Raw genomic sequence first — 110,523 nt, 5'->3', positions numbered from 1 at the left:
CCTGTGGGCACCCGATCCAGGCCCGATGCGGGTCGTCACGACCGTACGCAAACGCGGCCGCCGCATCAGCGTCGTCGACGTCGAGCTCAACCAGGGTGACCGCACGGCCGTTTCGGCTTCGGTGACGCTCGGCGACCCCGAACACCATGTGCCGCCGCTGTTGTCGTTCAACCCGGTCGTGCCGCTGATGACACCGGAGCCGCCGCCCGGCCTGGAACCGATCGGCCCGGGCCATCCGATGGAGCACATCGTGCACCTCGCGCACGGCTGTGACATCCGGCCGGCCCTGCACACGCTCGGGCCACGCACCGACGGCGGTCCTCCGGTCTTCGAGTACTGGGTGCGGCCGAAGGGCGTCGCTCCCGACGTCCTGTTCGCCCTCCTGTGCGGCGACGTGTCGGCTCCGGTGACATTCGCCGTCGAGCGCACCGGATGGGCGCCCACGGTCCAGCTGACGGCGTTTATGCGGGCGCTGCCGGCCGACGGGTGGCTGCGCGTCATGTGCACCTCGGTGCAGATCGGTCAGGACTGGTTCGACGAGGACCACATCGTGGTCGACTGCGAGGGCCGCATCATCGTGCAGACCCGGCAACTCGCGATGGTGCCCGCCCCCGGCTCCTAGCGCCGCGTCGTGTAATGCTGTGCGCCATGTCGAGAATCGCGATCATCGGCGGCGGCAGCATGGGTGAAGCGTTGCTGTCCGGGCTGTTACGGGCCGGCAGGCAGGTCAAGGACATGGTGGTCTCGGAGAAGTTCCCCGAGCGCGCGAAGTACCTCGCCGACAAGTATTCGGTTCGGGTCACCTCGGTCGTCGATGCGGCCGAGAACGCCGACTACGTCATCGTCGCCGTCAAGCCTGCCGACGTCGCGAGCATCGTCGAAGAGGTTACCGAGGCCGCCGCGCGCGCCGAGACCGATTCCGCCGAGCAAGTGTTCGTCACGATCGCGGCCGGGGTGAGCACGGCGTTCTACGAGTCGAAGCTGCCCGCCGGTGCGCCGGTGATCCGGGTCATGCCCAACGCGCCGGTCGTCGTGGGCGGCGGTGTCAGCGCGCTCGCGCCGGGCCGGTTCGCCACCGCCGAGCAACTCAAGGAGGTTTCGGCGATCTTCGACGCGGTCGGCGGGGTCATCACGGTCGCCGAATCGCAACTCGACGCGGTGACCGCGGTGTCCGGTTCGGGCCCGGCTTACTTCTTCCTGATGGTGGAGGCCTTGGTGGACGCGGCCGTCGCGTCCGGCCTCTCGCGCGCGGTGGCGACCGATCTGGTGGTGCAGACGATGGCCGGTTCGGCCGCGATGTTGCTCGAACGTCTCGACGAGGTCGACGAGGCCGGGGGCGCCGCGATGGACACCACCGCGGCGCAGCTGCGCGCCACCGTCACGTCGCCGGCCGGAACGACCGCCGCTGGGCTGCGGGAACTGGAGCGGGGCGGCTTGCGCGCCGCGGTCGCGAATGCCGTGGAAGCTGCGAAAACGCGCTCTGAGCAGCTCGGAATTACATCAGAGTAGTTAGAGAAATTCCGATGGATTAGCCCACACCCGTCGCAGTAACCCCACCTGCCACGCTATTCTCCCCTTGTATGCGCGGGTTGGTGCCAGCGGTGGGGAAGCCGCTGGAACTGCCCGTGCCTGATTGATTGGGTTGCGATGACGTCTATGAACGGGCCATCGGCGCGGGATGCTGGCGACGGCCAGCCCCGAGCTCAATTTCTGACGGTCGCCGAGGTGGCGAGCTTGATGAGGGTCTCGAAAATGACGGTGTACCGGTTGGTGCACAACGGCGAGTTGCCTGCGGTCCGGGTGGGCCGATCGTTCCGGGTGCACGCCAAGGCTGTCCATGACCTGCTGGAGACCTCGTACTTCGACGCGGGCTAGGCGCACGGTGGCACCGGGCGTCGGTGTAGGCAGGCGTTTTCCGTTTCCCAGGCAGGCCCGGGTAAAGTAACCAGGTCAATCAACTAGCTGTCTAGGTAGCGGAGTCACCGGGGTTTATGGGTTCAGTCATCAAGAAGCGGCGTAAGCGCATGTCGAAGAAGAAGCACCGCAAGCTGCTTCGACGCACCCGGGTGCAGCGCAGAAAACTCGGCAAGTAGCCGACAGCCGCGGCCGCTAGGCTGAGCCGATGGATTCTGATGGACGTTCTGGGGGACGCCCGACGGGAGTCCCCGGCAATGCCGGAGGTACGGAATCCGCGGACGCGGCGCCCTACCCGAAAGTGGTTCTGGTCACGGGTGCGTGCCGGTTTCTCGGCGGTTATCTGACCGCGAGGCTGGCACAGAACCCGCTGATCAACCATGTCATCGCCGTCGATGCGATCGCACCGAGCAAGGATCTGCTGCGCCGCATGGGGCGGGCCGAGTTCGTCCGGGCCGATATCCGCAATCCGTTCATCGCCAAGGTGATCCGGAACGGCGACGTCGACACCGTGGTGCATGCCGCGGCGGCCTCCTACGCGCCGCGGTCCGGCGGACGGGCCACGTTGAAGGAACTCAACGTGATGGGCGCGATCCAACTGTTCGCGGCCTGCCAGAAGACGCCGTCGGTTCGCCGGGTGATCCTCAAGTCGACCTCGGAGGTCTACGGCTCCAGCTCGCGTGACCCGGTGATGTTCACCGAGGAGAGCAGCGCGCGGCGGCCTCCGGGTGAGGGTTTCGCCCGCGACAGCATGGACATCGAGGGGTATGCGCGCGGGCTGGCCCGGCGCCGTCCCGACATCGCGGTGACCATTCTGCGGCTGGCCAACATGATCGGCCCGGCGATGGACACCGCGCTGTCGCGCTATCTGGCGGGGCCGGTCGTGCCCTCGGTCGTCGGCCACGATGCCCGGCTGCAACTGCTGCACGAACAGGACGCGCTCGGCGCGCTCGAACGCGCCACCGTGGCGGGCAAGGCGGGCACCTTCAACATCGGGGCCGCCGGCATCATCATGATGAGTCAGGCGATCCGCCGCTCGGGTCGGATCCGGCTTCCGGTGCCGCGTTCGGCGCTGTCCGTCGTCGATTCGCTGAGCCGGGCGACTCGCTACACCGAACTCGATCGCGAGCAGTTGAACTACCTGAGCTACGGCCGGGTCATGGACACCACGCGGATGCTCAACGATCTGGGATACCATCCGAAGTGGACGACTGCGGAGGCTTTCGACGATTATGTACGTGGTCGTGGATTGACTCCGATCATCGACCCACGATGGGTACGCTCAATGGAGAGTCGCGCCGTGGGGATGGCGCAGCGTTGGGGACACTAGTACTGACTCGATCCGGGGTGGGGAGAAGGTATCGACGTGGCGGGCGAACCTAAGGCGAAAGTCATTCCGCTACACGGGAATTCAAGCCGTGCATCGGCCACCCGCCGCGCTGCCCAGCGCACCGAGAGTGCGCGTCGACATCCTTCGCTGCTCGCGGATCCGGGGACGAGGGCCTCGGCCGAGCAGATCGCCGCGGTGGTGCGCGAGATCGATCAGCGTCGCAGCGCCGCATCGGGTGCGCCGCCCGTCGAGGACAGCCCGACCGAGCTTGCCAAAGCCATTGCGGCCGTATCGGAATTCGCGCGCAAACGCATGGCGGGCGATTACACCGTCGATGAGTTCGGGTTCGACGAGCACCTCACCAACGCTATCTTTCTTCCTTTGCTGAGAGTGTTCTTCCAGAACTGGTTCCGGGTCGAGGTCTCCGGCATCGAGAACCTCCCCGACACGGGTGCGGCACTCGTGGTGGCCAACCACGCCGGCGTACTGCCGTTCGACGGACTCATGGCTCAGGTCGCCGTGCACGACCACCATCCCTCGCACCGCCATCTCCGGCTGCTGGCCGCCGATCTGGTGTTCGACCTGCCGATGGTCGGCCAGGCCGCCCGCAAAGCCGGCCACACCATGGCATGCACGACCGACGCGCACCGGCTGCTGGCGAACGGTGAGCTCACCGCGGTCTTCCCGGAGGGTTTCAAAGGCCTCGGCAAGCACTTCAAGGACCGCTACAAGCTGCAGCGATTCGGCCGCGGCGGGTTCGTTTCGGCAGCGCTGCGGGCCAAGGCCCCGATCGTGCCGTGCTCGATCGTCGGCTCGGAGGAGATCTACCCGATGATCGCCGACGTGAAGCTGCTGGCCCGGCTGCTCGGCCTGCCGTACTTCCCGGTGACGCCGCTGTTCCCGTTGGCCGGCCCGGCCGGCATGATCCCGCTGCCGTCGAAGTGGCACATCCGGTTCGGTGAGCCGATCGACACCGCGGGCTACGAAGAGGGCGCGGCCGACGATCCGATGGTCACGTTCGAGCTCACCGACCAGGTCCGCGAGACGATCCAGCACACGCTCTATCAGTTGTTGGCGGGCCGCCGGAACATGTTCTTCGGCTGAGGTCTTAGCCGCACCTTTCTTCGGCGAGCAGACGCGCAGGTACCCGAAAACACCAGTTCTGCGGTACCCAAGCGACTGCTCGCGCAGCGGTGGGTCAGCTCCCGGACTTTTGCCCAGCAATCATCCGCGCGATCGCGGCGTCGCGCGCCGCGGCGATCTGCGAGCTGATCTCGTCGGCCTCGTCGGGGTGAGCCGCCTCGCCGAGCATCGTGACGATGCTGGTCGCGATCGGGTTGCCGTCGTCATCGGTGACCTCGGCGCGGATCTCACAGATCACGGTGCCGTGCGACTCGATCACCGAATCCAGGTAGGAGTCGAACCACAGCTTGTCGCCCACGACGATCGGCCGGTGGAAGATCAGCTTCTGGTCGCGATGCAGCACCCGTTCGAGGTTGATCGGGACGTCGAACTTGTCGAAGAGCTCGAGCTGGACCCGGCGGCCGGCAACGGCCAGGAACGTCAGCGGCGCCACCACGCTGTCGTGCCCGTACTCCGCGGCGGCCTCGTCGCTGTAGTGGGCCGGGTGGTCGTCCTTGACCGCGCGGGCGAATTCGCGGACCTTCTCGCGGCCGACCTCGAAGTAGTCGGGGTAACGGTAGTGAGTCCCGATGATGTCTGCGGCGATACTCATGTGCCCTGTACTGCTCCCTGTGCTCTCCGCATGAACCGTCCCTTGCTGCCGGGCACGTGCGTGCGGCCCGCCGCGGCACCGATTTCGCGGCCCGCCCGGTGCCGACATTTCGCGGCCCGCCGCGGAAGCCTATCAGCGCGTCCGGATTGCTCAGCGAATGTCGTGGCGACGCGAGGCCACCGCGGCCAGCGCACCGCCGAGGGCACCGAGCGCCAACGCCGACGGGACTCCGATCCGCGCGGCCTTGCGCGCGGTGCGGAAATCGCGGATCTCCCAGCCCCGCTCGCGCGCCACATCGCGCAGCGCCGCGTCGGGATTGATCGCCACGGCGGTACCCACGAGCGACAGCATCGGCACGTCGTTGAAGCTGTCGGAGTAGGCCGTGCAGCGGCGGAGGTTGAGCCCTTCGCGGATGGCCAGCGAGCGCACCGCGTGGGCCTTGCCGGTGCCGTGCAGGATGTCGCCCACCAGCCGGCCCGTGAACACCCCGTCGACGGATTCCGCGACGGTGCCGAGCGCGCCGGTCAGCCCCAGCCGCTTGGCGATCGTGGCGGCCAGCTCGTAGGGCGTCGCGGTGACCAGCCAGACCTGCTGGCCCGCGTCGAGGTGCATCTGCGCGAGCGCCCGGGTGCCCGGCCAGATCTTGTCGGCGATGATCTGGTCGTAGATCTCCTCGCCGAGCTCGACGAGTTCGGCGGTCGACCGGCCCTCGATGAAGGCCAGGGCCTTGCGGCGGCCCGCCGCCACGTCGTCGCTGTTCTCCTTGCCGGTGAACTGGAACTTGGCCTGTGCGTAGACGATGCCGAGGATGTCGGAATAGGTGAAGTACTTGCGGGCGGCCAGGCCGCGCGCGAAGTGCACGAGCGACGAACCGTGCACCAGCGTGTTGTCGACGTCGAAGAACGCCGCCGCGGTCAGGTCGGGCGGCGGCGCGCTGGGGCCGGCGGACGCGTCGGCTTCGAGGTCGGCGGCCAGATCGGTGACCGCTGCTTCGGCGCTGGCCTCGCCGCCGAGTTCCTGAGCGGGCGCATCGGCACTACCGGATTCGGACACGAATTCACCCTAAGTCACGGTGGCGGGATACTGGCGGCGTGGAGCCCCAGCAGTCCGGTCCGGCGGATCGGCACACCGTGACGTTGCTGACCAGGGCTGGGTGCAGCCTGTGCGCGCGAGCCGCGGAGCAACTGGCCGCATTGCGCGACGAGCTCGGGTTCGAGCTGGTCACCACCGATGTCGACGTCGAGGCCGCCGCGGGCGACCCGGCCTTGCGGGCCGAGTTCGGCGATCTGTTGCCCGTCATTTTGCTGAACGGAACCCAACACAGTTACTGGGAGGTCGATGAGCAGCAGTTGCGCAGCGACCTCGCCGACGGCATAGATCACTAGGTGAAATTTGGTGGCCGGGCAGGGAAACGATTACCTTGGTTGACGTGGTGATGAAGCCGTGAGTGTGCTGCTATTCGGGGTTTCGCACCGCAGCGCGCCGGTGTCTGTTCTCGAACAGCTGAGCACCGACGAGGCCGAGCAGGCCAAGATCATCGACCAGGTGCTCCAATCGTCATTGGTCACCGAGGCCATGGTGCTGTCCACATGCAACCGCGTCGAGGTGTACGCGGTTGTCGAGGCGTTCCACGGCGGTCTCTCGGTGATCGGGCAGGTGCTCTCCGAACACTCCGGCATGGGGCTCAACGACCTCACCAAATACGCATACGTCCGCTACGCGGAAGCCGCCGTCGAGCATCTGTTCGCGGTGACAAGCGGTCTGGATTCGGCGGTCATCGGTGAAGCGCAGGTGCTGGGCCAGGTTCGCCGGGCCTATGCATCGGCGGAGGCCAACCACACCGTGGGCCGCACCCTGCACGAGCTGGCGCAGCGGGCGCTCTCCGTCGGCAAGCGCGTGCATTCCGAGACCGGTATCGACGCCGCGGGCGCGTCGGTGGTCTCCGTGGCGTTGGGCATGGCCGAGGCGAAACTCAGCGGCGGGCTCGCCGGCCGTACCGCGGCCGTGGTCGGAGCCGGGTCGATGGGCGCGCTCGCCGGGGCCCACCTCGTCCGGGCGGGTGTCGAGCGGGTGCACGTGGTCAACCGTTCCCTGCCGCGGGCGCGACGGCTCGCGGAAAACCTGACCGAACAAGGCATCGTGGCCGACGCGGTGGCGCTGGAACACCTGCCGCAGGCACTGGCCGACGCGGATGTCATCGTCAGCAGCACGGGCGCGGTGCGCCCCGTCGTGTCGCTGGCCGACGTGCACCATGCGCTGGCTCAACGCAACGCGTCGGGCACCGAGCACCAACTGGTCATCTGTGACCTCGGCATGCCGCGCGACGTCGACCCGGCGGTGGCCGGTTTGCCCGGTGTCTGGGTGGTCGACATGGACCGCATCCAGCGCGAACCGTCGGCACGCGCCGCGGCCACGGACGCCGACGCGGCCCGCACCATCGTTGCCACCGAGGTTGCCAACTACCTCGCCGGGCAACGCATGGCCGAGGTCACCCCGACCGTGACCGCGCTGCGGCAACGGGCGGCCGACGTGGTCGAGGCGGAGCTGCTGCGGCTCGACAACCGGCTCCCCGGGCTGGACGCCGCTCACCGCGACGAGGTCGCGAAGACCGTACGCAGGGTGGTCGACAAGTTGTTGCACGCCCCGACCGTGCGGGTGAAACAGCTGGCAAGCGCCCCGGGTGGGGATAGCTACGCCGAGGCGCTGCGCGAGCTCTTCGAACTCGACCCGCAGGCCGTCGAGGCTGTGGCGGCCAGCGAATTGCCTTTCATGGCAACAGATCTCGATAAGACTGAGTAGAGATTGGCAAACTCCTCTAGGACGCGCGACACTCCGATCCGGATCGGAACCCGGGGTAGCTTGCTGGCGACCACGCAGGCCGGGACCATCAGAGACGCCTTGCTGGCCGCGGGGCATCCCTGCGAACTCGTCATCATCACCACCGAGGGCGACCGCAATCAGGGGCCGATCGCCGACATCGGCGTCGGGGTGTTCACCGCGGCATTGCGGGAAGCGATCCACGACGGCCGCGTCGATATGGCCGTCCACTCCTACAAAGATTTGCCAACCGCGCGCGATGAGCGCTTCACCATCGCCGCGATACCCCGCCGTGAAGACCCTCGTGACGCGCTCGTCGCCCGCGACGGCCTGGTGCTGGGGGAGTTGCCGGCGGGCTCGGTGATCGGCACGTCGAGCCCGCGACGGGCGGCGCAGCTTAGAGCACTGGGTCTCGGTTTGGAAATCCGCCCCCTAAGAGGCAACCTAGATACCAGGTTGAACAGGGTTACGAGCGGTGATCTCGACGGCATCGTGGTCGCCCGGGCGGGTTTGGCCCGCATCGGACGGTTGAACGTTGTCACCGAGACGCTCGAGCCGGTGCAGATGTTGCCAGCGCCGGCTCAAGGTGCGCTCGCGGTGGAATGCCGCGCCGGCGACACCGAGTTGGTCGCGGTGCTGTCGGAGCTGGATGACGCCGACACGCGTGCCGCGGTCATCGCCGAACGGGTCCTGCTCGCCGAACTGGAGGCGGGCTGTTCCGCACCGGTGGGCGCGATCGCCGAAGTGGTCGAGTCCATCGATGAGGACGGCAACGTCTTCGAAGAGCTGTCGTTGCGCGGCTGCGCAGCGACGCTGGACGGATCCGACGTGATCCGTGCGTCCGGCATCGGAACTCCGGAGCGGGCCGCTGACCTTGGTGTCTCGGTGGCCGCGGAGCTCTTCGAACTGGGCGCACGCGAGCTGTTGGAAGAGCGTGGGAGTGAGAAATGACCCGGCAGGACACCGTCGGTAGTGCCGACAATGCTGCCCGCGTCGGCGGAGCCGACAACGCAGCCCGCGTCGGCGGTGCCGACAACGCAGCCCGCGGTGCCGACAACGTAGTGCACGGCGGCGCCGACCACCCGGTTCGGGCGCGAGGCCGCAAGGTGAAGCCCGGTCGCATCACCTTCGTGGGTTCAGGCCCGGGAGACCCGGGACTGCTGACCGCGCGGGCACAAGCTGTGCTGGCGCACGCCGAGTTGGTGTTCACCGATCCCGATGTCCCCGAAGCGGTGCTGGCCCTCGTCGGCACCGATCTGCCCCCGGCGTCCGGTCCGGCCAAGCCCGCGGGCGGGGCCGACGCCGCCACGCCGGAGGCCGAGCAGCCCGCCGTGATCCCGGGCGGACCCGAGGTGCGGCCCGCCCTCGGCGATCCTGCCGAGGTGGCCAAGACGCTGGCCGGCGAGGCCCGCCACGGTTACGACGTCGTGCGGTTGGTCGCCGGTGACCCGCTGTCGGTCGACGCGGTGATCACCGAGATCGGCGCGCTGGCCAAGACACACCTGAACTTCGAGATCGTGCCCGGGTTGCCCGACACGACGGCGGTGCCGACGTACGCCGGCCTGCCGCTGGGTTCGTCGCACACCGTCGCCGACGTCCGCGGTGACGTCGACTGGGCGGCGCTGGCCGCCGCGCCGGGCCCGCTGATCCTGCACGCGACGGCCTCGCACCTGCCGGACGCCGCGCGCACCCTCATCGAGCACGGTTTGGTGGAAAACACCCCCGCGGTCGTCACCGCCAACGGCACCACGTGCCAGCAGCGTTCGGTCGAGACCACGCTGAGCGGCCTGATCGACAAGGCCACCCTGGCCGGCAGCGAGCCCGCCGGACCGCTGGCCGGGCCCCTGGTGGTCACGATCGGCAAGACCGTGGCCAACCGCGCCAAGCTCAACTGGTGGGAGAGCCGCGCGCTGTACGGCTGGACCGTCCTGGTGCCGCGCACCAAGGACCAGGCCGGCGAGATGAGCGATCGACTGGTGGGCCACGGCGCACTGCCGATCGAGGTGCCGACCATCGCCGTCGAGCCGCCGCGCAGCCCCGCGCAGATGGAGCGCGCGGTCAAGGGTCTGGTCGACGGCCGGTTCCAGTGGGTGGTGTTCACATCGACCAACGCCGTTCGCGCGGTGTGGGAGAAGTTCAACGAGTTCGGCCTGGACGCACGTGCGTTCTCCGGGGTCAAGATCGCCTGCGTCGGCCAGGCCACCGCGGACAAGGTGCGCGCGTTCGGGATCAACCCCGAGCTGGTGCCGTCCGGTGAGCAGTCGTCGCTCGGCCTGCTGGACGAATTCCCGCCCTACGACGAGGTTTTCGATCCGGTCAACCGCGTGCTGCTGCCGCGTGCCGACATCGCCACCGAGACGCTGGCCGAAGGTCTGCGCGAGCGCGGGTGGGAGATCGAGGATGTCACCGCGTACCGCACGGTGCGGGCGGCCCCGCCGCCGGCGCACACCCGCGAGATGATCAAGACCGGTGGGTTCGACGCGGTCTGCTTCACGTCGAGTTCGACGGTGCGCAACCTCGTCGGCATCGCGGGCAAGCCACACGCTCGTACCATCGTCGCCTGCATCGGCCCGAAAACCGCTGAGACGGCAGCCGAATTCGGGCTGCGGGTCGACGTCCAGCCGGAAACGGCCGCGGTCGGACCGTTGGTCGAGGCGCTCGCCGAGCATGCCGCCCGGCTGCGTGCCGAGGGTGCGTTGCCGCCGCCGCGTAAGAAGAGCCGTCGACGCTAACGCCGAAGATGCGGAGGCTTTACCGTGTCCTATCCGAGACACCGTCCGCGCCGGTTGCGGTCCACTCCGGCGATGCGCCGGCTGGTGGCCCAAACCTCGTTGGAGCCAAGGCATTTGGTTCTGCCGATGTTCGTGGCGGACGGTATCGACGAACCGCGGCCCATCAACTCGATGCCGGGCGTGGTTCAGCACACCCGCGATTCGCTGCGGCGGGCCGCGGCTGACGCGGTCGACTCCGGAGTCGGTGGCCTCATGCTGTTCGGCGTGCCACGCGACGAGGACAAGGACGCCACCGGGTCTGCGGGGGTGGACGCCGACGGCATCCTCAACGTGGCGCTGCGCGACCTCGCGAAAGACCTCGGCGACGCGACGGTGCTGATGGCCGACACGTGCCTGGACGAGTTCACCGATCACGGGCATTGCGGCATCGTCGACGCGCGCGGCCGTGTGGACAACGACGCCACCAATCTTCAGTACGTGAAACTCGCTGTGGCACAGGCGGAATCGGGCGCACACGTGGTCGGCCCGAGCGGGATGATGGACGGTCAGGTGGCTGCCATCCGCGACGGACTCGATGCCGCCGGGCACACCGATGTGGCCATCCTGGCCTACGCCGCGAAGTTCGCCTCCGCGTTCTACGGCCCATTCCGCGAAGCCGTGTCGTCGAGCCTCGTCGGCGATCGTCGCACCTACCAACAGGATCCGGGCAACATCCGCGAAGCGGTCCACGAGATCGAGCTCGACCTCGACGAGGGTGCCGACATCGTGATGGTCAAACCCGCCATGAGCTATCTGGACGTGGTCCGGGCCGCAGCCGACATATCGCCGGTTCCGGTCGCGGCCTATCAGATCTCGGGCGAGTACTCGATGATCAGTGCCGCCGCGGCCAACGGCTGGATCGACCTCCAGGCGGCCGCGCTCGAATCACTGGTCGGTATTCGGCGGGCCGGGGCCGACGTCGTGCTGACGTACTGGGCCGCCGAGGTCGCCGGCTGGCTCGCGTGACCGAACCCGTGACCGAACAGCGCAGGGAGCCCGACGAGCGTCCGGGCCCCCGCCCCGAAGACGTCGACACCGGTTTCTGGTTGTGGGCCGTCGCGCTGCCGCTGCTGGTGATCGGCTATCTGCTCGACGTCGTCACCGGGGCCCGCGGAGATCAGCGGCTGCTCCTGATCGTCTTCTCGGTGATGTTCATGGTGGTCCTGGCCTCGATCGTCGGGGCTTTCCTGGTGCTGCTGCGGCAGGGCTATCGGTGGGCACGGACCTTGTTGACCAGCGGCGGTGCGGTTTCGGTCGTACATGCCGTCAGCAGCCTGCTGTCCGGGGACCGGCCGGCCGCCGTCGCGGTCGCGTATGCCGTCACGGCGATCGTCGGGTCGGTACTGATCGTCGGCGGGATCTATCTGCTGCACCGCAAGGACGCGAACGGATACTTCACGCGCTGATTCGCTAGGCTTTGCCGACAATGCCGACCTCAACGCCGTCTTCACCGCCGCCGCCACAGCGCTCGCTCGTCACGACGGTCGGGTTCTGCTTCTGGCTGGTCGCCGCGGTGTTGTTGATGGTCGGCGGGATGATCGCGGCATCGGTTTCGTTGCCCGGCCTCGACACGCTCGTGTTCCGCGGCACCGGTGTGCTGACCGCGCTCGCCGGCATCGGGATGGCATTCCTGGCCGGGCGCAGCCGCAGCGGCGATCCCCGCTTCCGCCGGGCCGCGATCGCGTTGTCGCTCGCGATCGTGGTGATCGTGGCGTTGACGGCACGGTTCGGCGTGGTGCACATCCTCACCCTGTTCGGGGTGGTCCTGCTGATCATCGGGACGATCCTGAACGCGCTGCCGAAGCCGAGGAGAGATGTTGACTGAGGCCGAGGGACAGAGCGGAGCGCAGGCGCCCGAGGTGCTGTTCTACGAGCAGGGTGCGAGCTGGGCGTGGCTGCTGGCCGGGCCTGCCGCCGGCATCAGCATGGCGATCCTGCAGCGAACCGGCGGATACGGCCACGACCTGTGGATTCCATTGGCGTTCCTCGTGCTCGTATCGGGGTTCATCGCGATCCAGATCAAGGCGGCCCGCATCCACACCTCGGTCGAGCTCACGGCTCAGACGCTGCGGCAGGGCACCGAACGGATCTCGATCGACGAGATCGTGCGGATCTATCCCGAGGCCACCGGGTCGGAAGCGCTGAAGTGGCAGTCGTTCCGCGCACTCGGCGAACTGACCGGGGTTCCGAGGGGCCGCACCGGGATCGGCCTCAAGCTCACCGGCGACCGCTCGGCCCAGGCCTGGGCGCGCAAGCACCGCCGTCTGCGCGAAGCCCTCAGCGCGCTCGTCGAGGAGCGGACACCGTGAAGCGTCGCGCCGTCATCGAACTCGTGGTCGCGCTCCTGGCGGCCGTCGGCTGCGTGCTGAGCTGGCTGGCGGCCGGCTCCACGATCGAGGTCGCGCCCGTGCTGGCGGGCGAACCGGCCACCACATCGGTCACCTACTACGCGCCGCTTCTGGTGCTGTCGCTGTTGCTGGCGATCGCCGCCGGCGTGCTGGCCGTGCTGGGCATCGCCCGGCTGCGACGCTGAGGATGTTCGACTGGCTGCCCGTCACCCACGGTGAGTCCGGCGCCGGGGTGTTCCGCAGCCCCGACGGCACGCGTTACGCCAAGATGGTCGCCGCGGCCGAGGTAGCCGACCTCGCCGCCGAGCGGGACCGGGTCTCCTGGGCGAACGAGCACGGGATTCCCGCACCGGCCGTGATCGACTGGGGTGTCACCGACGGCGGTGGCGCCTACCTCGTCACCACCGCGGTGGCCGGGGTGCCCGCGGATCGGCTGACCGAAGCGGGGCTGCGCGCCGCGTGGCCGTCGATCGTCGCCGCGGTACGCGCGTTGCACGACGTTCCGGCCCACGCCTGCCCCTACCGTCGCGAACTCGACTCGATGCTGGCGCGGGCGCGCCGGGTCGTGGCCGCCGACGCGGTGAACCCCGACTTTCTGCCCGACGAAGACCGGGCCGTTCCCGCGACAGAGCTGCTGGCGCGGGTCGAGCGCGACGCCGCAGTGCGGCGAACGCAGGAGGCGCACGATCTGGTCGTCTGCCACGGGGACCTGTGCCTGCCCAACATCCTCGTGGACGACGCGGCGGTGGCCGGCTTCATCGACCTCGGCCGCCTCGGCCGCGCCGACCGGCATGCCGATCTGGCGTTGCTGCTGGCGAACACCGCTGACACGTTCCCCGGGTTCGCTGCCGAAGCGGCCGCGCTTCTGGCCGCGGAGTACCCGGCGCCTATCGACGACGACCGGCTCACGTACTACCTCGACCTCGACCCGTTGACGTGGGGGTGAGTGTCGTCACACTCCTGGTGGTACAAAGTGCAAAATCTGTAACACTGTGTCCATGACTGAACTGGCTGAGCAGCCGCAGCAGCTCGACGCCCTGCCGTTGGGCCCGGAATCCTTGGTGTGGAAGTACTTCGGCGACAACCGCATGTACCTGATCGGGCCGCGCCCCGCGGTGCTGCAGAACATGCTCGCCGAGTTGGGCCAGGGCGTGCTCGACCACTCGACGTTCTTCTCCGACACCGCCGAGCGGCTCAAGCGCACGATCCCGCCCATCTTCCGCACGGTGTACGGCAGTGACGACGACAACGCGGGCACCCAGGTGCGCGATTTCCACCATCACGTCAAAGGTGACATGCCCGACGGCGGCCGCTACCACGCACTGGATCCCGAGACCTACTTCTGGGCCCACGCGACATTCGTCGAGCAGGTGCTCTACTTCGCCGACACCTTCGTCAAGCGCCTGACCGACGCCGAGAAGGAACAGATCTACCTGGAGTCCAAGACGTGGTACCGGCGCTACGGCGTCAGTGACCGCCCGATGCCGGCCACCTACGCCGAGTTCGTGCAGTACTGGGACCGGATGATGGACGAGGTGGCCGTGCCGCACAAGTCCGCGCGCTACGGCGTCGGCTACGTGACCAAGGGCTTCCCGTGCCCGAAGGCGGTGCATCCGGCGGTCTGGCGGGTCATCGCGTTCGTGTTCAACCCGGTCGCGGCGTTCCTGACCACCGGCGGCCTGCCGCCCCGCGCCCGCGACCTGCTCGAACTACCGTGGACCGAGCGGCAGGAACGCAACTATCAACGGTTCGCCGCGTTTTGGAGGTCCCGCCCGGTGAACTGGGTGTGGGATCATCTGCCGATGAGTGTGCGCTACAACAAATTCGCGCAAAAGGGCTATGCCAGGGGCTGACACCGCCAGTGAGGCCATCCTCGACGCCGCACTCGTCGAGTTCGAACGGCACGGCTTTCGCCGGGTCGCGCTCGATGACGTCGCGCGACGCGCCGGGGTCAGTCGCACCACGATCTACCGCAGGTTCGCCAACCGCGACGAACTTGTCGGTGCGGTGATCGAGCGCGAGAATGTGGCGCTGTTCGCCGATATCGCCAACGAGCTGAAAGCCGCAGGGCCACAGTCGAACTACTACGTCGAAGCGTTCACGCTGTCGATCCTGCGGTTCCGCAGGCACCGCGTGCTCAACCAGATGATCGGCGACGAACCGGCTCTGGTGATGGAGCTGATGCACCGTCACTACGGCGCGGCGGTCGAACGCATGGCCGCCGCGCTGCGGGTGATCTTCCCGCCCGGATTCGCCGACAAGATCGGTGAGCAGACCGTCAACGACCTCGCCGACACGATCCTGCGCTATGCGGCGATGGTCCTGCTGCTCCCGAGCGTCCAGCCACTCGACACCGCAGACGACATCCGGGCATTCGCCACCCGGCACTTCCTGCCCAGCCTGCCGGTGTCGCTGCGCGCCGTACCCGCCTGACGGTTTCAGCGCGGCGCGGTGACCACGTCCCAGTCGTCGGGCACGCCGCTGACCTTGACGTCATGGCCGTATGCGTCGATGTTGACGACAACGTTGCCCAATCGCAGATCGGTCAACGCCAGGCGCCCCCAGTCCTGGGGCAGTGCGGGCGACACTTCGATCTGGCGCTTCGGCACATGCGGATCCAAGCCGAGGAACGCGCGGACGAGTAGCAGCGGGGCAGCGCTGGCCCACGCCTGTGGCGAGCACGACGTGGGGTAGGGCACCGGCGACGGGAATTCGGTTCGCGGGAACCCGCAATACAGCTCGGGTAGCCGACCGCCGAACGCATCGGCGGCATCGAGCAGACCGGCCGCGAGCTGTTCGGCCAATTGCACGGCCCCCGGTACGTGCCGGTAGCGCATGAGGCCGGCGATGGCGATCGCCGTATCGTGCGGCCACACCGAGCCGTTGTGGTAGCTCATCGGGTTGTAGGCGCCCATCGTGGTCGCGAGGGTGCGCAAACCGAACCCCGAATTCATCTCGGTGTCGGACAGCCGGTCGATGATCGCGGCGGCGTGTTCGTCGGTGGCGATGCCGGTCCACAAACAGTGGCCCACATTGCTGGTCAGTGCATCGACCGGCCGCTTTCGGGCATCGAGTGCGATTGCGTACCAGCCCTTGTCGTCCAGCCAGAAGGCGTCGAGGAACTGGCTGCGCAGGGTTCGAGCCCGGTCACGGAGGCGCTGCGCGAGCGCGGCGTCGTCGAAGGCCTCGGCCAGCTCGGCACGTGCCAGCAGCGCCGCGTAGTGATAACCCTGGACTTCGCACAGCGCGATCGGTGGCTCGGCGGTGCGTCCGGTCGCGTCGTTGATGCCGTCGAAGCTGTCCTTCCAGCCTTGGTTGATCAGCCCGCGGTCGGTCGCACGCTGATACTCGATGAACCCGTCGCCGTCGCGGTCGCCGAATCGCGTCGCCCACATCAGCGCCGCATCGGCCGCCGGTAGCAGGGAACGCACGGATCCCTCATCGGCGCCCCATCGCCAGCTCTCGGCCAGCAGCATCACGAACAGCGGTGTCGCGTCGACCGCCCCGTAATACACGGTCCCACCGAGAACGTCTTCGCTGGCCGGTCCGCGCCGGATTTCGTGCAGTATCCGGCCGGGCTGTTCCTCGGTGATCGGATCGATCCGGCGGCCCTGCACCTCGGCGAGCCGCTGCAGCGTGCCCACCGAAAGCCCGCAGTCCAGCGGCAGCGCCATCCATGCCGTGAGCAGGCTGTCCCGGCCGAACAGGGTCATGTACCACGGCGCGCCCGCCGCGACAAACGGTCGGCCGTCGCCGGTCTCGTCGTGGATCAACAGCGCCCCGAGGTCACTTTCGGTGCGCCGCAACACCTCTGCGAGGGTGGCGTGGTCGGCTTCGACGTTGGTCGCGGTGTCGCGCCATGCCTCCATCTTCTGAGCGGGCGCACTCGACTCCAGCTGTTCGCCACTGCGGAACCGGCTCTTGACGCTCTGATTGGCCAGCGTCGGCTGCACGACCACGTCGACTTGCCAGCGTTCGTGGGGGCCGACGACGACGCGCCAGGTGAACGAACCGGGCAGCACGGCAGGGTCTCCGGTGGCCGTCACGGTCAACCCGCGGATGTAGTCGGCGCGGTCGTGCAGGACGAGTTCGTCGTTGACGACCGTGAGCTCGGCGCCGCGCACCGGTGCGCGGCCTTCCTTGACGGCGAACAGGTCGGCGAAATCAGCGTCGGCGTGCAGTTCGAGGGTCACGACGGTGCTCTCACCGTCGAGGTTGTGCAACGTGATGGTTTCGCGCATCCCGTCGGCCACCAACCGCTCCCGGACCACGAGCAGCGTGCTGTCGGCCAGCCCGGCACGGGGAGCGCGACGGGAGATGAACTGGGCGGCAAACGCTTCCGGAATCTGTACCGACAGCGGTTCCGGCGGGCGGCCGTCGACACGGAGCTCCCACCGGGACAGCACCCGCGCGTCGCGGAAGAACAGTCCGTGCGAGCAGCCCGCCGTCACGTCGCCGTGCCGATCAGACAGGCAGAAACTGGCGCCTTCCACCAAAGTCACTGTGTCGCCGTCGAACCCGATGCCGGCTGGCTCGCCGCTGTTGAGTGCGTTGGGAGCGCTCATGCGCTGGCCCGTTCCGGCATTCCGGGCTCGACGATCTGGCGCAGGGTGATCGGCTGCGGTGCGCCCAGCACCGAGCGGTAGATGCGCTCGTACCCGGATCCGAACTGGCCGACGGCGAAGTGGGCGGCCACGTGACGTCTGCAGGCCGCCGGATCCAGCGCCTGTGCCTTGTCGATGGCCGTGGCGAGCTCTTCGGGCCGGTCACAGAGCACACCGGTCACGCCGTCGACGACGACCTCGGGCACCGCGCCGCCGCGCAGCGCCACCACCGGCGTGCCGCACGCCATCGCCTCGATCATCACCATGCCGAACGGCTCCTCCCATTGGATCGGGAACAGCAGGCAGCGTGCACCGGCCAGGAGCTTGCGCTTGCTGACGGCGTCGGCTTGTCCGAAGACATGATCGTTCTCGGTGAGCAGCGGCCGTACCTGCTCGTCGAAGTAAGCCTGTTCCGACGGCTCACTGCACTTGCCTGCCAGCACCAGGGGCATGCCGGCCTCATGTGCGGCCTGCAGTGCGAGGTGGGCCCCTTTGTAGGGGGCGTAGCGGCCGAGGAACAACGCGTAGTCGCCTTTGTCGGACCGGAACGGCCAGTCGTCGATCCGCAACGCATTGTGCACGCGCCCAACCCAATTGAGATCGGGAGCCAGCTCGCGTTGCCGATCGCTGATCGCGATCAGGCCGACATCGTCGCCGAGTTCGCGGTAGTAGGGGTAGAGGTCGTCGTCGATCGGGCCATGCACCGTGACGAGGGTGGGCAACCCGAGGTTCCGGTACGCGGGCGTGTTCAACGGGCCTGCGAACGTGTGGTCGTGGATCAGGTCGACGCCGTCGGTCGAAGCGATGTGTTCGATCGCGCGGCGGACTTTGAGTGCATGCATGATCTCGGGATAGGGCTGCCCGAGCCGATCGGCCATGGTTTGGCGCCACAGCGGCTTGAACGACGCCGCGGTGCCGGGCTCACCGGCACCGAGCAGGGTGACGCGGTGCCCGCGTTTGACCAGAGCGTCTGCCAGATCGGCGACGACGGCCTCGGTACCTCCGTAACCCTTGGGTGGAACGTCGAAGTAGGGGGGTGCGACGAGCACGATGCGCAGCGGTTCGATGGCTTCGTTGGAATTGGCGAAGTCGTTGCCGCTCATGGATTTACCTCCTTCACGGTTGTCGCAGCGGCGTTAGCACTCTCATCCGACGAGTGCCAATTATGGCGTGTTTGAGCCGACTGCGCCAACGAGGGGTGCGGCGTGCCTTGGACATGTGTGCGCAGTCGCGCCGCTGTGGTGACCGGCTGCCGGTGCTCTGCTCGACCGCAGGGTGCACAATCACGTCGACGGACACCGAAAACCAAGGGGCGGAACACGGCTGACGATGCATAGCAGCAGAACGCCACGAGATCACGTGTCGGCAGTGGTTGCCGCGCACGGCGCGCTGGCGTACCAGGTTGCCCAGGCGTCAGCGTTGTTGCGCGCCAATGCCTACGACAAGTACGCCGCGCACCTCGAGGAGCACCGCGCCGAGCTCAACGTGGCGATCGGTGAACTGGCGTTGTGGTTCGACAGTTTCGGCGACTGGCTGCCGATCGACGTCGGCTCGGGTCTCCACGCCGCGACATCCGACGGCGTGGTCGCCGGCGGGTCGTTCGAAACGCAGCTGCACACGGTGCGTGAGAGTCTGAAAGCCGGGCTGCGGCGTCTGCTCGGTGAGGTGGCCGACGCCCGGTCCGGTTTGGCCGGCGCCGGTCTGCCTGCCGGCGAGATCACCGCATATCGCAGGGTGGCCCGGTTGTGGGCAGGCGAGGCCATCGATGTGGTCGCCGCCGTTCACCGGCTGGCGCTGGCCGACCACTACATCCGCCGGCTCGGTCTGCTCGCCGGCGGCCGTGCCGGTCGCGAGGGGGTTGACCTACTGCGACGATGGATGCACGAATTGGAGGAAGCCGATCGCGAAGGCGAACTGGAGCTGGCCGCGACCTGTGGGTACGAGCAGTTCGTCGAGCGCTACCGCGCAGAGTCGGCAGGCTGACAGCCACCTTCACCGGGCGTTTCCGAGAAAATCGGGGCGGCCGAGAAGGGATGGCACCCAGAGCTCGGCCGCCCCGGGTTGCGCGTGTAGCCCACCGATCTGTGCCACCGTCAGTGGCGATATGCGCAGGCTCGAGTCGGCCGATGTCGCATCATGTCGCATAACTGGGCTCACGCGGGTCGAGATCAGCAGTCATTGCTCCAGGTGCATCACTCCTTGACTCACAGGGAAATTCGAGGTCTGACGAACACGCCGGAGGTGAGCGCTGAGTTGCCCACACCTGCTGTGCGAGTTCTCGCCACCCCGGTCCGTTGCGTGCCCGCGGTGGCCGTGTTGTAACCGGTCGAAGGATCGCGGTGCGGAGACCGGCGCGACGGCGCGGTCGGCGGCTGACGGGCATCTCCGCGACAACCGCCGGGCCCTTCCCTGAATCCCTCTCGTGCACAAGGCGTTTCCACTCGGCCTCCACGATCGCCGCCGCCTCGTCGAGCACGGCAGAGGGCTGTCGGGTCAAAGCCGCCAACTCGCTCACCTCCTTCCCGGATGCTGTCGAATCCACATGCAGGAGTAGGCGTTTCGCCGCGGTGTCGACAGATCTGTGTCTGTCGACATAGTTTTCTTATAGCACTGGATTAAGGTGGGTGCAAGGCCCAACCGGGTGTAAAAGAAGAAGGCGACTCAGTGTCCATTGATTCAGGCGAGCGGTCCGCCCGGGGCGTGTACGCCATCTCGGTGGTCGCCGAGTTGACCGGGCTCGACCCCCAAACGCTGCGGCTGTACGAGCGGCGCGGGCTGCTGACTCCGGCACGCACCGGCGGTGGGACCCGTCGTTACAGCGACGATGATCTTGTACGGCTGCGACGGATCGCCGAACTCGTCGGCGAAGGCGTGAACATCGCCGGAATCGCCCAGATCTTGACACTCGAACGACGCAACAGCGAACTGGAATCCGACAACGTCCACCTCAGGGCCGAGAACGCCCGGCTGCATGCCGGCCGCACGCGACGCTGAGGTCGGTGCACTGTTTGGTACGTCACATTTCGGGGCAGCCCGATATCCATGGACGCAGAACAGCAGGACACCGAAGAGAACCGCAGTACCGAGGCTCCCGAAATCACCGACGAGCATCGGCAGAAGGCCAAGAAGATCATGGAAGCGTACGAGGACGACCGTCCTACGACGACGCTGCCGGGCAGTGGGGGGACCGTTTCCGGAACCATGGTCAACGATTGGGTCGACGACGAAGGGAAGCCGGTCTACGGCAACGACGATAAATAGCGGCGAGCACTCACGCCGCTCGCAGTGCGGCCCACCTAGGGTGGCAGGCGTGACTTCGTTGGACCAGACTGCGCCCGCTTTCGTCGACATGGCCCATGCAATCGTGTGGGCCTCCGTGGCCACCGTCGACGCCGACGGCCGGCCCCGCACCCGCATCCTGCACCCGATCTGGGAGTGGGACGGCACCGATCTGTTCGGCTGGGTCGCGACGGTGCCGAGCCCGGTCAAGCGCGCCCACCTCGCAGTGAATCCGTATGTGTCCGTGAGTTACTGGACGACGAGCCATGACACGTGCTCGGCCGACTGCCTCGTCGAGTGGTACACCGACGACGAAACCTGCACGCAGGTCTGGGACAAGTTCGCCAACGGCCCGGCGCCCGTGGGCTACGACCCGCGCATCATCCCGCAGTGGAGCGAAGGGCCGACTTCGCCGGAATTCGCCGCGCTGCGGCTGACGCCATACCGGCTGCGGGTGATGCCGGGAACGGTCATGATGCAGGGTGCCGGCGAAGTGCTGAGCTGGCACAGCTAGCCGTCTCTTGTGTCCCGCTTCGCGGTCAGGGATGTGGTGGTTCCCCGGTCACGCGGTGGTCGGCGTGATTGAGGCCTTCTCGGACCAGGCGACTGAGGTGGCCGTCGTTGAGCCGGTAGACGATGTGCCTGCCATCGCGGCGGGTGGCGACCAGGCCGGCGAAACGTAGCTTGGCGAGGTGCTGGCTGACGGAGGTGCGCGAAGCGCCGGTTGCGGCGGTCAGGGCGGCGACGTCGGCTTCCTTCTGGCTCAACAACCACAGGACGTGCAGCCGGGTGGGGTCGGCGAGCATCCGGAAGATGTCACTTGCCGTCTCCAGGCGCAGCTGATCCGGCTCGACGTCATGGCGCAGGCTGGCCGGCGACGGCGGATTCCCGGGTGCAGATCGGGTCATGTGCACCACCTTCTCGCTGCCGTGACGGGGATCCGGTCGGCCGCCAGGTTGAGATCGCTGTCGCTGCGGCGAGTGTAGCCACGCCGGCCAGGACGAGCGCGGCAACGGTCTGGCCCAGCGTGGCGCCGACCCAGCCGGCAATCGGATAGGCCACCAGGAAGCAGGCATGCGACAGGGAGAACTGTGCGGTGAACACGGCTGTCCGGTTGTCGATGGTCGAGCCCCGCCGAAGCAGTTGGGCCGACGGGGTGTTGATCAGCGAGGTCGCTGCACCCAGTGTCATCCACAACGCGCCTAGCACAACCCATCCGGCCGGCGGCGCGGGCGGCACCGAGATGAACACCGTCGCCGCGCTCAGAGCCGCGGCCGTGACCGTCGCGCCGGCGAGCATGACGGTGCGATCGCTCAACCTGCGGAGGGTTCGGGGCATCGTCAGCGCGACGAGCATGGATCCGGCGCCGTAGCAGGCCAGCATCGACGCCATGCCGAATTGCGGGCCGTCGAGCAGATCCCTGACGTAGATGACGGTGTTGACCACCACCAGTGCGCCGGCGGCTGCCACCGACATGTTCAGCGCCAACAGTGCGCGTAACTCGGTCGCCGACACCATCACCTGGGCGCCCTGCAGGAGCCGATCGCGTAACCGCTCGGGCCGCGTCGCAGCCGGCATCGGGGGAAGCCGGCTCGCCAGGACGAGGGCCGCCGAGACCGCGAATCCGCCGACGGTTCCGAGGAACAACAAGTGATAGGAGGTCACGGCCAACAGTGCGGCGGCCAGTATCGGGCTCAGCAACGCTTCGAGGTCGTAGGCGAGCCGCGACATCGACAGCGCGTGGGTGTAATCGTCCTCGTCGATCAGGACCGACGGAATGGCCGACTGGAACGCCGGGGTGAACGTCGCGGAGGCGGCTTGCAGCACGAATATGAGTACGTAGACCTGCCACACCGCGTCCACGAACGGCAGCATCAGCGCGACCGTGGCGCGCACGATGTCGGTGGTCACCAGCACGCTCCGGCGGGGAAACCGGTCGGTCAGTGCCGACATCAGGGGCGCGACCGCCACGTAGGCGACCATCTTGATCGCCAGTGCCATGCCGAGCACCGCGCCGGCCCGGCTGCCCGCCAAGTCATAGGCCAGTAGCCCGAGCGCCACGGTCAGCAGGCCCGTTCCGAGCAGTGCGACGACCTGCGCGGTGAACAGCCTGCGGAACACCGTATTCGCCAGCGCGCCGGAGCGCGGCCTCGGCGGGGAGCGGTCGGCCATGCCTCGATTATTACCTCATGTGCGCACTTGCGCACCTATATGCATCCGCCTGCGACTGGATTGCGTATGTAACCACGGTTACAATCAGTAGGTGGCCAGCGAGAGCAGGCAGTGGGTGCTGCTGAACTACCGGATGCCACGGGAGCCATCGACACCCCGGATTGCGGTGTGGCGCAAGCTGAAGAAGCTTGGCGTCGCTCAGTTGGCCGACGGATTGGTTGCGCTCCCCGCCGACGCGCGTACCCGTGAGCAGTTGGAATGGCTGGCCGATGAGGTGATCGAGGCCGGTGGACAAGCCGGGGTATGGCTGGCGCACCCCACGATCGTGCGCCAGGAACGTGACTTGGCGGCCACGCTGGCGGAGGCCAGGGCGGTCGAGTACCGGGCGTTGTCGGCTGCGGCGGCTGAAGCCTCAACGCTCAGCCCGTCTGCCCGCGCGGCCGCGTTGCGTCGGCTGCGGACCCAATGGCGGCACGTCACCCGGCGTGACTTCTTCCCTCCGCCTGAACGCGAACAGGCGCGAATTGCTCTGCAAGAGCTGGCCGGTCGGATCGGCAATACTGCGGAGGTGCCGCGATGAGGTGGGCGACGCGTGCCGGGGTGCACATAGACCGGGCCGCGTGCGCGTGGCTGATCCGCCGATTCGTCGATCCAGCGGCCGAGTTCGTATTCGTCGCCGGTCCGGATGATGTTCCCGACGACGCGACGCCGTTCGATATGCGCGGTGTCGATCTCACCCACCATGGCGGGGACTGCACTTTCGAAACCATCCTTCGCCGTTACGAACTCGACGACCCGGTGCTGTGGCGCATCGCTGAGATCGTGCACGAGGCCGATCTCGACGACGGCCGCTTCGACGCGCCGGAAGCACCCGGGCTGGACACGGTGATGCGCGGACTGTCGATGATCGGGTCCGATGACCAAACTCTGGCCGTAAGCGATGCGGTGTTCGCCGGGCTATATGAGTTTCACCGTCGGGCCTTGATGCTCGGACGGGAGCCGTCGTGAACCTCATCACTCGTGGACTGTCATCGTGGTGGCGGCGCGCCGCCGGACGAGATGCCCTCGTGCGACGCAGCGATCGGGTCGAGGCATGGATGGTGGCCGTGACCGTCGTGTTGCTGATCGGTGCCGTACTCGTCGGCAGCGCAGTAGGCATCGGGTTGTACAACGCTCGTACCGCCCACCACGCCGCCGCCCGATCAACGTGGCACGTCGTGTCTGCGACCGCGATGGACTCCAGCGCTATGGCGCCGGACACTCGCCGGTTCGCCTGGACTGTTCCCGCCTGCTGGCCCGCTCTCGGTCGCACCCGCTGTGACACCGTCGACACAGAACGCGCTGTCGCGGCTGGCCAACGGCTGTCAATCTGGATCGACCACAACGGCAATTATGTTCAGATCAGCGATCCGGCGCGTCGTGCCCTACGTGATTGTCTGGTTGCCGGGCTTGCCGTATGGGGTGTGTTGACCACGACGATCCTGGCCGCCGTGGCGATATTCCGTCGCCGACTCGACGCCATCCGATCACGAGCGGTCGACGTAGCCCTCGCGTTACTGCTCGGCACAAGTTCCGATATGCCCGACGACAGTCGCTGACGGCATGCTGTCGAACGAACCCACCCTGGGAGCTCCGCTCATCGGGCTGTGCATCGGCATGGCGCTCGCCGCTGCGCTCATCTACCGGCTGGCCGGGCTCGGTCGGCCGGCCACCGTCCCGTGGGCGACATTTCGCGCCGGAGTGCAACTGGCTGCCGTCGCCGCGATCCTTGCCGCGGCGATCACCCGGCTGTGGTCATCGGTGCTCGTGTTGGCGGTGATGTTCACGGTCGCGAGCCTCACGGCCGCCCGCCGTAGTCAGGCGACCCGCGGATCAGCCTGGATCGCAATGGCTTTGGCTGCCGGACTGCTCTGCGTGTTGCCCGCGCTGTTGCTGTCCGGTGTGGTGCCCTCGACGGGTGTCGCCGTGGTACCGGTCGTCGCGATCGTCCTCGGTGGCACCATGACCGCCGTCGCCGTCGCCGCGCGCCTGGCTCTCGACACCCTCGTCCTACGCGCCGGTGAGGTCGAGGCGGCGCTGAGTCTTGGTATGAGCAACCGGGATTCGCGCCTGGAGGTCATTCGTGGAGCGGCGACCAATGCCTTGCTGCCGAACCTCGATTCGACCCGGACGGTGGGCTTGGTGACGCTTCCCGGGGCATTCGTCGGCGTGTTGCTCAGTACCGGGTCGGCGACTCAGGCCGGCGCGGTGCAGATCCTCGTCCTCGTGGCGCTTTTGCTTTCACAGAGTTGTGCGGTGGCGATCACCATCGAGCTCATCGCCCGCGGTCGTATTGTGCGAGCGCAGAATCCGTCGCCTCAGGCCGGCCGCCGCCGGATCTTCGGCGTCGGTTCGGTGTGGTCACGGTGGGGCCACGGCACCAGCATGGGAACCCGCTCCCGGTAGTCGCGGTATTGGCGGCCCATGGCGCCGACCAGATCCCGCTCTTCGAGCTGAATCGCCACCAGGATGTAGGCCGTGCTCACCGCGGCGAAGAGCAGATGGCCGGCCGTCATCGTCGGCGCCGCCCAGAACGCCACGATGAAGCCGAGCATGATCGGGTGGCGAATCAGCCGGTACAGCAGCACAGTTCGGAAGCCGGGCTCACGGTACGGCTCGCCGCGCCAGGCCAGAAACACCTGACGCAACCCGAACAGATCGAAGTGATTGATCATGAACGTCGAGCTGAGCACAGTGGCCCAGCCCAACCAGAACAACGCCCACAGAAGCACCCGGCCCGCAGTGGATTCCACGTCCCACACGACGGCCGGCATGGTCCGCCACTGCCAATACAACAGGAACAGCGCGAGGCTGGCCAACAACACATAGGTGCTGCGTTCGATCGGCTGCGGCACGAACCGGGTCCACCACCGTTTGAAGCCGGGCCTGGCCATCACGCTGTGCTGCAACGCGAACACCGACAGCAACACCAGGTTGACGATCACCGCCTCGACGATCCCGGCCGTGATTCCGGAGTCGACCGTGCGCGGCACGAGAAAGCCGCCGACGAAACCGATCGCATACAGAAACGCCACCAGGAACACCAGGTAGCTCGCGACCCCGTAACCGATGGCGAACAAGCGCTTCATGGCGACCTCCCGGTGGCCCGGCCCATATTCACTCTATGCCTGAAATGCGCAGGTGAACAGGGGTTTGTTGACTAGCCAAAATTACACATGAGCAACGCGTTCGTAGCGCTGAGCCGGCCTACCGCCGAAGCGCCATGCCGCACCGATCGGCGAACCGCGTCACACGCGCCGCAACAGCACGGCCTGCTCGAACGGCAGGCGGGCAAAGACCTTCTGCGCCCGGCCTTTCACGTGGGCCGCCGCTTCTTCTCGGGTCACCACCCGCGGCTCGGCCAGCCGGATGGTCCTGCCGTGCCTGCGCATCTCGGCTCCGCCGGCAGCGGTGATGTTCTTGAGCCAGTCACGGTTCGGCCCGTAGGTCAGCAGAATCGCGACGCCCTCGTCGGTACCGAAGACCGAGAGCGGGGTGCGGTAGCGCGTACCGGATTTGCGCCCGACGTGTTCGAGGATCCCGAACGTAGGGGCCCAGCCCGCCCAGAGCCGCTGGATCGGGTTGGTGACGTGACGGTTGAACCGGGCCAGCCATTGCGGTAGTTGCATGGCCCCAATCATGCGTGAATGACGGTTGCCCCGACCAGATCCTGCTGAGCTGGCGCTCAGCGCGAAGTTTGTCGACACTATGGCGTATGGGCGATCTCAAGCCGCCGCGGTTCGTGCGTGCGGTGTTCAACCGGACTGCGCTGGTCAGCAAACCGCCGCAGCCAATCCGCGTCCTCGCGCAGACGCCGGTGGCCGAGTGAGACCGGCGACCGACGGCGGGAATGCCGTGGCTCCGGTACCCGACGTCAGCACCCTGCCGCTCGCGCCGCGCAACCCGCTGTCGATCCGGCAGCTGGCGAATGCGGTGCGGGCCCTCGACACCGGGCAGGAGTTGATCCGCGCCGCGGGCGGGCCCGTCACGCGGGTACAACTCGGGCCCAAGTGGCTCGTGCCGCCGTTGGTGGCGGTGTTCTCGCCTGAGGGCATCCGCGACGTGCTGGGCCGCAACGACGCGTTCGCCGAGCGCTGCATCGTGCACGACGAGGTGCGCCACGCCGCAGGGGACAGCCTCTTCGTGCTGCCCAACGAACAGTGGCGGCCCCGCAAACGTGCGCTGCAGCCGGTGTTCACCAAGCAGAACGTGCGGGCCTTCGGCGGCCACATGTCCGGGGCGGCGCAGACCGCCGTCGACAGCTGGGCGGACGGCGGCGACATCGATCTGGACGCCGAATGTCGCCGGGTGACCATGCAGTCGCTGGGCCGTTCGGTGCTCGGCATCGACCTCAACGAACGCGCCGGCGTCATCGTCGAACACATGCACGTCGCGTCGTCGTATGCCACGGACCGGGCATTGCGCCCGGTCCGGGCGCCGCGGTGGCTGCCCACGCCCGCACGCAAGCGGGCCAGGGCCGCCGTGGCGGCCATGCGAGCTGTCGCGGCGGAGATCCTGCACGCTTGCCGTGTCGATGAGACCCATGACGCGCCGCTGGTGCGGGCGCTGATGGCCGCGACGGACCCGGAGACCGGGCTGGCCATCTCCGACGAGGACATCTGCAACGACCTGTTGATCTTCATGCTGGCCGGTCACGACACGACCGCGACGGCACTCACGTACGCGCTGTGGGCGCTGGGACACCATCCGGAGATCCAGGACCGCGTGGCCGCCGAGGCCGCTGCCCTGGGCGACCGTGAGCTGACCCCGGCCGACGTGCCGAGCCTGCGCTACACCGTGCAGGTGCTCGACGAGGCGTTACGGATGTGCCCGCCGGCTGCTGGTGTGGGCCGGCTGGCGCTTCAGGACATGGCGGTCGGCGGGTATCGCATCGAGGCGGGCAGCCTCGTGGCGCTGGGCATCTACGCGGTGCACCACGACCCCGAGGTGTGGCCGAACCCGCAGGTCTTCGACCCGGACCGGTTCAGCCCGGAGAACTCGCTGGGGCGCGACCGCTGGCATTTCATCCCGTTCGCGGGTGGTTCGCGGTCGTGCATCGGTGAGCATTTCGCCAGGCTGGAGACAACGCTTGCGCTGGCCACCATCATCCGGTCGGTCGAGGTCGTGTCGACCGACGCGGACTTTCCCGTCGACGTGCCGTTCACGACCGTCGCACGGGGTCCGATCAGGGCCCGCGTACGCGCCCGCAAGCCGAACCACTACACCCTGTAGTTGACGAGGTTGCGGCGACTGGGACACTGGTGGCCATGCGTGCACATTCTGCGCAGACCCAGCGCTCGGCCCAACTGTTCGCCGACGCCTGCGCCGTCATTCCCGGTGGAGTGAACTCGCCGGTCCGTGCCTTCAACTCGGTGGGCGGCACTCCGAGGTTCATCACGTCGGCCAACGGCTACTGGCTGACCGATGCCGACGGCAACCGTTACGTCGACCTCGTGTGTTCGTGGGGGCCGATGCTGCTCGGCCACGCCCACCCGGCCGTGGTCGAGGCGGTGCAGAAGGTGGCCGTCGACGGGCTGAGCTTCGGTGCCCCGACGCCGTCGGAGACCGAACTCGCCGCCGAGATCATCGACCGCGTGGCCCCCGTGGAGATGCTGCGACTGGTCAACTCGGGCACCGAGGCCACGATGAGCGCGATCCGGCTGGCCCGCGGCTACACCGGGCGGGCCAAGATCATCAAGTTCTCCGGCTGCTATCACGGCCACAGTGACGCGCTGCTGGCCGACGCCGGCTCGGGTGTCGCGACGCTCGGTCTCCCGTCGTCGCCGGGCGTCACGGGCGCAGCCGCAGCCGACACCATCGTGCTGCCGTACAACAACGTGGCCGCCGTCGAGGAGGTGTTCGGCCGGTTCGGTGACGAAATCGCCTGTGTCATCAGCGAAGCCAGCCCCGGCAACATGGGCACGGTGCCTCCGCTGCCCGGTTTCAACGCCGCGCTGCGCCGCATCACCGCCGAGCACGGCGCGCTGCTGATCCTCGACGAGGTGATGACGGGCTTCCGGGTCAGCCGGTCAGGTTGGTACGGGATCGATCACGTCGAAGCCGATCTGCTGACGTTCGGCAAGGTCATGAGCGGCGGCCTGCCCGCCGCGGCGTTCGGCGGCAGCGCCGAGGTCATGGGCCGCCTGGCGCCGCTGGGTCCCGTCTACCAGGCGGGCACCCTGTCGGGTAATCCGGTGGCGATGGCCGCCGGGCTCGCGACGTTGCGCAACGCCGACGACGCGGCCTACGCACGGGTCGACGCCAACGCCGACCGGTTGGCCGATCTGCTCACCGGTGCGTTGACCGAGGCGAGTGTGGCCCACCGCGTCCAGCGCGCCGGGAACATGCTCAGCGTGTTCTTCACCGACGAGCCGGTCAACGACTTCGCCGCGGCCAAGGCCACCGAAACCTGGCGGTTCCCGGCGTTCTTCCACGCGCTGCTGGAAGCCGGGGTCTACCCGCCGTGCAGTGCCTTCGAAACTTGGTTCGTCTCAGCGGCTTTGGACGACGACGCGTTCTCACGTATCGCCGACGCGCTGCCCGCCGCCGCACGCGCCGCAGCGGAGGCCGCGGCGTGACCGAGAGTGCGGTGCCTGTCAGAACGACAGTGCACGTGATGCGGCACGGCGAGGTGCACAACCCCGAGAAGGTGCTCTACGGCCGGCTGCCCGATTACCACCTGTCCGAGCGCGGCCGCGCGCAGGCGCAGGCCACCGCGGACTGGCTGGCCGACCACGACATCGTCTACGTGGTGGCCTCTCCGCTGGAGCGGGCGCAGGAGACGGCGGCGCCGATCGCCGAATGCCACGGTCTGTCGATCGACACCGACGACGACCTCATCGAGTCGTGGAACACGTTCGAGGGCAAGCGCGTATCGCCCGGTGACGGTGCGCTGCGTGACCCGCGCAACTGGCCGCTGCTGCGGAATCCGAGCAAGCCGTCGTGGGGTGAGCCTTATGCCGAGATCGCCCCGCGCATGATGGCCGCGCTGCACCGGGCCCGGCTCAAGGCGGCCGGCCACGAAGCCGTGTGTGTGAGCCATCAGCTTCCGGTCGAGACACTGCGGCGCGCGATGATCGGGCGCAAGCTGGCCCATCTGCCGTTGCCGCACAGCCGGTTGTGCAATCTGGCATCCGTCACGTCGTTCACGTTCGACGGCGACCGCCTGATCCGGTGGGGTTACACGGAGCCCTGGGGAATCTGATGCGTGGGTTTGTCGCCCGGGCGTGCATCGGGGTGTTGGCAGCGCTGCTGGCGCTGCTGACCGGATGCTCGACGGGTGACGACGCGGTCGCCCAGGGCGGCACGTTCGAGTTCGTCGCGCCGGGCGGCAAGACCGACATCTTCTACGACCCGCCCGAAAAGCGCGGTCGCCCAGGGGCATTGACGGGCCCGGATCTGCTGGACCCGACGAAGACCATCTCGCTCGACGATTTCGCGGGCAAGGTGGTCGTGATCAATGTGTGGGGACAATGGTGTGGTCCGTGCCGCACCGAGATCACCGAGCTGCAACAGGTCTATCAGGCAACCCGGTCGGCCGGCGTCGCATTCCTGGGAATCGATGTCCGCGACAACAACCGCGAGGCCGCCGTCGATTTCGTCACCGACCGCAAGGTGACATTCCCGTCGATCTATGACCCGCCGATGCGCACCATGATCGCATTCGGCGGCAAGTACCCGACGACGGTGATCCCGTCGACCGTCGTGCTGGATCGTCAGCACCGCGTCGCGGCGGTGTTCCTGCGCGAGCTGCTGGCCGAGGATCTGCAACCGTTGGTTCTGCGGCTCGCCGCCGAGCCGGCCGAGGCGCCTGCCCCGCAGGAGTCACAGCCATGACCGGATTCGCCGAGATCGCCGCGGCCGGGCCGGTATTGCTGGCCCTCGCCGTGAGCGTGCTGGCCGGCCTGGTTTCCTTCGCGTCGCCGTGTGTGGTGCCGCTCGTCCCCGGCTACCTGTCCTATCTCGCGGCGGTCGTCGGTGTCTCCGAGGACCAACCCGGCCAGGTGGCCGTCAAGACCGCGCGGCTGCGAGTGGCCGGTGCGGCTGCCCTGTTCGTCGCGGGGTTCACGGTCGTCTTCCTGCTCGGCGCGGTCGCGGTACTCGGGATGACCACCACGCTGATCGCCAATCAGCTTCTGCTGCAACGCATCGGCGGCGTCGTCACGATCGTCATGGGGCTGGTCTTCGTCGGCTTCATCCCGGCCCTGCAACGCCAGGCCCGGTTCACGCCACGGCAATTGTCGACCGTCGCGGGCGCCCCGCTGCTCGGTGCGGTGTTCGCGCTCGGCTGGACGCCGTGTCTCGGCCCCACGCTGACGGGCGTGATCGCGGTCGCCTCGGCAACCGACGGTTCCACCGTCGCGCGTGGTGTCGCGCTGGTGCTGGCCTACTGCCTCGGGCTGGGCATACCGTTCGTGCTGCTCGCGCTGGGCTCGGCCCGCGCCGTGCAGGGGCTGGGCTGGTTGCGCCGCCACACCAGGACCATCCAGATCTTCGGCGGCGTCCTGCTGATCCTTGTCGGCACGGCGCTGGTGAGCGGCCTGTGGAATGAGTTCGTGTCCTGGGTGCGCGACGCGTTCGTGTCCGACGTCAGGTTGCCGATATGACCGACGTCTCCCAGCGAACAGACACGCAGGTACCCGAAAATCGGCGCCCAGGGGTACACAAGCGTCTGTTCGCGTTGATGCGGAACACCTGGCGCACGCTCACGTCGATGGGCACCGCGTTGGTGCTGCTGTTCCTGCTCGCCCTCGCGGCCATCCCGGGCGCGCTGCTGCCGCAGCGCAGCCTCAACGAATCCAAGGTCGACGAGTATCTCGCCGCGCATCCGACCATGGGCCCATGGCTGGACCGGCTGCAGGCCTTCGACGTGTTCTCGAGCTTCTGGTTCACCGCGATCTATGTGCTGCTGTTCATCTCGCTCGTCGGCTGCCTGACGCCGCGGCTCATCGAGCACGTCCGCAGCCTGCGGGCCGTTCCGGTCGCGGCGCCGCGCAACCTGCGCCGCCTGCCCAAACACCACGCCGAGCAGGTCGACGGAGATCCGGCAGAGCTCGCGCAGACCATGACACGGCGGTTCAAAGGCTGGCGCACCGTCACCCGCCGACAAGACGAGGTCACCGAAATCTCGGCGGAGAAGGGCTACCTGCGCGAGTTCGGCAACATCGTCTTCCACTTCTCGCTCCTCGGTCTGCTGGTCGCGGTCGCCGCGGGCAAGCTGTTCGGCTACGAGGGCAACGTCATCGTGATCGCCGACGGCGGCCCGGGTTTCTGTACGGCATCGCCGGCCGCGTTCGACTCGTTCCGGGCGGGCAACACCGTCGACGGCACCTCGCTGAACCCGATGTGTTTGCGCGTCAACAACTTCGAAGCGGACTATCTGCCCTCCGGCCAGGCGCTGTCGTTCGCCGCCGACATCGACTACCAGGCCGGCGACGATCTGACCAACAACACGTGGCGGCCCTACCGGCTCGAGGTCAACCACCCCCTCCGCATCGGCGGTGACCGGGTTTACCTGCAGGGCCGCGGCTATGCGCCGTCGTTCACCGTCACCTTCCCGGACGGCCAGACCCGCAGCCAGACGATCCAGTGGCGGCCCGAGGAACAGATCACGTTCCTGTCGTCGGGCGTCGTGCGCATCGACCCGCCCGCAGGCACCTACCCCGATCCCGACGAGCGCCGCAAGAACCAGATCGCGATCCAGGGCCTGTTCGCGCCCACCAAGCAACTCGACGGCACCCTGCTGTCGTCCAGCTTCCCGGCCCTCAACGACCCCGCCGTCGCGGTCGACATCTACCGCGGCGACACCGGCCTGGACACCGGCCGCCCGCAGTCCCTGTTCTCCCTCGACCCCCGGCTGATCGGCCAGAACCGGCTCACCAAAGTGGCCCGGGTCAACCTCGAGGAAGGCCAGGAAACCCGGCTCGACGACGGCACGACCGTCCGCTTCGACGGGGCCAAGCCCTTCGTGAACCTGCAGGTGTCCCACGACCCCGCACAGATCTGGGTGCTGGTGTTCGCGTTGTCGATGATGGCCGGGCTGTTGGTGTCGTTGGTGGTGCGCAGACGCCGAGTCTGGGTTCGGATCGAGCCCAGCGGGGCGGGTACCGTGAGCGTCGAGTTCGGCGGGCTGGCCCGCACCGACAACTCCGGATGGGGTGACGAGTTCGAGCGGTTGACCGAGCGGCTCTTGGAGGGCTGTGAGGTGCCGGCCAAGGAGAAGGCGGATCAGTGAATACCGAGCACATCGACATAGGGCTGGCCAGATACTCCGACTGGGCGTTCACCTCGTCGGTTCTGGTTCTGGTGGGCGGCCTGCTACTACTGGCGGTCGAGTTGGCCTACAGCCGCAGCCGTCGCGCCGAGACGCGTGAACTCGTCGGCGCGACCGTCGGTGCCGACAGTGCCACCCCCGGCGTCGTTCTCGACGAGCCCAAGCGGTCATTCGACGAGCGCATCGGCAAAACCGGTTTGGCGCTGACCTATGTCGGGATCGGCCTGCTGCTCGTGTGCATCGTGCTGCGCGGCCTGGCGACCTCACGCGTGCCGTGGGGCAACATGTACGAGTTCATCAACCTGACCTGCTTCTGCGGGCTGGTTGCAGCCGCCGTCGTGCTGCGCCGCCCGCAGTACCGCACCCTGTGGGTGTTCGTCCTTCTGCCGGTGCTGATCCTGCTGACCGTGTCGGGCCGCTGGCTCTACACGCACGCCGCTCCGGTGATGCCCGCGCTGCAGTCCTACTGGCTGCCGATCCACGTGTCGGTGGTCAGCCTCGGGTCCGGGGTGTTCCTGGTCGCCGGCGTCGCGAGCATCCTGTTCCTCGTCAAGATGTCGCCGCTGGCCGAGCGCGACAACGGCTTCGGCCGGGTGATCCAACGGTTGCCCGACGCCCAGACGCTGGACCGCATCGCGTACCGCACCACCATCTTCGCGTTCCCGGTGTTCGGCTTCGGCGTGATCTTCGGCGCCATCTGGGCCGAGGAAGCGTGGGGACGCTATTGGGGCTGGGACCCCAAGGAGACGGTGTCGTTCATCGCGTGGGTGGTCTACGCCGCCTATCTGCACGCCCGCTCGACCGCAGGCTGGCGTGATCGCAAGGCCGCCTGGATCAACGTCGTGGGCTTCGTCGCGATGGTCTTCAACTTGTTCTTCATCAACCTGGTCACCGTCGGCCTTCATTCGTACGCCGGGGTCGGTTAGGGGCTCGGGGTCCCGCGGTGCGGGTCCCGCGGACGCCGGTTTCCAGGGAAGGTGCCCCCGTGCCCGCCTACTAGCGACATAGTCGCGGAAAGCGCCTCACCGGCCCCCTCAGCACCGGCAGTCTCATACGTCAAATCCCGTGGCCCCCTTCAGTCTCTGTTGTCGCAGTGGCCTCTGCAGTTACGTGCCCGGCTGCGCGCGACATTGTCGCTGTGAAGACCGTGCAACGCATATTCGTTGCCTCATCTGCGGATGCCCGGATGTTCGAACACGTTTGCGTTCGTAGCGTGATGGCGGATTCCACACCGGTTGTCCGCCATCGCGCTTCCCGGGGGCGGCGTCGTCACGTTGATCCGGCAGCTGTGCCGGGTTGCCCTGGACGAATCTGATTCAGCGACATTGTCGCTGTAAGCCGGGCGCGCCGAATCGCGGGACGCAAGTGGCCAGAGGGCCTTGAGTGTCCGCTGTTACTCGCGGCGTGATGCCTGAGTGAATTATGTTGCCCACGAGGCGTTTTCAGCGACTTTGTCGCTGTTAGGCGGGCCGCACGGCACCTGCTTCCTCGTCCGCGCAGGCCTCGCGCACCTGTCGGTACCGCGTGGCATCGTGACGCCATGCCGGACAAATACCTGCTCAGAGGTACCGAATTGCGGTACGTGCTGACCATGCAACTGCTTCAGCATGGGCCTCAATCGGTGGCCGATCTGGTCGAGGCGCTCCGCGAGCAAGGCTTCACCACCAAAGGCAGGCCGTCGAAGACGGTCTCTGACGCTTTGCGGTGGGAGATCGAGCACGGCCGCGTCTACCGGATTCGGTATGGCAAGTACCGGTCGGCGTCGATGCCGCGCTCCACCGAGTACCGGATCGGCAAGCGGGTTCTGGCGCTGCGCGAGTCCGCAGCCCAGCTCAGCGCCAGCAATGCCGACCCGTTCTGGGACGCGCTGGGCGCGTGATGCGGACCGCCCGGAAGTACGTCGGGTGACTGCGCGCCCCGACACGGTGGCGCGCTATGGTCAGGCCCGAGGGTTGTCCGAGCAGAGGGGATTTCGTGTCCGAGTCATCCGAGCACCCGGTGGACGAGTCGACGACCGGACCGGAAACCTCGCCCGCCGAGCCGGCCATCGACGACCAGCCCGTCGCCGAAGCGCCTGCAATCGAACAGCCCGTCGTCCCGTCGGTGTTCGCCCCGGTACCGGGCTTCCGTGGTCAGCAGCGGTTCAGCGATCCCGCCAAGGCCGGTGTCTCGACGCCGCTGCCCGCGGAGTGGACAGCTCCGACACCGCCGCAGGGTATCCCGGTGATCACCCCGCCGCCCGCGCCAACCGCATCACCCGCGCCAACCGCACCACCGGCGCCGCCCATGCCCGCCGCTGGTGACTTCGCCACGCCCTATCGCGATCTCTCCACCACGGCACTGCTCGGTCCGCGCAAGGCTCCGCCGTCGGCCGGCTGGCGGAAATGGCTGTATCTCGCGTCGTTCAAACAGATCAACGTCGGGGAGAGCCCGAAGGTCACTCACCGCAACAGCCTGATCGCGGAGGTCAGCCAGCCGCTGCAGGGTTGCTACCGGATCGCGCTGCTGTCACTCAAGGGTGGCGTCGGCAAGACGACCATCACCGCGACGCTCGGTGCGACGTTCGCGTCGATCCGCGGCGACCGCGTCGTCGCGGTGGACGCCAACCCGGACCGCGGCACGCTGAGCCAGAAGGTGCCGTTGGAGACCGCCGCCACCGTGCGGCACCTGCTGCGCGACGCCGAAGGTATCGAGCGGTACAGCGACGTCCGCGCATACACGTCGCAGGGGCCGAGCCGTCTGGAGGTACTTGCCTCCGAGAGCGATCCGGCGGTGTCGGAGGCGTTCAGTTCCGAGGATTATCTGCACGCCCTTGAGGTACTGGAGCGGTTCTACAGCCTGGTGCTCACCGACTGTGGCACCGGCTTGATGCATTCGGCGATGTCGGCGGTGCTGTCCAAGGCCGATGTGTTAGTGGTGATCAGCTCGGGGTCGGTCGACGGAGCACGCAGCGCCTCAGCAACTCTCGACTGGCTCGACGCGCACGGACATCAGGACCTCGTGCGCAACTCGATCGCGGTGATCAACGCGGTGCGGCCACGGTCGGGCAAGGTCGATCTGGCGAAGGTCGTGGATCACTTCTCGAGGCGTTGCCGCGCGGTCCGTCTGGTGCCTTTCGACCCGCACCTCGAAGAAGGCGCGGAAATCAGCCTGGATCGGCTCAAGCCCAAGACACGTGAAGCGCTCATCGAGTTGGCCGCCGTTGTGGCCAGCGACTTCGGCGGGGCGCGCCGGTCCGCCGGCCCGCGCGGTTAGGCCGCGCTAGGGCCGCGGGTTGTTGTCGCCGTGCCCGAGCCGCCGCAAGAAGTCGGGGTCGTCGTCGGGACCGATGACGCGCGTGCGCGGCTGGTTGCCCGCAACGCGTGCCAGCCGCCAGCCGACGTAGACCACGCAGGCCACCGCAAGAATAAGGAGCAGGTACGCCACTCGAAACCTCCTTGCTCCGAATATACGCGTCGTCGGTAGGCTCGGGTGGGTGTCAGCAAGTCGTCCCGCTTCCCGCATGATTGCCGATGTGCTGGCCTACCTGGTGGCCAGGCTCGTACTCGTGGCGGTGCTGGCCGCAGTGATTTTCGGGGTAGGGCAGCTGTTCATCGAGGACTTCCCGCTCGTGGTGGCGCTGTTGTTCGCTCTGGTGATCGCTCTGCCGTTGGGCATCTGGTTGTTCCGGCCGCTGCGCGAGCGGGCCACCGCCTCGATCGCGGTGTTCGACGAACGCAGGCGCAAGGATCGTGAACAACTGCAGGCCCGGTTGCGCGGCGACGAGCCGCCCGCGCAGCAGTGAGGGAGGCGTTCGGCGCGGAATTCGCGGGCGCCGAAGGTTTTCTGAATTCACCGACCTATGGGCTGCCGCCGCAGTTTCTCGTGGAGGCGCTGCATCGGTGTATCGCCGACTGGCAAGCCGGAACGATGGATGCCGCGTCGTTCGATGAACCGGTTCGGCTCGGGCGCGCCGGGTACGCAGCGCTGGCCGGAGTTCCTGTCGAGTCGGTGACGTTCGCGGGCAACGTGTCGGCCGCGCTGGGACTGGTGGCCGCAGCGGTGCCCGACGGCAGTCGCGTCGCGGTACTCAAAGGGGAATTCACCAGCACCACTTTCCCGTTCGCCGCGCAATCGGCTCGCGGCGTCACCGTCACCGAGCTCGCCCCCGACGAACTCGTCGGCAGCGCCGCCGAATACGACGTGATCGCGGTCAGTCTCGTGCAGTCGGCCACCGGGGCCGTGCTGGATTCCGCGGCATTGCGTGCCGCGGTCACGGGCACCGACACCCTCACTGTGGTCGATGTCACGCAGGCGGTCGGCTGGAAAAACCTGGACATGGCGTGGGCCGACGTCACGGTCGCGGGCGTATACAAATGGCTGCTCGCACCGCGCGGTGCGGCATGGATGTCGTTGAGCGACAGAGTCGCGGCCCGCATGACTCCGCATGCCGCAAACTGGTACGCGGGTGAAGATCCATGGCAATCCATCTACGGTCTGCCGTTGCGGCTGGCACCCGACGCCCGCCGGTTCGACGCGTCGCCGGCGTGGTTCCCGATGCTCGGCGCGGGCCTGACGCTGCCGTGGCTCGCTTCGCTGGACCCGGTCGTGCTCGAGTCCCACACAGTGGGCCTGGCGAACCGGCTGCGGGCCGAGATCGGCTTGCCGCAGCATGATTCGGCGATCGTGTCCCTACCTGTGACGGATGCCGCAGAACGCTTGCAGCGCGCCGGTATTCGGGCCGCCGTACGAGCGGGCGCGGTCCGCGTGGGCTTTCACCTGTACAACACCGAAGACGATCTCGAGCGGCTGCTCGACGCGTTGGGGGATAACCGGTAATCGGCATTGGGTGCCAGCGTTGAGGCTTTTGGCCGCGTGGAGCGCGAGGCTGGAGTTGCTCGAATTGAGCTGGCCGACAAAGGAGTAGTGCTGATCATGAGTAACCGGACACGTATTTCGACGGTGCTGGCCCTCGGTGCGGGTGCGCTGGCCATCGCCGTCGCCCCTGCCGCGCAAGCCGCACCGAGCGGACCGACCTGTACCTCGGCGGTCACCTCGACGCTGTGCCAGTCCAACGGCAACGCGCAGTTCACCGCGACCCCACCGGCCGTCGATTATCAGGCTCAATACCCGTTCTTCGGCGAATACGGTCTGATCTTCCACCACGGTGGCGATCACCGCTGACACCGTGGGGCTAACCACAATTGAGCGGGATCCGGGCGGTGAGCGTGGTGCCGGAGCCGGACGGGCTGGAGATCGTCAGCTGCCCGGACAGCGCTTCGACGCGGTCCTTGAGGCCGATCAGCCCCGATCCGGATCCCGCAGTGGCGCCGCCGATTCCGTCATCGCGGATCGTCAGGTGCAAGGCGTCATCGGTGACGCGGGCAGTGACATCGATGACGGTGGCACGGGCATGTTTGGCGGCGTTGGTGAGCGCCTCGGCCACGACGTAATAGGCTGCGACACCCACGAACTCGGGTACCGGTGCGCCGAGGTCGAGATGAACGTCGACCGCGACGGGGCAGCGCCGGGCCAGGGATCGGATCGCGGGTCCCAGACCACCCTTCGACAAGATCGCCGGGTGGATCCCGCGGGAGAACTCCTGCAGTTCGTCGGATAGCGCAGACAGCCCGGCGGCGAGGCGATTGAGTTGTGCCCGCAGTTCGACCTGCTCCGCCGGCACCGATGCCTCGACCGCACGCAGCGCGAGGCCCAGCGAGATCACCCGCTGTTGGGCCCCGTCGTGCAGGTCGCGCTCGAACCGACGCCGCGCCGCATCGGCGGCATTGACGATCCTGGCGCGCGACGCGGTCAAGGCGGCACGGGTCCGGGCATTGGTCATGGCGGTGCCGACCAGATCGGCGAAGTCACCGACCCGGACCTCGGTGTCGGGTCCGAACGCGCCGGGTTCGGCTGCTCCGACACACAATGCCCCGCCCACCAGCCCGTCGACCATGATCGGGGCGCCTACCGCGGACCGGATGCCGATGTCGCGGATTCGTGCCGCGGTTGCCCCGGTGAGTTCGGCATAGTCGTCGACGCGGGCCGGCAGCCCGGTCGCGGCGATGACAGCGGGGATGCTGTCGCCGTCGAGCGGCAAGCGTTCTCCGATGGTCAGTTTCGGCACACCGTGGGGATCGCGCGAAGCCAGAACCAGCGCGGACCCGTCACCGGGGTACAGCAGCAGCGAAACGTGATCCATGCGCAGCCCGGCGGCGAGCTCGTCGACCGCGGCCGGGTACACCTCGTCGGGCGCCGCCCCTAGCGCCACCAGGGTCGCGACTCGGCGGAGCGCGGCCTGCTGTTCGGCCAGCGCACTCACTTCGGCGTGACTGACGGCGATGAGGTGCTGTGCCTCACGGGCGGTGGCTGCCGCGAGGTCGGCTTCGCGTCTGCGCTCCTCGGCCTCGGCGGCACGCAGCCGCGCCTGCCCGACGAGCACGTTCGTCAGCAGCGCCACCGGCACAAAGATTGCGATGGCCGCGATATCGCGCGCGTGCGTCGGCAGCAGCCCTCCGTGGGTCTCCATGTGGAACCGCACGTACACCAGCGCGCTGGCCACCGACGTCGCCAGTGCCAGGCGCAGGCCCCACCCCGCGGACACCACGAGCACGGCGAGCAGGAACACCGCGCCGAACGTGCTCTCGGGCGCCACCCGGCGCAAGAGGTAGACCAGTACCGTCTCGGCCGCGATCAACACCACCGCGACGACAATGCCGACACTCACCGGCGGAGCCGTCGGACGCAGCACCAGACCGAGCAGGCGCGCGCCCACAGACCGCCGGCGCGGGCCGGGCGGTGGCGGAACAGCACGGGTGTCACTCATCTGACCTCTATGAACGATTCACACAGGCCGATCATGCCCACTGTCCGGGCAAATTCCGGCTAGCGGTAATGAAACGGCGTCCTGTCACTGACACCCTGGAGACATGAGTGGCTTCCGGAGGCGACGTGCGCTGCCTCATCGTCGATGACAGCGCCAATTTCCGGACCGCCGCAAGCGCCATGCTCGGGCGCGGCGGCGTCGATGTCGTCGGGGCGGCCTCCAACAGCGACGAGGCGTTGCGTATGTGTCGCGAGCTGCAACCCGACGTCGTTCTGGTCGATGTCGCACTCGGCCCGGAGAGCGGATTCGATTTGGCCGACGAGCTCGACGGCAGCGGGCTGCCGACGCCGCCTGCGGTGATCCTGATCTCGACATACGCCGAACAGGATCTGCACGAGATGATCGCGTGCAGCCCAGCCGTCGGATTCGTTCCCAAGTTCGCGCTGTCGGTCGCGGCGATCGAGTACCTGTTGGCGCGGTGTTGACCTGAAGCCCTGCCAGGTTTGTGAATCCTGCTAGGAAACAACGGGTTCGGAGTTGAAGTCGTCTCGAACCCGGCCGGCGTGGTCCGCCGAAACACGTGATTGTGCGAGAAATGTCGGCCCAAGGCGCTCATTTTGTTCCGCGACGACGTCGATCGGGGCCATGATCGGCACACGACCGGCAGGCGGCGACGGCGCCGCTGATCTGAAGGGGAGCAGAATGGGAAACAACGCCAGCGCATCATTCACCACGCCGACGGCCGCCAAGCTGGGCGTCGCACTTGGCGCAATGGTGTTGGTACTGGCCGGTTGTGGTGGTCAGCGCAGCGACGACAACGGGGCCGCCGCGTCGGAGCCGACATCGTGTGAGGTCACCACGGATGCCCGGCTCAGTATCGCGACCGGCAACACCACGGGCGTCTACTACACCCTCGGCGGCGCCTATGCCGAAGCGATCAGTCAGCAGACCGACGGCAAACTCAAGGCGACCGCAGCCGAGACGTCGGCTTCGCTGCAGAACATTCAGCAACTCGTCGCGGGCACGCATCAGATCGCGTTCTCGCTCGCCGACACTGCGGCCGATGCCGTCAACGGCACGGCATCCTTCACCGAGAAGCAGCCGATCGCCGCGCTCACCCGCTTGTATCCCAATTACACCCAGGTCATCGCGCGCACCGACGCCGGCATCAACACGATCGCCGACATGCGCGGCAAGCGCGTCTCCACCGGGGCACCCAACTCGGGCACCGAGGTGATCGCCAATCGCATGCTCGAGGCGGCCGGTCTCAACCCGGCCGGCGACGTCGCCGCGCAGCGCACCGAACTCGGCAAGACCGTCGAGGGCATGAAAGACGGCTCCATCGATGCGATGTTCTGGTCCGGCGGCCTGCCCACCAGTGGCATCACCGACCTGTTCGTCAGCCGCCGCGATCAGGTGAAGTTCATCGACGTCACCGACACGCTGCCCAAGCTTCAGGAGATCAACTCGATCTACGAGCAGGGCGTGATCCCGGCCAGCACCTATCAGACTCCGGCGGACGTGCCGACCGTCGTGGTGCCCAATGTGCTTCTGGTCAAAGACGATATGGACGGCAACACCGCGTGTGTGCTGACCAAGGCGCTGTTCGAGCACAAGGACGATCTGGTCAAGGCCAACAAGGCCGCCGACAACATCGCGCTCGACACTGCTCGTGAGACCAGCCCGGTGCCGTTGCATCCGGGCGCCCAGAAGGCGCTCGACGAGCTCGGTGCGACAAATTGACCGTGGCAGAACGGGATACGCGGGAACCTGACGTCACGGCGTCGGCGGCATACGAGGACGAGAAGCCCGCGCGACGGTTGACCGGTTGGGTCGGGCACGCCGTGGCCGCGGGCTGCGTGCTGCTCGGACTGTTCGCGGCCGTGCAGGTGTTCTTCCCACTCGCGCAGGGCAACCAGTTCTCGCTGATCGTGTTCCTGGCGGCGGTGCTGCCACTGACGTTGCTGTGTTACCGCTCGGGGGTGCGGTTGCGTCGGCGGTCGCGCGATGACGCGGCACCGCAGGACCAGTCCGACAACCCGACGCCGGTGGACTGGTTGCTTGCCGCGGTGGCGTTGGTGGCCTGCCTGTATCCGGTGTTGCCGTTCGAGATCGCCGGTGCCGGCGGGGGTTTCGATGAGTTCCTGAGCAGGCAGGGCACCCCCGCCGCGCTCGACGTGATTGTCGGGTCGATCGTGTTGCTGCTCGTGCTGGAGGCGTGCCGGCGCACCACCGGGGCCGCACTGCCGATCGTGTGTCTGCTCGCGCTCGCCTACGCCTACTACGGGGGATATCTGCCGCAGGGCGCGGCGATCGCCCACGCAGGCGTCGACTGGGACCAGATCATCAGTGCGTCGTTCATCCAGGCAACCGGCATCTATGGGGTGCCGCTGGACGTCGCGGCCACCTACATCGTGCTGTTCACCATCTACGGTGCGGTGCTCGACGCGTCGGGGGCCAGCAAGTTCTTCATCGACCTGTCGTTCGCCGCGTTCCGCCGATCGCGAGCCGCCCCGGGCCGCACCGTCACGCTGGCCGGGTTTCTCCTGGGAAGTGTGTCCGGGTCGGGCACCGCGACCACCGTCAGCCTCGGCTCGGTCTGCTGGCCGGTGCTGCAGAAGGCCGGTTACCCGAAGGAGAACGCGGGCGGCATGCTGGCCGCCGCGGGCATCGGCGCAATCCTGTCGCCGCCGACCCTTGGCGCGGCGGCGTTCATCATCGCCGAGTACCTCGGGGTGTCCTACCTGACCGTGCTGCTGTGGGCCGTGTTGCCGACGATCCTCTACTACCTCGGCATCCTGCTCGCCGTCGAGATCGACGCGCGGCGCTACGGTACGCGCGATGTCGAGGTCAGTGCCGCATCAAGCCTGCGTCTACTCGGCAGATTCGGTTACCACCTGATCTCGCTCGTGCTGATCGTGGTGTTCCTCGCGATGGACATCTCGGCGGTCCGTGCCGTCGTGTACGCGACGCTGATCCAGATCGTCCTGTCGTACCTGGATCGCGAACACCGGCTCACCCCGGCCCGGCTGTACACGGCGCTGGCGACTGGAGTGCGGGGCGTGCTCTCGGTCGCGGCCGTGTGCGCTGCCGCCGGCGTCATCGCGGCGATGATCACCCGCACCGGCCTCGGCCTGCAGCTGAACTCGATCCTCGTCAACACCGCCCGATTCATCAGTGAAAACCCAACGGCGGTACTGATTTTCACGGCCCTGTTCGCCGCCGTTGCGGTGTCGATCCTCGGGTTGGCCGTGCCGGTGACGGCGTCGTTCGTCATCAGCTGGGTCATCGTCGGTCCGGCGCTGCAGGATCTCGGTGTCGCCGCGCCCGCCGCGGCCATGTTCGTCTTCTATTTCGCGGTGCTGTCCGAGGTGACGCCACCGACCGCGCTCGCCGCCGTCGCAGCATCGGCGATCACCGGCGGCCGGGTGATCGCCACGATGATGCAGACCTGGAAGTACACGCTGCCTGCGTTCTTGGTGCCATTCGCGTTCGTGCTGACCGACAACGGTGAGGGGCTGCTCGGGCTGCGGTCGTTCGGTGACATGGTGTGGACCGGGGCGGTCGCCGCGCTGGCCGTTGCCGCGCTCGCGGTGTTGACGGGCGGGTGGATGATCCGTCAGGCCGGGTGGCCCGAGCGGATCCTGTGTGCGCCGGCGGCGGCGCTGCTGCTCTACCTGCATCCGGTGACGATCGCAGTGGGAGCGGGGCTCCTGGTCGTGGCGCTGGTCCTGCACCTCGTGTTGCGGCGGGCTAGCGCGCTTCCAGATACGTGATCACCGCGCGCACCCGGCGGTGATCGTCGGCCTCTTCGTTCAGATTCAGCTTGGTCAGGATGCTGCGGACATGCTTTTCCACGGTGCCCTCGGTGACCCACAGGCGGCGGGCGATGCCGGCGTTCGACCGGCCCTCGGCCATCAGCACCAGCACTTCGTGCTCGCGGGCGCTCAGCGCGGCCAATGGGTCGTCGCGGCGCCGAGCCGACACGAGCTCGGACACCAGGGCCGGGTCCACCACCGAGGCGCCCTTGGCGATCCGCTCGAGGGTCTCCACGAAATCGCCGACGTCGGTGACGCGTGTCTTGAGCAGGTAGCCGATGCCGTGGCCGCTGGCGAGCAGTTCGGTCGCGTGCTCGACTTCGACGTGGGCCGAGAGCACCAGGATTCCGGTGTCGGGCGACTCGGTGCGGATGACCTTGGCCGCGTCGAGGCCCTCGGTGGTGTGCGTGGGGGGCATCCGGATGTCGACGACCGCGAGTTGCGGTGCATGATCACGCACGAGCGCAAGCAGTTCCGTCGCGTCGGCCGCCTGCCCGACGACCTCGAACCCAGATCGGTCGAGCAGGCTGGCAAGCCCTTCACGCAGAAGTACGTCGTCGTCGGCAACGACGACTCGCAGCGCACTCATCACGGTCCTTCCCGCGCCGGTTCGCCCGGTTTATCCCAGGCCGACCCATCATTCCGCATCTGCGTAAAAAACGGCGAGTGAGGGCGGTTGGGTCGGTGTAGCGGGCACCGTTCCCTCGCGAGCAGACGCGTGGGTACCCGTAAAACGTCGTCTGCGGGTACCCACGCGTCTGCTCGGCAGGGCGACGGACATCCGCTGTCAAGGTTTCTTGACACGCGAGGTACGTTGACAACGTGAGTGAAATCGATGCACTGATCACCGACGGGGTCAGCAGCTCGGATCCCGCCGTCGGATTACGCGCGGTGCGGGCGCTGCAGCGGTTGCAGGAGCGGTTGGAGGCCATCCACGTCGCGAATGCGCGCGAACAGGGCTGGAGCTGGCAGGCGATCGCCGATGCGCTCGAGGTCAGCCGCCAGGCCGTGCATCAGAAACACAACCGGAGGAAGTGACATGTTCGAACGGTTCAGCCGGCACGCCCGTGTCGCCGTGGTGCTGGCACAAGAGGAGGCCCGCGAGCTCGCGGCAAACGACATCCGGCCCGAGCACATCCTGGTCGGCGTGCTGCAGAGCTCAGGTCGCGAATTATCGGCATTGCTGGCCGGATTCGGGCTCACGGCCGATGTCGTGCGCGGGAAGTTGGTCGCCGCCGACGCGCCCGGTGACGAGTCCTTCGATGCCGACGCGGAGGCGCTGCGCTCGATCGGGATCGACCTCCGGGCGGTGCGCGACAACATCAATCAGACGTTCGGGGCCGATGCGTTCGACAATGCGCTGCGCCGGTCCGGGCGCCGCAGTCGACGTCGCGGGCACATCCCGTTCACCAAGCCCGCCAAGAAAGTCCTTGAACTCGCGCTCCGGGAAGCCTTGGTGCACAAGGACAATGTCATCGGATGCGAGCACATCCTGCTCGGCATTCTCCGCGGCGGAGACGATTACACCGTCAGCCTGGTGACCGAACACGTCAGCGCGGAGGATTTGCGTGCCGGCATCGTCGATCTGCTCGACAAGGCTGCCTAGTCACTTTCCCGGCGAGCAGACGTGTGGGTACCCCAAAACGGTGGATTTCGGGTACCCACGCGTCTGCTCGCGATGGGTTAACTTGCTCGTGCCCGGTCCAGCTGTCGCATGACGCCTCGTACCAGGTCTTCTGGATGTCGGCGAATGTCGTCGATCACGGCTGGAATAGTGGTCCAGCCGCATTCCTGTAGCCGCGCGGTCTTGAGCCGGTCATGTTTGAATGCGAGCGGGTCGGCGTGCCATTCCACGCTGTCGTACTCCGCCGCGACTTTCGCGTTCGGCCAAGCGAAATCGACCCGCCAACGTCTGCCGCCGCGATCGATGATCTCGTACTGCAGTTCCGGCATCGGCACGCTCCAGTCGATGAACACCAGGCGCATTTCACTCTCCATCGGGGACTCCGCCCTGCCGTCAGCATGGGGCAGCAGATCACGCACTGCGACAATGCCTCTGCGCCCTTTCTGCTCATGGATCGCGTCATCCAATTCAGCGGCGGTGCAGGCGCCGACGCGCAATGCTGCGTCCAACGTCGCCAGTGCGCGCGGCCTCGGCAGCGCACGTGCGACCTCTACAGCTGTCCACGCCGGTGAGGTCGCGAGCCGGCCTGCCACGCGTTGCAACGGTGCTCCGACGCGTTGATGCACCATCAGGCGCTCGTCCGGTCGGATCCGTACGCCCGGGTCGAGGATGTGAAGGCGCTCGTCTCGCTCGGTGTCGAAACCATAGAGTGCTGCCGCCGTGCCCATGCAGGCCACGATCGAAGTCGACGTCAGCAGGTCCAATGCCGCGAGTCGCTCGAACGAGCCGGGCGGCTGCTGTGCATAGACGCCGCGGCAGACCTTGAACAAGGTTGCTGACCGTACCCGCGACGCGAGGACCTTGCGGGTCATGACCGCCCTCAACTGCGCCGTGGTCGCCACCCCGCCGTTGGCGGCGAATATCTCGTCGAGCAACACGAGTTCGATGGTGGCGTGCCGACCCGCCGGAAAATAAGTAGGCAATCGCAATCTGTGGATAACTGCTGAAACTCACTCCGCGAGCAGACGCGTCAGTACCCCAAAACGGTGGATTTCGGGTACCCGCGCGTCTGCTCGCGCTAGAAGCCGCCGGCCACTCCGAGTGCCACACCCACCGCAACGGCCCACACCAACATCGTCAGCCCGGTGTCGCGCAGCACGGGAATCAGCGCCGCCCCGCCGAGGCCCGTGCGCACCGGCCGGATCGCCCGCAGCGCAAGAGGCAGGGCCAGCAGGCCGACTGCACACCACGGGGTGGCGGCGATCAGCACCAACGTCAGCACGAATGCAATTGCCATCAGCACCTGGAACAACACCCTGGTGCGGGCGTCGCCGAGGCGTACCGCGAGCGTGATCTTGCCGGATTGCGCGTCGGTGGGGATGTCGCGCAGGTTGTTGGCCACGAGGACCGCCGACGACAGCGAACCCATGACCACCGCGGCCACCACGCCGACCCAGTCGATGCGCAGCGCCTGCGTGTACTGCGTACCCAGTACCGCGACCAGGCCGAAGAAGATGAACACCGCGACCTCGCCGAGACCCAGATACCCGTAGGGCTTCTTGCCTCCGGTGTACAACCAGGCTCCCGCGATGCACACCGCCCCGACGACGATCAGCCATGGCGCGCTCACCGCGGCCAGCACGAGGCCGGCCACGGCGCCGACGCCCAGGCTCAGCAGTGCCGCGGTCAACACCGCGCGCGGTGACGCCAACCGCGAGCCGACCAGCCGCAACGGCCCCGACCGCACGTCGTCGGTGCCGCGGATGCCGTCGGAGTAGTCGTTGGCGTAGTTGACGCCGACGATCAATGCCAGCGCGACCACCAGTGCCAGCAACGCCTTCCACCACACCGCCGCGCCCAGCCAGGCGGCCGCGCCGGTCCCGGCTATCACCGGCGATATCGCGTTGGGCAATGTGCGTGGACGGGCTCCCTCGATCCACTGCGCGAAACTGGCCACGCCGCCATCGTATGAGCCGGGGTATGAGCCGACCTACACTGAGCCTCATGAAGGACCAGCTCAGCAAGACCGAGATCGGTAAAGATGTGCTGCAGGAGTCCGTCGAGGCGGTGGCCTCGACGGTGGGGGAGGTCGCCACGATCATCACCACCGCGGTGAAGGACGTGGCGTCGGCAATCGGTGGTCTGGCGACGGATGTCTTCGAAATCCGGGACAGCGCCCGAAAAGCCCGTGAGGCGCAACTCGAGGACGAGACCGAATAACGCTGCATGCTCGGAGTCATCGGCGGTAGCGGTTTCTATTCGTTCTTCGGGTCCGACGCCAGGACCATCAACCTCGACACCCCCTACGGCGTACCGAGCGCACCGGTCACCGTCGGCACGGTGGGCGAGCACGAGGTGGCGTTTCTGCCTCGACACGGGGTGAAGCACGAATACTCACCGCACACCGTGCCGTACCGCGCCAACATGTGGGCGTTGCGTGCGCTCGGGGTGCGGCGGATCTTCGGCCCGTGCGCGGTCGGCAGTCTGACCGCCGAGCTCGGCCCGGGCGCGATGGTGGTGCCCGACCAACTCGTCGACCGCACCAGAGGCCGCAGCGACACGTATTTCGACTCCGGGGGCATCCACGTCGGCTTCGCCGATCCGTACTGCCCGTCGCTGCGCGCCGCCGCGGCCGGTCTGCCCGATGTCGTCGACGGCGGCACGATGGTGGTGATCCAGGGGCCGCGGTTCTCCACCCGCGCGGAGAGCCGCTGGTTCGCGAGCCAGGGCTTCACGTTGGTGAACATGACCGGATATCCCGAGGCTGTTCTCGCTCGCGAACTCGAGATGTGTTATGCATCAATCGCTTTGGTCACCGATCTGGATGCGGGTATCGAGGCCGGTTCGGGTGTGACGACTGTCGATGTGTTCGCCGAGTTCGAACGCAACATGGTGCCGTTCAAGAAGCTCGTGCACGAGGCGCTGGAGGCGGTCGAGGTCGAGCGCACGTGCACGCACTGCCTGGCCCACGACGGTGTGAAGCTGCCGTTCGAGTTGCCGTGAGAGTTCTGCTGACGGGTGCGGCCGGGTTCATCGGAACCCGTATCGCCGCCGCGCTGCGGACCGCCGGGCATGAGGTGATCGCGGTCGACGCGATGCTGGCCGCGGCTCATCGTGCCGGCACCGAGCCGCCCGACGATTGTCAGGTGGTCGACATCCGCGACGCCACCGCGCTGGCCCCGCTGCTGGAGGGCGTCGATGTCGTGTGCCACCAGGCCGCGGTGGTGGGGGCCGGGGTGAATGCGGCCGACGCGCCGTCCTACGCCAGCCACAATGACTTCGGCAGCGCAGTGCTGCTCGCCGAGATGTTCGAAACCGGTTGCGCGCGACTGGTGTTGGCGTCGTCGATGGTCGTCTACGGGCAGGGCGGCTACGACTGCCCCTCGCACGGCCCGGTCGAACCACTGCCGCGGTCACGCACGGATCTGGACAACGGTGTGTTCGAACATCGTTGCCCCGTCGGCGGGGAACCGTTGCGGTGGCGGCTGGTCGGCGAGGACGCTCCGCTGCGCCCGCGTAGTCTCTACGCGGCGAGCAAGACCGCGCAGGAACACTACGCGCTGGCCTGGTCGGATGCCGCCCGCGCATCGGTCGTCGCGTTGCGTTACCACAACGTGTACGGCCCGGGGATGCCGCGCGACACGCCGTATTCGGGGGTGGCCGCGATCTTCCGGTCGGAGCTGGAATCCGGCGATGTGCCAAGGGTTTTCGAAGACGGGGGGCAGATGCGCGATTTCGTCCATGTCGACGACGTCGCGGCGGCGAACGTTGCCGCGGTCGAGGCCACCATGGACGGGTTCAACGCGTTCAACGTGTGCTCGGGCCGGCCGATCTCGATCATGGACGTGGCCACACAACTGTGTGAGGTGCGTGGCGCGCCCGCACCCGTCGTCACCGGCCAGTACCGCACCGGCGACGTCCGCCACATCGTGGCCGATCCGGCGCGCGCCGCCGAAGTCCTCGGCTTCCGGGCCGCAGTGGATCCCCGTGACGGGCTGACGGAGTTCGCGTTCGCCCCGCTGCGCGGTTAGCGCCGGGTGAACAGCACGCCGCGGGTGGAGGAATGTTTCTCCACCGCTCCGTTCTCGCGCACTCGAGTGACGACGGCGCGGGTAGGCAATGAGTATGGACCTCAAGCGATTCAGCGTCGCGACCTTCAACCTGTTCAATCTGCAGGATGCGGGCAAGGAGATGCACCGCGGCGCCGTATGGACCGACGAGCAGTTCAAGAAGAAGGCGTGGTGGACGGCGTGGCAGCTGGAAACGCTGGACCCCGACATCGTCGGCTTGCAGGAACTCTGGAGCAGAACGGCGCTGGAGAAGGTGCTGGCCGCCGGTAGCGGCGTGTTGAAAGACCGCTACGACGTGCTGGCCAAACCGGCGACCGGCAAGAAGATCGTCTGTGCCGCGTTGGTGCGCAAGGGATTGCTCAAGGGCGAACCCCATTGGGAGGACAAGTTTCCCGACGCGGTGAAGCTGCAGTCCTCCGACGACGCGAACGATCCGCAGGCCCCACGCATCAACGTGACCATCAACCGGTTCTCCCGGCCGGTGCTGAACTTTCAGGTCCAGCTGCGCGACGACGAACCGGCCACCGAAATCTATGTCGTGCATCTGAAGTCCAAGTTGCCGACGGCGATCAGCGGTGAAGCCTGGTTCGATGCCGACCCGGACGTCTACCGCCCTCACCAGACCGCATTGGGGCAGGCGATCTCGACCATTCGCCGGACGGCGGAAGCCACCGCGGTGCGGGTGATGCTCACCTCTGTCATGAAGGACTCCACGACTCCGGTGATCGTGCTGGGTGACATCAACGACGGCCAGCACAGCAATACTGCGAACATCCTGACCGAACAGCCCCGGTATCTCGTGGGCGAGGCAGTCGGCGGCGCGGACGTCGGCCTCTACACCGCCCAGACGTTGCAGGAGTACCGCGACACCCGCGACGTCTACTACACGCACGTGCACCAGGATCTGCGTGAATCGCTCGACCACGTCCTCGTCAGCGAGCAGTTCTACGACAACAGCCGCAAGCGCCGCTGGTTGTTCGACCGTCTGGTGATCAACAACGATCACCTCAACTTCGACAATCAGAAGGATGTCGGCACCGGAGATCACGGCGTGGTGAAGGTAAGTTTCAAGCATGACCCCGCCTGAGGTGCGGCCGCGGGGCTGATGCGCCGGTGGCTCGCGGTCGTCGCTATCGTCGCGCTCGTGACGACTGGCCTGCTCGCCGTGCTGTTTTCCGCGCAGCGGTGGTTCATCTACTTCCCGTCGCCCGGCCCGGTCCCGTCCGCCGCGACGGTGTTGCCGGGCGGCCAGGATGTCGAGCTGACCACCGCCGACGGAAAACGATTGGGAGCCTGGTACTTCCCGGGACCGACGCGGTCGGCGGTGCTGGTGTTCAACGGCAATGGCGGCGACCGGTCGATGCGCGCGCCGCTGGCCGTCGCCCTCAACCGGATGGGGATGTCGGTGCTGCTGTTCGACTATCGCGGCTACGGCGGCAACCCGGGCCGCCCGACCGAGGACGGGCTGGCCGCCGACGCGCGGGCCGCGCAGAAATGGTTGACGGCCCAGCCGGGTGTCGACCGGGTCGCCTACTTCGGTGAATCTCTGGGCGCGGCGGTGGCGCTCGGGCTTGCGGTCGAAAAGCCGCCGACCGCGTTGGTGTTGCGATCGCCGTTCACCTCGCTCGGCGATGTCGCAGCAGTCCATTACCGATGGCTGCCGGTGCGGCGCCTTCTGCTGGACCGCTATCCGTCGATCGAGCGGATCCCGTCACTGCCGGCACCGCTGCTGGTCATCGCCGGCGATCACGATGACATCGTGCCGACCGCGCTGAGCAGGCAGTTGTACGAGGCTGCGCCCCAACCCAAGCGTTGGGTCGTGGTGCCGGGAGCCGGTCACAACGACCCCGAGTTGCTCGACGGGCACCGGATGGTCGGTGAGATCGAGCGGTTCTTGTCGGAGTCGGGTTTGACATAGTTCAGCCTGGGGTGACGACGGTGACGTCGGTGACGGAGCTGCGTAGTTGGTTCGCACTGGCGTCGTCGGCCGCTGCTTGACTGGCGAGTTCGGCCTCGACCCGAGTCCGGTAGTGCGCAATCTCGCGGTTCCGTCGCCGCGCATCCCACCTGAGCTCCGCGGCCATCAGATCGGCCACTTGCGACGCGGCTAGCAGTCCACGGTCGGGCGTGTCGATCGAAACGTGGGTCCGCCGGGTGAGGACATCTTCGAGGTGCAGCGCTCCCTCATGGGTCACTGCGTAGACGATCTCGGCAGCCAGATGTGTTGGTGCGCCATCGACGGGTTGCAGAAGCTCTGGTCGCCGCGCGGCCGGCGCGAGTACCTCACTCGCCAGCGCCCCATAGCGGCCGAGTAGTGCGCGTACCTGTGCGTCATCGAGGTTCCAGGTGCGGCCGATCAGTCGTGGGCAGTCAGCAAGTTCGCGATATCCGTGGGCGCCGACCAGCGGTGTCTTCGACGTCCGGCTTTCCGGTACCCGGGGTTTGGCGAGCCGAAAGGCGGCATCGACGGCATCTTTCGCCATCACCCGATAGGTCGTGTATTTCCCACCGGCCACGACGGTGAGCCCGGGCTCGGGTTGTGCGACCACGTGCTCGCGCGACAAATTCGCGGTGTGTTCGGCCTGTCCGGCGACCAATGGACGTAGGCCCGCGAATACGCCGATGATGTCGGCTCGCGTGATCGGCTCGGCCAGTACGGAGTTCACCGTGTCGAGCAGATAGGCGATGTCGTTGGCGGAGGCAGCGGGATGGGCGCGGTTTCCGTTCCAGTCCGTGTCCGTCGTGCCGATCAACCAATTGCCGCCCCACGGGATGACGAAGAGGACCGACAACGCGGTCCGTAGGATCAGTCCGGTTTCGGAATTGATTCGGTCGCCCGGTACCACGACGTGAATTCCCTTGCTGGCCCGAACTGTGACAGCGCTGGGCTCGGGACTGTCCATCAGCAGATCGCCTGACCATACGCCGGTGGCCAACAGAACCTGCCGCGCCCGGATCAGGTGGCGCTCCCCGTTAATTCGATCTTCTGTCACGGCACCGACGACTCTGCCGTTCTCCCTCAGCAGCTCGGTGGCCGCGGTTCGGGTAGCCACGGCGGCTCCGTATGTAGCTGCGGTCCGCGTGACTGCCAACGTGAAACGTGCGTCATCGACTTGCGCGTCGTAGTACTGCAAGGCACCGACTAGGCTGTCGGGTCGCAACGACGGCGCCTGGCGCAGTGCGTTCGCGCGGGTGAGGTGCCGATGGAAGGGGAGACGGCGGCCGCCGAGGAGCGCAAGGGTGTCATACAGGGCCACCCCTGCGCCGGTGTAAAGCCGTTCCCACCCACGGTGTTTGAGGGGATAGAGGAAGCGCACCGGCCGCACCAGGTGTGGCGCGAGTTCGTGTAACAGCAGTCCACGTTCCTTCAGTGCTTCGCCGACCAGGCGGAACTCGAGCATCTCCAGATAACGCAGACCCCCGTGGATGAGCTTGCTGGACCTGCTCGATGTCCCCGACGATATGTCACGCGCCTCGATCAGTCCCACGTCCAAGCCCCGGGACGCCGCGTCGAGCGCCGCACCGGCACCCACGATTCCCGCGCCGATGACCAGCAGGTCGAGGGTGTGGTTCGCCATGGTGTGAAGCGATGCCTGTCGCTGGTTTTCGTTGAGCGCTACCGAATGCATGTATCGACCTTCCTCGACTCCCGTTGTGCGTCTTCCACCCAGCACAGGCTCCGCTCGACAGCCTTGGACCACTGCCGCATCGCGCCGCTGCGCTTCTGTGCCGACCACTCAGGGGTCCAGGTGCGCGCCGCCGACCACATCGCCTGCAGCGCAGCAGTATCCGGCCAGATTCCGACAGCTAGGCCGGCTGCATACGCGGCGCCGACCGCCGTCGTCTCGGGGATCGCCGGCCGGTGCACGGGAACGCCAAGCAGATCTGCCTGCATCTGCATACACAGCTCGTTGACGGTGACGCCCCCGTCGACCTTCATGGCGGTCACGTTCCGCCCGCACGCGGTCTCGATTGCTTCGAGCACGTCGCAGGTCTGGAAACAGATGCTCTCCAAAGCCGCACGCACGAGATGTCCGGACGTGCTATTCCTGCTCAACCCGACGATGACCCCGCGGGCGTCCGGACGCCAGTGCGGCGAGAACAGGCCCGAGAACGCCGGCACCAGATAGACACCGCCGTTGTCGCTCACCGCTCGAGCGATCCGCTCGGAGTCGTCCGCGGTCGCGATTATCCCGATCTCGTCACGAAGCCACTGGATGGTCGAACCGGCATACGCAACAGCACCTTCCAACGCGTAGACCGGTTTGTCGCCGCTCAACTGGTAACCGACTGTGGACAGCAGCCCACCGTCGGTGCGGACGATGTCGTGACCGGTATTGACCAGGACGAAGTTGCCGGTGCCGTATGTCGTCTTGGTTTCGCCAGGGTCGAAGCAGGCCTGCCCGACCAGGGCAGCCTGTTGATCACCCAGGACCGCGGCGATGGGCACCCGCGCGCCGAGCGGTCCGCTGGCCGATGTTCGTCCGAACCCGTCGGGGTCTGCCGATGCGGCGATATTCGGCAGCGCGTTGTCCGGCAATCCGAACAACTCCAACAGATCGCGGTCCCAGGACAAGGTCTCAAGGTCCATCAGCATGGTGCGACTTGCATTGGTGACGTCGGTGGCGTGTACTCCGCCGTGTGGGCCTCCGGTGAGGTTCCACACTAGCCAGGAGTCGATGGTTCCGAACAGCGCCTCACCGGATTCGACTGCAGAGGCCAGTGTTTCATCGGTGCGCAGCATCCAAGCGAACTTGCTGGCCGAGAAGTATGCCGATGGCGTGAGGCCTGTGCGGTGCCGGATGCCGGTCGCCAGATCGCTCTCGGCCATCTGCTGCATCCGGGTGGCCGTCCGAGTGTCCTGCCACACGAGTGCGGTGCCGAACGGGCGGCCGGTCGACCGATTCCACGCCACAGCGGTCTCGCGCTGGTTGGTGACGCCGAGAGCGGCTAGGTCGGTTCCGGTCAGGCCTGCGGCGGCCAGTGCTTCGGATATCACCTGCCGGGTGTTGTGCCAGATCTCGGTCGCGTCGTGCTCGACCAGTCCCGGTCCGGGTAGTAGTTGGCGGTGCTCGCGTTGTCGCATCACCATCGGTGTTCCGCCGCGGTCGAAGATCACGAAGCGCGTGCTGGAGGTCCCTTGATCCAAAGCGCCTATGTAATCTGCCATCTGCTTCTCCTTCAGGGAGGTGGGATCATCGGCAGCCGTCGACAGTGCCGAGAAGGTGTGCCGCCACCAGCGCGACGATCAACAACGCGATGAGGAGTTTGAAACGCCCATCGCGGGTGTCCGCCGGACCCAGACGTTCAGACGTACCTGCCTGAGCCGCAACGACAATCGCGAGCGCGGTGGCGGCGAGTGCCAGGACGATCGTGAGCACCTCCGCCACGCTGCCGCCATGGCAGGACAGCGCGAACCGTAACGACGCCAATGCGGCCACCACACAGGCCAGCGCGGTTCGTCGCCACGCCAGGGATGTGCGGGGCCCGGCCATGCCGTCGTCGTCGACCGTGCTGTCGTACATCTGTGCGGTCATGCTGTCGCGAAGCCCAGGCCCAGCAAGCCCGCGACCAGGAGCAGTCCGGCGACCAACGTCAGTGTCATAGTTGGCGCAGGAAGCGGTTCACGGCGCCGCAACGCCCGCTCCACCATCGCCCATCGCACCCACGAGACGACCGCGATCACACCGCTCAATACGATCAGCACGACCGCGGCGGAATGACGCGCCGGAACATCCAGTGCCGAGGTCACGACATCAAGGGCGAAAGCTACCAGTGCCAGTGCCAGAGCCGTCCTGACCCAGGCCAGAAATGTGCGCTCGTTGGCCAGTGTGAAGCGGGGATCGGGCTCATCGCCATGGCGGTAGACGAACCGGGGAAATCGTTTGTCTGTCACCCGCGTCATTCCTCGGGCAGTCCGCGCCCACGTTCGGCGTAGATCTGCAGGACGCGTTCGCGGGGGATGACGCCGCACCGGTCCGCCCAGTGCTGATAAGCCGCCTCCAATTGCTCGACGAGCTCGGGATGTGCGGTCGCCAGGTCGTGCAGCTCAGTGCGGTCCGCCTCAATGTCGTACAGCTCCCAGGGATGGCGGTACTTGCGAACCAGCTTCCATTTCCCCCGGCGCACAGCGCAATTGCCCTCGTGCTCCCAGAACAGGTCCCGGTCGGTGTCGGCCTCACCGCGCAGCACTGGCAACAGGCTGCGGCCTTCGAACGGCGGGATTGGCCGGCCGTTGCGGTGAGTCGGTTCGGCCGCACCGGCTACCTCGGCGATGGTGGGTAACACGTCGACGAGTTGGCTGGGTACCTCGCAGAGGCTTCCCGCAGCGTCGGCAAGGCCTGTCGGCCAGTGCACAATGAACGGGGTGGAAATGCCGCCTTCATGGACCCAGTGTTTGTACTCGCGGAACGGCGTGTTGGACAGGTTGGCCCAAGCCCGGCCGTAGCTCTGATACGTCTCCTCGGGGCCGGGGCGCAGACCCGGCACGTTGCCGGGTACCACGGGTCGGCCGGTCCGGGAGGTCTCCCTCAACGGAACGAATGCCGTCACAAAGTCTTTCACTGATTCCGGCGGCATCTCCTCGGCGCACCCACCGTTGTCGGAGAGGAACACCACAAGAGTGTTATCCAGGCGACCGCTGGCTTCGAGCTGGTCGAGCACCTTGCCGATGCCTTGGTCCATGCGGTCGATCTGTGCGGCGTACACCTCCATCCGGGACGCCTGCCACTCCTTGTCGGGGGTGTCCTCCCACGCCGGCACCCGTTCGTCGCGCTCGGTCAGCTGCCATGCCGGGTCGATGATCCCGGCCTTGATCAACCGCTCCAATCGCTGTTCGCGCAGCTTGTCCCAACCGTCATCGAATCTGTTGGTGTACTTGGCGATATCGTCGCCATGCGCGTGTAACGGCCAGTGCGGCGCGGTGTAGGACAAGAACATGAAGAAGGGGTTGTCGGGTTGGTCGGCCTCGTGCTCGCGCAGGAACTGCACGGCGTTGTCGGAGATCGCATCGGTGTAGAACCAGCCCTCGGCGGCCGCTTCGTCCTCGATGTTCTTTTCGTCGCGAACAAGTGTCCTTGGTTGGTAGAAGCTGCCTGCTCCCTCCAACGTGCCGAAGAACCGGTCGAATCCACGTCTTGTCGGCCAGGCGCTGTTCGGATTGTCCATGTCCACCGCGAGGTGCCACTTGCCAGACAGATAGGTGGCGTAACCCGAGTCCTTGAGCACCTCGGCGACGGTCGCGCAGTCTTCGGAGAGGTTGCCTTGGTAGCCGTCGGGTGTGTCGTCGAAGTTCAGGATCCCGATGCCTACCTGGTGCGGGTGCAACCCGGTGAGAAGTGACGCACGGGACGGACTGCAGCGCGCGGTGTTGTAGAACTGCGTCATCTTCACCCCGCCTTCGGCCAGGCGGTCCAGCGCCGGGGTGTTCACCTCGCCCCCGTAGCTGTTGATATCCGAGAAGCCCATGTCATCGGCCAGGATCAGGAGCACGTCGGGACGACGGCCTGCAACGGAATTGGTTTGTGTCACGTGTGGATTCCTTCTGATATCAGTTGGCCGGGGTGGCTGAGAGATCGGTGTCCGGGAGTTCATCCTTGCGACTGATGAGCTGGACGTCGTTGATGTCGCGGTTGTGGGTCTCAGGCAGGAAATAGAGGGACACCAGCGTGATGGCGGCCATCGCCATCACGTAGACGGCCACCGGCCAGACGGATCCGGTGAAGTGCGACACGAGGGAAGTCGCGATGAGGGGCGCAACGGCACCGGTGGGGATGACCCCTATCTGGTAGACGATCGACATCCCCGAGTAGCGAACCCGGGTGGGAAAGACCTCGGCGAACATCGCGCCCTCAGGGCCGAACATCATGCAGGCTGCGATGCCCCAGCCAATTACGACGCCCAGCGTGATGAGGTAGGCATTGCCCGTGGTGACGAGCCAGAAGATCGGGAAGGCGCTCACGAATGCGATTGCGGCCCCGGTGCCGAACACCGGCCGTCGGCCGATGCGGTCCGACAGGTGCCCGGCGGCGAGGATGACGGCGAAGCCGACGGCGGCGGCCACCAGTAGGGCGTTGAGGACGATCGACTTGTCCAAATGCAACACGGTCACGGTGAAGGTCAGCAGGAACGCGTTGTAAACGTTGAATGTCACGCTTTCCGACACGCGAGCTCCCATGGCGAGCAACGTCACCTTCGGATGCTTGGTGAATACCTCGATCAGCGGCAACTTGGCTTTCTCGTCGGCAGCCTCAAGCGATTTGAACGCCGGTGGCTCCTCGATCTTCATTCGGATCACGAGGCCGACGATTACGAGGACGATGCTGATCAAGAATGGGATGCGCCAACCCCAACTTTGAAATGCCTTGTCGGGCAATGAGGTGACTGCCGTGACAGCGACTGTCGATGTCAGCAGGCCGATCGGCACGCCTAACTGGGGCCAGCTGGAATACCATCCTCGCCGTCCATCTGGCGCGTGTTCGACGCAGAGCAGAACCGCTCCGCCCCACTCGCCGCCGAGGCCGATACCTTGCAGCATCCGCAGGATCAGCAACAGGATCGGAGCCGCGACGCCGATGCTCGCGTAATTCGGCAGGAGGCCCATCGCAAACGTGGACAGGCCCATGATCAACATGGTGAGGACGAGCATCTTCTTGCGCCCGATCCGGTCGCCGAAGTGGCCGAAGATGAATCCGCCGAGGGGTCGGGTGACAAAGCCGGCGGCGAACGTGCCGAACGCGATCATCGTGCCGACGAGCGGGTCGAATTCCGGAAAGAACTGGCTGTTGAACACCAGCGCCGCCATCGTGCCGTAAAGGAAGAAGTCGTACCACTCCACAACGGAGCCGAGCAGGCTCGCGCCCGCGATTCGGCGGATTGATGTTTCGCCTGCGGACTTCGAGTGGCCCATGTGTCGCGCTCCTTTGCACTTGCCACCGTGGCTACTGTCCCGTAAACTGGGACAGTAAGTTGTCTTGTGGGACACTTAGTTTCTATTGTGGCGGCAGCCACATGTCAAGAGCGGGGTGTTGTGGATCGTCCGGAAGGCCTGCTGCAGCGTGCGGTCTGCATCCTCGATGCGCTCGCAGCGGCGCAGCACTCGAAATCTGTACGGACTCTTGCCGAGGAGACCGGATTGTCGAAAAGTGCAGTGCAGCGCATTCTTACTGACCTCGTCGCCACCGAGCTCGCATCGCAGGATCCGACTACGCGGCAGTATCACCTGGGTGCTCGCACCCTCGCCCTCGGGATGGCCTACCAGCGCCGGGTGGACGTGCGTCAGGCGGCCCTGCCGCACATGGCCAGGCTCAGGGACAGCACAGACGAAACCGTCGGAATCTCGGTGGGTCTGGCCGACCAGGTGCTGCACGTCGATCAGGTGGAAAGTGAATCCACGCTGCGGGCGCACTTCGATATCGGGCGGCCGCTGCCGTTGTGGAGTGGTGCGCCCGCACGATTACTGCTCGCGGTGCGCAGCGAAGACGACATCCGACGTATCCTCTCGGAGCGGCACGGCACAGACCTCACACCAGTGAACCCGCCCAGCACAGAGGCTTTGATCGAGGACGTCCGCGCCGTGCGCGCGGCGGGTTACGCGTGTGCGTTCGAGGAGACGCTGCCAGGCGTGAGCACCATGTCGGTTCCGGTGTTCGGCGCGGCCGGTGAACTGACTGCGGTGTTGTCTCTCACCGCCCCCAGCATCAGGTTGACACCACAGAGGGTCGACGAGCTTCTACCTGAGGTCCTGCGCACCGCCGCGGCGATCAGCGCCGATCTCGGCTATCGACCGGGCGTCAATGGCGCTGCGTTGCAACCGCCTTCGGGCCCAATACATTGACCCAAACTGGTTCTTCCGACTAACGGCGAAGGCGAAGTCGTGTGCCATCTCACGCCGGATGTGGCACACAACCTCACTCGGTGGACGCCCAGGTTAGTGGGCTTTCGAGGCCGCGGTGGGTCCCGGCGACTGGCTCGCTGAGTTCCCCTTGCACCGCTGCGGGGTTAGCGTCTTGTCACCTTCGACGCAATCGCGTTGAGCGACTCATGCCGCGTTTCGGGGGCCCAGGCCCAACAGGCGAATCCGCCGATTGCCAGGACAGCGACGCAGCCGACCAGGGCAACGTTGACGTCGTAGTCGGCGACGACGATCGGCAACAGGAAGGTGCTGACTGCTGACCCGATCCGACTGGCCGCAACGGCGATCCCGACCCCGGACGCCCGCAGATCGGTGGGAAACAGCTCTGGCGGATAGACGAACTCCAGGTTCACTGCGGCGGCGAGTACGAGTGCGAAAAGGGCGAACAGGGCGACCTTCACCGCGGAGTTGGTGTCAGAAAAAATGACGAGCGCGGCCAGTAGACCGGCACCCACGAAGAATGTTCCGATCAAGAACGAACGCCGTGTGATCCGATCGATCACCAGAAGTCCAAGAACCGCGCCGACGAGCAGGAAGATGTTGTAGGCGGCGCCTGCACCCAGTTTGCTCGTAACCCCGAGCGACTCCATCACCTGAGGCGAGAACGTCCCGAGTGCGAAGAATGGGATGACTTGGCAGATATAGAACAAGGCTCCCACCATGGTGCGCTTGCGGTACTTCGGCGTGAACAGGGCGCTGATATTTCGTCGCGGTGGATTCGGCTCGATCGCGGGTGGGCGAACATTGGCACCGAGATGGCGCGAGACGACGGCGGCGGCCTCCGCGGTGCGCCCGTGCTGGGTGAGCCACAGGGGAGATTCGGGGACGCCGAGTCGGAAGCCGAGGATAAGCAGTGCGGGCACTGCGCTTGCGGCGAGCATGTATCGCCAGGATTCGCCTTCAATATTCGTCAGCAGGAAGCCGACGAGGTAAGCGGCGACGTAACCGCCGGCCCAGGCGACTGCGAGCAGGCTCATCAGTCTGCCGCGAAAACGGCGGGGGGCGTGCTCGGTCACGAGGGACTTGCTGACCACGTAGTCGGCGCCGAGCACCACGCCGATCAGCAAGCGCAGAGCCAACAGTTGGGACGGTGACTCGATGAAGAACTGGACTGCCGACAATGCCGCGAAGACGAGCATGTCCCAGGCAAAGATGTGCCGGCGCCCGAGGCGGTCCGCGATCGGACCGGTGACAACGGCGCCGAGAAACAGGCCGGCCAGGGTCGCGGCGCCGAGGAGGCCGATCCACAAGGGCGTCAATCCCAGGGCGCCGGTGGCCGAAGTGATGACGATCCCGATGATGCCGAGGATGAAACCGTCGCTGAATTGTCCGCCGGTGCCTGCGATCGTCACGCGGATCTGGAAACGGGTGAGTGGCGCATCCTCGTAGTCGACAAGCCGAACCGTTTGTGCCGCAACGTCAGACATGTCGATCTCCATTCAGTCCGCTGGTGGAGAGGTCGTTGTTGCGGTACCGGAGCGTCGCGGCGTCATACCCCCTGGCTGCGGCGAGTGTCACCCAACTGTCGAGGGCGGCGGATAGGTTTTCTTCTCGGCGTTGGCCGTCCCAACTGATTCCGCTGATGCAGCGGCGAGCGAAAGTTGTTGCCGCGGCTGCAAGGTCATCGAAGATGGTGATGAGAGCGTCGATGATCACCGGCTCCATCACGTTGAGCTCGAGTTCACCTGCAGCGACGGCGAATTCCACCGTGTGAGCCGCACCGCGGATGCGATAACTGAGTTGCATCACGTACTCCGGGATTGCCGGGTTGACTTTCGCCGGCATGATCGACGAACCAGCCTGCACCGCAGGGATGTTCAGATCGCCCAGTCCGCCCGCCGGGCCGGACGAGAGCAACCGGATGTCGGCGGCTACCTTGGCCATCGTCAGCCCGGCACGGGCCCCGGCGGCGGCCACCGCCGCATACGGGTCCAGGTGCGCGAGGGCGTCGAAGGGATCCACGGCCGGCTCCAGCTGCCGGCCGGTGAGGGAGACGAGTTCGCCGATGGCGAGTTCCCGATAGCCGTCGGGCGCGCCCACGCCCGTTCCGATCGCGGTCGCTCCCAGCGGTACGGAACTCATGGCTGCGGTTGCCGAGCGAAGGTCCTCGCAGGTGCGGCGGATCGCCGCGGCTTGTGCCCGGTGTGATTGGCCGGCGGTCAGGGTGACCGCGTCTCGCAAGCATGTGCGTCCCAGGTGGGGGGTGACATCGAATTCGGCGGCCTTGTCATCCAGGGCGCGCGCCAGCTCGTCGAGCGCCTGCACAGGGTGCTCGACCAGGTCGAGCACCGTCAAAGCCATCGCTGTGGGATATGTGTCGTTGGTGGATTGGGATGCGTTGACGTGGTCGTTCGGATGCACTTCCGTACCGGCCAGCTGGCTGGCACGGGCTGCGATGACCTCGTTGACGTTCATATTTGTCGTCGTGCCACCGCCGCCGAGAAGCAGCGCCGACGGGAACTGGTCCGCATGATGCCCGGCGGCGACTTCCTCGCAGGCTGCGATGATGCCGTCACGTTGCGCGGAGGCCAGTACGCCGAGGGAGTGGTTCGCCTGTGCGGCGGCGAGTTTCACCAGGGCATAGTTGCGCACGAACGCCGGCACGTCGCCGAACGTGCGGCCCGGCGCAGTGAAATTCGCCAGTGCCAGAATCGTCTGCTGCCCGTACAGCGGTTGATCCGCCTTCGGTGTCTGGTCGGTTGACGGCATTGAGTTCGACTCCTCCCGAGTGACGCGGCCCACAATTCCTGTGGCCTGTGCGGGACGACGTTATGCAGCCAAGGCACTGCTGCATACAATCCGTGCTATGGCAGCAACACTGAGACTTGGTTATCTGCGGTATTTCACGCTTGGGGTCAGAATGTTGTTGTTGTGAGAGCAACAGGTGTTTACTCGTATGAGTGACTCGGGCCCGGAGAGAGTGGCGGCCCTGATACGCGCGTTCGGTCACGGTGACGGACCCAACGTCGAGCACACCGTCAGTGACCTCGCCCGCGCTGTCGGACGTGAGCGCAGTCAGGTCTCGCGGATGCTCAAAGCCCTCGAAAGGGGCGGGCTCGTCGAGCAGAACGCAGAGTCGAAGGCCTACCGACTGGGCTGGGCGCTGCTGGTCCTCGCCGCGGGCGCGGGAGACACGCCTCTGCTGCGGGCCGCCCGGCCAGTCCTGCAGACGCTGGTCGCACGGACCAGCGAAGTGGCGCTGCTATCCGTGCAGCAAGGCAACAGATCGCTGACGGTCTTGCGGGAAGAGTCGCACCAGTCGCTCCGGGCAGGGGGATGGGTCGGACGCAGTTCGCCGATGCACTGCTCTGCTTCAGGACGGGCGTTGTTGTTCGACAGCGACGACGCCTTGGTGGCCGACCTCACCGCCGACGATCTCACGAGTCCGATCTCCACGCGCGGAGCGCCGAAGGATCTCGACGAGCTGCTCGAAAGGCTGCGCATCGAGCGTGGCCGGGGCTATGCGGTCGCCAGCGAAGAGCTTGAGATCGGGCTGACCTCGGTGAGCACCCCGGTCCGCGACCGCAACGACACACTGGTTGCCGTCATCAATGTTTCTGGCCCCACCTCCCGGCTCATTCACCGGGTGGACGACATCGCCAAGTTCCTGCTCACGGCGAGTGTGGCGATCAAGCGAAACCTTGAATCCACGCGGCCGCCGGTTCCGCGACGACGTCGATAAAAAACCGAATACGTACTCGCGTCTCGATGAACGAATACGGTCGATACTGACGGGGTGAAACCCGCGATCTGTGAGCAGTTCGGTATCGACTTTCCGCTCTTTGCCTTCAGCCATTGCCGTGATGTGGTGGCCGCGGTGACGAATGCCGGTGGCTTCGGTGTCCTCGGCGCCACCGCCTACACCCCCGAACAACTCGACCGGGAGTTGTCCTGGATCGACGAGCAGGTCGGTGGCAAGCCGTACGGCGCCGACATCATCGTGCCGGCGAAGTTCGAAGGCAAAGGGGAGAACCTGTCTCGCGGCGAGCTCGTCGACCGGATTCCCGCCGAGTACCGCGAGTTCGTCACCCAACTGCTCGTCGACCACGGCATCGAACCGGAGGCCAAGCAGCGGACGGGTGGGTCGATGCTGTCCGGCGACACCGGCGCCGAACTGTTGCAGGTGGCGATGAGCCATCCGATCAAGCTGATCGCCAACGCACTCGGGGTGCCGCCGGATTACATGATCGAAGCCGGTCGTGAGCACGGGGTTCCGGTCGCGGCCCTCGTGGGTGCGCGTGAGCACGCCGTCAAACAGGTGCAGGCCGGTGTCGACCTCATCATCGCGCAGGGCACCGAGGCCGGTGGGCACTGCGGCGAGGTGACGACGATGGTGCTGATCCCCGAAGTGATCGAGGCCATCGACGGCGCGGTGCCGGTACTGGCCGCGGGCGGCATCGTCACCGGCAGGCAGATGGCGGCAGCGGTGGCGCTGGGCGCTGCCGGGGCGTGGACCGGATCGGTGTGGCTGACCACCGAGGAGGCCGAGACCGCGCCGCACACGGTGCAGAAGATGCTGGCCGCCACGTCCCGCGACACCGTGCGTTCGGCGGGGCGCACCGGAAAACCTGCGCGCCAGCTCGTTTCGGAATGGACCGACGCCTGGCTGCCGAACCAGGGCGGGCGCCAACCGTTGCCGCTGCCGCTGCAGAACATGTTGGCCGAACCGGTGATCCGGCGCGTCGACGTGCTTGCCGCACAAGGGCATCCGGGAGCGCAGGCGCTGGCCACCTACTTCGTCGGCCAGGGTGTGGGTCTGATGAACAAGGTCAAGCCGGCTCGTGAGGTCGTGCGCGAGTTCATCGAGGACTACCTGGCCGCGACCGAGCGGCTGAGCAACTCATTGCCCGACTGACGCGCGCGATGTGAGCGCGCGAAGCGAACGCTAAGCCGCCAAGGGCAGCCGCACCTCGAACCGCGCACCGGTGTCGAGATTGCGGGCCGACAGTGATCCGCCGTGTGCGTGTACCAGGCCCGCGGCGATCGCCAGACCCAGCCCCGACCCGCTGGGCAGCGACGAATCCGCGCGCGGCACACGGCCGTTCGAACCGCGGTAGGCCACATCGAAAACCCGTGGCAGGTCGGCCTCGTCGATGCCGACACCGGTGTCGTCGACCCGGGCCCATGCCGTGCCGTCGTCGGATCCCACGGTCAGGGTGACACTGCCGCCCTCCGGAGTGTGTGCGATCGCATTGGCCACGAGATTCGACAGCACCCGAACCAGGGCGCGGTCGCTTCCGAAGACATGGACCGCGCTGTCGGGCAGCCCGGCGGTCAACTGAACGCCCGCGCGCTGCGCCGGTATCCGGTGGGCGGCCAACACATCGTCGACCACCTCGTCGAGGGCCACCTGCTCGCGTGTGGGCTGGACCGCGCCGGCGTTGATCTTCGACATCTCGAACAGGTCGTCGACCATTTCGGACAGCCGGATCGATTCCTGCTCAATGTGTTTCGCTTGGATGCGGACCTCGTCGTCGGTGACGACGCCGTCGGCGATGGCCTCGGACACCGCACGGATGCCGGCAAGCGGCGTGCGCAGATCATGGCTGACGAACGCGACCAGCCGGCGCCGCGACTGTTCGGCGGCTCGTTCCGAATCGCGGATCTCCTGCTCCCACACCGTGCGCCGGGCCTGATAGCGGGCCAGCATGACGGCCGCTGGGATAGTCACCACCGACACGATCACGAGCACTACGGCGATCCGCTCGAAGTTCTCGGTGATCATGAAGCCGCTGGCGCCGATGACACCGGCGAACGTCGCCAGCGTCGGGATCAACACGAGCGCCACCATGCTGACGGCAAGCGACCAGGTCCGCGCCAGCCGGATGATGATCGCCCCGGCCACGACCACCGGAACCGAACACGCCAGCGCCCACCCGACGATCTCCCAGAAGTCGGTCACGGGCTGCTCCACAGATAGCCCCGGCCCCACACCGTCTGCACCCGGTGGTGGTCGCCGAGCTTGGCGCGCAGCCGTTTGACGTGGACGGTGACGGTGGACAGATCGCCGAAGTCCCACCGCCACACGCGCTTGAGCAGGTCTTCGCGGGTGAACACGGTGTCGGTGTGCGTCAGGAAGAACACCAGCAGATCGAACTCGCGGTTGGTCAGGTTGATCGCTTCCCCGCCCACGGTGACCGAGCGGGCCGCCGTCGACACGTTGAGCTCGCCCACCGCGAGTTCCATCGGCACAGGCGCGGTCGAACCCGTCGTCCGGCGCAGCACCGACCGAACCCGCAACGCCAGCTCACGCGGGCTGAACGGTTTGGTCAGATAGTCGTCGGCACCGGCTTCGAGGCCGGCGATGCGGTCGTCCTCCTCGCCGAGCGCGGTCAGTAGGATCACCGGCATGCTGTAGTCGCCGTGCCTGCGGAGTTCGCGGCACAGCGACAGCCCGTCCGACCCGGGCATCATCACGTCGAGCACCGCGACGTCGATGCGCTCGCTGCCGAGCAACCGCAACGCCTCGGTACCGTCCTCGGCGATCGAGACGTCCAGGCCGTCACGCTCCAGGTACCGGCGCACGACATCGCGCACGACGGTGTCGTCGTCGGCGATCAGCACGCGGGTCATAACCATCGAGGCTAGCCGCGCGGGGCCGCTACCAGCGCCGGTGTCACGGTTTCGTCACCGCTTGCCCATGGTGCCCGGCGCGGGTTGCGGCTTACGGTCGCTGACATGGCCCGCCAACCGGCCCAGGTGACCGTCGTGCTGCCCTGCCTCGACGAGGAGCAGTCGCTTCCCGGGGTGTTGGCCGCCATACCCAGCGGGTATCAGGCTCTCGTGGTCGACAACAACAGCATCGACGACACCGCGGCCGTGGCCCGGCGACACGGTGCTGCAGTGGTGTCCGAACCCCGGCCCGGCTACGGATCGGCAGTGCACGCCGGCGTGGTCGCGGCGACGACGCCGATCGTGGCTGTCCTGGACGCGGACGGATCGCTCGACCCGGGGGAGTTGCCCGCGTTGGTCGCCGAACTCGACCGCGGTGCGGACCTGGTGATCGGCCGCCGCCGGGCGGTACGTGGACTGCGCTGGCCCTGGCATGCCCGGCTCGGGACGGCCGCGGTCTGCTGGCGGCTGCGGCAGCGGTACCACCTGCCGGTGCACGACATCGCGCCGATGCGGGTGGCCCGCCGCGATGCGCTGCTGAGCCTCGGCGTGACCGATCGCAGGTCGGGGTACCCGCTGGAGTTGCTGGTGCGGGCGGCTCAAGCCCGCTGGCAGGTGGTCGAACTGGATGTCGCGTACGGTCCCCGCACCGGCGGCAAGTCGAAGGTGAGCGGTTCGATACGTGGCAGTCTCATTGCCGCGCTGGACTTTTGGCGGGCCATATGACTCTGCCGGTCACCATTCTGGTCGTGGCAAAGGCTCCGGTTCCCGGGGTGGCCAAGACCAGGTTGGCGGCGGGCGTGGGTGCCGAGGCGGCCGCCGACATCGCGGCGGCTGCACTGCTCGACACGCTCGACGCGGTGGCGCGTGCGCCGGTATCGCGGCGCATGGTGGCGTTGACCGGCGACCTGGGACAGGCTCGCCGGGAAGGCGAAATCAAAAGGCGGCTGGATGATTTCATCGTCGTCGCGCAACGCGGCGACGGCTTCGCCGAGCGGTTGGTCCATGCCCACGAGGACGCCGCATGTCCCGGAGTCCCCGTGCTGCAGATCGGTATGGACACCCCGCAGGTCAGCGCCGGGCTGCTCGCCGACTGTGCACAGGCGTTGATGGATACCGATGCGGTACTCGGTATGGCGTTCGACGGCGGGTGGTGGGTGCTGGGTGTGCACGAGGCGACGACGGCTGCGTGCCTCGGGACGGTGCCGATGTCGCGTCCGGACACCGGGGCTGTAACGCTCGCCGCGTTACGCGGCACTGGGATAGCCGTGAACCTTGTCCCCGAACTCGCAGACGTCGACACGCTCGCGGATATCGACGTGGTGCGCAACGCCTGCGCGCCGGACAGCCGATTCTCCTGCGCCACCCGTGCGGCAGGGGTGTGACGTGCACGGCCACCTCTACGACCAGGCGCTCGACGGCGAGCAGTGCTGGATACGCCACGACGACGGCCGGATGCAGCGGTTGCCCGTGCACCGCTGGCTGGGCGGGGCACACACCGATCTCCACTTCGACCGCGCCATCGTGAACCTGTGCACCGGGCCGACCATCGACTTGGGTTGCGGCCCAGGGCGCCTGGTCGCCGGCCTGGTGCGGCGCGGCGTGCCCGCCTTGGGCGTCGACCAGTCGGCCGCCGCTGTCGCGATGGCCCGCAGCAGCGGCGCTCCGGTGCTGTGCCGCGACCTGTTCGGGCCGCTGCCGGGAACCGGGCGCTGGCACACCGCGCTGCTCGCGGACGGCAATGTCGGGTTGGGCGGCGATCCGTGGCGCGTACTGCAACGGGCGGGTGAGCTGCTGCGCCGCGGCGGCGAATGCCTGGCCGAATTCGACCCGGCGACAACCGGAATCGAGTCCTGCTGGGTGCGGTTGGAGACCGTCCGGTCCGTCGGGCCGTGGTTCCGGTGGGCTTCGGTGGGGCTGGACTGTGCGGCCCGCATCGCGGCCGACGTGGGCCTGGTGCTCGGAGGTGTCCACCCGATCGGCGACCGTGTCATCGCGAGCCTGGTGGCGCGGTGACCACGCTGCGTGGCACCGCGGTCACCGCCCGGGTCGGCGTCGCATTGGGTGTCGCGGTGGCCGTGTGTTTCGTGACCGGGCTCATCAGCCACTTCATCCAACATCCACAACCATGGTTCTACTGGCCAACCCGCCCGGTCGGGCTGTACCGCTTCACACAAGGCCTGCATGTCATCTCGGGCATCGCGGCCATCCCGCTCATCGTGGTCAAGCTGTGGTCGGTGTGGCCCAAGCTGTTCGAACGCCCACTGATCGGCGGACCGGTTCGGCAACTCGAGCGGGCATCCATCCTCGTGCTGGTGGGTTCGATGCTGTTTCAGCTGTCGACCGGCCTGCTGAACACCGCGCAGTGGTACGCGTTCGAATTCTTCTTCACCACCAGTCATTACGCGATGGCCTACGTGGCCGCAGGTGCCGTCCTGGTACACATCGCAGTCAAACTTCCGGTGATCCGACGCGCCCTCGGGGAACCGCTCGACGAGGGGCCCACCGCTCAACTCACCGGCCCCACGAGGCGCACCGTGCTGCGTGGCACCTGGCTGGCGGTGACGCTCGCGACCGTGGCGACTGCGGGCCAGACGATTCCGCTGCTGCGCCGCGTTTCCGTACTCGCGCCGCGTTCCGGCCAAGGGCCCCAGGGTGTCCCGGTGAACCGTTCGGCAGCCGCCGCCGGCGTCGTACGCAGCGCCCGCTCACCGCAGTACCGGCTGACCGTCACCAACGGTCCGGTCAAACGCGAGTTCACCGTCGATGACCTCCGTGCGATGCCGCAGGCCACACATCGGTTGCCGATCGCGTGCGTGGAAGGGTGGAGCGCGGACGCCGAATGGACCGGCGTCGCGCTGGCCGATCTCGTCGCCGCGGTAGGGGCTTCATCCGACAGCGACGTCCGGATGATCTCCCTTGAGCCACCGGGACCGTACTCCCGCACGACGCTTCCGGCCCGTCATGCCCGCGACAGGCAGACGCTGATTGCGTTGCGGCTCAACGGTGAGACCCTCGATCTCGACCACGGCTACCCGTGCCGGCTGATCGCCCCGACCCGGCCCGGCGTGTTACAGACCAAATGGCTGTCACGGATCGAGGTGGTGGGGTGATCGCGACGCGGATTGTGCTGGGCCTGACCGGCATCGCCGTCGCCGGTTACGGTGCGGTGCTGCTGTGGGACAACCCGCCGGTGGTCATCACGCGGATCCTGGTGTGGGCAGTGGTCGGTGTGGCGGTGCACGATCTGGTGTTCGCTCCGCTATGTGCTGCGCTCGGACTGGCCGGCCGACGCCTACTGCCGGTCGGTTGGCAGTCCCCGGTCGCGGTGGCCGGGTTGTGCAGTGTGGTGCTTGTGCTCTTGGCCATCCCCGTGTACGGCAAGCCGGGTCTGCGCCCGGACAATCCGACAGTGCTCGACCGCGACTACCCACTCGGGCTGTGGATCTCGTTGGCAGTGGTCTGGCTGTGCGTGCCCGCTTACTACGCGGCGACGCGCCGGTTACCAGTTCGTCAGGATGACGTGGTTGAGCACGAGCGCGCCGATGACGTTGAGCGCCAACCACCCGCGGTGTGACCGCGGCGGCAGCAGCGCCCCCGCGGCGGTGAGCCAGATGGTGAAGGGAAGCCAAATCCGTTCGGTTTCCGCCTTGCTGAGCATGCTGAGATCGGCGAACGCAATGGCCAGCAACGCGCTGATCAGCAAGACCACCAGACCCGACCGCCGGCGGATCGCTGTGATGTCGACAACCCGGCCGATACCGGCCACGCTGCCAAGGCCGATGGCACACACCACCGAGGCCAGGTTCGCCCACGACCAGTACTGGAACGGCCGGTCGTTGGCGATGCCCTGCCAGTAGCGTTCCTGGACCAGGGTGTAGCCGTCGAACCACCAGAAACCTGCGACGACGAACACGGCCACGACCGCGAGCGCCGCGAGGACGGCCGGGATGAGCGCGCGGAGCGCTGCCCGCCAATCGGCGGCGGTCACGAGCACTGCGAGCGCGGGCAGTGCCATGAGCACCAGGCCGTAATTGAGGAATATGCCCCACCCGAGCAGCAGCCCGGATCCGACGGCGGTCGCCGTCGTCCACCGCGTCGAACCACTGACCGCGAGCGCCAACAGGGCAATACCCCAGGCGGCCACCCCGGCGAAGTAGCCGTCGGCCGACACCGCGATCCAGATCGCCGTCGGTGCCACCGCGACGAACGGCGCAGCCAGTCTCGCGATGTGTTCGTCGGTCAATGCGCGGACCGCCACGATGATCGCCGCGGCCGCGCTGGAACCGACCAGCAGACACAACAATCCGGCCCAGGCCCCACCGCCCAGCCCGATCCGGTCGAGCCAGACGAACGTCAGCAGCGCGCCCGGAGGGTGACCCGATACGTGGGTTATCCACGAATCCGGCTGGAAATCCAGGATTCTGCTCGAGAACGTCCGTACCGCCGCGGGTATGTCGGTGACCGTCGGTACCTGCCGCAGGTACTCGTGGCGAGCAGTCAGGCGGCCGGCGAATCCCCGCTGCCAGCCGTCGATCATCGCCAGCGAGAACGCCCAGGCACACGATGTCGCCCACGTCGCCAATGTCAAAGTCCGCCATGGCAACCGCTGTGCCACCGTCTGTCCCCACCACACCGTCGCCGCGCCGATGAGGACGGCCGGCACGGTACCCCAGCCGACATGTGTGTTCCACCACCCGAAGATCGGTGCGGTGTCGGCGAAACTGTAGATCTGGCCGGGTGTGCTGTTGATCAGCGGCGTGACGATGCCGAGATCGAGGTGGGGCACCACGAACGCCGCGACCACCAGCGTCGCCCCGACGGTTATCGCCACCGTCTCCCGGCGCCCGATCTGCATGGGTTCCACCATATGGGTCGGCGCGTGCGGTGACCCTGACGTTTCGGTGACAGTTGCGGTGGGCACAATGTCGAGCGTGGATGCCGAGCAACTGTTTTGCGGTACGACCCTGGCCCGTCGCATCGAACGTGCTGAGGCACAACTCATCGTCGCCGCCACGGAAGCGGCCAGAGGCCGTGGCGCGGAGGGCTTGGTGCTGCCGGTGGCCGGCGGCTTCGCGTGCTTCGCCGACGCTGGTTCCCCGATGAACAAGGTGGTCGGGCTCGGCTTCGACGGGGTGCCGGACGAAGCGGTGCTCGGCGAGATCGAGCGCGCACTGGCCGGCCGGGGCGCGGCAACCCAGGTCGAACTGTCCAATCTCGCAGACCCGGAAGTCGCCGGACTGCTGACCGGGCGCGGCTATCGGCTCGCCGGTTTCGAAAACGTACTCGGCCGGCCGGTCGGTGCGGAAGACCTACCGGCTCCCGCGGGCCTCGAGGTCCGGCGCGCCGCCGATGTCGCGGCCTGGGTCGACGTGGTGGTCGACGGCTTCGCGCATCCGGACGCCGAGGGTGTGCCGAGCCATGAGGAATTTCCCCGCGACGTCATCGAGCGGGCCGAACTCGACATGGAAAAGGCCGGAGCCGCACCGTATATCGCGGTCGTCGATGGGACGGTGGCCGGTGGCGGCGCCGTGCGGTTCACCGACGGCATCGCCCAGTTGTGCGGTGCCGCAACCGTACCGGCCTATCGTCGGCGCGGTGTGCAGACCGCCCTCCTGGCGGCGCGGCTGGCGGATGCTGCCGCCGCGGGCTGCGACATCGCCGTCGTCACCACGGCGCCCGGTTCGAAGTCACAGCAGAACGTGCAGCGGCGCGGGTTCCAATTGCTCTACACCCGAGCGGTTCTGGTGAAGGCGGTGTGACGAACCCTCAGTACAGCATCTTTCGCATGCTGTCCTCGGTGTAGTAGGCGTCGAGCTCGGCCTGGCTGAGGTCGGGCTTGAAAGCCTTGGCCAGCTGTGCGACCGACGGGACAGCCGTCGGATTCCACGTCTCGGGCTTCCAGGTGTCCGACCGCAGAAAAGCCTTGGCGCAGTGCCAGAACACCTCCTCGACGGCGATCTCCAACGCCAGGATCGGCCGCTTGCCGCCGACCGCCATGGCGTCGAAATAGTCCGCATCGGAGAGGATCCGCGCGGTCCCGTTGATGCGCAGCGTGTCGCCGCGGCCCGGGATGACGAACACCGTGCCGACGTGCGGACGTTGCAGCACGTTGAGATAGCCGTCGACGCGCTTGTTGCCCGGCCGTTCGGGGATGGCGATCGTGGTGTCGTCGATCACCTGCGCGAATCCCGGTGGGTCACCCTTGGGGGAGACGTCGACGCGGCCCTGGTCGTCGGTGGTCGCGATGAAGCACAGCGGGGAAGCGGCCAGCCAATCCTGCTGTACCGCGGAGAGTTGCTTGGTGACCTTGTTGGCAACGTACTTGTTGGGGTGCCCGACGATGGCACGCAGCTCTTCCACGGTTTTCACTTCATGGCCCATGCCTCCATGATGCCTGTGCTCGCAAGGAAATTGTGGGTGCTATTCCGGGCGCCGACCGTTTAGCTCGGCGACGAGCGTGCGGACCCGATCGGCGATGTCGTCGCGGATGATGCGCATACGATCGATGCCTTCGATGCCGCGCCGCGAGGGTTCATCGGTATCCCAACGTTGGACAACACTGCCGGGACGGTTGTTGACGTGGGCTTGGTTGCCGACTACGACGACCAGATCAGCGTCGTCGATCAGCTGCTCGGTGAGTTGGGTGGGCCGATGGTCGCTGATGTCGACTCCCACTTCGGCCAGTGCCCGCGCGGAGATCTCGTTGACGGTGGTCTTGGCGTGGGTTCCCGCTGAGGCCACGCGGATGTTCGGTGCGACGATCTGCCTCATGAGACCGGCTGCCATCACCGATTTTCCCGCGTTGCTCACGCAGACGAACAACACCGACGTGTCAGTCATGTTCTGCTGCCCCGCATTGCTATCGGCCGACCGGGACATTCAGGTCGGCCAACAGCCGGCGAACGCGTTCCTCGATGTCGTCGCGGATCGGCCGAACGGCTTCCAGGCCCTGGCCGGCCGGATCCGGGAGCTCCCAGTTCTCGTAGCGCTTACCGGGGAAGATGGGGCAGGCATCGCCGCAGCCCATGGTGACGACGACGTCGGCGGCCTGCACGATCTCGTCGGTCCACGGTTTGGGGTACTCGCCTGTGATGTCGATGCCGACCTCGTGCATGGCGGCGATCGCCGCAGGGTTGATCTCGTTGCCGGGTTCGGAGCCGCCCGACCAGGCGACGGCGTCGTCGCCGGCCAGGTGAGTGAGGAAGCCCAGGGCCATCTGTGATCGGCCGGCGTTGTGGGTGCACAAGAACAGCACGGTGGGTTTGGCGTCGGTGATCTTTCCTTCGACCCGGGCAAGCGCGTGAAGGCGTTGGCGGGCGAACCGTTCAGCCAGCAGCGGCAGGAAGTGCGGGATGCTGGCCCGGCCAGCGAATTGATCGTAGGACGAGTGCAGGAACCGTTCGATTGTCTCGGTGCCGAACGTGCCGTCGAACTCGCCTCGGAGACGGCCTGCGGCGGTCTTCAACGCCACGCGCTGATCGATGGACAGGTCGTCGCGCAACTGGTGGGTTACCGGGCTGTCGGTCATGGCGTACTCCGTTGCGGTTGAGTGGACGTGAATCGTTTGCGCAGCGCCAGGGACACATAGACGAGGGCGACGAGGACGGGTACCTCGATGAGGGGGCCGACGACGCCGGCCAGCGCTTGCCCGGAGGTGGCGCCGTACGTCGCGATGGCGACGGCGATCGCGAGTTCGAAGTTGTTTCCTGCGGCTGTGAAGGCCAGCGTGGTGGTGCGTTCGTAGCCCAGACCGAGCACGGTGCCGAGTAGGTAGCCCCCGCCCCACATGAGCGCGAAGTAGGCCAACAAGGGCAGCGCGATGCGGACGACGTCCCACGGGTTGTTGGTGATCTGATCTCCCTGCAGGGCAAAGAGAATCACGATGGTGAACAGCAGGCCGTAGAGCGCCCAGGGCCCGATCCGGGGCAGGAATGTGGACTCGTACCACTCGCGGCCCTTCGATTTCTCCCCGATGCGCCGCGATAGGTACCCGGCGACCAGCGGGATGCCGAGAAAGATCAGAACCGACTTGGCGATCTGCCACGGTGAGGTGTCGATGGTCGTCTGCTCCAGGCCGAGCCAACCCGGCAGCACCGACAGGTAGAACCAGCCGAGGACGGCGAACATGGCGACCTGGAAGATCGAGTTCAGTGCGACCAGCACGGCAGCGGCTTCGCGATCCCCGCATGCCAGGTCGTTCCAGATGATGACCATCGCGATGCAACGCGCCAAACCGACGATGATCAGGCCGGTGCGGTACTCGGGTAGGTCGGGCAGCAGCAGCCAGGCGAGTGCGAACATCAGGGCCGGACCGAGCACCCAGTTCAACACCAAGGACGACAACAGGAGTTTGCGGTCGCCGGTCACGGTGTCGAGGCGGTCGTAGCGGACCTTCGCAAGAACCGGGTACATCATGATGAGCAGGCCCAGCGCGATGGGCAACGAAACCCCGTCGATCTCAATGCGTTCCAGCGACGTGTTCAGTCCAGGAACCCAGCGTCCCAAGAGCAGGCCGATGATCATCGCAGCGCCGATCCACACGGGCAGGAACCGGTCGAGGGTCGAGAGCTTGCCGACGACCGCCTGCGCGGGAGTGGTGGCGGTGCTTGTCATGCCGAGACCTCCGCGTTGTCGCTCACCGCACCGAGCAGCACGGACAGGCTGGCCAGCGCCTCGGGAACCACGGCGTAGTACACCCACGACGCTCTGCGCTCTGAGGTCAGCAGCCCGGCATCGCGCAGCACCTTGAGGTGATGCGAGACGGTCGGCTGCGAAACATCCAAGCCAACGGAGATGTCACAGACACACGCCTCGCCGCCGGCATGGCTTGCGACCGCGGAGAACAACTGCAGCCGCACCGGATCGGCCAGTGCCTTGAGCTTGACTGCGATATCCGCCGCCGCGGGGGCCGACAGTGGTTCTCGCAGAAGCGCGCCAGGAGGGCAACAAGCCTCGGCCTGGGTGGCTGGAGACGAATTCGACATACGTCTATATTGATCACTATCGAATCCGTGGTCAAATGAACATCTGGCGCACATTGCTGTCGATATGTTCGGCGCGATGCGTTCACAGCGGCGAACCCACGACCTGGGCGCAGCCGATGTCGCTATGGTGCTGGGCTGCACCCGGGCTGGGTTCCACCGCTCGGTGGCAGGAATGGCGAAGGCAGGCAGGACATCGCGATGGGACCAAATGCTCAGCGAGCCCTAGCGCCTCCACGACCTGTTGGCCGTTATGGACGGCATCGACATGGCTCCATCGGCGTCCACTGCTCGGCCGAAGAGCTGAAGCGACGTGAGCAGCTGCGTGGTAACCGCCCGATCGGTCGCGAAATTCGGGCCGGTACGTCGTCTTCGCCGAAATATGTTGATCGCTTCGAAGTGGGGGGCCTAGCGTCGGTTCATGCCTGCCGACTCTCCAACCATCTTGGCCACCACTGGCGGCATCGGCGCGGGTCGCAGAACCCGCGCGAAAACGAGTGAACGTCAACCGGTACGAGATGGTGGCTCCCGATGACACGGCCCTGGTTCGCCACACTCGAGCCTACGGTGCGCGGCGCGCATCTAGACCATTCCCTGCTCCCCGACCGCGCCCAGGCGCTGGCCGAACACTTGGGGTCCGGGCCGGCCGGCTGGGCCGTCGAATTGGGTGCACGATTGGCAGCGACCATCACCGCTGAGATTCCGGAGCTAGCCGTGGACGCCGTCGCCGGTGAGATCCACAAGGGGTGCGAGGCCGTGGCACTGGGCGCGCTGTCCGCGCTCGCACACGACGACGACCTTACCTTCGCGGCGATGCCCGAGGTGCTCACCGGCCCGATGGAGGTAGTGGCGCGCGGCATCGGCATCGAGCACATGCTGCGCAGCATCCACGTCGCCCACGCCGCCGCGGCAGGTGTGCTGCTCGACGCAGCCGAACGCCTGGTGCCCGAGGCGCAGCGCTTCAGCGAGATGCGGCGCATCAACGAGTCACTGTTCGGCATCGTGGACATCCTGACCAAACGCATGGCCGATGAGTACGCCCGCGCGCACGAGGCATGGTTGACCAGCTCGGTGGCTCTGCGGATGGAGATTGTGGAGGACCTGCTGCACGGAAACTCCGTGCCAATGGACAGGGCAACTCGGATCTTGGATTACGACCTGAGCCGCTGGCACCTGGCGGTCATTGTCTGGACCGAGGCGGCCATGCCCGCCGAACCGATTCAAATACGAGCCGCCGCGTCCGAGACCCTCGTTACCGCGGGATGCACCTCGGCGCTCGTGCTTCCCCTAGGTGCCCACCGGGTGTGGGCCTGGGGGTCGAGGACATCCCAGCCGCCGGAGGCGGCCATGCCCACGGCGTCACCGCCGCCGGGGGTCCGTCTTGCGATCGGGACGCCGGGGTCAGGCGTCGACGGGTTCCGCAACAGCCACCGGCAGGCAGCCGAGGCAGCCCGCGTCGGCGGGATGTCGACGCGAGACGCCTGGTGGTTCTGCTATGAGGATCTCGACGTCGTTGCGATGCTCAGCGCCGACCTGCCGGCTGCCTGCGAGTTCGTCGCCCGCGAGCTCGGCGATCTGGCCGACAGCACCGAGTCGGTGACCGTTGTTCGTCGGACTCTCAAGCATTACCTCGACCGCGACAGGAGTTTGGCCGGCGCCGCCGCTGATCTGCAGGTTGCGCGCAACACCGTCGCCTACCGTGTACAGCGCGCCGAGCAACTTCGCGGTCGACCCGCGACGGTTCGCCGCCTCCAACTCCACGCTGCACTCACCCTCGCCGAGGAGTTCGGCGAGGTGGTGCTGCAGCCGAAAAAGGACCAGTTGGACTGACAACCATAGTTCGCACTGAATCCTGGACCTCAGGCCAGGCGTCACGGCGTCTCTGCGCAGTTGACTGTGTACTGAGCCGGTCGAACGACGGGCAGAGGCGGAGAAATCGATGGTCGTCCATCTCGTCCGATACGAGCGCAGCGAGCAAGTCTTCTGGGGTGTCCTCGCCGGTGACGTCATCTCGCCTCTTACCGGCGACTATCCACGTACCGCCGACCTCATCGAACGCGGTAGGTCCGACTGGACGGCGGCGGCGGCGAAAAGCGGTTCGGTGAGGTCGGCCGATGTCGCGCTGCTATCTCCGGTCACCACTCCCTGCCGAGTGATGTGTCAGGGTGCCAACTACCGCCAGCATGCCATCGAGTCCGGGATGGATCCCAACAAGCGTGCCTTCAACCTGTTCTTCGACAAGACCGACGCCGCAGTCACCGGTCCGCGCGACCCGGTCACCCGCCCGGCTCATGTCACCTTGCTCGACTACGAGATCGAGCTGACGCTGGTTCTTCGCGGGACAGTGGATGCACCAACGACGGTCACCACCGAGAACCTACATGAGTACATCTTCGGTGTGACCATCGGCAACGATATCTCCGCTCGAGACGTCCAGCTGCCACAGGGACAGTTCCTGAAAGGTAAGAGCTACCGGGGGTTCTGCCCGCTGGGGCCCGTGATGGCGGTCCTCGAACCCGAGGATCTGCGGCTTCTCGACGATCTCGAGTTGCGCCTTGAGGTCAACGGATCGCTGCGGCAGAGCGACAACACCGCGAACATGCTCTACAGGCCCGCCGAGACGCTGACTGAACTGAGCGAGTTCTGCAACTGGGATTCCGGTGACGTGCTGCTGACCGGGACACCGCACGGCATCGTGGCGGGCTCGCCACCTGCCTTCATCCGCCGACTGGCCACGGCGCTGCTGCCCGAGGACAAGCTGTGGGCGGCGTTCGTCAAGCTCAACCAGCGCAAGCCGTATCTGCAGCCCGGTGATGTCGTCACCGCCTCCATACGCAACAGCGCTGGGACGCTCGACCTGGGTACCCAGCAGAACGCCATCGTCGCCGCCACACTCTGAGAGGAGAGCCGAGCCATGAGCGCTACACCGAGTCCTCTGCAGCCCTCCGACCCGCACGGCCCTGACATCACAACCTCCGCACGGGATCTCGATCAACTTTCTGACCGCCTCGTACCCGACTTCATCGCCCACTGGGTGGTCAAGACAGCGCGCAGCGCGGAGATGATCGACTGGTACCGACATGTATTCGGTGCCCGGGTGGCTCACGAGGACAGCCAGATCGCCTTTCTCACCTGGGATCACGAGAGCCATCGGCTGGCGTTGGTGAAGCTTCCGCCGCCACTGCGGCATGTCTTTCCGCTATCGCGCTGGCGTCGAAAGACCTACGGCATCGACCATCTCGCGTTCACCTTCACCTCCGTGGAAAAGTTGTTGCTGACCTACGAACGGCTCAAGAAGGTCGGAATCACCCCGGTCTGGTCCATCAACCATGGACCCACGACCAGTCTCTACTACGAAGATCCGGAGGGCATCCGTCTGGAATTCCAGACGGAGAACTTCGCTACCGCGCAGCAGACCGCAGAGTACTTCAACAGCGCCGAATTCGACGAGAATCCGATCGGCACCAATATCGACCCGGACTACCTTCTCGAACAACTTCGCGCGGGTACCGCTCGAGATGAGCTGCTCAAGCCAGGCGCCGGCACGCGACCCGGCACCAAACCACGATCGAACAAGCGCGCAATCACCTGGAAGACGCTGTGAGGCATGGACACTGAATCGGTCGTCATCGTCGGCGCCGGCGCCGCAGGATCCACACTGGCACTGCTGCTGGCCCGCTACGGTATCCCCAGCACCGTCATCGAAGAACGTATAGAAACCCGCCTGCATCCGGCGGCGCACGTCATCAACGCCCGAACCCTCGAGATCTGGAACCAGGCTTCTCCCGGTCTGGGAAGCGCGCTGGAAGCGATCACCCCGCCGATCGACACCGTCAACATCATCCGCTGGTGCACCGACGTGCGTTCTGATCCGATCGGCGAGATCGACCTGCTGTCCCAACCTGATCGGCTCGCCGAGGTACGCACGCACAGCGCGTATCTCATCTCGCACATCGGTCAGCACCTGCTCATGCCGGTGCTGTGGAACGCGCTGGAGGGCGAGCCGCTGGTCGATTTCCGGCGTGGCGTGCGCGCCGGCCTGGTCGGTGACGGATTGACCCTGCGGTTCGCAGGCGCGGATCCAGTTGTCGCCCGACCGCGATTCGTCATCGCCGCGGACGGGGCTAACAGCCGCCTGCGCGACGCGGCCGGCATCGCGATGACCGGTCCAGTGCTGGCCAATATGGGCAGCGTCTTCTTCCACGCGCCCCAGCTCTACCCGAACGGCACCAGCCGACCCCTGCTCAGCTGGATCTACCACCCGCGATTCAGTGGGGTGATGATCGCCCACGCCGACGACGACTACGTGCTGATGACACCATATCTGCACCCGGCGCAGTGGATAGCGCGCGACAGCCGGAGCTACTGGAATCACATACTGCCCAACGTGATTGGATCCACCGACTACCAGATCCGATCAACAGGAACATGGACGATGACCAAGCAGATCGCCGACCGGTTCCGCCGCGGACCGCTTCTGCTCATCGGAGATGCAGCGCACCGGTTCCCCCACACCGGTGGCTTCGGACTCAACAGCGGTGTGCAGGACGCACACAACCTCGCCTGGAAGCTCGCCGCTATCCTGCAGGACGGCGCCTCGGAATCACTGTTGGACACCTACGAGACCGAACGACGGCCGGTCGTCACCCGGTTCGCCGAGCAGAGCACCATCAACCACTTCAGACTCGACGAGGTCACTGCGCCGCTGGGCATCACCAACACCTCACTGCACAAGGCGACCGAACTCATCGGCATGCTCCCGCTGGGCTGGGTGCCCGGTCCGGTGATCGCCCGCGTTGCGGACGCTTTGACCACCGCGCAGACATCACGTACGAGACGTCTGCTGCGAAACAGCGCACGTAGCAGCCGATTACGCGAGCGGATGGCCGCCGCTGTTCCGGGGCAGGAGGAACATTTCGTGGCCAGCGGCTTGGAGTTCGGCTACGCCTACGCCAGCCCACTGATCGACACCGCCGAGGGCCGCTGTCCTGACGGCGACGTCGCGCTATACCACCCGACCACGCATCCGGGGGCGCGCCTGCCGCACGCGATCATCCTGGGGGCAGATGATTCGGAGCTGTCAACCCATGCGGCGGTGGCACGAAGAGGATTGACCCTGTTCACCGGCGATGCGCGCGGGTGGACGGATGCTCTAACCCGCACGCCGACCACTGTGGCGCTCACCGTTGTCGCACTCAGGGCCGCGGGCGATGACGGTGACCGCCTGATCACCGAAATGTTCGAGGTCGGCGGCAATGGTGCCGTTGTGGCGCGACCTGATGGCCACGTGGTGTGGCGCACACGCACCGGCCCGCAGGCGGTCGGCCTCCTGCACTCGTTCATCGAACGCTCCTGGCGCCCGGTCTATCCGGGCGCAGGCGCCGACGTAACCCAACACTCAGCCTGAATCGAAGGAACGATGAACCATCGTGACGATTGCTCGGACCTGGATCTCATCGCTTCCCGCGTGCCGTGGTTGTCCACGGCGATGATCCTGGACGAGGGAGCGATCTGGGAAGCGGTGCTCGACCCGATTGGTGCCCGACCTCGGGGAGATCGTGTGGATCGTCGACATGAACCTGCAGTCCCTGGACCGCGTCGCGCCCTGGGTCATCGATCTCAACGTTGGGGCCTTGGTCGAGGCGCGCCAGGCCGCGGGCATCACACGGCCAACCACAGCGATGCTGCATCAGATCGCGTGGACGCTCGGCGCCGGATCGCTTGTCGAGAGATTTGGTGGCACGCCGGGCGGCCGAACGGCTGCCGACGCAGCCTTCGAAGCCGGTCACAATGTTCTCGTCTTCCCGGGCGGTGACGTGGACGACCATCGTGTCGATCGTCACTGCCGGGGCCGGAGAGTCGCTGGTGATGCTCAGCGACGGTCAGGCCGCTGACGGGCGCTTCGATTGCCGAAGTTGTTGCGCGTCAAGGACCTTACTGTGAGCGTGTCCATTCCCTGCGGCCGGAACTTCGGCGTGGTCGGCCTGCTGCCTTATACCACTGCCCACCAAGCTCGTCACAGCGGTGATGCCGGAGATCATGCCTGATGCCGATGAGTCCGCAGATGACCTCGCTGTGCGCGTTCGAGACGCGATGCAGACTCGGCTCGACGCCTTGACAGCGGGACGCACACCCCTCCTCGGGTGAACGGACCGGTGTTTACGCGTGACCTCATGCGGCAGGAATGAGCCGTACCGGTAGGTGCTCGTGGCGGTGAATGACGTTGTTGACGGCCCACGTCGGCTCGGCAGCGATCTCGATGCGGTCGACGCGTTCGATGAGCGCCTGCAGCATCGCGGTGGTCTCCAACCGGGCCAGCCCTTGGCCGGCGCAGGCGTGTGCGCCGCTGCCGAACCCGACGTGGCGTCCGGCGTTGTTGCGGATGTCGAAGACGTCGGGGGCGTCCCATTCCCGTTCGTCACGGTTGGCAGAGGCGTACATCACCAGTACCCGCGCCCCCGCGGGAAGCTGCGTACCGCCGATCTCGGTCTCTTGAAGCACCTTTCGGGTGAAGGCCCGAAGTGGTGACTCGAATCGCACGATCTCGTTGACAGCGTTGGACAACAGGGCGGGCTCTTCTTTGAGAAGGTGCCATTGTTCGGGATGGGTGGCGAACAGGTAGAGAGCACTGGAGATGGCGCTGATCGTCGTGTCGAGCGACGGGGCGATGTAGTCGATGAGCAGGGGCGGCACGTCCTCGGCGGCCAGCCCGTCCTCGTCGACGGCGGTGAGTAGTTCGTGAGCCATGCTCCCCGGCAGCACGTTGCGCTCGCGGACCACACGGCGCGCGAAGCGCAGCATGTGCAGGCTGCGCGGCACCGCCTTGAGTGCTTGCCAATTCGCGGGGCCGAGAATGTCGAAGGTTGCTGCCGCCCAATTGAGTAGGTGGGCGCGCTCATCGCGGGGCCAGCCCACCAGATCAGGGACAACGGCCAGCGGAAGTGCGGTGGCGAGATCGGCGACCGCGTCCACAGTTCCTCGGCGCACGGCGTCGTCGACGAGGGACCGGGCCTGTGTATCGACATCGTCGCCGAGGCTGCGCAGAGAGCGCGGCATCAAGCGATGCGCGACGAGCTTGCGCCGCCGGTCGTGATCGGCCCCGTCACTGTTGAGGGTGGTGCCGCGCGATAGTCGGTTTGTCAGAGGATTGGCCGCAACTCCATGTCCGGAGAGGTACCGTCCGTCGTCACGCAGGGTCGCCTTGCATTCGGCGTAGCGCGGCAGGGCGTAGAGGCGGTGGCGGGCCAGCCACACCACAGGCCCCAGCTCACGCATCGCTCGATAGTGGGGGTAGGGATCGAGTATGGCTGCGCGAGTGTAAATGTCCGGCCGGTACGCCGGAACAGCGGCGGGATGACGAAACACGTGGTCAGTCCTTTTGGGATTGGGCAGCAGTGGTCCGCGCCGGAGATTGTTCCGGCAAGAAATGTGGAAGCGCCCGGCACACTGCGGTGACATCGCGCCCCGCCATCAGCACGGTGCGGTCGGGTCTTACCACTGCCGCTGTCTTCTGATGACTCTCGAGCCAGCGGGCCAGCTCGGATCCTGGTGCCACGCGCACCGTCCGCGCGCCACGGGCCGTCACCATCTCCTGCTGCGTCGCGGTCAGCGTCGCCGTGATCACGCCGAAGCCGACGCCCAGCTCGTCATCAAGGCGAACCCCGTTGTCGAGCAATGCGTTCGGACACAGGTGGCCGGCAATGCCACGTGTGCACAGGGTGCGCTGCACCAGCGTCGAGGGCCGCAGGGGCGGAGTCTGCGAATCGGTGATCTTCGCGCGCAGTCCTGGTATCAGGTGCAGCCGGGGCAGTACGAGCGACCTCACAGCCGTCCCGACCCGGCCACCAGAAGTCATGGCGCGCCCCACGTTGAGCGCCAGCGAGATCATGTGACGAGCGTGCGGGCGGCGTTCGTCTTCGTAGCTGTCGAGTGTGGCGGGCGGCAATTCACCGCGGTGAACTCCGGTGATCTTCCAGGCCAGGTTCATCGCGTCGCGAAGTCCAGCACCCATGCCCTGGCCGATGAACGGCGGGGTCAGATGGGCGGCATCGCCGAGCAGAAAGACGTTGCCACGGCGCCAGTGGTCGGCGATCTGGGCGCGGAAGGTGTACTCGGCGACGCGGATCACCCGCAGGTCGGCGTCCTCGATGCCCCGCGTCCACGGAGCGATCAGCCTTTGCAGTGCGGGCAGGGCGGCGTAGTCGTCGACCGATTCGTGGTCGAGGAGCTGAAACTCCCACCGGTAGCGGGTGGGGCCGATCCGCATGTACGTTCCGGCGCGATCACCGTCACAGACCTGATGCACACCGTCCCACTGGTTCAACTCGGCGTCGGTGGCAATGTCGATCACCAGCCAGCGCTGATCGAACTTCAGGTTGCGCATCCTGGCACCGATCGCCGTGCGCACCATGCTGTTGGCGCCGTCGCAGCCCAGCACGTAGTCCGCGGTGATCAGCGACTCGAGGCCGCTCATGCGGTTGCGGACTCGCAGACGCAGCGGATTGCCCGCGCCGTTGGAGGTGACGTTCAGGACCTCGACGTCACCCCGGAACTCGGCATTTGGGTAGCGGCGGAGATTCTGCCGGAGTAGTTCCTCGAGTTCAGGTTGATCGAACATGCTTGCCGCCGGAAAGCCGTTGCTCGTGGGCGACGTATCTCGCTGAAACTCAGCCAGTACGGCCAGATTTCGGTCGACCAGGCGCAGGCCACGGGCCGGGCGGGAGATGTCGGCGAACTCCTGCGCGACGCCGAGGCGGCCCAGGATCCGGTACACCTCGTCGTCGAGGTGTACCGCCCGCGGCTGCGGATAGACGTGCGGCCACCGGTCCAACACAAGGCTGTCGACACCGTATTGGGCCAGCAGGGTCGCTGCCGCGATCCCGGTGGGCCCGCCCCCGACCACGGCAACCGAAACGTGTTCGGCGGGTGTCTTATTCGTTGGGGGTGTCATTGCTGGTGAATCTCGTAGTTCACCGCGAACGACTTCACCACCCGTTCCACGGCGGTGCGGTCGGCTGCCTGGCCGAGGGTGAGCACGACGACAGGCCCTCCGGCACTGACCTGGCCGACGATCTGCAGCACTCCGGGTTGGTCGGCGAGCGCGTCGGTGAGCGCGTGTTGAGCGGCGGTGGCCCGCAGCGGCACCTTGTGGGGCTTGCCGACGTCGGTCATGGGTATCGCGTCGATGATGGTGACCGTCTTGGGGGTGGCGGCGCGTTCGCTGATCCGCTCGCCCACGAAGGCGGTCAAGCCGTCACCGGTGACGGTCGCGCCGGGCCGCACCGTGACGAATCCGACTGGCACTTCGCCCGAATGGACGTCTGGTCGCGCGACTGCTGCGGCCGCAGTGACGTCGGGATGAGCGAGCAGCGCATCCTCGATCAGAACGGGGTCGATGTTGTGGCCGCCGCGGATGATGAGGTCTTTGGCTATGCCCGCCAGGTAGATGAAACCGTCGTCGTCGACGCGGGCCAGATCGCCGGTGTCGAGCCAGCTTTCGCGCAGTGCGTCACGGCCGTCGAGTACGTAGCCGTCGTCGGTGCGGGCGGTGACATAGCCGGGGAAGACGGTGGGACCGCCGATCGCCAGCGTCCCGACCTGACCTGACGACAGGTCCCGCCAGGCACCGTCGTCGCCGACCTCGACTGTCCTGACCTTCTGGTACGGCATGCGCTGTCCGACCGAGCCGGGGCGCGGGTGCTCGGGGAAGCTACGGGCGCTGGCGCAAGTCGCCTCGGTGAGCCCGTAGCCTTCGACCAGACTCACGCCGGTGGCGTCGCGAAAGTCCTGGCGCACGGTGTCCGGCAGCGCCGAAGCACCTGACACCGCGGAGCTGAGACTCGAGATGTCGGCGTCGACGGGAATTCGGGCGAGCACCGCGTACACGGTCGGCACGGCGCTCATCGCCGCCAGCCGATAGTGCTCCACGATCTTCCAGAAGTTCTGGTACAAGCCCACGTCGCGGTATCCCAGCGGTCCTGCCCACACGACGGGCTGGCCTCGAAGCAGTGGGGCCAACAGGGTGACGATCAAGGCGTTGACGTGAAACAGCGGCAGCGCGGCGAAGACCACAGCATCCTCGTCGAGGTCAGCGCTGACCGCGACCATCCACGCGTCGGCGACTTCGTTGCCGTGGGTGTGCGCGGCCAGTTTCGGCGTGCCGGTGGTGCCGCCGGTGTGGAACAGGGCGGCCAGGTCCGCTGATTCAGCCTGCCCACCGTCGAGTGGTTCGGCGTCGTGCTCAGCGGCCAAGACCGACAGGTAGGCCACCGTGACGCCTGGCAGATCCGGCAGTGGGCCCGGTGTGCCGTCAGCCGGCGTGGGACGCAGCAACAACACCGTGTCGATCATTCCCGCGCCGGCGAGGTCGGCGGCGCGTTCCATACCGGCGGGGTCGAGCTCGGGGTCGGCGGTGATCAGCACCCGGGCACCCGAGAGCCGAGCCAGTTCGGCGACGTGGTCGCCGGACAGCGACCCGTTGATCGGCTCCGCGATGCCGGCGGCCTGCGCAGCGAGGGTGGCCGTGATCAGCTCATCGCAGTTTGGGCTGATCAGCAGCACTGCGTCGCGTCGGCTGATACCACAGTGTCGCAACGCTTTTGCCGCACGTGTCACATCGGCGGCAAGTTCGCCGAACGTCCGGCGCGAGCTTCTCGCATAGTCGATTCCGTCGGGCAGGACGGTGACAGCCGTGCGGTCAGGCCACAACCGCCCTGCGCGCAGGACGATGTCGTAGGTGCACGCGGGCAGTCCGCGACGTTCCAGCGGGACATCTTCGATGGCAGTGATGTCCTGCGGCGATCGAGCGGCAGGCCACAGCATGTCGGCGCTCATCCGTGCCGCACCGTCAACCGCTGGGCGCCCAGGTCGAGGGCGCCGTCGTCGGTGGCGATGGAGGCCTCGACGACATCGCCGTGCTGCAGGTACTTCGGGTTTTTGGCCTGCCGTGAGATGAACGCCTTCCACTTGACCACGGGCGGCAGCAGGTTGCCGATCATCTCGATCGGTTTGGGTGGGGCGGTCAGCGCGGTGCCTGCCGGGGTCCCCGTGAGGATGAGGTCGCCCGCGGCCAGCTCTTGGAAGCGCGTCAGAGACTGCAGGGCTTGTAGCGGGCGGTACAACATGTCACCGTCAACGAGGGCGTTCTGACGCTCGTCGCCGCTGACGCTCAGCCGCAGCCGCAGGTCACCGAAACGGGCGAGTTCAGCGGCATCGACGAGCACTAGCGCGGGTCCTACCGGGGTGAAGGTCGGATAGGACTTAGCCTCGTAGAACTGGGTTTGCGGTAGCTGAATGTCGCGGGCCGACACGTCGTTGGTGATGGTCAGGCCCGCGATGTAATCGGCAAGGTTGGCATCGGTGATTCTGGTGCCCACCGGGACGTCGCGTCCGATGACCAGCCCGATTTCGATCTCGTAGTCCAGCAGGCCCACGTGCGCGGGCCGAACGATCTCATCGAAGGGTCCGCTGATCGAGGCCGACGACTTCCGAAAGAACGTCAGCGGCATCGTCTTCGGGTCCATCCCGGAATCGCGGACGTGTGATTCGAAGTTGGTCATCTGAGCGACCACGCGGCACGGAGCGGTGACTGGCGACAGCAGCGTCAGCTCCTCGACCGCGACGGAGCCCTCGGACTCCGCAGCGGCCTCGACGGCCGCACGGTCGGCGAGGAGCTCGCCGGTGCTGGTGGCGGTGGTGGCGATCTTGGTGGCGCCGGTGCGGGTCTGGACCCACCAGCCATCGGTCGTACGCAGAACGGAAATGGTCATCGGGTAGCAACTTTCAGTAAGCCGACGAGGCGGTCGAGGTCGAATTCGTTGTTGTCGCGCAGGGCGCTGAGCATCGAGGTCACTTGGTGTCGTGCTGCCCGCGGTGTTGCGTCGAGAAAGTCCTTGGTCACCGGGGGGCCCCACTGTGCAAGGCCCGATGCGGTGAACGGGGCCCAGCCGGGCTCGACGGTGTTGTCGAACATGTCACCGTCGGCGAAATGCTCCACCAGGAACCCGTCAGGATCGCGCCAGTAGTCGAACAACTGGCTGCCCTGGATGTGGCGACCGATACCCCAGGACCGGAAATAGCCGCGCTCACTGAGGTATTCGCCACCGGCTGCCAGCGCGTCGAGGTCGCTGACCTCATAAGCGGAGTGAACGTAACGGTTGGTCGGCCCAAGTGCCAGGGCGAGGGTGTGGTGGTCGGCCGGAGTGGTGCCGCGGTCGCACCGGATGAAGCTCATTGCAGGTCCGCGGTCACGCTGCCCGGGAAAGAAGAGGAAGTCACTTACGATCATCCCGAACGTTTCCAGATACCAGTTCAGCGTCCGCAAGTACGTGGTGGACTGCAGCACCACATGACCCAGCCGCTGCACGCGGGCGGGTACCCGCGGTGGTCGCACTGTGGCGTTGATCCGCGAATCGGCGATTCCGGTGTTGCGCACCTGCGGTGTCTGTTCAGTTTGGGCGGGCAGAGTGTGCAGGCCGGCGACGACTTTGACCGCAATGCCGCTGGGATCGGTCAACCGAACCGCCGTTCCCCCTATCGATTCGGGGAGCGGCTGCAACCGAGCACCGGTCTTGTCGGCCAGGCGCAGCAGGTCGACCTCGTCGGCGGCGCGCAACGCGAGTCCGGTGAAGCGGCTGTGCTGACCACGCCGCAGGATCACGCAGGGCGAACCGGCAGTGGTCCCGCGCAGATGCAGCTCCTGCGGGTCACGCAGAGCGACGCCGAAACCGAACGCACGGGCGAACGCCTCCGCGCGGACAAGGTCGGGTTTGTCGAACTCCAGCCACGCGATGTCGGCGACCCGAATGATCGGATCCCGCGCCCGGCCGGAATGTTCACCGGCCAATGCGCCGCGTTCGCTGTGCAAATACCGGTGCCCATCGGACATGGGCGTCACAGCCTGCGCCACAACTCTGCCTCCTCAATCGCAACCTGAGGAAATCGTCACATACGACTCAATCGTCAGTCAAGGCAATCTGACGAAATCATCAGCACTGACTTGAACTGGTATCTTCGGTCCATGGACGTGCCTGAGCGCGACCCCGAAACGCCCGATGCCCCGGTCAACCGCCTGCAAAAACGGAAGCTGAAGACCCGCAGCGCCCTGATCCGCGCGGCTCAACGCTTCATCGCTGAAGGCAGGCTCAACGTCCCGATCCTGGACATCACCCAGGCGGCCGACGTCGGAATGGGGTCCTTCTACAACCACTTCTCCAGCAAGGAGGAGTTGTTCGACGCGGCCGTCGCCGACGCCCTCGACAATCTCGGTGCCCTGCTGGACGGTTTCACCGGATCAATGGAAGATCCTGCCGAGGCCTTCGCCGTCAACTTCCGTCTGACTGGACGCCTTTTCCGCTCCCGCCCCGAAGAAGCTGCGCTCCTGCTCGCCAACGGCGGCTCGCTCATCTTGTCCGACCGTGGCTTGTCTCCGAGGGCCCTCCGCGACATCGCCGCCGCGATCGAACGACACCGCTTCACCATCGCCGACGCCGAACTCGGCCTTGCCATCGCCGGGGGCATGCTCGTCGGCCTCACTACGCTTCTCCGCGAACGTCCGCAACGCGATACGGACGCCACCGTCGACGAAGTGACCGAGAGGTTGCTGCGCACACTGGGTATGACTCCGCATCAGGCGAGGGCGATGTGCCGAAAACCGCTGCCCGACATCTCAGCGCTGCATGACCCACCCGCCGACTGGCCGACCCCCATGTCGCCGGACGCATAATCTCCGCGCAATGTGGTAAGCAAGCGACGCGGCCTGCCTGCGTCAAGCGTAACGTGTTGTACCGCTTCAGTATTCTTCACGGTGCCGTCGGGCACCGGCTCAGCAGCAGGACGCGGAACTCGACTTGGCGGCAGCAGTACCGCCGCAACACGCGCCGCCATCGGCTGACTCATCGAGGTGAGAAGGGCTCGTGCCGAAAGTGTCGGAGTCGGCGAGCACGGTGTAGACCTCCCATTTCTCGCCGGCCGGGCCCGCCACCCACACCTTGTCCTGGGTGGCGAAGCAACACGTGGTGCCGATCTCCTCGTCGGTGAACAGCCCTTCGTCGGTCAGCCGGGCGATCTCGGCGTGCACCTGCTCGCTGGACTCGACTTCGACGCCGAGGTGGTTGATCGTGCCGCCGTTGCCGGGGTTCTCGAGCAGCACCAGCTTCAGCGGCGGCTCGGCGACGGCGAAGTTGGCGTAGCCCGGCTTCACCTTGTTCGGGGTCGTGTTGAACAGCTTGGAGTAGAAGGCGATTGCCTCGTCGAGGTCATCGACATTGAGGGCGAGCTGGACGCGGGACATGGCGGACCTCCGGGCTGATGAGACATATATCGAATTCGGTGTCGAGCCCAGACTGCCACCTTTTTGATATATGTCAAGAAAGCTGGCAGGATGGATGCATGCCGAAAGCGTTGCCCGTGATCGACATGTCCGCCCCGGTGTGTTGCGCGCCGGTGGCTGCGGGCCCGATCAGCGATGAGGACGCCCTTCACGTCGCGATGCGGCTGAAGGCGATCGCCGATCCGGTTCGGGTGAAGATCATGTCCTACCTGTTCAGCTCGGCTGCCGCGGAGGAGACCAGCGGCGACCTGGCGGCGGTGCTCGGCCTGAGTGAATCGACCGTCAGCCACCACCTCGGCCAGCTCCGCAAGGCCGGGCTGGTCATCTCGGATCGCCGCGGCATGAACGTCTTCCACCGGGCTCGGCCGGAGGCCTTGCAAGCGCTGTGCGTGGTGCTCGACCCGAATTGCTGCACTTAACCGAATCGTGCGGTGAGCGCGCGGCGGTCGAGCTTGCCGATGCCCCGGCGGGGAAGCTCGTCGACGACGTGGATCTCGCGCGGCGCGGCCGTGGCGTCCAGGGTGTGTGCCACGTGGGCGCGTAGGTCTGCGAGTTCGGGCGGTTCGGTGCCGGCGGTCAACACCAGCGCGGCGACGACGCGCTGCCCCAGCCGCTCGTCGGCCACGCCGAACACCGCACATTCCGCGATCGCGGGGTGGGTGGCCAGAGCCGATTCCACCAGCTGCGGAAGGACGGTGAGACCGCCCGTGCTGATTGCGTCGTCGACGCGGCCCAGCACGCGCAACACCCCTGAATCATCCACGGCACCAAGGTCATCAGTGCGAAACCAGCCAGGTTCGGCGAATGGATCGGGGGCGACGGGGTTGCGGTAACCCTTGGCGATCGTCGCACCGCCCAGCACGATCCGGGAATCCTCCAACCGCACGGCGACGCCCTCGAGCGGCACGCCGTCGTACACGCAGCCGCCCGCGGTCTCACTCATCCCGTAGGTGCGCACCACCGTCACTCCGGCGGCCGCGGCGCGCTCGGCCACACCGGCGGGCATCGGCCCTCCGCCGATCAGCACCGCATCGAGTTCGGCCAATGCCGCGCAGGCCGCCGGGTCGCGCAGGGCCTTGTCGAGCTGCACCGCGACCAATGAGGCGTACCGGCGCCCGGTTCCCAATGCCGCTACCGCCGAGGGCAATTCGGCGGGGTCGAATGCGGGGGAAACGGTGACGGGACTGCTGCCCGCGACGACGCTGCGCACCAGGACCTGAAGCCCCGCCACGTGGTAGGCGGGTAGCGCCAGTAGCCATCGGCCCGGCCCGCCGAGGCGCCGGTGGGTGGCTTCGGCGCTGGCGATCAACGCCCCGCGCGTGAGCAGCGCCCCTTTGGGCGCGCCGGTGGTACCCGACGTCGACACCACCACGGCGACATCGTCGTCGATCGGCTCGTCGATGCGTAAAGCCGTTGTCAACAGCGAAGTTTGACGTTCGTCGTCGGCGGGAACCGGAAGGATCGCCGATCCGCGGCCGGCGAGCAGATCGGCGAGGTCGGGCAACAGCGAGTCGCCCGTGACGGGGACCGGGCGCAGGAGGGCTATCGCTGGCCTCCGGCCTGGCTCTCGCCCTCGTCGGGGCGCGGATCGTCCAGCGGCCAGCCTTGCGCGGCCAGGCGCTCGCGCACCCGCTCGATGTCCTCGTCGCGGGGAAGCTCATCGGTGATCTCGGTGATCAGCACACCGATGTCGATGTGGTCGAACTGCCCGCGATCGATGAGGTCCTGTGCGACGGCTTTCACTTCGTCATTGGTGAGACGCCGGGTCAGCAGGGCGAGCAACGGCACCCGGTCGGGGCCGGGTACGCCTTCCGGGTAGCCGGCATTGAGCCAGGCCGCAATTTTGGCCAGAAATGCGTTCACTCGAAAACTCCTGGTGTAGAAGCGCGGGGAGCGGTCATATCGATGTGCCTGGAGCACCGCAGACTGCATAGATCGTAATGCCCGCCGCGAGTGGGGCTCACAGCCAACTCCCAGGCTTTAGCCGTGGCCGCGCACAACTCGGGCGAACATGCGAAATCAGATGGATGAACACTGGATGAACACATGCCCTGGTCAGCTAAATCGCCTGGTCAGAGGCCTCATTTAGACAAGCTTCCGGCTAGTCAAAAATGCATCGATGGCCCCAAAATTAGCGCCATGAGCGCAGAGCTGATCATTCTGGTGTTGCTGATAGCAACAGCATTGGCCTTCGATTTCACCAACGGCTTTCACGACACCGGAAACGCGATGGCGACGTCGATCGCCACCGGTGCGCTGAAGCCCAAAACCGCCGTGATCCTGGCGGGCATCCTGAATCTCGTCGGCGCCTTTCTCTCGGTCGAGGTCGCGGTGACGGTGACCACGTCGGTCCTCAAGATCCAGGACAGCAAGACGGGGTCGCTCGTATCCGGCATCGACGCCTCCACGGGGCTGACGATCATCTTCGCCGGCCTGATCGGCGGCATCCTCTGGAACCTGCTGACCTGGCTCTTCGGCATCCCGTCCAGCTCGTCGCACGCGCTCTTCGGCGGGCTGATCGGCGCGGGCCTGGCCGCGATCGGTCTCGCCGGTGTCAACTGGTCGGGCGTCGTCCAGAAGGTGCTCATCCCGGCGGTCGCCGCGCCGTTCATCGCCTGCCTGGTGGCGGCGTGCGGCACCTGGCTGGTCTACCGCATCACCCGCAACGTGCTGAAGAAGCGTCGTGAGGAAGGCTTCCGCTGGGGCCAGATCGCCACCGCCTCACTGGTCGCGCTGTCGCACGGCACCAACGACGCACAGAAGACCATGGGCGTCATCGCGCTCGCGCTCATCACCACCGGGCACCTGACCGGTGACGTGAAGGAGAACGGCCTGCCGTTCTGGATCATCGCGTCCTGCGCGTTGGCCATCGGCCTCGGCACCTACATCGGCGGCTGGCGCGTCATCCGCACCCTGGGCAAGGGCCTGGTCGAGATCGAGTCCCCGCAGGGCCTCGCCGCCGAGGCCTCCTCGGCCGCGATCATCCTGAGCTCCAGCGCCGCCGGTATGGCGTTGTCGACCACCCACGTCGCCACCGGTTCGATCCTCGGCAGCGGTGTCGGCAAGCCCGGCGCCGAGGTGCGCTGGGCCGTGGCCGGACGCATGGCGATGGCCTGGCTGATCACGCTGCCCGCCGCCGGGCTCGTCGGGGCGCTGTCGTTCTGGCTGTCCCACGGCGTCGAGTCGATCACCGGTGCTGCGCTCGCCGGCGACGGCCTGATCTTCCTGATCCTGGTCGGACTCTCGTTCTACATGTGGTGGCGCGCCCAGCAGCAGAAGGTCGACCACAAGAACGTCAACGCCGATTGGGACGACACCACCAACTCGGTCGTGCCCGCAGATGTCCGCGAGGCCACCAAGGCCGACAAAGCCGCCGTCTAGATCACCCCGACACAAGGAAAACTGATGATCTATCTGGAATCCATCTTCAAGGTTCTCGTGGTCGGCCTGATCCTCGGCGCCGGGCTGCCCGCGGTGTTCGCCCTCGGGCTCGTGGCCTACTCGAACGGGGCCGGCGGCACCCATGAGGACGGCACGGTACAGGCGGCCAACCCGGCGCTCAAGACGCTCGGGCTGGTGCTGTTCGCGTCCGTCGCCGCAGTCATCGTGATCGCGATCCTGTGGATCACCAAGGCCACGATCATTCACCACTTCGGATTCAACCCCGTCCCGTTCCTTCCGGGTAAGTGAGCTGACGCCATGACCGAGAGCTACATGGACAACGTGCTGACGTGGCTGCACAAGGGTTACCCCGAGGGTGTGCCGCCGAAGGATTACTTTGCGCTGCTGGCGCTGCTGAAGCGCTCGCTGTCCGAGGACGAGGTGGTACAGGCCGCCCAGGCGATCCTGCGGTCCAACGACGGTGACACCCCGGTGACCGACGACGAGATCCGCGACGCCGTGCACAAGATCATCGAGAAAGAACCGAATCCCGAAGAGATCCACCAGGTCGCGTCGCGGCTGGCCTCGGTCGGCTGGCCGCTGGCCACCCCGGTGCGCTGACCACACCTTTCCGTTGAATCCCGGCCCGCAAGGGCCGGGATTTTTTTGTGCCGGCACGCCGCGACGCTGATCAATCCGTGGCCGCCGACCGGTGTGCGCTGGCCGACTCGGTTGCGACGCCGTGATCCAGTTCACCATGCGGCTAAGCATTGTCTAACTATCTAGTCAAGATCAGTTAGCCGTTCGGCTTGTCTGAACTGATCTGCTTGTATAACTTGAGTGCGATTGATGGCTGACGGCGGCAGTGCGGGAGGAAGCGGCGATGCAATTGCTCAAGCGGGTGTGGTTGCCCCTGGTTGCCGTGGCGGTGATCGGCGTAGCGGGGTTTGCCGTCGATCGTGTCCGCGGCGTGTTCGCATCTGATCCGCCGTTGACAACACCGGTGGAGTTCGCGAACGATCCGGAACCGTTTGATCCAAAAGTGTTGACGTACGAGATCTTTGGTCCGGAAGGGGCTGCCGTGGATGTGAACTATGTGGATCTGGAGGGCGAGCCGCAGCGAGTCGACGCCGCCGTCCTGCCGTGGTCCATCACGTTGCAGACCACGGAGCCGTCGGCTGCGGCCAACATCGTGGCACAGGGTAAGACCGACTTTCTGGGGTGCCGGGTGATCGTCGATGGTGAGGTCAAGGACGAGCGCAGCGCCACCGGTACCAATGTTCAGACCTTCTGCATCGTGAAGTCCGCATGAGCGCGCACGCGGACGCGCCCACCGGGCCCATCACCACCAACGCGCCGCACGAGGGCGCACATTTCGGACGGATCGCCCGCGTACTTCGCAGGCTCTCCATTCCCATCATCCTCATCTGGGTGGCCATCGCCGCGTTCTTGAACATCGCGGTGCCGCAGCTCGAGACGGTCGGCGAGATGCGGTCGGTGTCGATGAGCCCGAAGGAGGCGCCTGCCGTCATCGCCACCGAGCGCATCGGTCAGGTGTTCGGCGAATACAAGTCCAACAGCTCGGCGATGATCGTCCTGGAAGGGCAGGAGAAGCTGGGCGACGACGCTCGCCGCTACTACTCCGAGCTGATCGAGAAGCTGCGGGCCGACACCAAGCACGTCGAGCATGTGCAGGACCTCTGGAGCGATCCGCTGACCGCGTCCGGTGTGCAGAGCGGCGACGGTAAGGCCGTCTACGTCTCGGCCAACCTGGCGGGCAATCAGGGCGAGTCGCTGTCGCTGGAATCCGTCGAAGCCGTCAAGCACATGGTGGAGAGCATCCCCGCGCCCGAGGGTGTCGAGGTCTACGTCACCGGATCCGCGCCGATGACGGCCGAGCAGACCGAGGCCAGCCACGGCAGCATGCGGTTGGTGGAGGCGCTGACCTTCCTGGTCATCATCATCATGTTGCTCGTCATCTTCCGGTCGATCATGACGACGGTGCTGATCCTCTTGATGGTGGTGGTCAGTCTGATGACGGTCCGTGGTGCGGTGGCATTCCTGGGCTACTACAACGTCATCGGCCTCTCGACCTTCGCGACCGGGCTGTTGGTCACGTTGGCGATCGCCATCGCCGTCGACTACGCGATCTTCTTCGTCGGCCGTTACCAGGAGGCTCGCGGTAGCGGCGAGGATCGAGAGTCGGCCTACTACACCATGTTCGGTGGCACCGCCCATGTGATCGTCGGGTCCGGCCTGACCATCGCGGGCGCCACCTTCTGTCTGAGCTTCACCCGGTTGCCGTACTTCCAGACACTCGGTGTGCCGCTTGCGATCGGCATGCTGGTGCTCATCGTCACCGCGATGACGTTCGGTCCTGCCATCGTCACCATCGCAGGCCGGTTCCTCGACCCCAAGCGCTCCATGCGCGTGCGTGGTTGGCGCTCGGTGGGTACCGCGGTGGTCCGATGGCCGGGCCCGATCCTGATCACCACCATCGCGGTCTCGCTCATCGGACTGCTGGCGCTGCCCGGTTACAAGACCAGCTACAACGATCGTCTGTACCTGCCCGACGACATCAGTTCCAATCAGGGCTACGCGGCGGCCGAGCGGCACTTCTCGCCGTCGCGGTTGAACCCGGAGATGCTGATGATCGAAAGTGACCGGGATCTAAGGAATCCGGCGGACTTCCTGGTTATCGAGAAGATCGCCAAGGCCGTTTTCCAGGTCGACGGCATCGCCCGGGTGCAGACCATCACGCGGCCCGACGGTGCGCCGATCGAGAACACGACGATCCCGTACATGATCAGTCAGCAGAGCACCCTGCAGCGACTGAACGAGAAGTACAACACGGACCGCACCGCCGATATGACCAAACAGGTCGCGGACATGCAGAAGACCATCGGCAACATGGATCGGATGCAGGCGATCACCGAGCAGATGGCCGACACCACCAGCCAGATGGTGGCGTCCATGGACGGCATGGTGGCCAACATCGAGGAATTGCGCGACAACATCGCCAATTTCGACGATTTCTTCCGGCCGATCCGAAACTACCTCTACTGGGAACCGCACTGCTTCAACATCCCGATGTGCTGGTCGCTGCGGTCGGTCTTCGACGTCATCGACGGCATGGACGTGATGACCACGGACATGAACGAGATGATGCCGCAGATGCATCGGCTCAACGAGTTGATGCCGCAGATGATCGCGATCATGCCCGAGATGAAGCAGACCATGGTGAGCATGCGGGAGATGATGCTGACCATGCAGCAGACCCAGCAGGGTATGCAGGAGCAGCAGCGCATCATGGCCGAGACCTCGACCGAGATGGGCAAGGCCTTCAACGAGGCGATGAACGACGACTCGTTCTACCTGCCGGCTGAAGCGTTCGAAAACCCGGATTTCGCAAAGGGTCTGGAACAGTTCCTGTCCCCGGACGGGCACGCGGTGCGGTTCATCATCAACCATGAGGGTGATCCGATGTCCGCCGACGGTATCGAGCGGATCGACGCGATCAAGACTGCCGCCAAGAACGCGATCAAAGGCACACCGTTCGAGGGCTCGACCATCTACCTCGGTGGTACTGCGGCCACATTCAAGGACATGGCCGACGGGACGAGGTACGACCTGTTGATCGCCGGGATCGCCGCGATCTGCTTGATCTTCCTGATCATGCTGCTGTTGACCCGCGCGATCGTCGCCGCGGCGGTGATCGTCGGCACGGTGGTGCTCTCGCTCGGAGCGTCGTTCGGCGTTTCGGTGCTGCTGTGGCAGCACATACTGGGCATCGAGTTGCACTGGATGGTGCTGCCGATGGCGGTGATCATCCTGTTGGCCGTCGGTGCGGACTACAACCTGCTGGTCGTCTCGCGGCTCAAGGAGGAGATACGTGCCGGGCTGAACACCGGCATGATCCGGGCGATGGGCGGCAGCGGTTCGACGGTGACCGCCGCGGGCATGGTCTTCGCCTTCACGATGATGGTGATGGCGGTCAGCGACCTCACGATCATGGGCCAGGTCGGCACGACGATCGGTCTGGGTCTGCTGTTCGACACCCTGGTGATCCGCTCGTTCATGACGCCGTCGATCGCCGCGCTGCTCGGCAGGTGGTTCTGGTGGCCGCAGCGGGTGCGGTCCCGGCCGAAACCGCAGCCGTGGCCCCGGATTCAACGTCACCCACAGGAGTCTCTGGTCTGATGACGATCTCTTCGATGAAGCGCGGAGCAATCGCGGCGGCCGCAGCCGCGGCGGCGGTGGCCGCCGTCGCGGTGGGACCGATGGGCGTCGCGGCCGCCGATGCCACCGACGAGTACCCGATCCCGAGCAACATGCTCAGGACCACCTGCACCGTCGACCAGTACATGGCCGCGGTACGGGACACCAATCCGGTGTACTACGAGCGCTACATGATCGACTACAAGAACAAGCCTGCCGCCGATCAGCAGGGCGCCCGCGATCGCATCTACTGGTTCTTCTCCTTGGATTACGCAGGCCGCCGGCAGTATTCGGAGAACACGGCCACCAACGCCTTTTACGAGCAGATGTCCTGGCGCTGGCCGAACTGGGCGAAGCTGTTCTTCAACAACAAGGGCGTCGTCGCGCACGGCACCAAGAACTGCGCGACCTACCCGGCCGTCGATCCGACCGTCTGGACCTGGTAGCACTCACTCGAAATACGAAGTGGTGCGCAACAATTGCTGTGCCACTTCCAGCAGCGTCCGGAGCAGGTCCTCGTCGCTGACGTCCCGGAGTCTCTTGTCGGTCACGGCTGCATGGATGCCGTTGGTGACCATGGAGATGACGACTCTGCCCGTATGCCCGTGTGCCCCGCCGAGCAGCAGGTCGATGAAGCGCTGGGTCGTCTCGGCGAGGTCCTCGCGTGATTGGATCAGGCTCTCCAGCGCCGGGTCGCCGGTGAGCACCGCGGCCAGTCTGCGGTGCCGCACGCTCAGCTCGATGAGGCCGGTGATGCTGATCTCCCGGCGGGTGGCCGGGTCGGGCACGGCGTCGGCGATCGCCACCACGCGCGCGAGGTCGTCGAACATCGGTTGCGCCGCGGCTGCCACGATGTCTTCCTTGGAATGGAATTGGTAGTAGACCGACGCTTTGCCGACGCCGATGCTGTCGGCGATCATCTGCAGCGTGGTGCCGCTGACACCGTGTTCACCGAACAGTGTCAGCGCGGCCTCCAGTACCCGCGTGCGCGCGGTGCCGCGGCCCAGTACCGATTTCGCCACGACGGTCTTCCCGTCAGTCCCTGACGTCGCGGCGCAACGGATGCGTGGCGGGCACCTGCACAAAGATCAGCGTGACGCCGTCGGGGTCGATCACGTGCATCTCGTGCAAACCCCACGGCTCTTGCGTCGCGGCCCGCGTGATCGGCACGCCGCGGCTCTCGAGTTCGGCCTGTGTGGCGTACACGTCACGCACCTGCAGCCACAACGCGCCCGGGAAGGAGCCGGATTCGGTGGGGCTGTGATGGCCTGCGATCTCGATAAGCGATTGGCCGGCGTAAAACACCGTGCCCGCACCGTATTCGCGGGCGACGGCCAGGCCGATCCCGTCGCGGTAGAACTCCAGCGATTTCGGGTAGTCGACCGGCCGGATCAGCATCCGGCTGGCCAGTATCTCCATAGCTGCCTGTCTACCATCGCGTACCGCCCGGCTGGGGTCGCGACACGGATCAGTCCTGGCGGCCCGGCATCCGGCGGGCCCGGTCGCTGGCCCGGAGGCCGATGGCGAATGCGGCCTGATCGTCGAAATTGAGTGGGTTGCGTCCGGTGATCTCGTGGATGCGCGACAGCCGGTGCCGCACGGTGTTGGTATGCAGGAAAAGCTCACGGGCCGTATCGATCAGCGAGCCGTTGGTGGCGAGGAATACCCGCAAGGTGCGGACGTGCTGAGTGCCGCGGTCGCGATCGATCTGGTCCAGCGGATCGATGAGCTGATGCTTGAACGGGGCGAGCCGATTGAGCGGCAGTCCTTCCAGCAGACTGTCGAACGTGCTCAGCTGATCGGGCCCGATGCTGCCGCCGTGTTGTTGGGCCAGATCGAGCGCGATGCGGGCCTGCGTGATGGCCGAGCCGAGGTCGGCCAGCGGCGCGGTCGCCGAATGCCCCGATGGTAGCGACAGCTCGGCGGCGATCGCGGTCAGGCCATCGGTCTCGTCGGTCAGCACCAGGCAGACCTCCGGCGCATCGCCCACGAGCGCGGCCGGAAACGCCATCGACAGCAGGGCACCCGCACCGGCAGGCCACGCCGAGCACGCCACCTCGCGGGCCGAGAGGCCGGGCCAGTCCAGCAGTTGGCTCAGGGCGTCGGGGAGCAGCATGCGTCGCTCGACCAACGACAGCAGCTGGCCGACACGTTCGCGGGCCAGGGCCGATTCGATGTCACGTTCACCCTGTGCGGCCTGCGCGAACCGGGCGATGACCTCCAGCAGCGCCTTCTCCGGCGGCTCACCGCTACCCACCCACACCAACGTGCCGAGGCCGTTGACCGCAACCGCGGTAGCGCCGGCTTGAGGCTCACCATCGGGTTCGAGCAGGAAGTAACAGCCCAGCACCTGACCGGCCCGGTCCAGCAGCTGGCGCACCGACTCACGCCGGCGTTGCGACGAAAGCAGCTCGGGCACAAGGGTGTTGGTGGCCCGTGCGACGGCGATCTCGCCGCCGACCTGGAAGTCGGCGACATACCGGCTCACGGTCGCGAACGGCACGTTCGGTGGGGCGATGAGCAGCGGCAGATGCTGGCGGGCACACGCGGCGATCAGCGCGTCGGGAACCGTGTCATGGACATCGCCGACGCCGAAACACAGCCCGCCCACGTCGGCCCGCCCCAATGCCTCCACGAACGCCTGGCAGTCCTGCGGTGTCTGCAGGCTGATGCCCACTGTGCACACCAACTCGCCGCCGCGCAGATATCGCGTCGGATCGCGCAACTCGGTGGTGTGCGCCCAGCTGACCGGCCGGTCGAGGTCACCGGTGCCGGCCTCGGGGGCGAGCAATCCCAGATTCGACTCGAGCAGATCACGCAGCGTCGGCGCGACGTCGCTGCGGTCCGACATGGACCGAGCGTAACGCCGTCGTCACGTGTCCGCCCCGGTCCGTTGTTCGATCCTCCAATGGCGGGGTTCGGCGATGGTGCGTTCGCAGCGTCTTCGCTCCAAACGCTTGGCGGGCGCGCGGTGCCGGCGTGATAGTTCCTCCAACCGAATCAAGGGAGCACCCGATGTCCTCACCCGACGGCTCGCAGGTTCTGCGCCGCGAATTCTCGCTCTGGTCGGCGTTCGCGTTCGCATTTGCGTTCATCTCGCCGATCGTCGCGCTCTACGCGATCTTCGGCCTCGCACTGGCCGCGGCGGGCCCCAGCTTCTGGTGGGGCTTTGCCCTGGTGTTCGCCGGCCAGCTGCTGGTGGCGCTCGTGTTCGCGATGCTGGTGTCGCGCTGGCCGCTCGAGGGTTCGATCTATCAGTGGTCGCGGCGCCTGCTCGGCACGTCCTACGGGTGGTTCGCCGGCTGGACTTACATGTGGACCTTGGTGATCGCGATGGCGACCGTCGCGCTCGGCGCCGCGGGGTTCGTCGCCAATATCGCCGGCGTCGAGTCACCGTCGGGTGGCTTGCGGGCCGTCATCGCGCTCGTGATCCTCATCGGCGGGACGGCCATCAACCTCGTCGGGCGCGGTGCGCTCAAGGTGTTCATGACCGCCAGCATCGTGGCCGAGGTCATCGGTTCGATCGGCCTGGGCACCTGGCTGCTGCTGTTCCACCGGCAGAACTCGCTGTCGGTGTTGTTCGACGGCGGCGGGCCCGATATCGACATGTGGGCGTACCTGAGCGGACCATTCCTGATCGCGGTGGCGTTTATCGGGTTCTCGTTCGTGGGCTTCGAAAGCGCGGGGGCCATCGCCGAGGAAGTTCACGAACCGCGGCGTGATCTTCCCAAGGCCGTGCTGTTCTCACTGGCGTTCATCGCGCTCGTGGTGGCGTACTCGAGCCTGGCGATCATCCTCGCCATCCCCGACCTCGACGCGGTCGTGTCCGGCTCGGTTGCCGACCCGGTGTACGAAACCCTCACTGCCGCACTGGGACACGGAATCGCCAAGCCGGTCGAGGTGCTGTTCGTGATCGGCTTCCTCGCCAGCTTCCTGGCGCTGCAGACGTCGGCCTCGCGAGTGATCTGGGCGTACGCCCGTGACGGTGCACTGCCGGCGTCGGCCGCGCTGGCCCGGCTGCGCGGCACGGCCCGCATCCCCGTCGTCGCCATCCTGGTCACCACCGTCATCGGCGGCGCGCTCTTCCTGCTCAGCATCGTCGCAGGCGACATCTACTCGCTGATGGTCAACTTCACCTCCGGTGGTTTCTACCTGGCGTTCCTGTTCCCGCTGATCGGCTTCGTCGTGGTCGTGCTGCGCCGCGGCTGGACGGACGGAGCCTTCTCGCTCGGACGCGCGACCGTTCCCGTTGCCGTCGTGGCGGCGGTGTGGGCGGTCCTGCAGATGCTCAACATCTCCTGGCCGCGTGCGGTTTACGAGCAGCGGTATCTGGACTGGTCCGTGTGGATCGCCGTGGCGGTGCTGTTCGTCGTCGGGTTGGCGATCCTGCTGAGCGTGCGGCACCGGATCGTCAGCGCCGCCGTGATCGACGACATCGAGGCGGCCGACGAACACGCCGACATCACGGTGGCCGGTCGATGAGTACGGCACCGGTCGCGGTCGTCACGGGTGGCGCCAGCGGTATCGGCGCGGCCGCCGTCGGCGCGCTGCAGCGTCGTGGGTACCGGGTCGGGGCGCTCGACCTCAGCGGCCAGGCGTCCGCAGAACACGTTGTCCGGGTGGATGTCTCGGATGGGGCCGCGGTCGCAGGCGCGGTGGCGGAGATCCGCCGCGAGCTCGGCCCGATCGCGGCACTCGTGACCTCGGCCGGCCATTACGAGATGGCTCCGGTCTCGGACATCACCGCACAGGCGTGGCACCGCATGCTGCGCGTGCACGTCGGCGGGCTGTTCAACACCGCCAGGGCATGTCTGCCCGACATGCTCGAACGCCGATCCGGCGCGGTGGTCGCGGTGACCAGTGAACTCGCGGTCGGCGGCGGTGACCAGGCCGCGCACTACGCCGCCGCGAAAGGCGCGATCATCGGGCTGGTCCGCAGCCTGGCCGCCGAGGTTGCCGACCGTGGGGTGCGCGTGAACGCCGTGGCGCCCGGACCGACCGACACACCCCTGCTGGCCGCCGATTCACCTTGGCGCGCCGAAGATTATCTCGCGACGCTGCCGCTGCGACGGCTGACGTCGCCGGCCGAGGTGGCGCGTTGCGTGGAGTACCTCGTGTGCGACGCCACGTTCTCGGTCGGCGACGTCGTCAATGTGAACTCGGGAGCGGTGATATGACCTCACTTCACGGCCGCGTCGCGCTCGTGACCGGCGCCGCGCAGGGGATGGGCGCCGCGCATGCCCGCCGCTTGGCCGCCGCGGGAGCGACGGTGGCGGTCAACGACATTCGCGGTGACGCTGGGCTCGACGCGCTTGCCGCCGAGATCGGCGGCCTGACCGCGATCGGCGACGTGTCCGACCCGGACGCGTGCGCGCGCATCGTCGACGGCGTCGCCGCGACAACCGGGCGCCTCGACATCCTGGTCGCCAACCACGCCTACATGACGATGGCTCCGCTGCTCGAGCACGACGAGCGGGACTGGTGGCGGGTCATCGACACGAATCTCGGCGGCACGTTCCAGTTGATCCAGCACGTCCTGCCCCATATGCGACGGCTGGGCCAGGGGCGCATCGTGGTGATCGCGAGCGAATGGGGTGTCACGGGCTGGCCGGAGGCCACGGCATACGCGGCGTCGAAAGCGGGGCTGATCTCGCTGGTGAAGGCGTTGGGTCGCGAGCTCGCCCCGGAACGGATCATCGTCAACGCGGTGGCTCCGGGTGTCACCGACACGCCTCAGCTTCAGGTCGACGCCGATGCCGCGGACGTCGACCTCGCGACCGTGCAGCAGCAGTATGCGAAGTCGATCCCGCTGGGCCGCATCGGATCTCCCGACGAGATCGCCGCGGCCGTGGAGTTGCTGTCCGACTTCGACTTGGAAGCCGTCGTCGGTCAGGTCATCTCCTGCAACGGCGGCTCGACCCGGGCGCGGGCATGACGTCATGACGAAAGGGGATCAGGTGGAAAGCCAGCCGTATGCGCGGTCGGCGACGGGCAATGTCGGACAGGTCGATGCGCAAGCGGTTCCGCGGTACGCGGGGATCGCGACGTTCGCGCGGCTGCCGCAGCGCCATGAGGTCGAGCACTACGACATCGCGGTCGTGGGGGTGCCGTTCGACAGCGGCGTCACCTACCGCCCGGGTGCCCGGTTCGGCCCCGCCGCGATCCGGCAGGCGTCGCGTCTGCTCAAGCCGTACCACCCGGCGCTCGACGTCAGTCCGTTCGCCTCGGCCCAGGTTGTCGATGCCGGTGACATTGCCGCGAATCCGTTCGACATCGCTGTGGCGGTCGACGAGGTGCGCGAAGGCATCGCCGGGCTGGTGACCACACCGGAGAAGCGAGTCGTGGCCCTCGGCGGTGACCACACCATCGCGCTGCCCGCGTTGCAGGCCATGCACCGCGTGCACGGCCCGGTCGCGCTGGTGCATTTCGACGCCCACCTCGACACCTGGGGGCCCTACTTCGGGGCACCATGCACGCACGGCACGCCGTTTCGCCTTGCCGCGGAACAGGGTCTGCTCGTCAAAGACCACTCCGCGCACATCGGGATCCGCGGGTCGCTCTATGACCGGGCCGATCTGCTCGACGACGAGTCACTGGGATTCACCATCGTGCACTGCCGCGACATCGACCGCATCGGTGTCGACGGGGTCATCGACCGCATCCGGCAGCGGGTCGGGGAGCACCCGGTCTACGTGTCGATCGACATCGACGTGCTCGACCCGGCGTTCGCCCCGGGAACCGGGACTCCCGAGATCGGCGGCATGACGAGCCGCGAGCTGGTCGCGGTGCTGCGCGCCATGCGCGGCCTGCGGATCGTCGGCGCCGACGTCGTCGAGGTCGCGCCGGCCTACGACAACGCCGAAACCACCGCCGTCGCCGCGGCCAATCTGGCCTACGAGCTGATTACCCTGATGGCCGATGATGTCTGAATTCACCTGGCCCAACGGCAAAGCCGCGGCCGCCGCGTTCACCTTCGACGTGGACGCCGAGTCGGCGGTGTTGTGGGGTAACGACGCCGTCGCGGCCCGCATGAGCGTGGTGTCGCATCAGGCGTACGGACCGCTCGTGGGCGTGCCGCGCATCCTCGATCTGCTGGAGCGCCATCAGATCGCCGCGACGTTCTTCGTGCCGGGCCACACCGCGCACCGCTATCCCGAGGCGGTGCGCAGCATCGTGTCCGCCGGACACGAGGTCGCCCACCACGGCTATCTGCACGAACCGCCCGCGCAGTTGACGCTCGAAGAAGAGGTCGAGGCGCTTGACCGTGGGCTGGAAGCGCTGGCCGAGGTCGCCGGTGTGCTACCGGCGGGATACCGGCGCACCCATGTGGGAATTGTCCTGGCGCACCCCGGCTTTGCTCGCCGAGCGCGGCTTTCTCTACGACTCCAGCCTGATGGACTCCGACCATCCCTACGAGCTCGAGGTCGGCGACAGCTCGTTGGTCGAGATTCCCATCCAGTGGGCCCTCGACGACTGGGAGCAGTACTGCTACCTGCCCGACATCTCCGGCTCCGGGCTGATCGAAAGCCCCCGCAAGGCACGCGAGCTCTGGCAGCTCGAGTTCGACGCGCTTCGGCGGGCCGGCGCGTGCTGGGTGTTGACCAACCATCCCTTCCTGTCCGGAAGGGCTTCGCGCGCAGCAGAACTCGACGACCTCATGCGCTATGTGCTCGACCACACCGACGTGTGGACAACCAATCTCGGTGCGATCGCCGAGCACGTCCGCACGCTGAAGCTGGCGCCGCGAACGATCACCCGTCCCTAAACAGGTTGGACGCGTTGGCGTTTCATGACCGCGTCGACGACACCCGGCAGCACGCTGTTGATGGCCTTGGCCGTCACCGCCATCCGCGGGGCGATCTGCACGGGCCGGGTGCGGGCGGCGGTCACCATCCAGTCGGCGGCCTCTTGTGCCGACAATCCCGGCAGCCCGTCGTAGGCGCGCGTGGGTGCGATCATCGGGGTCTTCACCAACGGGTAGTAGAGCGTCGTGGAGTGCACGCCCACCGCGGCCCACTCGGTTTCGATGACCCGGCTGACCGCGGACAGCGCGGCCTTCGACGCGTTGTAGACCGAGAACAGCGGCGACGATTCGTTCATCACGCCCCAGGTCGAGACGTTGATGATGTGGCCGTCTCTGCGCTCGCGCATGCCGGGCGCCAGACCACGGATCAACCGCAACGGTGAGTAGTAGTTCAGCGTCATGGTGCGCTCGACGTCGTGCCAGCGCTCCAGCGATTCGGCCAGCGGGCGCCGGATCGAGCGGCCGGCATTGTTGATGAGAATATCGACCCCGCCGAGGTCCTGCTCCACGTCGGCGACGAGGCCATCGACGGCGTCGAGGTCGGACAGGTCGACGGCGTGCGCGCGGGCGTTCCCGCCCTTGGCGGTGATGCGGTCGACGAGCGCGTCGAGCAGTTCCTGACGCCGCGCGACCGCGATCACCGTGGCTCCGCGAGCGGCGAACTTCTCGGCCGCGGCCTCACCGATGCCCGACGACGCGCCGGTCAGCAAAATTCGCTTGCCTGCGAGTTCGATGTCGTCGCGGCCCTGCAGACGCTCGGTCAACGGGGGACGCATGCTGGTCAGCAACACCTGGTCGGCCAGCGCGCGCAGCGGGTTCTTGCTCATGTGGTGAGTTTAGGTTGCCTTCCATTTCCCCCGGCGAGCAGACGCGGGGGTACCGCTCACACGCCGTTTGCGGGTACCGCCGCGTCTGCTCGCGGCGATGAATTCGCCGACTCAGGGCAGTCTCTACCGGTATGACGATCACCGGCACGCTCGACCCGCGCTTCAGCGAAGCGACCCAGCCCACCGAATGGCCCGCCGCCGCCGAGGCGCTCACAACCGCGGGCCTGTACTGGCTCACCACGGTCCGCGCCGACGGCAGGCCACACGTGACGCCACTGGTCGGGGTCTGGGTCGACGACACCTTCGTGTTCTGCACCGGGCCCGGCGAGCAGAAGGCACGCAATCTGCGCAGCGGCGCAGCCGTCGTCGTCACGACCGGCGCCAACACCTGGGACGCCGGGCTCGACGTCGTCGTCGAAGGATCGGCGGGCCGGGTCACCGGACGCCACGAGTTGACCGCGCTGGCCGACGCCTATCGCGCCAAATACGGCGACGACTGGGACTTCGACTGTGACGACGAGGTTTTCGACCCCGAGGGCGAGGCGGCCATCGTGTATCGGGTGACGCCCGACAAAGTGCTGGCGTTCGCGAAGTCACCGCACGGCCAGACCCGGTTCCGCCTCTGAGTGATTTGTGCACCGTTACCGGCGGTCACCGCCGGTAACGGTGCACAAATCTGCTCAGAAGTAGCGCGGGAAGCTGCTCCAGTCCGGATCGCGCTTCTCCAGGAACGCGTCGCGGCCTTCGACGGCCTCGTCGGTCATGTACGCCAAACGCGTTGCCTCACCGGCGAATACCTGCTGGCCCACCAGCCCGTCGTCGATGAGGTTGAACGAGAACTTCAGCATCCGAATGGCCTGTGGTGATTTGCCGTTGATCTCGGCGGCCCACTGCAGACCGGCCTTCTCCAGGTCGGCGTGGTCGACGACCTCGTTGACCGCACCCATCTGATACATCGTCTCGGCGTCGTAGGCCCGGCCCAGAAAGAAGATCTCCCGCGCGAATTTCTGGCCGGTCTGGCGCGCCAGGTACGCGCTGCCGAAGCCGCCGTCGAAACTGCCGACATCGGCGTCGGTCTGCTTGAAGCGCGCATGCTCGCGACTGGCCAGGGTCAGGTCGGACGTCACGTGCAGGCTGTGTCCACCGCCGGCCGCCCACCCGTTGACCAGGCAGATCACGACCTTGGGCATGAACCGGATGAGCCGTTGCACCTCGAGGATGTGCAACCGCCCGGCGCGGGCGGGGTCGACCGTCTCGGCGGTTTCCCCGGCGGCGTACTGGTAGCCGGTGCGCCCGCGGATGCGCTGATCGCCGCCCGAGCAGAATGCCCAGCCGCCGTCCTTCTGTGACGGGCCGTTACCGGTCAGCAGGACCACGCCGACATCGGGCGACATGCGGGCGTGATCGAGCACGCGGTACAACTCGTCGACCGTGTGCGGCCGAAAAGCGTTCCGTACCTCGGGCCGGTCGAAGGCCACGCGCACCGTCGGCTTCTTCGCGCCGTCGGCGATGTGGCGGTGGTAGGTGATGTCAGTCAGATCGTCGAAGCCGGGCACCGGCTCCCAAACCGTGGGGTCGAACGGGTTGCTGCTCACCTGCTCGACTGTAGAGCGGCGACGGGACGACGTTTCATCGGCACCGTTGCCGGGTATGAAACGAGCCGCGATGGTGCGTATCGCGCGCCACCAGACGAGAAGAGGGGTCACGTTGACCAGATGCGGCAAGTCAGCAGGCGTGTTGTTCTCGGGATTGGTCGCGGGTGTACTGCTCGCCGGCTGCTCCCCTGCGGTCACGGGCGGTGACACCACCTGCGAGGACTTCCTCGGCCAAGACGAGAAGACGCAGAACGATGCGGTGGCCAAGATGCTGAAGGACGAGAAGGGCACCGACGCCGCGCAGCTCGAGATCACCGGGACGCGGTTGTCGGTGCAGACGTTCTGTCAGACGGCGGGCAAGCAGGAGAGCAAGATCAAGGAGGCGCCGCACCTGTAGGCGCGGTTACACCGCATCGAGCCGGAACACCGGGCAACGGCCGGCGAGGGCTTCGAACTCGTCCGGATGCGGCCCGGTGACCAGGCCGGCGTTCTTCATGAAGCCGACGCCGGTGGGGACCAGGATGGGGAATTCACGCAGGAGCGGCCGTGCCTGCTCAGCGGGGATTTCGACCATCCTGACCCGCTGGGCGCGGCGACCTTGGTGCACCGTCGCCTCACCGGCGGCGCGCACGTTGGCTGTCCAGTCAGCGCCCGGCAGGCCGCCGACGACATAGCGTTTTCCGTCGACCGTCATCGGCGTCACGGGGGTCGACCGTGGCTTACCCGACTTGCGGCCTGGCACCGTCAGGACCACCGGTCCCTTGTCACTGCCGACGCCGAGCTTGTTCAGTCCGATCATCACCTTGTTGACGTACTTGAGCCACCACGGTGGCCGGATACGTTCGGCAGCCATGCGGTCAGCCTAGGCCTGGATTCCTGAGGTTGTCAGGGCCGTCAGCAGTCCGTCGGGCCGCTCGGCGGTCGGCAGCGGGTCCACCAGGGCGAACCGGCAACCGACAGCCTTCGCGCCGCCGTCGGCCTCCTCGCTGTCACCGACCATCAGTGCGTCCGGTGCGGCGACCCCGAGCCGGTCCAGCGCCGTGGTGAAGATCGCGGCGTTCGGTTTGACCGCGCCGACTTCGAACGACAGAACGAACTCGTCGACATCGTCCTTGGCGCCGATCGCGGCGAACGCGGGCCGGATGTCGAATGCGATGTTGGACACGACGGCGGTCTTGATGCCTTGTCGCTTAAGGGTTTTCAGCACCGTCGCGGTGTCGGGGTAAGCGGTCCAGCTGTCCGGGTCGATCACCCGTTCATACAGTTCGACGGCGTGGTGATCGGCGAGCCCGGATTCCCGCAGCACGTGCAGATAGGCCTCACGATGCAGGTGTGGTGCCAGATCGCGGTTGACCCAGGCGTGGTACTGCTCGTCGCTCATCTGCACCGAGCGTCCGGTCGGCGCAGTGAGCCGCCGCATGAGCTCAGCCTGCACATGCCCGTCGACCTCGCGTTCGTCGACGGCGATTCCCGCGAACCAGCTCTCGTCCTCTTCGAGGCGGAACAACGTCCCCGAGAAGTCGAACAACACTGCCTTGATCATGACAACCATGTTACGAACACGCGCCAGTGTTTCCGGGTTGGCTGCGTAAAGCACACTGGTTCAATCGGATTCGGGCGCTCGACGGTGAACTGGGCGAAAAAGCCGTGTGGGGCATGTCACGTAGGGCGTAACGGCGCGGAAACAGCCCCTGAACGTTATCGACCCTCGGTCGTAGTCGACTACGTATACGCAGGCTGTTACGTGGGAGGAGAGCGACGACATGACGATGGCGGCCATCGAGCCAAGGGACTTCGCCGCGATCGCCGCTGACATGGCTTCCACCGACACGGGTGTGCGCGTCCGCGGCGCCGTCGACTTCCTGCGGATGGAGGCGCGCTTCGACACGTTCCTGCTGGCCTACAAGACACCCGGTTCGAGAGGGTTCAGCCTGGTCAAATCCGTCGGATACTCCGATGCCGTCGCCGGGTATCTGACCTCGGACATCCAGGCCAAACCGGAGTTCTCCCGACAGTTCGCCGATCACACACGGGTGTGGGACTGGGTCGACGTGCCCGAGTTCGCCGACTCGTACAGCGGCGCGAAGGTACTGCGTCCCGAGGGCTTCAGCAACGGCTTTCTGATGGTCTTGCACGATGGGGCCGGCGATGTGGTCGGAATGTGCCAGGCCAACATGGAGCGCCCCGAGTTCACCGTGCGCAGCCGAGACCTGGTGGAGAAGGTGCGGCCCCTTTTCACCAAGTACGTGGCTCGGGTGCGGGCGAGGGCGCACACCCGCCTGACACCCCGGGAGCAGGAGATCCTCGCACTGCTGCGTGGCGGGCTGTCGAACGCGGAGATCAGCGATCGGCTCTATCTGTCGCCCCGGACGGTCAGCACCCACGTCGAGCGCGTGCTGCGCAAGCTCGGCGTGGCCAACCGCGTGGCGGCGGCCGTGCAGGCCACCGAGCTTGAGCTCGTCAGTCCGGAACGAGCCCTGACCGCGGTGCCGCCGTCCGTCGGCATGGCCGGCTTCTAGCCGGTTGTTTCCAGCCCGGATGGACCGGTGGGGCCGTCCGGGCTGTTGGTGTGCGTTCGTAATGCCCTGCGCACCTGGGGTTTTTGCCGACAATTACGTCGGTTGACGTATTCCGCCAAGGCCATCGCAGTCCTTACGGTTGACCTCGAACTCGTTGGGTACCACTGCTCGCCGTGGTGCAGTACGTATTCCGACGGCATTCTTGACCACGCCCGGAGGATCCACGGATGACGGACGAGCCGCAACGACGCATGCGGCGCTTGGTTTTACGGTTACTGGCAGTTGGTGTCAGCGCGATCGTCGGTGTCGCCGCACTGGTCGGCTGTTCACGTGGACCCGTTCACACGGGCAACGTGTTCGTGATCGCGATCGAGTCGGAGGCCGACATACTCGATCCGCAGGTGGCCGGCGGCTGGGTGACGTGGCGGATCAATCGCCAGATATTCGAACCACTGGTCGACGAGGATCTGAGCATCCCGTCCGAGCAGGCGACGGTTCCCCCGTTGCGGCCGGGTCTCGCCGAATCCTGGGATATCTCGGCTGACGGCCTCGAATACACCTTTCACATCCGCCGCGGGGTCAAGTTCCACGACGGCACACCACTCGATGCGCAAGCGGTCGAGTACAACATCCGCCGGATGTGGGACAAGAACTCCCCGATGTATTCGGCCCGGGCGGCCGGCCAGACCAGCTTCGTCTGGAAGTTCGTCGAGTCGGTCAAGACCGTCGACGACCACACCGT

Annotated in this window: 122 protein-coding genes and 1 pseudogene (2 of these 123 running past the window's edge); 79 read left to right on the top strand and 44 right to left on the bottom strand. The window is 66.7% G+C overall.

Features of this window, described 5'->3' with window-relative positions:
• The 6 genes from AWC31_RS28355 to AWC31_RS28330 all read left to right on the top strand — a co-directional run.
• Positions 1–622 carry the 3' portion of a thioesterase family protein gene (locus AWC31_RS28355; RefSeq protein ID WP_085147611.1) on the top strand. 194 nt of this gene lie to the left of the window's left edge, so 622 of the gene's 816 nt are visible here — the last part of the coding sequence; the start codon falls outside the window, past its left edge; the stop codon is at positions 620–622.
• Between the two features lie 26 nt (positions 623–648).
• The gene (gene proC, locus AWC31_RS28350) at positions 649–1,509 is read left to right on the top strand and encodes a pyrroline-5-carboxylate reductase (protein ID WP_110775321.1); all 861 of its coding nucleotides are present in this window, start codon (positions 649–651) and stop codon (positions 1,507–1,509) included.
• 138 nt (positions 1,510–1,647) lie between these two features.
• Complete coding sequence (locus AWC31_RS28345) at positions 1,648–1,875, top strand: cell division/environmental response transcriptional regulator (RefSeq protein ID WP_014876915.1); 228 nt, start codon at positions 1,648–1,650, stop codon at positions 1,873–1,875.
• A gap of 116 nt (positions 1,876–1,991) precedes the next feature.
• On the top strand, positions 1,992–2,093 hold the full coding sequence (locus AWC31_RS28340; RefSeq protein ID WP_003402602.1) for a 30S ribosomal protein bS22: 102 nt from the start codon (positions 1,992–1,994) through the stop codon (positions 2,091–2,093).
• A gap of 29 nt (positions 2,094–2,122) precedes the next feature.
• Positions 2,123–3,244 carry an SDR family oxidoreductase gene (locus AWC31_RS28335; RefSeq protein ID WP_085147607.1) on the top strand — a complete coding sequence of 374 codons (1,122 nt, stop codon included), beginning with the start codon at positions 2,123–2,125 and terminating at the stop codon, positions 3,242–3,244.
• A gap of 36 nt (positions 3,245–3,280) precedes the next feature.
• Positions 3,281–4,348, top strand: coding sequence for a lysophospholipid acyltransferase family protein (locus AWC31_RS28330; RefSeq protein WP_085147605.1), 1,068 nt, complete (start codon positions 3,281–3,283; stop codon positions 4,346–4,348).
• A 94-nt stretch (positions 4,349–4,442) separates the two neighbouring features.
• On the opposite strand, the gene AWC31_RS28325 is transcribed toward AWC31_RS28330, so the two are convergent.
• Together AWC31_RS28325 and AWC31_RS28320 are read right to left on the bottom strand one after the other, a co-directional pair.
• Positions 4,443–4,979, bottom strand: coding sequence for an FAS1-like dehydratase domain-containing protein (locus AWC31_RS28325; RefSeq protein WP_067849168.1), 537 nt, complete (start codon positions 4,977–4,979; stop codon positions 4,443–4,445).
• 150 nt (positions 4,980–5,129) lie between these two features.
• On the bottom strand, positions 5,130–6,032 hold the full coding sequence (locus AWC31_RS28320) for an HAD family hydrolase (RefSeq protein WP_067849165.1): 903 nt from the start codon (positions 6,030–6,032) through the stop codon (positions 5,130–5,132).
• Positions 6,033–6,070: 38 nt separating this feature from the next.
• Here AWC31_RS28320 and AWC31_RS28315 point away from each other — a divergent pair, with 38 nt between their 5' ends.
• From AWC31_RS28315 to AWC31_RS28260, 12 genes are all read left to right on the top strand, one after another.
• Positions 6,071–6,364, top strand: coding sequence for a glutaredoxin family protein (locus AWC31_RS28315; protein WP_234790836.1), 294 nt, complete (start codon positions 6,071–6,073; stop codon positions 6,362–6,364).
• A gap of 58 nt (positions 6,365–6,422) precedes the next feature.
• Positions 6,423–7,778, top strand: coding sequence for a glutamyl-tRNA reductase (locus tag AWC31_RS28310; protein WP_085147603.1), 1,356 nt, complete (start codon positions 6,423–6,425; stop codon positions 7,776–7,778).
• 3 nt (positions 7,779–7,781) lie between these two features.
• Positions 7,782–8,747, top strand: coding sequence for a hydroxymethylbilane synthase (hemC, locus tag AWC31_RS28305; RefSeq protein WP_085147601.1), 966 nt, complete (start codon positions 7,782–7,784; stop codon positions 8,745–8,747).
• A complete protein-coding gene (locus AWC31_RS28300) occupies positions 8,744–10,528 on the top strand; it encodes a bifunctional uroporphyrinogen-III C-methyltransferase/uroporphyrinogen-III synthase (RefSeq protein ID WP_110775306.1) in 1,785 nt (594 codons plus the stop codon). The genes hemC and AWC31_RS28300 overlap by 4 nt, the downstream gene beginning before the upstream one ends.
• Before the next feature lie 72 nt (positions 10,529–10,600).
• Entirely contained in the window at positions 10,601–11,533 is a 933-nt protein-coding gene (gene hemB / locus AWC31_RS28295) for a porphobilinogen synthase (protein WP_234817032.1), read from the top strand.
• Complete coding sequence (locus AWC31_RS28290; protein WP_085147596.1) at positions 11,530–11,973, top strand: hypothetical protein; 444 nt, start codon at positions 11,530–11,532, stop codon at positions 11,971–11,973. The genes hemB and AWC31_RS28290 overlap by 4 nt, the downstream gene beginning before the upstream one ends.
• Before the next feature lie 20 nt (positions 11,974–11,993).
• The gene (locus tag AWC31_RS28285) at positions 11,994–12,392 is read left to right on the top strand and encodes a hypothetical protein (RefSeq protein ID WP_067849150.1); all 399 of its coding nucleotides are present in this window, start codon (positions 11,994–11,996) and stop codon (positions 12,390–12,392) included.
• Positions 12,382–12,876 carry a transport-regulating membrane protein Mce1N gene (locus AWC31_RS28280; protein WP_085147594.1) on the top strand — a complete coding sequence of 165 codons (495 nt, stop codon included), beginning with the start codon at positions 12,382–12,384 and terminating at the stop codon, positions 12,874–12,876. The genes AWC31_RS28285 and AWC31_RS28280 overlap by 11 nt, the downstream gene beginning before the upstream one ends.
• Positions 12,873–13,100, top strand: a complete 228-nt coding sequence (locus AWC31_RS28275) for a hypothetical protein (RefSeq protein ID WP_067849144.1) — start codon at positions 12,873–12,875, stop codon at positions 13,098–13,100. Before AWC31_RS28280 ends, AWC31_RS28275 begins: the two co-directional genes overlap by 4 nt.
• Before the next feature lie 2 nt (positions 13,101–13,102).
• Positions 13,103–13,861, top strand: coding sequence for an APH(3'') family aminoglycoside O-phosphotransferase (locus AWC31_RS28270; protein WP_085147592.1), 759 nt, complete (start codon positions 13,103–13,105; stop codon positions 13,859–13,861).
• A 52-nt stretch (positions 13,862–13,913) separates the two neighbouring features.
• Positions 13,914–14,768: an oxygenase MpaB family protein gene (locus tag AWC31_RS28265; protein WP_067849139.1), complete on the top strand. Its 855-nt coding sequence runs from the start codon at positions 13,914–13,916 to the stop codon at positions 14,766–14,768.
• Positions 14,755–15,348, top strand: a complete 594-nt coding sequence (locus AWC31_RS28260) for a TetR/AcrR family transcriptional regulator (RefSeq protein ID WP_085147590.1) — start codon at positions 14,755–14,757, stop codon at positions 15,346–15,348. Before AWC31_RS28265 ends, AWC31_RS28260 begins: the two co-directional genes overlap by 14 nt.
• Before the next feature lie 5 nt (positions 15,349–15,353).
• On the opposite strand, the gene AWC31_RS28255 is transcribed toward AWC31_RS28260, so the two are convergent.
• Positions 15,354–17,480 (bottom strand): amylo-alpha-1,6-glucosidase, encoded by a 2,127-nt coding sequence (locus AWC31_RS28255; RefSeq protein WP_085147588.1) that lies wholly within the window; start codon positions 17,478–17,480, stop codon positions 15,354–15,356.
• On the bottom strand, positions 17,477–18,622 hold the full coding sequence (locus AWC31_RS28250) for a glycosyltransferase family 4 protein (protein WP_067849129.1): 1,146 nt from the start codon (positions 18,620–18,622) through the stop codon (positions 17,477–17,479). Before AWC31_RS28250 ends, AWC31_RS28255 begins: the two co-directional genes overlap by 4 nt.
• Before the next feature lie 256 nt (positions 18,623–18,878).
• On the opposite strand from AWC31_RS28250, the gene AWC31_RS28245 reads away from it, so the two are divergent.
• The 4 genes from AWC31_RS28245 (at position 18,879) to AWC31_RS28230 (ending at position 21,312) form a co-directional block, all read left to right on the top strand.
• The gene (locus AWC31_RS28245; protein ID WP_234817025.1) at positions 18,879–19,502 is read left to right on the top strand and encodes a hypothetical protein; all 624 of its coding nucleotides are present in this window, start codon (positions 18,879–18,881) and stop codon (positions 19,500–19,502) included.
• Positions 19,503–20,183: 681 nt separating this feature from the next.
• On the top strand, positions 20,184–20,513 hold the full coding sequence (locus AWC31_RS28240) for a MerR family transcriptional regulator (RefSeq protein ID WP_085147584.1): 330 nt from the start codon (positions 20,184–20,186) through the stop codon (positions 20,511–20,513).
• 48 nt (positions 20,514–20,561) lie between these two features.
• Positions 20,562–20,780 (top strand): hypothetical protein, encoded by a 219-nt coding sequence (locus AWC31_RS28235; RefSeq protein ID WP_085147583.1) that lies wholly within the window; start codon positions 20,562–20,564, stop codon positions 20,778–20,780.
• 88 nt (positions 20,781–20,868) lie between these two features.
• Positions 20,869–21,312, top strand: a complete 444-nt coding sequence (locus tag AWC31_RS28230; RefSeq protein ID WP_275082236.1) for a pyridoxamine 5'-phosphate oxidase family protein — start codon at positions 20,869–20,871, stop codon at positions 21,310–21,312.
• Positions 21,313–21,337: 25 nt separating this feature from the next.
• Here AWC31_RS28230 and AWC31_RS28225 read toward each other — a convergent pair whose 3' ends face one another.
• Together AWC31_RS28225 and AWC31_RS28220 are read right to left on the bottom strand one after the other, a co-directional pair.
• Positions 21,338–21,706, bottom strand: a complete 369-nt coding sequence (locus AWC31_RS28225; RefSeq protein WP_067849115.1) for an ArsR/SmtB family transcription factor — start codon at positions 21,704–21,706, stop codon at positions 21,338–21,340.
• On the bottom strand, positions 21,654–22,970 hold the full coding sequence (locus AWC31_RS28220) for an MFS transporter (protein WP_085147580.1): 1,317 nt from the start codon (positions 22,968–22,970) through the stop codon (positions 21,654–21,656). The genes AWC31_RS28225 and AWC31_RS28220 overlap by 53 nt, the downstream gene beginning before the upstream one ends.
• Positions 22,971–23,061: 91 nt before the next feature.
• Here AWC31_RS28220 and AWC31_RS28215 point away from each other — a divergent pair, with 91 nt between their 5' ends.
• Genes AWC31_RS28215 through AWC31_RS28200 form a run of 4 tightly spaced genes read left to right on the top strand, consistent with a single transcriptional unit; the run spans position 23,062 to position 25,415 of the window.
• Positions 23,062–23,550: a Chromate resistance protein ChrB gene (locus tag AWC31_RS28215; RefSeq protein WP_234817024.1), complete on the top strand. Its 489-nt coding sequence runs from the start codon at positions 23,062–23,064 to the stop codon at positions 23,548–23,550.
• The gene (locus tag AWC31_RS28210) at positions 23,547–23,978 is read left to right on the top strand and encodes a chromate resistance protein ChrB domain-containing protein (protein WP_085147578.1); all 432 of its coding nucleotides are present in this window, start codon (positions 23,547–23,549) and stop codon (positions 23,976–23,978) included. Before AWC31_RS28215 ends, AWC31_RS28210 begins: the two co-directional genes overlap by 4 nt.
• Complete coding sequence (locus AWC31_RS28205) at positions 23,975–24,568, top strand: Rv1733c family protein (RefSeq protein WP_085147576.1); 594 nt, start codon at positions 23,975–23,977, stop codon at positions 24,566–24,568. The genes AWC31_RS28210 and AWC31_RS28205 overlap by 4 nt, the downstream gene beginning before the upstream one ends.
• A 4-nt stretch (positions 24,569–24,572) precedes the next feature.
• Positions 24,573–25,415 (top strand): ABC transporter permease, encoded by an 843-nt coding sequence (locus tag AWC31_RS28200; RefSeq protein ID WP_085147574.1) that lies wholly within the window; start codon positions 24,573–24,575, stop codon positions 25,413–25,415.
• On the opposite strand, the gene mddA is transcribed toward AWC31_RS28200, so the two are convergent.
• Together mddA and AWC31_RS28190 are read right to left on the bottom strand one after the other, a co-directional pair.
• A complete protein-coding gene (mddA, locus tag AWC31_RS28195) occupies positions 25,328–26,098 on the bottom strand; it encodes a methanethiol S-methyltransferase (protein WP_085147572.1) in 771 nt (256 codons plus the stop codon). The genes AWC31_RS28200 and mddA overlap by 88 nt on opposite strands.
• A 159-nt stretch (positions 26,099–26,257) precedes the next feature.
• The gene (locus AWC31_RS28190; RefSeq protein WP_085147570.1) at positions 26,258–26,638 is read right to left on the bottom strand and encodes a nitroreductase family deazaflavin-dependent oxidoreductase; all 381 of its coding nucleotides are present in this window, start codon (positions 26,636–26,638) and stop codon (positions 26,258–26,260) included.
• A gap of 196 nt (positions 26,639–26,834) precedes the next feature.
• On the opposite strand from AWC31_RS28190, the gene AWC31_RS28185 reads away from it, so the two are divergent.
• The 9 genes from AWC31_RS28185 to AWC31_RS28145 all read left to right on the top strand — a co-directional run bounded on the left by AWC31_RS28185 (position 26,835) and on the right by AWC31_RS28145 (position 36,537).
• The gene (locus tag AWC31_RS28185; protein ID WP_234817023.1) at positions 26,835–28,241 is read left to right on the top strand and encodes a cytochrome P450; all 1,407 of its coding nucleotides are present in this window, start codon (positions 26,835–26,837) and stop codon (positions 28,239–28,241) included.
• A gap of 35 nt (positions 28,242–28,276) precedes the next feature.
• Positions 28,277–29,587 (top strand): glutamate-1-semialdehyde 2,1-aminomutase, encoded by a 1,311-nt coding sequence (gene hemL, locus AWC31_RS28180; RefSeq protein WP_085147565.1) that lies wholly within the window; start codon positions 28,277–28,279, stop codon positions 29,585–29,587.
• 38 nt (positions 29,588–29,625) lie between these two features.
• Positions 29,626–30,213: a histidine phosphatase family protein gene (locus AWC31_RS28175; RefSeq protein ID WP_085147815.1), complete on the top strand. Its 588-nt coding sequence runs from the start codon at positions 29,626–29,628 to the stop codon at positions 30,211–30,213.
• Positions 30,213–30,845, top strand: a complete 633-nt coding sequence (locus AWC31_RS28170; protein ID WP_085147563.1) for a TlpA disulfide reductase family protein — start codon at positions 30,213–30,215, stop codon at positions 30,843–30,845. The genes AWC31_RS28175 and AWC31_RS28170 overlap by 1 nt, the downstream gene beginning before the upstream one ends.
• Positions 30,842–31,615, top strand: coding sequence for a cytochrome c biogenesis CcdA family protein (locus tag AWC31_RS28165; protein ID WP_085147561.1), 774 nt, complete (start codon positions 30,842–30,844; stop codon positions 31,613–31,615). The genes AWC31_RS28170 and AWC31_RS28165 overlap by 4 nt, the downstream gene beginning before the upstream one ends.
• The gene (gene resB / locus AWC31_RS28160) at positions 31,612–33,243 is read left to right on the top strand and encodes a cytochrome c biogenesis protein ResB (RefSeq protein WP_085147559.1); all 1,632 of its coding nucleotides are present in this window, start codon (positions 31,612–31,614) and stop codon (positions 33,241–33,243) included. Before AWC31_RS28165 ends, resB begins: the two co-directional genes overlap by 4 nt.
• Positions 33,240–34,208 (top strand): c-type cytochrome biogenesis protein CcsB, encoded by a 969-nt coding sequence (ccsB, locus tag AWC31_RS28155; protein ID WP_085147557.1) that lies wholly within the window; start codon positions 33,240–33,242, stop codon positions 34,206–34,208. Before resB ends, ccsB begins: the two co-directional genes overlap by 4 nt.
• A 614-nt stretch (positions 34,209–34,822) precedes the next feature.
• On the top strand, positions 34,823–35,161 hold the full coding sequence (locus AWC31_RS28150; protein WP_085147555.1) for a hypothetical protein: 339 nt from the start codon (positions 34,823–34,825) through the stop codon (positions 35,159–35,161).
• Positions 35,162–35,217: 56 nt separating this feature from the next.
• A complete protein-coding gene (locus tag AWC31_RS28145) occupies positions 35,218–36,537 on the top strand; it encodes a MinD/ParA family ATP-binding protein (RefSeq protein ID WP_085147553.1) in 1,320 nt (439 codons plus the stop codon).
• A 6-nt stretch (positions 36,538–36,543) separates the two neighbouring features.
• Here AWC31_RS28145 and AWC31_RS36970 read toward each other — a convergent pair whose 3' ends face one another.
• On the bottom strand, positions 36,544–36,708 hold the full coding sequence (locus AWC31_RS36970) for a hypothetical protein (protein ID WP_110775305.1): 165 nt from the start codon (positions 36,706–36,708) through the stop codon (positions 36,544–36,546).
• 76 nt (positions 36,709–36,784) lie between these two features.
• On the opposite strand from AWC31_RS36970, the gene AWC31_RS28140 reads away from it, so the two are divergent.
• The 3 genes from AWC31_RS28140 (at position 36,785) to AWC31_RS28130 (ending at position 38,445) form a co-directional block, all read left to right on the top strand.
• Entirely contained in the window at positions 36,785–37,066 is a 282-nt protein-coding gene (locus AWC31_RS28140; protein ID WP_085147551.1) for a DUF4229 domain-containing protein, read from the top strand.
• Positions 37,063–38,100, top strand: coding sequence for an aminotransferase class V-fold PLP-dependent enzyme (locus tag AWC31_RS28135; protein ID WP_085147549.1), 1,038 nt, complete (start codon positions 37,063–37,065; stop codon positions 38,098–38,100). Before AWC31_RS28140 ends, AWC31_RS28135 begins: the two co-directional genes overlap by 4 nt.
• A 96-nt stretch (positions 38,101–38,196) precedes the next feature.
• Positions 38,197–38,445, top strand: coding sequence for a keratin associated protein (locus AWC31_RS28130; protein WP_085147813.1), 249 nt, complete (start codon positions 38,197–38,199; stop codon positions 38,443–38,445).
• A gap of 10 nt (positions 38,446–38,455) precedes the next feature.
• Here the strand turns inward: AWC31_RS28130 and AWC31_RS28125 are convergent, their stop codons facing one another.
• Positions 38,456–40,087 (bottom strand): GAF domain-containing sensor histidine kinase, encoded by a 1,632-nt coding sequence (locus AWC31_RS28125; RefSeq protein ID WP_085147547.1) that lies wholly within the window; start codon positions 40,085–40,087, stop codon positions 38,456–38,458.
• A gap of 125 nt (positions 40,088–40,212) precedes the next feature.
• Between AWC31_RS28125 and AWC31_RS28120 the strand changes: the two genes are divergently transcribed.
• The 3 genes from AWC31_RS28120 (at position 40,213) to AWC31_RS28110 (ending at position 43,863) form a co-directional block, all read left to right on the top strand.
• A complete protein-coding gene (locus tag AWC31_RS28120; protein ID WP_085147811.1) occupies positions 40,213–40,572 on the top strand; it encodes a LytR/AlgR family response regulator transcription factor in 360 nt (119 codons plus the stop codon).
• A 217-nt stretch (positions 40,573–40,789) separates the two neighbouring features.
• Entirely contained in the window at positions 40,790–41,830 is a 1,041-nt protein-coding gene (locus AWC31_RS28115; RefSeq protein ID WP_085147809.1) for a TAXI family TRAP transporter solute-binding subunit, read from the top strand.
• Positions 41,827–43,863 carry a TRAP transporter permease gene (locus tag AWC31_RS28110; RefSeq protein WP_275082209.1) on the top strand — a complete coding sequence of 679 codons (2,037 nt, stop codon included), beginning with the start codon at positions 41,827–41,829 and terminating at the stop codon, positions 43,861–43,863. Before AWC31_RS28115 ends, AWC31_RS28110 begins: the two co-directional genes overlap by 4 nt.
• Here the strand turns inward: AWC31_RS28110 and AWC31_RS28105 are convergent.
• Entirely contained in the window at positions 43,841–44,494 is a 654-nt protein-coding gene (locus tag AWC31_RS28105) for a response regulator (protein WP_067849049.1), read from the bottom strand. The genes AWC31_RS28110 and AWC31_RS28105 overlap by 23 nt on opposite strands.
• A gap of 233 nt (positions 44,495–44,727) precedes the next feature.
• On the opposite strand from AWC31_RS28105, the gene AWC31_RS28100 reads away from it, so the two are divergent.
• Both AWC31_RS28100 and AWC31_RS28095 read left to right on the top strand, forming a co-directional pair.
• Positions 44,728–44,943: a helix-turn-helix domain-containing protein gene (locus AWC31_RS28100; RefSeq protein WP_067849046.1), complete on the top strand. Its 216-nt coding sequence runs from the start codon at positions 44,728–44,730 to the stop codon at positions 44,941–44,943.
• Between the two features lies 1 nt (position 44,944).
• Positions 44,945–45,511 carry a Clp protease N-terminal domain-containing protein gene (locus AWC31_RS28095; RefSeq protein ID WP_085147543.1) on the top strand — a complete coding sequence of 189 codons (567 nt, stop codon included), beginning with the start codon at positions 44,945–44,947 and terminating at the stop codon, positions 45,509–45,511.
• Positions 45,512–45,588: 77 nt separating this feature from the next.
• Here AWC31_RS28095 and AWC31_RS28090 read toward each other — a convergent pair whose 3' ends face one another.
• Together AWC31_RS28090 and AWC31_RS28085 are read right to left on the bottom strand one after the other, a co-directional pair.
• Complete coding sequence (locus AWC31_RS28090; RefSeq protein ID WP_234817030.1) at positions 45,589–46,401, bottom strand: type IV toxin-antitoxin system AbiEi family antitoxin; 813 nt, start codon at positions 46,399–46,401, stop codon at positions 45,589–45,591.
• 206 nt (positions 46,402–46,607) lie between these two features.
• On the bottom strand, positions 46,608–47,486 hold the full coding sequence (locus AWC31_RS28085; RefSeq protein ID WP_067849039.1) for a 1,4-dihydroxy-2-naphthoate polyprenyltransferase: 879 nt from the start codon (positions 47,484–47,486) through the stop codon (positions 46,608–46,610).
• 47 nt (positions 47,487–47,533) lie between these two features.
• On the opposite strand from AWC31_RS28085, the gene AWC31_RS28080 reads away from it, so the two are divergent.
• The 5 genes from AWC31_RS28080 to AWC31_RS28060 all read left to right on the top strand — a co-directional run bounded on the left by AWC31_RS28080 (position 47,534) and on the right by AWC31_RS28060 (position 51,517).
• Entirely contained in the window at positions 47,534–47,749 is a 216-nt protein-coding gene (locus tag AWC31_RS28080) for a hypothetical protein (protein WP_067849036.1), read from the top strand.
• A 6-nt stretch (positions 47,750–47,755) separates the two neighbouring features.
• Complete coding sequence (locus AWC31_RS28075) at positions 47,756–48,532, top strand: S-methyl-5'-thioadenosine phosphorylase (protein WP_067849034.1); 777 nt, start codon at positions 47,756–47,758, stop codon at positions 48,530–48,532.
• On the top strand, positions 48,529–49,560 hold the full coding sequence (locus AWC31_RS28070; RefSeq protein WP_085147540.1) for an NAD-dependent epimerase/dehydratase family protein: 1,032 nt from the start codon (positions 48,529–48,531) through the stop codon (positions 49,558–49,560). The genes AWC31_RS28075 and AWC31_RS28070 overlap by 4 nt, the downstream gene beginning before the upstream one ends.
• A 94-nt stretch (positions 49,561–49,654) precedes the next feature.
• Positions 49,655–50,686 (top strand): endonuclease/exonuclease/phosphatase family protein, encoded by a 1,032-nt coding sequence (locus AWC31_RS28065; protein ID WP_085147539.1) that lies wholly within the window; start codon positions 49,655–49,657, stop codon positions 50,684–50,686.
• Between the two features lie 18 nt (positions 50,687–50,704).
• Positions 50,705–51,517, top strand: coding sequence for an alpha/beta hydrolase (locus tag AWC31_RS28060; RefSeq protein ID WP_085147538.1), 813 nt, complete (start codon positions 50,705–50,707; stop codon positions 51,515–51,517).
• A gap of 1 nt (position 51,518) precedes the next feature.
• Here AWC31_RS28060 and AWC31_RS28055 read toward each other — a convergent pair whose 3' ends face one another.
• The 6 genes from AWC31_RS28055 to AWC31_RS28030 are packed head-to-tail and all read right to left on the bottom strand — an operon-like array spanning position 51,519 to position 58,507.
• Positions 51,519–53,228 carry a glycerol-3-phosphate dehydrogenase/oxidase gene (locus tag AWC31_RS28055; RefSeq protein ID WP_085147537.1) on the bottom strand — a complete coding sequence of 570 codons (1,710 nt, stop codon included), beginning with the start codon at positions 53,226–53,228 and terminating at the stop codon, positions 51,519–51,521.
• Positions 53,216–54,769 (bottom strand): glycerol kinase GlpK, encoded by a 1,554-nt coding sequence (gene glpK, locus AWC31_RS28050; protein ID WP_085147536.1) that lies wholly within the window; start codon positions 54,767–54,769, stop codon positions 53,216–53,218. The genes AWC31_RS28055 and glpK overlap by 13 nt, the downstream gene beginning before the upstream one ends.
• A 25-nt stretch (positions 54,770–54,794) precedes the next feature.
• On the bottom strand, positions 54,795–55,136 hold the full coding sequence (locus AWC31_RS28045; RefSeq protein WP_085147535.1) for a DUF202 domain-containing protein: 342 nt from the start codon (positions 55,134–55,136) through the stop codon (positions 54,795–54,797).
• Entirely contained in the window at positions 55,133–55,495 is a 363-nt protein-coding gene (locus AWC31_RS28040) for a YidH family protein (protein ID WP_234817022.1), read from the bottom strand. Before AWC31_RS28040 ends, AWC31_RS28045 begins: the two co-directional genes overlap by 4 nt.
• Positions 55,496–55,500: 5 nt before the next feature.
• Positions 55,501–57,129, bottom strand: coding sequence for an arylsulfatase (locus AWC31_RS28035; RefSeq protein ID WP_207626448.1), 1,629 nt, complete (start codon positions 57,127–57,129; stop codon positions 55,501–55,503).
• A gap of 19 nt (positions 57,130–57,148) precedes the next feature.
• Positions 57,149–58,507 carry an MFS transporter gene (locus tag AWC31_RS28030; RefSeq protein ID WP_085147532.1) on the bottom strand — a complete coding sequence of 453 codons (1,359 nt, stop codon included), beginning with the start codon at positions 58,505–58,507 and terminating at the stop codon, positions 57,149–57,151.
• 120 nt (positions 58,508–58,627) lie between these two features.
• Here AWC31_RS28030 and AWC31_RS28025 point away from each other — a divergent pair, with 120 nt between their 5' ends.
• Positions 58,628–59,434, top strand: a complete 807-nt coding sequence (locus tag AWC31_RS28025) for an IclR family transcriptional regulator (protein ID WP_165766069.1) — start codon at positions 58,628–58,630, stop codon at positions 59,432–59,434.
• Between the two features lie 164 nt (positions 59,435–59,598).
• On the opposite strand, the gene AWC31_RS28020 is transcribed toward AWC31_RS28025, so the two are convergent.
• Positions 59,599–60,939, bottom strand: coding sequence for an MFS transporter (locus tag AWC31_RS28020; protein WP_085147807.1), 1,341 nt, complete (start codon positions 60,937–60,939; stop codon positions 59,599–59,601).
• The gene (locus AWC31_RS28015; RefSeq protein WP_085147530.1) at positions 60,932–62,221 is read right to left on the bottom strand and encodes a lyase family protein; all 1,290 of its coding nucleotides are present in this window, start codon (positions 62,219–62,221) and stop codon (positions 60,932–60,934) included. The genes AWC31_RS28020 and AWC31_RS28015 overlap by 8 nt, the downstream gene beginning before the upstream one ends.
• 187 nt (positions 62,222–62,408) lie before the next feature.
• On the opposite strand from AWC31_RS28015, the gene AWC31_RS28010 reads away from it, so the two are divergent.
• Positions 62,409–63,194: an IclR family transcriptional regulator gene (locus AWC31_RS28010; RefSeq protein ID WP_085147529.1), complete on the top strand. Its 786-nt coding sequence runs from the start codon at positions 62,409–62,411 to the stop codon at positions 63,192–63,194.
• Between the two features lie 54 nt (positions 63,195–63,248).
• A complete protein-coding gene (locus AWC31_RS28005; protein ID WP_085147527.1) occupies positions 63,249–64,367 on the top strand; it encodes an NAD(P)H-dependent flavin oxidoreductase in 1,119 nt (372 codons plus the stop codon).
• 30 nt (positions 64,368–64,397) lie between these two features.
• On the opposite strand, the gene AWC31_RS28000 is transcribed toward AWC31_RS28005, so the two are convergent.
• Both AWC31_RS28000 and AWC31_RS27995 read right to left on the bottom strand, forming a co-directional pair.
• Positions 64,398–65,414: a sensor histidine kinase gene (locus AWC31_RS28000; protein ID WP_085147805.1), complete on the bottom strand. Its 1,017-nt coding sequence runs from the start codon at positions 65,412–65,414 to the stop codon at positions 64,398–64,400.
• Entirely contained in the window at positions 65,411–66,085 is a 675-nt protein-coding gene (locus tag AWC31_RS27995) for a response regulator transcription factor (RefSeq protein WP_085147525.1), read from the bottom strand. The genes AWC31_RS28000 and AWC31_RS27995 overlap by 4 nt, the downstream gene beginning before the upstream one ends.
• Before the next feature lie 105 nt (positions 66,086–66,190).
• On the opposite strand from AWC31_RS27995, the gene AWC31_RS27990 reads away from it, so the two are divergent.
• Genes AWC31_RS27990 through AWC31_RS27970 form a run of 5 tightly spaced genes read left to right on the top strand, consistent with a single transcriptional unit; the run spans position 66,191 to position 69,701 of the window.
• Positions 66,191–66,850 (top strand): glycosyltransferase family 2 protein, encoded by a 660-nt coding sequence (locus AWC31_RS27990; RefSeq protein WP_085147523.1) that lies wholly within the window; start codon positions 66,191–66,193, stop codon positions 66,848–66,850.
• Positions 66,847–67,509, top strand: coding sequence for a TIGR04282 family arsenosugar biosynthesis glycosyltransferase (locus AWC31_RS27985; protein WP_085147521.1), 663 nt, complete (start codon positions 66,847–66,849; stop codon positions 67,507–67,509). Before AWC31_RS27990 ends, AWC31_RS27985 begins: the two co-directional genes overlap by 4 nt.
• Position 67,510: 1 nt before the next feature.
• Positions 67,511–68,140, top strand: coding sequence for a class I SAM-dependent methyltransferase (locus AWC31_RS27980; protein WP_085147519.1), 630 nt, complete (start codon positions 67,511–67,513; stop codon positions 68,138–68,140).
• 5 nt (positions 68,141–68,145) lie between these two features.
• Positions 68,146–69,237 (top strand): molybdopterin-dependent oxidoreductase, encoded by a 1,092-nt coding sequence (locus AWC31_RS27975; RefSeq protein WP_085147803.1) that lies wholly within the window; start codon positions 68,146–68,148, stop codon positions 69,235–69,237.
• The gene (locus tag AWC31_RS27970) at positions 69,234–69,701 is read left to right on the top strand and encodes a hypothetical protein (protein WP_165766068.1); all 468 of its coding nucleotides are present in this window, start codon (positions 69,234–69,236) and stop codon (positions 69,699–69,701) included. The genes AWC31_RS27975 and AWC31_RS27970 overlap by 4 nt, the downstream gene beginning before the upstream one ends.
• On the opposite strand, the gene AWC31_RS27965 is transcribed toward AWC31_RS27970, so the two are convergent.
• A complete protein-coding gene (locus AWC31_RS27965) occupies positions 69,627–70,982 on the bottom strand; it encodes a hypothetical protein (protein WP_085147801.1) in 1,356 nt (451 codons plus the stop codon). The two genes, AWC31_RS27970 and AWC31_RS27965, sit on opposite strands and share 75 nt — an antisense overlap.
• 76 nt (positions 70,983–71,058) lie before the next feature.
• Between AWC31_RS27965 and AWC31_RS27960 the strand changes: the two genes are divergently transcribed.
• Positions 71,059–71,886 (top strand): GNAT family N-acetyltransferase, encoded by an 828-nt coding sequence (locus AWC31_RS27960; protein ID WP_234790832.1) that lies wholly within the window; start codon positions 71,059–71,061, stop codon positions 71,884–71,886.
• A gap of 7 nt (positions 71,887–71,893) precedes the next feature.
• Here AWC31_RS27960 and AWC31_RS27955 read toward each other — a convergent pair whose 3' ends face one another.
• From AWC31_RS27955 to AWC31_RS27935, 5 genes are read right to left on the bottom strand one after another with little or no spacing between them, the layout of a single operon-like run.
• Complete coding sequence (locus tag AWC31_RS27955; protein ID WP_085147517.1) at positions 71,894–72,508, bottom strand: pyridoxamine 5'-phosphate oxidase family protein; 615 nt, start codon at positions 72,506–72,508, stop codon at positions 71,894–71,896.
• Positions 72,509–72,547: 39 nt separating this feature from the next.
• Complete coding sequence (locus tag AWC31_RS27950; RefSeq protein WP_085147799.1) at positions 72,548–72,967, bottom strand: arsenate-mycothiol transferase ArsC; 420 nt, start codon at positions 72,965–72,967, stop codon at positions 72,548–72,550.
• Positions 72,968–72,986: 19 nt separating this feature from the next.
• On the bottom strand, positions 72,987–73,655 hold the full coding sequence (locus AWC31_RS27945) for an arsenate reductase ArsC (protein WP_085147515.1): 669 nt from the start codon (positions 73,653–73,655) through the stop codon (positions 72,987–72,989).
• A complete protein-coding gene (gene arsB / locus AWC31_RS27940; protein WP_067848985.1) occupies positions 73,652–74,740 on the bottom strand; it encodes an ACR3 family arsenite efflux transporter in 1,089 nt (362 codons plus the stop codon). The genes AWC31_RS27945 and arsB overlap by 4 nt, the downstream gene beginning before the upstream one ends.
• On the bottom strand, positions 74,737–75,111 hold the full coding sequence (locus tag AWC31_RS27935) for an ArsR/SmtB family transcription factor (protein WP_085147512.1): 375 nt from the start codon (positions 75,109–75,111) through the stop codon (positions 74,737–74,739). The genes arsB and AWC31_RS27935 overlap by 4 nt, the downstream gene beginning before the upstream one ends.
• Before the next feature lie 528 nt (positions 75,112–75,639).
• Here AWC31_RS27935 and AWC31_RS27930 point away from each other — a divergent pair.
• From AWC31_RS27930 to AWC31_RS37555, 5 genes are all read left to right on the top strand, one after another.
• Positions 75,640–76,938 carry a PucR family transcriptional regulator gene (locus AWC31_RS27930; protein WP_085147510.1) on the top strand — a complete coding sequence of 433 codons (1,299 nt, stop codon included), beginning with the start codon at positions 75,640–75,642 and terminating at the stop codon, positions 76,936–76,938.
• Positions 76,939–77,047: 109 nt separating this feature from the next.
• Positions 77,048–78,007, top strand: coding sequence for a fumarylacetoacetate hydrolase family protein (locus AWC31_RS27925; RefSeq protein ID WP_085147508.1), 960 nt, complete (start codon positions 77,048–77,050; stop codon positions 78,005–78,007).
• Between the two features lie 15 nt (positions 78,008–78,022).
• Positions 78,023–78,712: a VOC family protein gene (locus tag AWC31_RS27920; protein WP_085147506.1), complete on the top strand. Its 690-nt coding sequence runs from the start codon at positions 78,023–78,025 to the stop codon at positions 78,710–78,712.
• A 3-nt stretch (positions 78,713–78,715) separates the two neighbouring features.
• Positions 78,716–80,515: an FAD-dependent monooxygenase gene (locus AWC31_RS27915; protein WP_085147504.1), complete on the top strand. Its 1,800-nt coding sequence runs from the start codon at positions 78,716–78,718 to the stop codon at positions 80,513–80,515.
• Positions 80,516–80,645: 130 nt separating this feature from the next.
• Positions 80,646–81,002, top strand: a complete 357-nt coding sequence (locus tag AWC31_RS37555; RefSeq protein ID WP_165766067.1) for a lysophospholipid acyltransferase family protein — start codon at positions 80,646–80,648, stop codon at positions 81,000–81,002.
• Positions 81,003–81,279: 277 nt separating this feature from the next.
• Here the strand turns inward: AWC31_RS37555 and AWC31_RS27910 are convergent, their stop codons facing one another.
• The 5 genes from AWC31_RS27910 to AWC31_RS27890 all read right to left on the bottom strand — a co-directional run bounded on the left by AWC31_RS27910 (position 81,280) and on the right by AWC31_RS27890 (position 87,994).
• Positions 81,280–82,383 carry a cytochrome P450 gene (locus AWC31_RS27910; protein ID WP_207626447.1) on the bottom strand — a complete coding sequence of 368 codons (1,104 nt, stop codon included), beginning with the start codon at positions 82,381–82,383 and terminating at the stop codon, positions 81,280–81,282.
• Between the two features lie 94 nt (positions 82,384–82,477).
• Positions 82,478–84,058, bottom strand: coding sequence for a bifunctional 3-(3-hydroxy-phenyl)propionate/3-hydroxycinnamic acid hydroxylase MhpA (gene mhpA, locus AWC31_RS27905; protein ID WP_085147500.1), 1,581 nt, complete (start codon positions 84,056–84,058; stop codon positions 82,478–82,480).
• Entirely contained in the window at positions 84,055–85,941 is a 1,887-nt protein-coding gene (locus AWC31_RS27900; RefSeq protein WP_085147498.1) for an acyl-CoA synthetase, read from the bottom strand. The genes mhpA and AWC31_RS27900 overlap by 4 nt, the downstream gene beginning before the upstream one ends.
• Positions 85,938–86,876, bottom strand: coding sequence for a fumarylacetoacetate hydrolase family protein (locus tag AWC31_RS27895; protein ID WP_085147496.1), 939 nt, complete (start codon positions 86,874–86,876; stop codon positions 85,938–85,940). The genes AWC31_RS27900 and AWC31_RS27895 overlap by 4 nt, the downstream gene beginning before the upstream one ends.
• Positions 86,873–87,994: a VOC family protein gene (locus tag AWC31_RS27890; RefSeq protein ID WP_085147494.1), complete on the bottom strand. Its 1,122-nt coding sequence runs from the start codon at positions 87,992–87,994 to the stop codon at positions 86,873–86,875. Before AWC31_RS27890 ends, AWC31_RS27895 begins: the two co-directional genes overlap by 4 nt.
• Positions 87,995–88,126: 132 nt before the next feature.
• Here AWC31_RS27890 and AWC31_RS27885 point away from each other — a divergent pair, with 132 nt between their 5' ends.
• Positions 88,127–88,831 (top strand): TetR/AcrR family transcriptional regulator, encoded by a 705-nt coding sequence (locus AWC31_RS27885; protein WP_085147492.1) that lies wholly within the window; start codon positions 88,127–88,129, stop codon positions 88,829–88,831.
• 99 nt (positions 88,832–88,930) lie between these two features.
• On the opposite strand, the gene AWC31_RS27880 is transcribed toward AWC31_RS27885, so the two are convergent.
• Complete coding sequence (locus AWC31_RS27880) at positions 88,931–89,398, bottom strand: ArsI/CadI family heavy metal resistance metalloenzyme (protein ID WP_085147490.1); 468 nt, start codon at positions 89,396–89,398, stop codon at positions 88,931–88,933.
• 98 nt (positions 89,399–89,496) lie between these two features.
• Between AWC31_RS27880 and AWC31_RS27875 the strand changes: the two genes are divergently transcribed.
• The gene (locus AWC31_RS27875; RefSeq protein WP_085147488.1) at positions 89,497–89,856 is read left to right on the top strand and encodes an Rv2640c family ArsR-like transcriptional regulator; all 360 of its coding nucleotides are present in this window, start codon (positions 89,497–89,499) and stop codon (positions 89,854–89,856) included.
• Here AWC31_RS27875 and menE read toward each other — a convergent pair.
• Both menE and AWC31_RS27865 read right to left on the bottom strand, forming a co-directional pair.
• The gene (gene menE / locus AWC31_RS27870) at positions 89,853–90,944 is read right to left on the bottom strand and encodes an o-succinylbenzoate--CoA ligase (protein WP_165766071.1); all 1,092 of its coding nucleotides are present in this window, start codon (positions 90,942–90,944) and stop codon (positions 89,853–89,855) included. The two genes, AWC31_RS27875 and menE, sit on opposite strands and share 4 nt — an antisense overlap.
• 35 nt (positions 90,945–90,979) lie before the next feature.
• Complete coding sequence (locus tag AWC31_RS27865) at positions 90,980–91,300, bottom strand: DUF3349 domain-containing protein (RefSeq protein WP_085147484.1); 321 nt, start codon at positions 91,298–91,300, stop codon at positions 90,980–90,982.
• Between the two features lie 276 nt (positions 91,301–91,576).
• Between AWC31_RS27865 and AWC31_RS27860 the strand changes: the two genes are divergently transcribed.
• From AWC31_RS27860 to AWC31_RS27835, 6 genes are all read left to right on the top strand, one after another.
• Entirely contained in the window at positions 91,577–92,818 is a 1,242-nt protein-coding gene (locus AWC31_RS27860; RefSeq protein ID WP_085147482.1) for an inorganic phosphate transporter, read from the top strand.
• A gap of 24 nt (positions 92,819–92,842) precedes the next feature.
• The gene (locus AWC31_RS27855) at positions 92,843–93,127 is read left to right on the top strand and encodes a hypothetical protein (protein ID WP_067848947.1); all 285 of its coding nucleotides are present in this window, start codon (positions 92,843–92,845) and stop codon (positions 93,125–93,127) included.
• A gap of 9 nt (positions 93,128–93,136) precedes the next feature.
• Positions 93,137–93,439: a DUF3349 domain-containing protein gene (locus tag AWC31_RS27850; protein WP_067848943.1), complete on the top strand. Its 303-nt coding sequence runs from the start codon at positions 93,137–93,139 to the stop codon at positions 93,437–93,439.
• Positions 93,440–93,701: 262 nt separating this feature from the next.
• On the top strand, positions 93,702–94,130 hold the full coding sequence (locus tag AWC31_RS27845) for an MmpS family transport accessory protein (RefSeq protein WP_067848940.1): 429 nt from the start codon (positions 93,702–93,704) through the stop codon (positions 94,128–94,130).
• Positions 94,127–97,018 carry an MMPL/RND family transporter gene (locus tag AWC31_RS27840; protein ID WP_085147480.1) on the top strand — a complete coding sequence of 964 codons (2,892 nt, stop codon included), beginning with the start codon at positions 94,127–94,129 and terminating at the stop codon, positions 97,016–97,018. The genes AWC31_RS27845 and AWC31_RS27840 overlap by 4 nt, the downstream gene beginning before the upstream one ends.
• A complete protein-coding gene (locus AWC31_RS27835) occupies positions 97,018–97,482 on the top strand; it encodes a DUF5078 domain-containing protein (protein ID WP_085147478.1) in 465 nt (154 codons plus the stop codon). Before AWC31_RS27840 ends, AWC31_RS27835 begins: the two co-directional genes overlap by 1 nt.
• 3 nt (positions 97,483–97,485) lie before the next feature.
• Here the strand turns inward: AWC31_RS27835 and AWC31_RS27830 are convergent, their stop codons facing one another.
• From AWC31_RS27830 to AWC31_RS27820, 3 genes are read right to left on the bottom strand one after another with little or no spacing between them, the layout of a single operon-like run.
• Entirely contained in the window at positions 97,486–98,058 is a 573-nt protein-coding gene (locus AWC31_RS27830) for a TetR/AcrR family transcriptional regulator (RefSeq protein WP_085147477.1), read from the bottom strand.
• Between the two features lie 13 nt (positions 98,059–98,071).
• On the bottom strand, positions 98,072–98,455 hold the full coding sequence (locus tag AWC31_RS27825; RefSeq protein WP_085147475.1) for a VOC family protein: 384 nt from the start codon (positions 98,453–98,455) through the stop codon (positions 98,072–98,074).
• A gap of 49 nt (positions 98,456–98,504) precedes the next feature.
• Positions 98,505–99,887 (bottom strand): PucR family transcriptional regulator, encoded by a 1,383-nt coding sequence (locus AWC31_RS27820; RefSeq protein WP_085147473.1) that lies wholly within the window; start codon positions 99,885–99,887, stop codon positions 98,505–98,507.
• Between the two features lie 164 nt (positions 99,888–100,051).
• On the opposite strand from AWC31_RS27820, the gene AWC31_RS27815 reads away from it, so the two are divergent.
• The 5 genes and pseudogenes from AWC31_RS27815 (at position 100,052) to AWC31_RS27795 (ending at position 104,801) form a co-directional block, all read left to right on the top strand.
• Positions 100,052–101,518 (top strand): amino acid permease, encoded by a 1,467-nt coding sequence (locus AWC31_RS27815; RefSeq protein ID WP_085147471.1) that lies wholly within the window; start codon positions 100,052–100,054, stop codon positions 101,516–101,518.
• The gene (locus tag AWC31_RS27810) at positions 101,515–102,213 is read left to right on the top strand and encodes an SDR family NAD(P)-dependent oxidoreductase (protein ID WP_085147469.1); all 699 of its coding nucleotides are present in this window, start codon (positions 101,515–101,517) and stop codon (positions 102,211–102,213) included. Before AWC31_RS27815 ends, AWC31_RS27810 begins: the two co-directional genes overlap by 4 nt.
• Positions 102,210–102,971, top strand: coding sequence for an SDR family NAD(P)-dependent oxidoreductase (locus AWC31_RS27805; protein ID WP_085147467.1), 762 nt, complete (start codon positions 102,210–102,212; stop codon positions 102,969–102,971). The genes AWC31_RS27810 and AWC31_RS27805 overlap by 4 nt, the downstream gene beginning before the upstream one ends.
• 4 nt (positions 102,972–102,975) lie before the next feature.
• Positions 102,976–103,965, top strand: coding sequence for an agmatinase (gene speB / locus AWC31_RS27800; RefSeq protein ID WP_207626446.1), 990 nt, complete (start codon positions 102,976–102,978; stop codon positions 103,963–103,965).
• Positions 103,958–104,801 (top strand): annotated as a pseudogene (locus AWC31_RS27795) (polysaccharide deacetylase family protein). The gene speB and the pseudogene AWC31_RS27795 overlap by 8 nt, the downstream one beginning before the upstream one ends.
• Here the strand turns inward: AWC31_RS27795 and AWC31_RS27790 are convergent.
• Positions 104,798–105,667: an SDR family oxidoreductase gene (locus tag AWC31_RS27790; RefSeq protein WP_085147465.1), complete on the bottom strand. Its 870-nt coding sequence runs from the start codon at positions 105,665–105,667 to the stop codon at positions 104,798–104,800. The pseudogene AWC31_RS27795 and the gene AWC31_RS27790 overlap by 4 nt on opposite strands.
• 131 nt (positions 105,668–105,798) lie before the next feature.
• Between AWC31_RS27790 and AWC31_RS27785 the strand changes: the two genes are divergently transcribed.
• Complete coding sequence (locus tag AWC31_RS27785; RefSeq protein ID WP_085147463.1) at positions 105,799–106,293, top strand: pyridoxamine 5'-phosphate oxidase family protein; 495 nt, start codon at positions 105,799–105,801, stop codon at positions 106,291–106,293.
• 54 nt (positions 106,294–106,347) lie between these two features.
• Here the strand turns inward: AWC31_RS27785 and AWC31_RS27780 are convergent, their stop codons facing one another.
• The gene (locus tag AWC31_RS27780) at positions 106,348–107,262 is read right to left on the bottom strand and encodes a 1,4-dihydroxy-2-naphthoyl-CoA synthase (protein ID WP_085147462.1); all 915 of its coding nucleotides are present in this window, start codon (positions 107,260–107,262) and stop codon (positions 106,348–106,350) included.
• 70 nt (positions 107,263–107,332) lie between these two features.
• On the opposite strand from AWC31_RS27780, the gene AWC31_RS27775 reads away from it, so the two are divergent.
• Positions 107,333–107,659 (top strand): hypothetical protein, encoded by a 327-nt coding sequence (locus AWC31_RS27775; protein ID WP_084357069.1) that lies wholly within the window; start codon positions 107,333–107,335, stop codon positions 107,657–107,659.
• Positions 107,660–107,665: 6 nt separating this feature from the next.
• On the opposite strand, the gene AWC31_RS27770 is transcribed toward AWC31_RS27775, so the two are convergent.
• Positions 107,666–108,115 (bottom strand): nitroreductase family deazaflavin-dependent oxidoreductase, encoded by a 450-nt coding sequence (locus AWC31_RS27770; protein WP_085147460.1) that lies wholly within the window; start codon positions 108,113–108,115, stop codon positions 107,666–107,668.
• Between the two features lie 9 nt (positions 108,116–108,124).
• Positions 108,125–108,814: an HAD family hydrolase gene (locus AWC31_RS27765; RefSeq protein WP_085147458.1), complete on the bottom strand. Its 690-nt coding sequence runs from the start codon at positions 108,812–108,814 to the stop codon at positions 108,125–108,127.
• Positions 108,815–109,025: 211 nt separating this feature from the next.
• Here AWC31_RS27765 and AWC31_RS27760 point away from each other — a divergent pair, with 211 nt between their 5' ends.
• Both AWC31_RS27760 and AWC31_RS27755 read left to right on the top strand, forming a co-directional pair.
• Entirely contained in the window at positions 109,026–109,781 is a 756-nt protein-coding gene (locus AWC31_RS27760; RefSeq protein WP_085147457.1) for a helix-turn-helix domain-containing protein, read from the top strand.
• A gap of 227 nt (positions 109,782–110,008) precedes the next feature.
• Positions 110,009–110,523: the 5' portion of an ABC transporter substrate-binding protein gene (locus AWC31_RS27755; protein WP_234817021.1), read on the top strand. 1,114 nt of this gene lie beyond the right edge of the window; only the first 515 of its 1,629 coding nucleotides appear in the window; its start codon is at positions 110,009–110,011; its stop codon lies off the right edge, out of view.

It is taken from the genome of Mycolicibacterium wolinskyi (genome assembly GCF_002101965.1).
GTDB lineage: Bacteria > Actinomycetota > Actinomycetes > Mycobacteriales > Mycobacteriaceae > Mycobacterium > Mycobacterium wolinskyi.
This window is presented reverse-complemented; position numbering and strand designations above follow the sequence as displayed.

Excerpts from the sequence above, each read along its gene's own strand:
- AWC31_RS27885 (WP_085147492.1), top strand. The coding sequence starts at position 88,127 with ATGGACGTGCCTGAGCGCGACCCCGAAACGCCCGATGCCCCGGTCAAC.
- AWC31_RS27925 (WP_085147508.1), top strand. The coding sequence starts at position 77,048 with ATGGTCGTCCATCTCGTCCGATACGAGCGCAGCGAGCAAGTCTTCTGG.
- AWC31_RS28140 (WP_085147551.1), top strand. The coding sequence starts at position 36,785 with ATGATTGCCGATGTGCTGGCCTACCTGGTGGCCAGGCTCGTACTCGTG.
- AWC31_RS28210 (WP_085147578.1), top strand. The coding sequence starts at position 23,547 with ATGAGGTGGGCGACGCGTGCCGGGGTGCACATAGACCGGGCCGCGTGC.
- AWC31_RS27990 (WP_085147523.1), top strand. The coding sequence starts at position 66,191 with ATGGCCCGCCAACCGGCCCAGGTGACCGTCGTGCTGCCCTGCCTCGAC.
- AWC31_RS28030 (WP_085147532.1), bottom strand. The coding sequence starts at position 58,507 with ATGGGCCACTCGAAGTCCGCAGGCGAAACATCAATCCGCCGAATCGCG.
- AWC31_RS27810 (WP_085147469.1), top strand. The coding sequence starts at position 101,515 with ATGAGTACGGCACCGGTCGCGGTCGTCACGGGTGGCGCCAGCGGTATC.
- glpK (WP_085147536.1), bottom strand. The coding sequence starts at position 54,769 with ATGGCAGATTACATAGGCGCTTTGGATCAAGGGACCTCCAGCACGCGC.
- AWC31_RS28115 (WP_085147809.1), top strand. The coding sequence starts at position 40,790 with ATGGGAAACAACGCCAGCGCATCATTCACCACGCCGACGGCCGCCAAG.
- AWC31_RS27850 (WP_067848943.1), top strand. The coding sequence starts at position 93,137 with ATGACCGAGAGCTACATGGACAACGTGCTGACGTGGCTGCACAAGGGT.
- AWC31_RS28170 (WP_085147563.1), top strand. The coding sequence starts at position 30,213 with ATGCGTGGGTTTGTCGCCCGGGCGTGCATCGGGGTGTTGGCAGCGCTG.
- AWC31_RS27995 (WP_085147525.1), bottom strand. The coding sequence starts at position 66,085 with ATGACCCGCGTGCTGATCGCCGACGACGACACCGTCGTGCGCGATGTC.
- AWC31_RS28260 (WP_085147590.1), top strand. The coding sequence starts at position 14,755 with ATGCCAGGGGCTGACACCGCCAGTGAGGCCATCCTCGACGCCGCACTC.
- AWC31_RS27965 (WP_085147801.1), bottom strand. The coding sequence starts at position 70,982 with ATGCAGATCGGGCGCCGGGAGACGGTGGCGATAACCGTCGGGGCGACG.
- AWC31_RS28300 (WP_110775306.1), top strand. The coding sequence starts at position 8,744 with ATGACCCGGCAGGACACCGTCGGTAGTGCCGACAATGCTGCCCGCGTC.
- AWC31_RS28060 (WP_085147538.1), top strand. The coding sequence starts at position 50,705 with ATGCGCCGGTGGCTCGCGGTCGTCGCTATCGTCGCGCTCGTGACGACT.
- AWC31_RS27855 (WP_067848947.1), top strand. The coding sequence starts at position 92,843 with ATGATCTATCTGGAATCCATCTTCAAGGTTCTCGTGGTCGGCCTGATC.
- AWC31_RS27920 (WP_085147506.1), top strand. The coding sequence starts at position 78,023 with ATGAGCGCTACACCGAGTCCTCTGCAGCCCTCCGACCCGCACGGCCCT.
- AWC31_RS28225 (WP_067849115.1), bottom strand. The coding sequence starts at position 21,706 with ATGACCCGATCTGCACCCGGGAATCCGCCGTCGCCGGCCAGCCTGCGC.
- AWC31_RS27845 (WP_067848940.1), top strand. The coding sequence starts at position 93,702 with ATGCAATTGCTCAAGCGGGTGTGGTTGCCCCTGGTTGCCGTGGCGGTG.
- arsB (WP_067848985.1), bottom strand. The coding sequence starts at position 74,740 with ATGACAAGCACCGCCACCACTCCCGCGCAGGCGGTCGTCGGCAAGCTC.
- proC (WP_110775321.1), top strand. The coding sequence starts at position 649 with ATGTCGAGAATCGCGATCATCGGCGGCGGCAGCATGGGTGAAGCGTTG.
- AWC31_RS27955 (WP_085147517.1), bottom strand. The coding sequence starts at position 72,508 with ATGGGCCATGAAGTGAAAACCGTGGAAGAGCTGCGTGCCATCGTCGGG.
- AWC31_RS28075 (WP_067849034.1), top strand. The coding sequence starts at position 47,756 with ATGCTCGGAGTCATCGGCGGTAGCGGTTTCTATTCGTTCTTCGGGTCC.
- AWC31_RS28220 (WP_085147580.1), bottom strand. The coding sequence starts at position 22,970 with ATGGCCGACCGCTCCCCGCCGAGGCCGCGCTCCGGCGCGCTGGCGAAT.
- AWC31_RS27880 (WP_085147490.1), bottom strand. The coding sequence starts at position 89,398 with ATGTCCCGCGTCCAGCTCGCCCTCAATGTCGATGACCTCGACGAGGCA.
- AWC31_RS27985 (WP_085147521.1), top strand. The coding sequence starts at position 66,847 with ATGACTCTGCCGGTCACCATTCTGGTCGTGGCAAAGGCTCCGGTTCCC.
- resB (WP_085147559.1), top strand. The coding sequence starts at position 31,612 with ATGACCGACGTCTCCCAGCGAACAGACACGCAGGTACCCGAAAATCGG.
- AWC31_RS27890 (WP_085147494.1), bottom strand. The coding sequence starts at position 87,994 with ATGTCCGATGGGCACCGGTATTTGCACAGCGAACGCGGCGCATTGGCC.
- AWC31_RS28080 (WP_067849036.1), top strand. The coding sequence starts at position 47,534 with ATGAAGGACCAGCTCAGCAAGACCGAGATCGGTAAAGATGTGCTGCAG.
- AWC31_RS28335 (WP_085147607.1), top strand. The coding sequence starts at position 2,123 with ATGGATTCTGATGGACGTTCTGGGGGACGCCCGACGGGAGTCCCCGGC.
- AWC31_RS27840 (WP_085147480.1), top strand. The coding sequence starts at position 94,127 with ATGAGCGCGCACGCGGACGCGCCCACCGGGCCCATCACCACCAACGCG.
- speB (WP_207626446.1), top strand. The coding sequence starts at position 102,976 with ATGACGAAAGGGGATCAGGTGGAAAGCCAGCCGTATGCGCGGTCGGCG.
- AWC31_RS28340 (WP_003402602.1), top strand. The coding sequence starts at position 1,992 with ATGGGTTCAGTCATCAAGAAGCGGCGTAAGCGCATGTCGAAGAAGAAG.
- AWC31_RS28250 (WP_067849129.1), bottom strand. The coding sequence starts at position 18,622 with ATGAGCGGCAACGACTTCGCCAATTCCAACGAAGCCATCGAACCGCTG.
- AWC31_RS28150 (WP_085147555.1), top strand. The coding sequence starts at position 34,823 with ATGCCGGACAAATACCTGCTCAGAGGTACCGAATTGCGGTACGTGCTG.
- AWC31_RS28235 (WP_085147583.1), top strand. The coding sequence starts at position 20,562 with ATGGACGCAGAACAGCAGGACACCGAAGAGAACCGCAGTACCGAGGCT.
- AWC31_RS27765 (WP_085147458.1), bottom strand. The coding sequence starts at position 108,814 with ATGGTTGTCATGATCAAGGCAGTGTTGTTCGACTTCTCGGGGACGTTG.
- hemL (WP_085147565.1), top strand. The coding sequence starts at position 28,277 with ATGCGTGCACATTCTGCGCAGACCCAGCGCTCGGCCCAACTGTTCGCC.
- AWC31_RS28285 (WP_067849150.1), top strand. The coding sequence starts at position 11,994 with ATGCCGACCTCAACGCCGTCTTCACCGCCGCCGCCACAGCGCTCGCTC.
- AWC31_RS28065 (WP_085147539.1), top strand. The coding sequence starts at position 49,655 with ATGGACCTCAAGCGATTCAGCGTCGCGACCTTCAACCTGTTCAATCTG.
- AWC31_RS28045 (WP_085147535.1), bottom strand. The coding sequence starts at position 55,136 with ATGACCGCACAGATGTACGACAGCACGGTCGACGACGACGGCATGGCC.
- AWC31_RS28125 (WP_085147547.1), bottom strand. The coding sequence starts at position 40,087 with ATGAGTGACACCCGTGCTGTTCCGCCACCGCCCGGCCCGCGCCGGCGG.
- AWC31_RS28270 (WP_085147592.1), top strand. The coding sequence starts at position 13,103 with ATGTTCGACTGGCTGCCCGTCACCCACGGTGAGTCCGGCGCCGGGGTG.
- AWC31_RS27860 (WP_085147482.1), top strand. The coding sequence starts at position 91,577 with ATGAGCGCAGAGCTGATCATTCTGGTGTTGCTGATAGCAACAGCATTG.
- AWC31_RS28325 (WP_067849168.1), bottom strand. The coding sequence starts at position 4,979 with ATGAGTATCGCCGCAGACATCATCGGGACTCACTACCGTTACCCCGAC.
- AWC31_RS28280 (WP_085147594.1), top strand. The coding sequence starts at position 12,382 with ATGTTGACTGAGGCCGAGGGACAGAGCGGAGCGCAGGCGCCCGAGGTG.
- AWC31_RS28255 (WP_085147588.1), bottom strand. The coding sequence starts at position 17,480 with ATGAGCGCTCCCAACGCACTCAACAGCGGCGAGCCAGCCGGCATCGGG.
- AWC31_RS28105 (WP_067849049.1), bottom strand. The coding sequence starts at position 44,494 with ATGAGTGCGCTGCGAGTCGTCGTTGCCGACGACGACGTACTTCTGCGT.
- AWC31_RS28230 (WP_275082236.1), top strand. The coding sequence starts at position 20,869 with ATGGCCCATGCAATCGTGTGGGCCTCCGTGGCCACCGTCGACGCCGAC.
- AWC31_RS27915 (WP_085147504.1), top strand. The coding sequence starts at position 78,716 with ATGGACACTGAATCGGTCGTCATCGTCGGCGCCGGCGCCGCAGGATCC.
- AWC31_RS27820 (WP_085147473.1), bottom strand. The coding sequence starts at position 99,887 with ATGTCGGACCGCAGCGACGTCGCGCCGACGCTGCGTGATCTGCTCGAG.
- AWC31_RS28265 (WP_067849139.1), top strand. The coding sequence starts at position 13,914 with ATGACTGAACTGGCTGAGCAGCCGCAGCAGCTCGACGCCCTGCCGTTG.
- AWC31_RS27895 (WP_085147496.1), bottom strand. The coding sequence starts at position 86,876 with ATGACCATTTCCGTTCTGCGTACGACCGATGGCTGGTGGGTCCAGACC.
- AWC31_RS27900 (WP_085147498.1), bottom strand. The coding sequence starts at position 85,941 with ATGAGCGCCGACATGCTGTGGCCTGCCGCTCGATCGCCGCAGGACATC.
- AWC31_RS28020 (WP_085147807.1), bottom strand. The coding sequence starts at position 60,939 with ATGTCTGACGTTGCGGCACAAACGGTTCGGCTTGTCGACTACGAGGAT.
- AWC31_RS28145 (WP_085147553.1), top strand. The coding sequence starts at position 35,218 with ATGGTCAGGCCCGAGGGTTGTCCGAGCAGAGGGGATTTCGTGTCCGAG.
- AWC31_RS27825 (WP_085147475.1), bottom strand. The coding sequence starts at position 98,455 with ATGGAGATACTGGCCAGCCGGATGCTGATCCGGCCGGTCGACTACCCG.
- AWC31_RS27805 (WP_085147467.1), top strand. The coding sequence starts at position 102,210 with ATGACCTCACTTCACGGCCGCGTCGCGCTCGTGACCGGCGCCGCGCAG.
- AWC31_RS28090 (WP_234817030.1), bottom strand. The coding sequence starts at position 46,401 with ATGACCCGCAAGGTCCTCGCGTCGCGGGTACGGTCAGCAACCTTGTTC.
- AWC31_RS27785 (WP_085147463.1), top strand. The coding sequence starts at position 105,799 with ATGACGATCACCGGCACGCTCGACCCGCGCTTCAGCGAAGCGACCCAG.
- hemB (WP_234817032.1), top strand. The coding sequence starts at position 10,601 with ATGCGCCGGCTGGTGGCCCAAACCTCGTTGGAGCCAAGGCATTTGGTT.
- AWC31_RS27875 (WP_085147488.1), top strand. The coding sequence starts at position 89,497 with ATGCCGAAAGCGTTGCCCGTGATCGACATGTCCGCCCCGGTGTGTTGC.
- AWC31_RS28345 (WP_014876915.1), top strand. The coding sequence starts at position 1,648 with ATGACGTCTATGAACGGGCCATCGGCGCGGGATGCTGGCGACGGCCAG.
- AWC31_RS27935 (WP_085147512.1), bottom strand. The coding sequence starts at position 75,111 with ATGTCGAATTCGTCTCCAGCCACCCAGGCCGAGGCTTGTTGCCCTCCT.
- AWC31_RS27950 (WP_085147799.1), bottom strand. The coding sequence starts at position 72,967 with ATGACTGACACGTCGGTGTTGTTCGTCTGCGTGAGCAACGCGGGAAAA.
- AWC31_RS27815 (WP_085147471.1), top strand. The coding sequence starts at position 100,052 with ATGTCCTCACCCGACGGCTCGCAGGTTCTGCGCCGCGAATTCTCGCTC.
- AWC31_RS28055 (WP_085147537.1), bottom strand. The coding sequence starts at position 53,228 with ATGCATTCGGTAGCGCTCAACGAAAACCAGCGACAGGCATCGCTTCAC.
- AWC31_RS27930 (WP_085147510.1), top strand. The coding sequence starts at position 75,640 with ATGACACGGCCCTGGTTCGCCACACTCGAGCCTACGGTGCGCGGCGCG.
- AWC31_RS27945 (WP_085147515.1), bottom strand. The coding sequence starts at position 73,655 with ATGACCGACAGCCCGGTAACCCACCAGTTGCGCGACGACCTGTCCATC.
- AWC31_RS28200 (WP_085147574.1), top strand. The coding sequence starts at position 24,573 with ATGCTGTCGAACGAACCCACCCTGGGAGCTCCGCTCATCGGGCTGTGC.
- AWC31_RS27910 (WP_207626447.1), bottom strand. The coding sequence starts at position 82,383 with ATGCGTGAGCTGGGGCCTGTGGTGTGGCTGGCCCGCCACCGCCTCTAC.
- AWC31_RS28130 (WP_085147813.1), top strand. The coding sequence starts at position 38,197 with ATGAGTAACCGGACACGTATTTCGACGGTGCTGGCCCTCGGTGCGGGT.
- mhpA (WP_085147500.1), bottom strand. The coding sequence starts at position 84,058 with ATGACACCCCCAACGAATAAGACACCCGCCGAACACGTTTCGGTTGCC.
- AWC31_RS27790 (WP_085147465.1), bottom strand. The coding sequence starts at position 105,667 with ATGAGCAAGAACCCGCTGCGCGCGCTGGCCGACCAGGTGTTGCTGACC.
- AWC31_RS28165 (WP_085147561.1), top strand. The coding sequence starts at position 30,842 with ATGACCGGATTCGCCGAGATCGCCGCGGCCGGGCCGGTATTGCTGGCC.
- AWC31_RS27775 (WP_084357069.1), top strand. The coding sequence starts at position 107,333 with ATGGTGCGTATCGCGCGCCACCAGACGAGAAGAGGGGTCACGTTGACC.
- mddA (WP_085147572.1), bottom strand. The coding sequence starts at position 26,098 with ATGAAGCGCTTGTTCGCCATCGGTTACGGGGTCGCGAGCTACCTGGTG.
- AWC31_RS27770 (WP_085147460.1), bottom strand. The coding sequence starts at position 108,115 with ATGGCTGCCGAACGTATCCGGCCACCGTGGTGGCTCAAGTACGTCAAC.
- AWC31_RS27760 (WP_085147457.1), top strand. The coding sequence starts at position 109,026 with ATGACGATGGCGGCCATCGAGCCAAGGGACTTCGCCGCGATCGCCGCT.
- AWC31_RS28015 (WP_085147530.1), bottom strand. The coding sequence starts at position 62,221 with ATGCCGTCAACCGACCAGACACCGAAGGCGGATCAACCGCTGTACGGG.
- AWC31_RS28095 (WP_085147543.1), top strand. The coding sequence starts at position 44,945 with ATGTTCGAACGGTTCAGCCGGCACGCCCGTGTCGCCGTGGTGCTGGCA.
- AWC31_RS28010 (WP_085147529.1), top strand. The coding sequence starts at position 62,409 with ATGAGTGACTCGGGCCCGGAGAGAGTGGCGGCCCTGATACGCGCGTTC.
- AWC31_RS28190 (WP_085147570.1), bottom strand. The coding sequence starts at position 26,638 with ATGCAACTACCGCAATGGCTGGCCCGGTTCAACCGTCACGTCACCAAC.
- AWC31_RS28175 (WP_085147815.1), top strand. The coding sequence starts at position 29,626 with ATGCGGCACGGCGAGGTGCACAACCCCGAGAAGGTGCTCTACGGCCGG.
- AWC31_RS27835 (WP_085147478.1), top strand. The coding sequence starts at position 97,018 with ATGACGATCTCTTCGATGAAGCGCGGAGCAATCGCGGCGGCCGCAGCC.